Source organism: Synechococcus sp. WC10meta, assembly GCF_047461475.1.
This window is the reverse complement of the sequence record NZ_JANSHF010000001.1, coordinates 85916-195878: the sequence shown is the minus strand read 5'-3', so window position 1 is coordinate 195878 and position 109963 is coordinate 85916. Positions and strand designations below refer to the sequence as shown.

Annotated in this window: 122 protein-coding genes, 1 tRNA gene and 2 pseudogenes; 74 read left to right on the top strand and 51 right to left on the bottom strand. The window is 59.4% G+C overall.

The genetic code is table 11. The features are described from left to right. The first annotated feature begins 481 nt into the window (after positions 1 to 481). Positions 482 to 1204 carry a hypothetical protein gene (locus NW804_RS01075; protein WP_414422674.1) on the top strand — a complete coding sequence of 241 codons (723 nt, stop codon included), beginning with the start codon at positions 482 to 484 and terminating at the stop codon, positions 1202 to 1204. 123 nt (positions 1205 to 1327) lie between these two features. Here NW804_RS01075 and hpf read toward each other — a convergent pair whose 3' ends face one another. Beyond that, complete coding sequence (hpf, locus tag NW804_RS01070; protein WP_414410291.1) at positions 1328 to 1909, bottom strand: ribosome hibernation-promoting factor, HPF/YfiA family; 582 nt, start codon at positions 1907 to 1909, stop codon at positions 1328 to 1330. Between the two features lie 576 nt (positions 1910 to 2485). Here hpf and NW804_RS01065 point away from each other — a divergent pair. The 7 genes from NW804_RS01065 (at position 2486) to NW804_RS01035 (ending at position 8741) form a co-directional block, all read left to right on the top strand. Then, positions 2486 to 3727 (top strand): aminotransferase class I/II-fold pyridoxal phosphate-dependent enzyme, encoded by a 1242-nt coding sequence (locus NW804_RS01065; RefSeq protein WP_414410292.1) that lies wholly within the window; start codon positions 2486 to 2488, stop codon positions 3725 to 3727. Positions 3728 to 3778: 51 nt separating this feature from the next. Further along, positions 3779 to 4555 (top strand): hypothetical protein, encoded by a 777-nt coding sequence (locus NW804_RS01060; RefSeq protein WP_414422641.1) that lies wholly within the window; start codon positions 3779 to 3781, stop codon positions 4553 to 4555. A 212-nt stretch (positions 4556 to 4767) separates the two neighbouring features. Continuing rightward, entirely contained in the window at positions 4768 to 5211 is a 444-nt protein-coding gene (locus NW804_RS01055; protein ID WP_414410294.1) for a hypothetical protein, read from the top strand. A gap of 21 nt (positions 5212 to 5232) precedes the next feature. After that, a complete protein-coding gene (locus NW804_RS01050; RefSeq protein ID WP_414422640.1) occupies positions 5233 to 6036 on the top strand; it encodes a DUF2993 domain-containing protein in 804 nt (267 codons plus the stop codon). 583 nt (positions 6037 to 6619) lie between these two features. Beyond that, positions 6620 to 7690: a 3-deoxy-7-phosphoheptulonate synthase gene (locus NW804_RS01045; protein ID WP_414404844.1), complete on the top strand. Its 1071-nt coding sequence runs from the start codon at positions 6620 to 6622 to the stop codon at positions 7688 to 7690. A gap of 107 nt (positions 7691 to 7797) precedes the next feature. Continuing rightward, positions 7798 to 8412, top strand: a complete 615-nt coding sequence (locus NW804_RS01040) for a tRNA-(ms[2]io[6]A)-hydroxylase (protein WP_414422639.1) — start codon at positions 7798 to 7800, stop codon at positions 8410 to 8412. Positions 8413 to 8456: 44 nt separating this feature from the next. Beyond that, complete coding sequence (locus NW804_RS01035) at positions 8457 to 8741, top strand: hypothetical protein (RefSeq protein WP_414410297.1); 285 nt, start codon at positions 8457 to 8459, stop codon at positions 8739 to 8741. Between the two features lie 490 nt (positions 8742 to 9231). On the opposite strand, the gene NW804_RS01030 is transcribed toward NW804_RS01035, so the two are convergent. After that, positions 9232 to 10350 carry a hypothetical protein gene (locus NW804_RS01030; protein ID WP_414422638.1) on the bottom strand — a complete coding sequence of 373 codons (1119 nt, stop codon included), beginning with the start codon at positions 10348 to 10350 and terminating at the stop codon, positions 9232 to 9234. A gap of 212 nt (positions 10351 to 10562) precedes the next feature. Between NW804_RS01030 and NW804_RS01025 the strand changes: the two genes are divergently transcribed. Both NW804_RS01025 and murI read left to right on the top strand, forming a co-directional pair. Beyond that, on the top strand, positions 10563 to 12377 hold the full coding sequence (locus NW804_RS01025; RefSeq protein ID WP_414422637.1) for an N-acetylmuramoyl-L-alanine amidase: 1815 nt from the start codon (positions 10563 to 10565) through the stop codon (positions 12375 to 12377). Between the two features lie 70 nt (positions 12378 to 12447). Then, positions 12448 to 13326: a glutamate racemase gene (murI, locus tag NW804_RS01020; RefSeq protein ID WP_414422636.1), complete on the top strand. Its 879-nt coding sequence runs from the start codon at positions 12448 to 12450 to the stop codon at positions 13324 to 13326. A 41-nt stretch (positions 13327 to 13367) separates the two neighbouring features. Here murI and NW804_RS01015 read toward each other — a convergent pair whose 3' ends face one another. After that, entirely contained in the window at positions 13368 to 14582 is a 1215-nt protein-coding gene (locus tag NW804_RS01015) for an argininosuccinate synthase (RefSeq protein ID WP_414394184.1), read from the bottom strand. A 156-nt stretch (positions 14583 to 14738) separates the two neighbouring features. Here NW804_RS01015 and NW804_RS01010 point away from each other — a divergent pair, with 156 nt between their 5' ends. Further along, positions 14739 to 16658 (top strand): FAD-dependent oxidoreductase, encoded by a 1920-nt coding sequence (locus NW804_RS01010; protein WP_414422635.1) that lies wholly within the window; start codon positions 14739 to 14741, stop codon positions 16656 to 16658. 15 nt (positions 16659 to 16673) lie between these two features. Here NW804_RS01010 and secF read toward each other — a convergent pair whose 3' ends face one another. After that, positions 16674 to 17639: a protein translocase subunit SecF gene (gene secF, locus NW804_RS01005; protein WP_414422634.1), complete on the bottom strand. Its 966-nt coding sequence runs from the start codon at positions 17637 to 17639 to the stop codon at positions 16674 to 16676. Next, positions 17636 to 18982: a protein translocase subunit SecD gene (gene secD / locus NW804_RS01000; RefSeq protein WP_414410302.1), complete on the bottom strand. Its 1347-nt coding sequence runs from the start codon at positions 18980 to 18982 to the stop codon at positions 17636 to 17638. Before secD ends, secF begins: the two co-directional genes overlap by 4 nt. 161 nt (positions 18983 to 19143) lie before the next feature. Here secD and NW804_RS00995 point away from each other — a divergent pair, with 161 nt between their 5' ends. Then, positions 19144 to 19974 carry a hypothetical protein gene (locus tag NW804_RS00995; protein WP_414420487.1) on the top strand — a complete coding sequence of 277 codons (831 nt, stop codon included), beginning with the start codon at positions 19144 to 19146 and terminating at the stop codon, positions 19972 to 19974. Between the two features lie 7 nt (positions 19975 to 19981). Here the strand turns inward: NW804_RS00995 and chlP are convergent, their stop codons facing one another. From chlP to NW804_RS00980, 3 genes are all read right to left on the bottom strand, one after another. Further along, positions 19982 to 21202: a geranylgeranyl reductase gene (chlP, locus tag NW804_RS00990; protein WP_414422633.1), complete on the bottom strand. Its 1221-nt coding sequence runs from the start codon at positions 21200 to 21202 to the stop codon at positions 19982 to 19984. A gap of 558 nt (positions 21203 to 21760) precedes the next feature. Further along, on the bottom strand, positions 21761 to 22252 hold the full coding sequence (locus NW804_RS00985; RefSeq protein WP_414422632.1) for a cation diffusion facilitator family transporter: 492 nt from the start codon (positions 22250 to 22252) through the stop codon (positions 21761 to 21763). After that, the gene (locus tag NW804_RS00980) at positions 22228 to 22650 is read right to left on the bottom strand and encodes a cation diffusion facilitator family transporter (protein ID WP_414422631.1); all 423 of its coding nucleotides are present in this window, start codon (positions 22648 to 22650) and stop codon (positions 22228 to 22230) included. The genes NW804_RS00985 and NW804_RS00980 overlap by 25 nt, the downstream gene beginning before the upstream one ends. Positions 22651 to 22791: 141 nt before the next feature. On the opposite strand from NW804_RS00980, the gene NW804_RS00975 reads away from it, so the two are divergent. The 3 genes from NW804_RS00975 to NW804_RS00965 all read left to right on the top strand — a co-directional run bounded on the left by NW804_RS00975 (position 22792) and on the right by NW804_RS00965 (position 26188). Beyond that, positions 22792 to 24222, top strand: a complete 1431-nt coding sequence (locus NW804_RS00975; protein ID WP_414394196.1) for a UDP-glucose dehydrogenase family protein — start codon at positions 22792 to 22794, stop codon at positions 24220 to 24222. Then, positions 24219 to 25166: a UDP-glucuronic acid decarboxylase family protein gene (locus tag NW804_RS00970; RefSeq protein ID WP_414420484.1), complete on the top strand. Its 948-nt coding sequence runs from the start codon at positions 24219 to 24221 to the stop codon at positions 25164 to 25166. Before NW804_RS00975 ends, NW804_RS00970 begins: the two co-directional genes overlap by 4 nt. Before the next feature lie 125 nt (positions 25167 to 25291). Continuing rightward, the gene (locus NW804_RS00965; protein WP_414422630.1) at positions 25292 to 26188 is read left to right on the top strand and encodes a diguanylate cyclase; all 897 of its coding nucleotides are present in this window, start codon (positions 25292 to 25294) and stop codon (positions 26186 to 26188) included. 3 nt (positions 26189 to 26191) lie between these two features. Here the strand turns inward: NW804_RS00965 and gcvH are convergent, their stop codons facing one another. Together gcvH and NW804_RS00955 are read right to left on the bottom strand one after the other, a co-directional pair. Then, positions 26192 to 26581 carry a glycine cleavage system protein GcvH gene (gene gcvH, locus NW804_RS00960; protein WP_414394202.1) on the bottom strand — a complete coding sequence of 130 codons (390 nt, stop codon included), beginning with the start codon at positions 26579 to 26581 and terminating at the stop codon, positions 26192 to 26194. Positions 26582 to 26659: 78 nt separating this feature from the next. After that, complete coding sequence (locus NW804_RS00955) at positions 26660 to 27565, bottom strand: alpha/beta fold hydrolase (RefSeq protein ID WP_414394204.1); 906 nt, start codon at positions 27563 to 27565, stop codon at positions 26660 to 26662. A 128-nt stretch (positions 27566 to 27693) separates the two neighbouring features. Between NW804_RS00955 and NW804_RS00950 the strand changes: the two genes are divergently transcribed. Further along, positions 27694 to 28626, top strand: a complete 933-nt coding sequence (locus NW804_RS00950) for an NAD(P)H-dependent glycerol-3-phosphate dehydrogenase (RefSeq protein ID WP_414422629.1) — start codon at positions 27694 to 27696, stop codon at positions 28624 to 28626. 216 nt (positions 28627 to 28842) lie between these two features. After that, positions 28843 to 29208 (top strand): response regulator, encoded by a 366-nt coding sequence (locus tag NW804_RS00945; RefSeq protein WP_414422628.1) that lies wholly within the window; start codon positions 28843 to 28845, stop codon positions 29206 to 29208. Between the two features lie 98 nt (positions 29209 to 29306). Here NW804_RS00945 and NW804_RS00940 read toward each other — a convergent pair whose 3' ends face one another. Both NW804_RS00940 and cobO read right to left on the bottom strand, forming a co-directional pair. Then, positions 29307 to 30683 (bottom strand): cobyrinate a,c-diamide synthase, encoded by a 1377-nt coding sequence (locus NW804_RS00940; protein WP_414422627.1) that lies wholly within the window; start codon positions 30681 to 30683, stop codon positions 29307 to 29309. Between the two features lie 11 nt (positions 30684 to 30694). Then, positions 30695 to 31360, bottom strand: coding sequence for a cob(I)yrinic acid a,c-diamide adenosyltransferase (cobO, locus tag NW804_RS00935; RefSeq protein ID WP_414394212.1), 666 nt, complete (start codon positions 31358 to 31360; stop codon positions 30695 to 30697). A 308-nt stretch (positions 31361 to 31668) separates the two neighbouring features. Between cobO and metK the strand changes: the two genes are divergently transcribed. Further along, positions 31669 to 32928, top strand: a complete 1260-nt coding sequence (metK, locus tag NW804_RS00930; protein ID WP_414410313.1) for a methionine adenosyltransferase — start codon at positions 31669 to 31671, stop codon at positions 32926 to 32928. Here the strand turns inward: metK and NW804_RS00925 are convergent. Continuing rightward, positions 32908 to 33468, bottom strand: coding sequence for a hypothetical protein (locus NW804_RS00925; protein WP_414422626.1), 561 nt, complete (start codon positions 33466 to 33468; stop codon positions 32908 to 32910). The two genes, metK and NW804_RS00925, sit on opposite strands and share 21 nt — an antisense overlap. 126 nt (positions 33469 to 33594) lie before the next feature. After that, positions 33595 to 35595, bottom strand: coding sequence for a hypothetical protein (locus NW804_RS00920; protein WP_414422625.1), 2001 nt, complete (start codon positions 35593 to 35595; stop codon positions 33595 to 33597). Positions 35596 to 35975: 380 nt separating this feature from the next. Here NW804_RS00920 and rplC point away from each other — a divergent pair, with 380 nt between their 5' ends. The 22 genes and pseudogenes from rplC to infA all read left to right on the top strand — a co-directional run bounded on the left by rplC (position 35976) and on the right by infA (position 48080). Further along, positions 35976 to 36620 (top strand): 50S ribosomal protein L3, encoded by a 645-nt coding sequence (rplC, locus tag NW804_RS00915; RefSeq protein WP_414394218.1) that lies wholly within the window; start codon positions 35976 to 35978, stop codon positions 36618 to 36620. An 11-nt stretch (positions 36621 to 36631) separates the two neighbouring features. Beyond that, a pseudogene (gene rplD, locus NW804_RS00910) lies at positions 36632 to 37261 on the top strand (50S ribosomal protein L4); the annotation flags it as partial. A 136-nt stretch (positions 37262 to 37397) separates the two neighbouring features. Continuing rightward, on the top strand, positions 37398 to 37697 hold the full coding sequence (locus NW804_RS00905) for a 50S ribosomal protein L23 (protein ID WP_414359244.1): 300 nt from the start codon (positions 37398 to 37400) through the stop codon (positions 37695 to 37697). Positions 37698 to 37713: 16 nt separating this feature from the next. Next, on the top strand, positions 37714 to 38598 hold the full coding sequence (rplB, locus tag NW804_RS00900) for a 50S ribosomal protein L2 (protein WP_414422624.1): 885 nt from the start codon (positions 37714 to 37716) through the stop codon (positions 38596 to 38598). Positions 38599 to 38670: 72 nt separating this feature from the next. Next, positions 38671 to 38952 (top strand): 30S ribosomal protein S19, encoded by a 282-nt coding sequence (rpsS, locus tag NW804_RS00895; RefSeq protein WP_414394222.1) that lies wholly within the window; start codon positions 38671 to 38673, stop codon positions 38950 to 38952. Positions 38953 to 38977: 25 nt separating this feature from the next. Then, positions 38978 to 39349, top strand: a complete 372-nt coding sequence (gene rplV, locus NW804_RS00890) for a 50S ribosomal protein L22 (RefSeq protein WP_414394223.1) — start codon at positions 38978 to 38980, stop codon at positions 39347 to 39349. A gap of 32 nt (positions 39350 to 39381) precedes the next feature. Then, positions 39382 to 40125, top strand: coding sequence for a 30S ribosomal protein S3 (gene rpsC / locus NW804_RS00885; RefSeq protein ID WP_414394225.1), 744 nt, complete (start codon positions 39382 to 39384; stop codon positions 40123 to 40125). A 44-nt stretch (positions 40126 to 40169) separates the two neighbouring features. Beyond that, positions 40170 to 40646 (top strand): 50S ribosomal protein L16, encoded by a 477-nt coding sequence (gene rplP, locus NW804_RS00880; RefSeq protein ID WP_414404826.1) that lies wholly within the window; start codon positions 40170 to 40172, stop codon positions 40644 to 40646. Between the two features lie 15 nt (positions 40647 to 40661). After that, entirely contained in the window at positions 40662 to 40898 is a 237-nt protein-coding gene (rpmC, locus tag NW804_RS00875) for a 50S ribosomal protein L29 (RefSeq protein WP_414394229.1), read from the top strand. Next, positions 40898 to 41149, top strand: coding sequence for a 30S ribosomal protein S17 (gene rpsQ, locus NW804_RS00870; protein ID WP_414394231.1), 252 nt, complete (start codon positions 40898 to 40900; stop codon positions 41147 to 41149). Before rpmC ends, rpsQ begins: the two co-directional genes overlap by 1 nt. Next, a complete protein-coding gene (gene rplN / locus NW804_RS00865) occupies positions 41146 to 41514 on the top strand; it encodes a 50S ribosomal protein L14 (RefSeq protein ID WP_414394233.1) in 369 nt (122 codons plus the stop codon). The genes rpsQ and rplN overlap by 4 nt, the downstream gene beginning before the upstream one ends. Continuing rightward, positions 41514 to 41912: a 50S ribosomal protein L24 gene (gene rplX / locus NW804_RS00860; RefSeq protein WP_414394234.1), complete on the top strand. Its 399-nt coding sequence runs from the start codon at positions 41514 to 41516 to the stop codon at positions 41910 to 41912. The genes rplN and rplX overlap by 1 nt, the downstream gene beginning before the upstream one ends. Before the next feature lie 48 nt (positions 41913 to 41960). Beyond that, on the top strand, positions 41961 to 42503 hold the full coding sequence (rplE, locus tag NW804_RS00855; protein ID WP_414410320.1) for a 50S ribosomal protein L5: 543 nt from the start codon (positions 41961 to 41963) through the stop codon (positions 42501 to 42503). A gap of 55 nt (positions 42504 to 42558) precedes the next feature. Next, complete coding sequence (gene rpsH, locus NW804_RS00850) at positions 42559 to 42969, top strand: 30S ribosomal protein S8 (RefSeq protein ID WP_414394238.1); 411 nt, start codon at positions 42559 to 42561, stop codon at positions 42967 to 42969. A 25-nt stretch (positions 42970 to 42994) separates the two neighbouring features. Further along, complete coding sequence (gene rplF / locus NW804_RS00845) at positions 42995 to 43540, top strand: 50S ribosomal protein L6 (RefSeq protein ID WP_414404822.1); 546 nt, start codon at positions 42995 to 42997, stop codon at positions 43538 to 43540. A gap of 8 nt (positions 43541 to 43548) precedes the next feature. After that, a complete protein-coding gene (gene rplR, locus NW804_RS00840) occupies positions 43549 to 43917 on the top strand; it encodes a 50S ribosomal protein L18 (protein ID WP_414394401.1) in 369 nt (122 codons plus the stop codon). A gap of 18 nt (positions 43918 to 43935) precedes the next feature. Then, entirely contained in the window at positions 43936 to 44472 is a 537-nt protein-coding gene (gene rpsE, locus NW804_RS00835; RefSeq protein ID WP_414422623.1) for a 30S ribosomal protein S5, read from the top strand. A gap of 9 nt (positions 44473 to 44481) precedes the next feature. Further along, positions 44482 to 44949, top strand: coding sequence for a 50S ribosomal protein L15 (gene rplO / locus NW804_RS00830; protein ID WP_414394244.1), 468 nt, complete (start codon positions 44482 to 44484; stop codon positions 44947 to 44949). An 82-nt stretch (positions 44950 to 45031) separates the two neighbouring features. Beyond that, positions 45032 to 46330, top strand: coding sequence for a preprotein translocase subunit SecY (gene secY, locus NW804_RS00825; protein ID WP_414394246.1), 1299 nt, complete (start codon positions 45032 to 45034; stop codon positions 46328 to 46330). After that, positions 46330 to 46911, top strand: a complete 582-nt coding sequence (locus NW804_RS00820) for an adenylate kinase (protein ID WP_414422622.1) — start codon at positions 46330 to 46332, stop codon at positions 46909 to 46911. The genes secY and NW804_RS00820 overlap by 1 nt, the downstream gene beginning before the upstream one ends. After that, on the top strand, positions 46908 to 47726 hold the full coding sequence (gene map / locus NW804_RS00815; protein WP_414422621.1) for a type I methionyl aminopeptidase: 819 nt from the start codon (positions 46908 to 46910) through the stop codon (positions 47724 to 47726). Before NW804_RS00820 ends, map begins: the two co-directional genes overlap by 4 nt. A gap of 126 nt (positions 47727 to 47852) precedes the next feature. Beyond that, entirely contained in the window at positions 47853 to 48080 is a 228-nt protein-coding gene (gene infA / locus NW804_RS00810; RefSeq protein ID WP_414394403.1) for a translation initiation factor IF-1, read from the top strand. A gap of 158 nt (positions 48081 to 48238) precedes the next feature. Here the strand turns inward: infA and NW804_RS00805 are convergent, their stop codons facing one another. The 4 genes from NW804_RS00805 to NW804_RS00790 all read right to left on the bottom strand — a co-directional run bounded on the left by NW804_RS00805 (position 48239) and on the right by NW804_RS00790 (position 51749). Next, the gene (locus NW804_RS00805) at positions 48239 to 49114 is read right to left on the bottom strand and encodes a PRC-barrel domain-containing protein (protein WP_414422620.1); all 876 of its coding nucleotides are present in this window, start codon (positions 49112 to 49114) and stop codon (positions 48239 to 48241) included. Between the two features lie 97 nt (positions 49115 to 49211). Further along, a complete protein-coding gene (locus NW804_RS00800; protein ID WP_414346900.1) occupies positions 49212 to 50333 on the bottom strand; it encodes a glycosyltransferase family 4 protein in 1122 nt (373 codons plus the stop codon). 53 nt (positions 50334 to 50386) lie between these two features. Then, on the bottom strand, positions 50387 to 50842 hold the full coding sequence (locus NW804_RS00795; RefSeq protein ID WP_414422619.1) for a ubiquinol-cytochrome c reductase iron-sulfur subunit: 456 nt from the start codon (positions 50840 to 50842) through the stop codon (positions 50387 to 50389). A 475-nt stretch (positions 50843 to 51317) separates the two neighbouring features. Next, positions 51318 to 51749 (bottom strand): SHOCT domain-containing protein, encoded by a 432-nt coding sequence (locus tag NW804_RS00790; RefSeq protein ID WP_414346902.1) that lies wholly within the window; start codon positions 51747 to 51749, stop codon positions 51318 to 51320. A gap of 124 nt (positions 51750 to 51873) precedes the next feature. Here NW804_RS00790 and glmU point away from each other — a divergent pair. The 6 genes and pseudogenes from glmU to NW804_RS00760 form a co-directional block, all read left to right on the top strand. Next, a pseudogene (gene glmU, locus NW804_RS00785) lies at positions 51874 to 53223 on the top strand (bifunctional UDP-N-acetylglucosamine diphosphorylase/glucosamine-1-phosphate N-acetyltransferase GlmU); the annotation flags it as partial. After that, the gene (locus tag NW804_RS00780) at positions 53206 to 53703 is read left to right on the top strand and encodes a PPC domain-containing DNA-binding protein (RefSeq protein WP_414404953.1); all 498 of its coding nucleotides are present in this window, start codon (positions 53206 to 53208) and stop codon (positions 53701 to 53703) included. The pseudogene glmU and the gene NW804_RS00780, both read left to right, overlap by 18 nt. A gap of 94 nt (positions 53704 to 53797) precedes the next feature. Next, positions 53798 to 54274 (top strand): pentapeptide repeat-containing protein, encoded by a 477-nt coding sequence (locus tag NW804_RS00775; RefSeq protein WP_414394253.1) that lies wholly within the window; start codon positions 53798 to 53800, stop codon positions 54272 to 54274. Positions 54275 to 54296: 22 nt separating this feature from the next. Continuing rightward, on the top strand, positions 54297 to 54572 hold the full coding sequence (locus NW804_RS00770; RefSeq protein WP_414394255.1) for a lipopolysaccharide assembly protein LapA domain-containing protein: 276 nt from the start codon (positions 54297 to 54299) through the stop codon (positions 54570 to 54572). Between the two features lie 89 nt (positions 54573 to 54661). After that, positions 54662 to 55912 carry a 4-hydroxy-3-methylbut-2-enyl diphosphate reductase gene (locus tag NW804_RS00765; RefSeq protein ID WP_414420470.1) on the top strand — a complete coding sequence of 417 codons (1251 nt, stop codon included), beginning with the start codon at positions 54662 to 54664 and terminating at the stop codon, positions 55910 to 55912. Positions 55913 to 55917: 5 nt separating this feature from the next. After that, positions 55918 to 56874 (top strand): AEC family transporter, encoded by a 957-nt coding sequence (locus NW804_RS00760; protein WP_414422618.1) that lies wholly within the window; start codon positions 55918 to 55920, stop codon positions 56872 to 56874. Here the strand turns inward: NW804_RS00760 and NW804_RS00755 are convergent. Together NW804_RS00755 and NW804_RS00750 are read right to left on the bottom strand one after the other, a co-directional pair. Then, entirely contained in the window at positions 56871 to 57065 is a 195-nt protein-coding gene (locus NW804_RS00755) for a hypothetical protein (RefSeq protein ID WP_414394261.1), read from the bottom strand. The two genes, NW804_RS00760 and NW804_RS00755, sit on opposite strands and share 4 nt — an antisense overlap. Positions 57066 to 57095: 30 nt before the next feature. Continuing rightward, positions 57096 to 58661: a hypothetical protein gene (locus NW804_RS00750; RefSeq protein ID WP_414410329.1), complete on the bottom strand. Its 1566-nt coding sequence runs from the start codon at positions 58659 to 58661 to the stop codon at positions 57096 to 57098. Positions 58662 to 58742: 81 nt separating this feature from the next. Between NW804_RS00750 and NW804_RS00745 the strand changes: the two genes are divergently transcribed. After that, positions 58743 to 59741, top strand: coding sequence for a YgfZ/GcvT domain-containing protein (locus tag NW804_RS00745; protein ID WP_414410330.1), 999 nt, complete (start codon positions 58743 to 58745; stop codon positions 59739 to 59741). 1 nt (position 59742) lies between these two features. On the opposite strand, the gene NW804_RS00740 is transcribed toward NW804_RS00745, so the two are convergent. From NW804_RS00740 to NW804_RS00710, 7 genes are all read right to left on the bottom strand, one after another. Continuing rightward, the gene (locus tag NW804_RS00740) at positions 59743 to 59997 is read right to left on the bottom strand and encodes an HNH endonuclease (RefSeq protein ID WP_414404811.1); all 255 of its coding nucleotides are present in this window, start codon (positions 59995 to 59997) and stop codon (positions 59743 to 59745) included. Between the two features lie 12 nt (positions 59998 to 60009). Further along, the gene (locus NW804_RS00735; RefSeq protein WP_414422673.1) at positions 60010 to 60357 is read right to left on the bottom strand and encodes a KGK domain-containing protein; all 348 of its coding nucleotides are present in this window, start codon (positions 60355 to 60357) and stop codon (positions 60010 to 60012) included. Positions 60358 to 60398: 41 nt separating this feature from the next. Continuing rightward, positions 60399 to 60767 carry a KGK domain-containing protein gene (locus NW804_RS00730; protein WP_414422617.1) on the bottom strand — a complete coding sequence of 123 codons (369 nt, stop codon included), beginning with the start codon at positions 60765 to 60767 and terminating at the stop codon, positions 60399 to 60401. 34 nt (positions 60768 to 60801) lie between these two features. Next, a complete protein-coding gene (locus NW804_RS00725; protein WP_414422616.1) occupies positions 60802 to 60942 on the bottom strand; it encodes a KGK domain-containing protein in 141 nt (46 codons plus the stop codon). Between the two features lie 215 nt (positions 60943 to 61157). Continuing rightward, positions 61158 to 63680: a dynamin family protein gene (locus tag NW804_RS00720; protein WP_414410331.1), complete on the bottom strand. Its 2523-nt coding sequence runs from the start codon at positions 63678 to 63680 to the stop codon at positions 61158 to 61160. A gap of 134 nt (positions 63681 to 63814) precedes the next feature. After that, positions 63815 to 64474, bottom strand: coding sequence for an SDR family oxidoreductase (locus NW804_RS00715; protein ID WP_414404808.1), 660 nt, complete (start codon positions 64472 to 64474; stop codon positions 63815 to 63817). 167 nt (positions 64475 to 64641) lie between these two features. After that, positions 64642 to 65706: a CsgG/HfaB family protein gene (locus tag NW804_RS00710; RefSeq protein WP_414422615.1), complete on the bottom strand. Its 1065-nt coding sequence runs from the start codon at positions 65704 to 65706 to the stop codon at positions 64642 to 64644. A 310-nt stretch (positions 65707 to 66016) separates the two neighbouring features. Here NW804_RS00710 and NW804_RS00705 point away from each other — a divergent pair, with 310 nt between their 5' ends. The 5 genes from NW804_RS00705 (at position 66017) to NW804_RS00685 (ending at position 68498) form a co-directional block, all read left to right on the top strand. After that, positions 66017 to 66199: a 50S ribosomal protein L32 gene (locus NW804_RS00705; protein ID WP_414394282.1), complete on the top strand. Its 183-nt coding sequence runs from the start codon at positions 66017 to 66019 to the stop codon at positions 66197 to 66199. 102 nt (positions 66200 to 66301) lie between these two features. Next, positions 66302 to 66718, top strand: coding sequence for a J domain-containing protein (locus NW804_RS00700; protein WP_414394284.1), 417 nt, complete (start codon positions 66302 to 66304; stop codon positions 66716 to 66718). An 88-nt stretch (positions 66719 to 66806) separates the two neighbouring features. Further along, positions 66807 to 67070, top strand: a complete 264-nt coding sequence (locus tag NW804_RS00695) for a DUF3143 domain-containing protein (protein WP_414394285.1) — start codon at positions 66807 to 66809, stop codon at positions 67068 to 67070. A 6-nt stretch (positions 67071 to 67076) separates the two neighbouring features. After that, positions 67077 to 67835 carry a hydroxyacylglutathione hydrolase gene (gene gloB / locus NW804_RS00690; protein ID WP_414394287.1) on the top strand — a complete coding sequence of 253 codons (759 nt, stop codon included), beginning with the start codon at positions 67077 to 67079 and terminating at the stop codon, positions 67833 to 67835. Positions 67836 to 67967: 132 nt separating this feature from the next. Beyond that, positions 67968 to 68498 carry a hypothetical protein gene (locus NW804_RS00685; RefSeq protein ID WP_414422614.1) on the top strand — a complete coding sequence of 177 codons (531 nt, stop codon included), beginning with the start codon at positions 67968 to 67970 and terminating at the stop codon, positions 68496 to 68498. On the opposite strand, the gene NW804_RS00680 is transcribed toward NW804_RS00685, so the two are convergent. Beyond that, entirely contained in the window at positions 68495 to 69091 is a 597-nt protein-coding gene (locus tag NW804_RS00680; protein ID WP_414394291.1) for a chromophore lyase CpcT/CpeT, read from the bottom strand. The genes NW804_RS00685 and NW804_RS00680 overlap by 4 nt on opposite strands. 136 nt (positions 69092 to 69227) lie before the next feature. Here NW804_RS00680 and rlmN point away from each other — a divergent pair, with 136 nt between their 5' ends. Further along, complete coding sequence (gene rlmN, locus NW804_RS00675; RefSeq protein WP_414410337.1) at positions 69228 to 70310, top strand: 23S rRNA (adenine(2503)-C(2))-methyltransferase RlmN; 1083 nt, start codon at positions 69228 to 69230, stop codon at positions 70308 to 70310. Here the strand turns inward: rlmN and NW804_RS00670 are convergent. The 8 genes from NW804_RS00670 to NW804_RS00635 form a co-directional block, all read right to left on the bottom strand. Further along, positions 70307 to 70600 (bottom strand): ATP-binding protein, encoded by a 294-nt coding sequence (locus NW804_RS00670; RefSeq protein WP_414422672.1) that lies wholly within the window; start codon positions 70598 to 70600, stop codon positions 70307 to 70309. The two genes, rlmN and NW804_RS00670, sit on opposite strands and share 4 nt — an antisense overlap. A 64-nt stretch (positions 70601 to 70664) precedes the next feature. Then, positions 70665 to 71108: a sensor histidine kinase gene (locus NW804_RS00665; RefSeq protein WP_414422613.1), complete on the bottom strand. Its 444-nt coding sequence runs from the start codon at positions 71106 to 71108 to the stop codon at positions 70665 to 70667. Next, a complete protein-coding gene (locus NW804_RS00660) occupies positions 71042 to 72205 on the bottom strand; it encodes a PAS domain S-box protein (protein ID WP_414422612.1) in 1164 nt (387 codons plus the stop codon). The genes NW804_RS00665 and NW804_RS00660 overlap by 67 nt, the downstream gene beginning before the upstream one ends. Next, complete coding sequence (locus tag NW804_RS00655) at positions 72189 to 72335, bottom strand: hypothetical protein (protein WP_414410340.1); 147 nt, start codon at positions 72333 to 72335, stop codon at positions 72189 to 72191. The genes NW804_RS00660 and NW804_RS00655 overlap by 17 nt, the downstream gene beginning before the upstream one ends. Continuing rightward, positions 72304 to 72933 (bottom strand): hypothetical protein, encoded by a 630-nt coding sequence (locus NW804_RS00650; protein ID WP_414410341.1) that lies wholly within the window; start codon positions 72931 to 72933, stop codon positions 72304 to 72306. Before NW804_RS00650 ends, NW804_RS00655 begins: the two co-directional genes overlap by 32 nt. 6 nt (positions 72934 to 72939) lie before the next feature. Further along, positions 72940 to 73188 carry a hypothetical protein gene (locus NW804_RS00645; protein ID WP_414410342.1) on the bottom strand — a complete coding sequence of 83 codons (249 nt, stop codon included), beginning with the start codon at positions 73186 to 73188 and terminating at the stop codon, positions 72940 to 72942. 158 nt (positions 73189 to 73346) lie between these two features. Next, positions 73347 to 73772: a hypothetical protein gene (locus NW804_RS00640; protein WP_414422611.1), complete on the bottom strand. Its 426-nt coding sequence runs from the start codon at positions 73770 to 73772 to the stop codon at positions 73347 to 73349. 231 nt (positions 73773 to 74003) lie between these two features. Then, complete coding sequence (locus tag NW804_RS00635; protein WP_414410344.1) at positions 74004 to 74597, bottom strand: thioredoxin family protein; 594 nt, start codon at positions 74595 to 74597, stop codon at positions 74004 to 74006. Between the two features lie 153 nt (positions 74598 to 74750). Between NW804_RS00635 and NW804_RS00630 the strand changes: the two genes are divergently transcribed. After that, positions 74751 to 75638, top strand: a complete 888-nt coding sequence (locus NW804_RS00630; protein WP_414410345.1) for a TatD family hydrolase — start codon at positions 74751 to 74753, stop codon at positions 75636 to 75638. On the opposite strand, the gene NW804_RS00625 is transcribed toward NW804_RS00630, so the two are convergent. The 3 genes from NW804_RS00625 to NW804_RS00615 all read right to left on the bottom strand — a co-directional run bounded on the left by NW804_RS00625 (position 75635) and on the right by NW804_RS00615 (position 78278). Then, positions 75635 to 75799 (bottom strand): hypothetical protein, encoded by a 165-nt coding sequence (locus tag NW804_RS00625; protein WP_414394298.1) that lies wholly within the window; start codon positions 75797 to 75799, stop codon positions 75635 to 75637. The genes NW804_RS00630 and NW804_RS00625 overlap by 4 nt on opposite strands. Positions 75800 to 75838: 39 nt before the next feature. Further along, entirely contained in the window at positions 75839 to 75928 is a 90-nt protein-coding gene (locus NW804_RS00620; RefSeq protein ID WP_414404797.1) for a cytochrome b6-f complex subunit PetN, read from the bottom strand. Between the two features lie 97 nt (positions 75929 to 76025). After that, a complete protein-coding gene (locus NW804_RS00615) occupies positions 76026 to 78278 on the bottom strand; it encodes a ComEC/Rec2 family competence protein (RefSeq protein WP_414422610.1) in 2253 nt (750 codons plus the stop codon). Between the two features lie 225 nt (positions 78279 to 78503). On the opposite strand from NW804_RS00615, the gene NW804_RS00610 reads away from it, so the two are divergent. After that, positions 78504 to 78704, top strand: a complete 201-nt coding sequence (locus NW804_RS00610; RefSeq protein WP_414394303.1) for a hypothetical protein — start codon at positions 78504 to 78506, stop codon at positions 78702 to 78704. Between the two features lie 76 nt (positions 78705 to 78780). Then, the gene (locus NW804_RS00605) at positions 78781 to 79626 is read left to right on the top strand and encodes a prepilin peptidase (protein WP_414422609.1); all 846 of its coding nucleotides are present in this window, start codon (positions 78781 to 78783) and stop codon (positions 79624 to 79626) included. Here NW804_RS00605 and NW804_RS00600 read toward each other — a convergent pair. From NW804_RS00600 to NW804_RS00570, 7 genes are all read right to left on the bottom strand, one after another. Further along, positions 79610 to 80254, bottom strand: a complete 645-nt coding sequence (locus tag NW804_RS00600; protein ID WP_414422608.1) for a DUF721 domain-containing protein — start codon at positions 80252 to 80254, stop codon at positions 79610 to 79612. The two genes, NW804_RS00605 and NW804_RS00600, sit on opposite strands and share 17 nt — an antisense overlap. A 17-nt stretch (positions 80255 to 80271) precedes the next feature. After that, positions 80272 to 82083 (bottom strand): mechanosensitive ion channel family protein, encoded by a 1812-nt coding sequence (locus tag NW804_RS00595; RefSeq protein ID WP_414420455.1) that lies wholly within the window; start codon positions 82081 to 82083, stop codon positions 80272 to 80274. A gap of 83 nt (positions 82084 to 82166) precedes the next feature. Next, entirely contained in the window at positions 82167 to 84254 is a 2088-nt protein-coding gene (gene uvrB / locus NW804_RS00590) for an excinuclease ABC subunit UvrB (RefSeq protein ID WP_414422607.1), read from the bottom strand. Between the two features lie 12 nt (positions 84255 to 84266). Continuing rightward, positions 84267 to 85037, bottom strand: a complete 771-nt coding sequence (locus NW804_RS00585) for a hypothetical protein (protein WP_414422606.1) — start codon at positions 85035 to 85037, stop codon at positions 84267 to 84269. A 283-nt stretch (positions 85038 to 85320) separates the two neighbouring features. After that, positions 85321 to 86349: a M14 family metallopeptidase gene (locus NW804_RS00580; RefSeq protein ID WP_414422605.1), complete on the bottom strand. Its 1029-nt coding sequence runs from the start codon at positions 86347 to 86349 to the stop codon at positions 85321 to 85323. A 783-nt stretch (positions 86350 to 87132) separates the two neighbouring features. Next, a complete protein-coding gene (locus NW804_RS00575) occupies positions 87133 to 88485 on the bottom strand; it encodes a TldD/PmbA family protein (protein ID WP_414422604.1) in 1353 nt (450 codons plus the stop codon). Between the two features lie 93 nt (positions 88486 to 88578). Further along, complete coding sequence (locus NW804_RS00570) at positions 88579 to 88986, bottom strand: hypothetical protein (RefSeq protein ID WP_414394318.1); 408 nt, start codon at positions 88984 to 88986, stop codon at positions 88579 to 88581. A gap of 107 nt (positions 88987 to 89093) precedes the next feature. Here NW804_RS00570 and NW804_RS00565 point away from each other — a divergent pair, with 107 nt between their 5' ends. Together NW804_RS00565 and ispF are read left to right on the top strand one after the other, a co-directional pair. Next, positions 89094 to 89387 (top strand): TIGR02450 family Trp-rich protein, encoded by a 294-nt coding sequence (locus tag NW804_RS00565; RefSeq protein ID WP_414410357.1) that lies wholly within the window; start codon positions 89094 to 89096, stop codon positions 89385 to 89387. 366 nt (positions 89388 to 89753) lie between these two features. Further along, a complete protein-coding gene (gene ispF, locus NW804_RS00560) occupies positions 89754 to 90227 on the top strand; it encodes a 2-C-methyl-D-erythritol 2,4-cyclodiphosphate synthase (protein WP_414394413.1) in 474 nt (157 codons plus the stop codon). 8 nt (positions 90228 to 90235) lie between these two features. On the opposite strand, the gene NW804_RS00555 is transcribed toward ispF, so the two are convergent. Together NW804_RS00555 and NW804_RS00550 are read right to left on the bottom strand one after the other, a co-directional pair. Beyond that, complete coding sequence (locus tag NW804_RS00555) at positions 90236 to 92419, bottom strand: glycogen debranching N-terminal domain-containing protein (protein WP_414422603.1); 2184 nt, start codon at positions 92417 to 92419, stop codon at positions 90236 to 90238. 40 nt (positions 92420 to 92459) lie between these two features. After that, positions 92460 to 93542 carry a glycosyltransferase family 4 protein gene (locus NW804_RS00550; RefSeq protein WP_414410359.1) on the bottom strand — a complete coding sequence of 361 codons (1083 nt, stop codon included), beginning with the start codon at positions 93540 to 93542 and terminating at the stop codon, positions 92460 to 92462. Between the two features lie 197 nt (positions 93543 to 93739). Here NW804_RS00550 and NW804_RS00545 point away from each other — a divergent pair, with 197 nt between their 5' ends. From NW804_RS00545 to def, 9 genes are all read left to right on the top strand, one after another. Further along, positions 93740 to 93886 (top strand): hypothetical protein, encoded by a 147-nt coding sequence (locus NW804_RS00545; RefSeq protein WP_414422602.1) that lies wholly within the window; start codon positions 93740 to 93742, stop codon positions 93884 to 93886. 11 nt (positions 93887 to 93897) lie between these two features. Then, the gene (locus NW804_RS00540) at positions 93898 to 94320 is read left to right on the top strand and encodes a thiol-disulfide oxidoreductase DCC family protein (RefSeq protein ID WP_414422601.1); all 423 of its coding nucleotides are present in this window, start codon (positions 93898 to 93900) and stop codon (positions 94318 to 94320) included. A 206-nt stretch (positions 94321 to 94526) separates the two neighbouring features. Further along, entirely contained in the window at positions 94527 to 94943 is a 417-nt protein-coding gene (locus tag NW804_RS00535; protein ID WP_414422600.1) for a LamG domain-containing protein, read from the top strand. 216 nt (positions 94944 to 95159) lie between these two features. Next, on the top strand, positions 95160 to 96161 hold the full coding sequence (locus NW804_RS00530; RefSeq protein ID WP_414422599.1) for a hypothetical protein: 1002 nt from the start codon (positions 95160 to 95162) through the stop codon (positions 96159 to 96161). A gap of 220 nt (positions 96162 to 96381) precedes the next feature. After that, the gene (locus NW804_RS00525; RefSeq protein WP_228375399.1) at positions 96382 to 96612 is read left to right on the top strand and encodes a hypothetical protein; all 231 of its coding nucleotides are present in this window, start codon (positions 96382 to 96384) and stop codon (positions 96610 to 96612) included. A 145-nt stretch (positions 96613 to 96757) separates the two neighbouring features. Beyond that, positions 96758 to 97372 carry an AAA family ATPase gene (locus NW804_RS00520; protein ID WP_414422598.1) on the top strand — a complete coding sequence of 205 codons (615 nt, stop codon included), beginning with the start codon at positions 96758 to 96760 and terminating at the stop codon, positions 97370 to 97372. Beyond that, positions 97353 to 97679 carry a hypothetical protein gene (locus tag NW804_RS00515; RefSeq protein ID WP_414422597.1) on the top strand — a complete coding sequence of 109 codons (327 nt, stop codon included), beginning with the start codon at positions 97353 to 97355 and terminating at the stop codon, positions 97677 to 97679. Before NW804_RS00520 ends, NW804_RS00515 begins: the two co-directional genes overlap by 20 nt. A gap of 82 nt (positions 97680 to 97761) precedes the next feature. Continuing rightward, positions 97762 to 99333: an amidophosphoribosyltransferase gene (gene purF, locus NW804_RS00510; protein ID WP_414422596.1), complete on the top strand. Its 1572-nt coding sequence runs from the start codon at positions 97762 to 97764 to the stop codon at positions 99331 to 99333. A 28-nt stretch (positions 99334 to 99361) separates the two neighbouring features. Continuing rightward, positions 99362 to 99913, top strand: a complete 552-nt coding sequence (gene def, locus NW804_RS00505) for a peptide deformylase (RefSeq protein ID WP_414422595.1) — start codon at positions 99362 to 99364, stop codon at positions 99911 to 99913. Between the two features lie 36 nt (positions 99914 to 99949). On the opposite strand, the gene gltX is transcribed toward def, so the two are convergent. Continuing rightward, positions 99950 to 101389: a glutamate--tRNA ligase gene (gene gltX / locus NW804_RS00500; RefSeq protein WP_414422594.1), complete on the bottom strand. Its 1440-nt coding sequence runs from the start codon at positions 101387 to 101389 to the stop codon at positions 99950 to 99952. A 217-nt stretch (positions 101390 to 101606) separates the two neighbouring features. Here gltX and NW804_RS00495 point away from each other — a divergent pair, with 217 nt between their 5' ends. Both NW804_RS00495 and NW804_RS00490 read left to right on the top strand, forming a co-directional pair. Then, positions 101607 to 101957, top strand: a complete 351-nt coding sequence (locus NW804_RS00495; protein ID WP_414394334.1) for a hypothetical protein — start codon at positions 101607 to 101609, stop codon at positions 101955 to 101957. 61 nt (positions 101958 to 102018) lie between these two features. Further along, positions 102019 to 102246: a DUF2555 domain-containing protein gene (locus NW804_RS00490; RefSeq protein WP_414394335.1), complete on the top strand. Its 228-nt coding sequence runs from the start codon at positions 102019 to 102021 to the stop codon at positions 102244 to 102246. Positions 102247 to 102448: 202 nt separating this feature from the next. On the opposite strand, the gene NW804_RS00485 is transcribed toward NW804_RS00490, so the two are convergent. Continuing rightward, positions 102449 to 102712, bottom strand: coding sequence for a DUF4404 family protein (locus NW804_RS00485; protein ID WP_414422593.1), 264 nt, complete (start codon positions 102710 to 102712; stop codon positions 102449 to 102451). Positions 102713 to 103057: 345 nt separating this feature from the next. Between NW804_RS00485 and NW804_RS00480 the strand changes: the two genes are divergently transcribed. From NW804_RS00480 to NW804_RS00470, 3 genes are all read left to right on the top strand, one after another. Further along, positions 103058 to 103705, top strand: coding sequence for an SIMPL domain-containing protein (locus NW804_RS00480; RefSeq protein WP_414422592.1), 648 nt, complete (start codon positions 103058 to 103060; stop codon positions 103703 to 103705). A gap of 46 nt (positions 103706 to 103751) precedes the next feature. After that, on the top strand, positions 103752 to 104624 hold the full coding sequence (locus tag NW804_RS00475; RefSeq protein ID WP_414422591.1) for a shikimate dehydrogenase: 873 nt from the start codon (positions 103752 to 103754) through the stop codon (positions 104622 to 104624). A 192-nt stretch (positions 104625 to 104816) separates the two neighbouring features. Further along, entirely contained in the window at positions 104817 to 106433 is a 1617-nt protein-coding gene (locus NW804_RS00470; RefSeq protein WP_414422590.1) for a hypothetical protein, read from the top strand. Positions 106434 to 106723: 290 nt separating this feature from the next. On the opposite strand, the gene tgt is transcribed toward NW804_RS00470, so the two are convergent. Then, on the bottom strand, positions 106724 to 107821 hold the full coding sequence (gene tgt, locus NW804_RS00465) for a tRNA guanosine(34) transglycosylase Tgt (RefSeq protein ID WP_414411069.1): 1098 nt from the start codon (positions 107819 to 107821) through the stop codon (positions 106724 to 106726). A gap of 121 nt (positions 107822 to 107942) precedes the next feature. Between tgt and NW804_RS00460 the strand changes: the two genes are divergently transcribed. Continuing rightward, positions 107943 to 108025 (top strand) — tRNA-Leu (locus NW804_RS00460). Between the two features lie 667 nt (positions 108026 to 108692). Next, the coding region (locus NW804_RS00455; protein WP_414422589.1) for a CHASE3 domain-containing protein at positions 108693 to 109963 on the top strand (1271 nt) is incomplete at its 3' end.

The following is a 109963-nucleotide window of genomic DNA, read 5'->3' as shown; positions in this document are numbered from 1 at the left end:
TCAGCATGTTGTCCATCCCGCCAGGGCTGCGCTCCCGTTGCTTCTGGGCAGGGATCCCCCTAGCCTGCTCTTTGGTTTTGGGGATCTGCTGGAGGGCTGCGGCTCCCTCTTCCACCCAGGATCTTTTCCCTCCCATCCCTACTCCGCCACCACCCCTGCCTTCTCCTAGCGGCACGCCTGGCCTTCCGCCCTGGTGGCCCCGTGAGCAACCGCTCCAGGAGAAAGGTTCTCCCTACACTGTGGTCTTGTCGGGCTTTTTGCAGGGGTTGGCTGCCTAAGGAGGGGCCCTCTCCCAGCAAGGGATCCTGCTCTGGACAGCCGAAGGCAAGCTGCTGGCCGAGCACCTCCTAGATCAACCCTTGCCGGTAGGAGCCTTGGATCAGTTGGCCCTCAGCCTGATGGCGCTAGAGACCTGGGGCCACGAGCATCGCTTTACACCACCGGCTATCGCTCCGGCCAGCGCCTGAAGGGAGACTTGGTTGTGGTGAGGGGCGGGGATCCCTATTTTCGGGAGGCCAATGTCGTCGAGCTGGCGCGCCACCTGCACGGCCTTGGCATTCGCCAGATTGACGGCGAGGTAAAGGTGGTGCCCCCCTTCCGCTTGCTGGGCCAGCCCGACGCTCTAGCTAGCGCCCGCCGGCTTACCGAACTCCTTCGGGATCCCCAACAGCCCTACCCTGTAGCCCTCGGCGGCTCTGGATCAACGCTAGAGGAACTGCCTGCTGAGCTCCATTGCCGGGTTAGCTATACCTCGCCGCCCTTGGGATCCCTGCTGCAGATTCTCAACAGCAACATCGACCGGGCCATGGCAGCAGCCCTGCTGGCGGAACTGGGAGGCCCAAAAGCCCTGGTGGAGTACCTGCGGCGGCGCTTGGTAACTGAGCCGGCTGCCCAGTTAGATCCCGCCCTCCTCCCCAGCGAAGCAGAGATTCGTCTAGAGGGGCAGGAACTGCATCTCTCCCCCCGTGCCCTGGCCCATCTGTGGCAGCATCTGCTGGCGGCCACAGACGAGAATCCAGCGCGGATCCTACCTGTAGCCGGCCTTGGCCACAGCCCCCTGCAGCTGCGCACCTTACCTCCCGGCACGGTCGCCCAGGTGGGATCTGCCCCCAATCGCCTGATGATGTTGGGACAGTTGCCGAATGGCACCTACTTCGTCTTGCTCAACCATGGGCCTGACCTGGGCAGCTTGCGCCAACACTAGGATCAGTTCCTGCACCAGCTGTTGCCTGTTGGGAAGTCTCTTGGCGGCTGAGGGCTTAGACGAGGGCTAGACGCAGTCGCCAGGGCAAAATGACCTGTAGCAGGGCTGCCAAGCATCTTGCAGCTAGCCGCTAGGGTGGGGGCGGATCAAGCCATAGCCACCGTGCTTGCGGACATAGAGGACGTTGATCTCGCCATTTTCGATGTTGCGGAACACGTAGAAGTCGTGATCCACCAGCTCCAACTGGTGCATCGCCTCCTCAACCGTCATGGGCGGCATGGCGAAATACTTGGTGCGCACTACCTCAGGGGGCAGCTCCGCTTGCCGATTCATATTCACAGGATTTGTGGGCGGCTGCTGGGCCACCGCCACTGAAGTTTTGGGAGAATGGCGGATGCGGTGAACGCCATTGCGCTCTTTGTACTTGCGCAGCTTGCGGGCTATTTTGTCGGCCACTCGGTCGATGCTGGCGTAAAGGTTTTCAGTACTTTCTTCCGCTCGAATGACAGTGCCGTTGGCGTAAACGGTAACTTCGGCAGATTGGTTGGCACTGATGCGGGGGTTGCGGGCTACCGACAGATTGACATCCACTTCGCTGGTGATCTGAGCAAAATGGCTAACAGCTCGCTCAATTTTTTCCTGAACGTAGCTGCGGATGGCATCGGTAATTTCGATGTTTTTTCCTTGGATCACAAGCTTCGCCATGGAAACTCTCCCGAGTGTGTCAGTCTACGCCTCAAGTGAGTGCCTAACCTTTGCAAGAAGCTTCCACACCCTCCCTGCCCGCCGACTGGCCAAAGGGGGCAATGAAAGTTGACTAAAGTGCGGCTTTTGCAAGGGCACTAACCTTTGGAGTTAAGTCTAGGTTAACACCTCACTCTTGGCTTTGAACTGGAGATTAAGGATAAATTTAGATTGCCTTAATTTTTGATTGATCCAACTTCCCTGCTGAATTCGGGAGACTAAACGACCGGAATTTTCCCTCTCCTGCCGAATTGCAGTCCACAACTTCCTTCTGGCTTTCCTAGCCAGCTAAGCGACTCCCTTATTTTTGCTTGGAACTGCCGTGCTACTTTATCCTATTATACAAGAAGCGACGTTGGCTGCCTTGTCTAAACTAGCTAAGCTAATAACCAAAGGAAGTGAAGAGATGTTGACTGAAGTTAAGCTTTCTATCAAGATCGGGATTCCACACCAATATTGGCGTCAGTAGGCCCAAAAAGTGGCCTTCGGCTTCTGGAGATTGCTCTCAAAGCAAGTTGGGGTGGAAAAGGGGGGGAGGTGGCAGGGATCCCGCTGAAAGTAGCTGAGCTGTTGGACAGAGCGGAAGCGGCCCTGGGGGAGCGGTTTCGGGCAGTAGACCAAGTTCTCAGGCAGAACCTAGCCCGGGTATTGCAAGCCTTCCGCGACCAGCAGGTGGGCTCCCATCACTTTGCCGGCGTATCGGGCTACGGCCACGACGACCAGGGGCGGGAGGTTTTGGACCGAGTGTTTGCCCAGATCATGGGCTGCGAGGCGGCGCTGGTGCGGCTGCAGATGGTCTCCGGCACCCACGCCATTGCCTGTGCTTTGTTTGGGGTGCTGCGCCCAGGGGATGAGCTGTTGGCCATCACTGGCCCCCCCTACGACACTCTGGAGGAGGTCATTGGGATAAGGGGGTCCGGCCGGGGATCCTTGCGGGAGTTCGGTGTTACCTATCGCCAGTTGGATCTGCGAGAAGGAGATGTCGATTGGCAGGCCTTGAAAACCGCCCTCAAGCCGCAAACACGCTTGGTTTACATCCAGCGCTCCTGTGGCTATGCCTGGCGACCCAGCTTCTCCATTGCCCAGATTGCCGAGATGATCCAGATGGTCAAGGCGCAAAACCCCGAAGTGGTGGTCTTGGTGGACAATTGCTACGGCGAGTTTGTGGAAACCCAAGAGCCCACCCACGTAGGCGCAGATTTGATTGCTGGATCCCTAATCAAAAACCCAGGTGGCACCCTGGCTCCAGCAGGGGGCTATGTGGCAGGGCGAGCCGAACTGGTGGAGAAAGCTGCCTGCCGGCTGACGGCACCGGGGATCGGCTCGGAAGGAGGAGCAACTTTCGATCTCAACCGCCTGCTGTTCCAAGGGCTGTTCTTAGCTCCGCAAATGGTGGCCGAGGCCGTCAAGATTGCTCACCTGGCCGCCCAGGTGTTCCATGACTTAGGCTATCCCGTCTCTCCGCTGCCCCAAGCACCCCGCACTGACATCATTCAGGCCATTCAACTGGGATCCCCACAGAAGCTGCAGGCCTTTTGCCGCGCCATCCAAAGCAGCTCCCCGGTAGATTCCTATCTCACCCCAATTCCAGAGGTGATGCCCGGCTACGCCGATCCAGTGGTGATGGCGGCGGGCACGTTTGTGGCCGGCAGCAGCGCGGAGCTCTCCGCCGATGGACCGCTGCGGGAGCCCTACATTGTCTATTTACAAGGAGGAACCCATCTCAGCCACGGGCGGCTGGCCCTAGAGGCTGTCTTGCAAGCTTGGGAGAAGCTGTGATGGCCGTTCCTGTCCCCCTGCTGGGGGGTAGAATTGAAATCCAGAGCCTCGATGGGGAAGTTGCCTCCTATTGCTCCACTGTTCCGCCGTTGGGGAGCCTGGCTAGCCTTTAGTTGGGTGGCCCTGACAGGTGGCTGCCAGCTATTAGACCTAGGGAGAGCCCCGCTGGCATCTGTCCTAGGAAGAGACAGCCAGACCCTAAGGGGAGTCCTCACAGCGGAGGACAAGGTTAGTCGCGCCTATGGCAGCTACTGGGATGGGATCCCTGTTGTGGCCAAGGCTGGGCAAATCCTGATTGCCGCCTTGGAGAGTGAAGAGTTTGACCCCTATCTGGAGCTGGTGGACGAGCAGGGACGGGTGATCGGCTTTGATGATGACTCGGGCCTAGATGTCAACGCCCTCTTGGCAGTGCGGCTGCCGCAGGAAGGCACCTACACCCTGCGGGCCACTAGTTTTGAGCCGGCTGCCAGCGGCTCCTACCGGCTGACTTATACCCTCACCCAGGGCAATTGGCAGCAAACGCTCTCGGGCCGTCTCCAGGAAGGATCCCTTCAGCACCCGGAAGATGGCAGTTGGATGGAGGAATACCCTATCACTGCTCGCCCTGGCCAAATCCTGGTCGCCTCCTTGACCAGCTCTGACTTCGATGCCTTCTTGCAACTGTTAGATCCGGAGGGGAAGGTGATGGCTTGGGATGACGACCAGGGTGGCGGCACCGATGCCCTGTTGATTGCCTTTTTGCCTCGCAGCGGCACGTACACCCTCCGAGCCAACACCTACAAGCCAAGACAGGAGGGGGCCTATGTATTGCAGTACTCCTTGCACTAGCCTCCCAGCCTGCTAAGCTTCTCCTGCTCCCTTTCTTCTTGCTAGTGTTTCGCAGCTGAAGGGAAAGGCAGATCCCAGGCTAGACTTAGTTTAGAATATCTTCAGGATTTAGCTTTAGCAATCCGGAGACGCCGATCCCAGCTTTCTTGATCCGGGCTGAGGATGGCAAAAGCCTGTTCCAAAGTTAATCGTCTGTAACGGAGGAGGTTCCTATGGCCATTTCCACGGGTCTTCCCAGCCCGCTGCCGCAGCAAGAAACTTCTCCGGAGCAAGGCAACGGCCTCAATTTGGCTCCTCGGCCTGCCAGTGCTGATCTACCGGCTGCTCAGGAGGGGGGAGAGAGGATCGGCCCGCCAGTGTTTCCCAGCCCTGTGAAGTTCAGCGAGATTGAGATCGACCAGCGACCAGTAGGGGCCTCCACCCTAAAGGTGGTGGATTACTTTGCGGATGGACGTCCAGTTGCGGCTGCCACGCTAAAAGTGGTCGATACCTGGGGCGAAGGGCGCCCAATAGTTGCCTCTGGCCTCAAATTCGTCCATGACCCCGCCCTCAACCGCCCAGTGATGGCAGGTGGTCTGAAGGTTGCCAAAACTTTTCTTGGCAACCGACCCATTGAAGCTAGCCCTCACAAAGGATCCGCGGGCGAGCCTGTGTGAGGCCAGATTGCGGCGGCAAGGATGGAGATCCTGGCAACCTTAGTGGCCTTGCTGGCCGCCTTGGGGGCAGGGGCAGGCTGTTGGGCAGAGCAGGCAGCGCGCCAAATGCTCCTAACCCAGCTGGATAAAGCAGAGGTTTTGGAGGTACGCATCCAGAGCCAGCCTAACTACCGCCTACTCAATGGCCAGGCGGAGCGCCTTCTAGTTGCCGGGCGGGGGCTGTACCGGGCACCCTTTCCGCGCCTGGAGCTTCTGGAGCTGGAAACCGACCCAGTCGCTATCGACCCTGCTTTTTTCCAAGGAGCTCCTTTGCGGCTGAGACAGCCCCTGCAAGCAGCATTTCAGGTCGTGGTTCGTCAGGAGGACCTCAATGCTGCTCTCAACTCGCCTGAGGTGCTCAGGCAGTTTCAGCGGATCCAGGCAGATCTGCCCTTGGGGGGGGGCGGGAACGAACCCCGCTATTTTGAACTGCGCCAGCCGCGCGCCAAGTTTTTGGAGCCTGACCGCCTCCAACTTGCCGCTCTCTTGGTGGAGAAAGACGGCAGCAGGGAGCAGGCAGTTGAGGTAGTGTTCAACGCCGGGATCCAGGTGGAAGAGGGACGCAGGTTGCGGCTTCAGGAGCCAGAGTTTGCCATCGGCTCGGTGCGGGTTCCTGACGAGATCACCCAGGCGTTCTTGGGAGGACTCAGCAAGGTGTTTGACCTGCAAGAGCTGGAAGAGCTGGGGATCCAGGTGCGGGTACTGAAGCTGAAGATAGCCGCTGACCAAATGCAGGTCATTGGGTTTGTGCGGGTTGAGAGCTTGGAGGCGCTGACGGGATCCTAGCGGGGATCCCTGGCCAGAGGGGTTTGCTCTTGTAGGGGCAAAAAGCCCAAGGGTCCTCGGTGGAGGCATCTGAGCACTGAGGCTAGACAATCCAGGCTTGGTGAGAACACCCCCAGAAGGGAAAACATTGACCAATGCCTATCCCCCAGGCTTGGGGCGTGTCTACCCGCCGAGATGGGCTGATGGCCTCGGTTCCTGCCAGGCTTGCGGGGCTCTTGCTGCTACGGCCTTGTCAGACTGCAGCAGCGGAAGGCGGCTCCTCGTTTTCTGATGGGGAAGCCTGGGAGCAGCCTAGAACCTAAACCTGCCTTGGCAAATTCGGTTTCTTTTCGGGTATACTTTCGCTATACTCGTCTCATCCGTCAGATTTCGAGTTCCTTGCTCTGGAAATGACCTGGCGCGCTACCTTTTTTGGCTACTTTACCTTTCCCTGGCGGCAACCAGGGCGGAAGGGTGGCGCGTAAACTCAGAAGCTAAGTTTACTCGAGTCCGTCCTGAAGCCCTGGGCCTAGAGCCAGGGCTTTTTTGATGGCTCGGTGGTTGAATCCCTCACTTGCATTGCAGCAATAAGGACGACGGTGCTATGCCCCCCCAAACCGACAACTGCAACATTCAAGAGGTAACTCCCTTGATTACCCCTGCTGCTGTCAAAGCCAAGCTGCCCCTCACGGAAAGGGCCGCCCAGGTGGTGCTCTCCACACGGCAGGCCATCCGCGACATCATCCACGGACGGGATCTCCATCGCTTGGTGGTAATTGTTGGACCCTGCTCCATCCACGATCCGGAAGCGGCGCTAGAGTACGCCCACCGCCTCAAGCGGGTGGCCGACCGAACCCGCGAGCACCTGGTGATTGTGATGCGCACCTATTTTGAGAAGCCCCGCACCACGGTGGGCTGGAAGGGCCTCATTAACGATCCCCACCTGGATGGCTCCTGCGATATCGCCACCGGCTTGCAACTGGCCCGTTCCATCCTGCTGCAGATCAACGAGCTGGGCTTGCCCTGCGCCACAGAGATGCTGGATCCAGTGACTCCTCAGTACACAGCTGATCTGGTGAGCTGGGCGGCCATCGGCGCTAGAACCATTGAAAGCCAGACCCACCGGGAAATGGCCAGCGGCCTCTCCATGCCCGTGGGCTTCAAGAACGGCACTGACGGGCGGCTGGAGATTGCCCTCAACGCTATCGTGTCCGCTAGCCACCCCCACAGTTTTCTGGGCATTGGCCAAGACGGCATGACGGCTTTGGTAAAAACCACCGGCAACCCCGACCGGCATATCGTGTTGCGGGGGGGCGGCGGCAAGACCAACTACGGGCCGGAAGATGTGGCGCGGGCGGCTTTGCTAATGAAGGATCAAGGGATCCCGCGCTCAGTGATGGTGGATTGCTCTCACGACAACTCCCACAAAGACTACCGCCGGCAGGGATCCGTCTGTCGAGCAGTGCTGCGGCAATACCAGGAAGGGCAGCGGGCTTTGATGGGACTCATGCTCGAGAGCAACCTCAAGCCGGGCAAGCAAACTTGGCAGAAGGGGGTACCGCTCCAGTACGGCGTCTCCATCACTGACGGCTGCATCGGCTGGGAGGAGACGGAGGAGCTCCTGGAGGAAATGGCGGCAACTGTGGCAGGAAAGACCTTGGCCCTAAGCCACTAAATGCCCCAGCCTTGTCCAGGGCTGTCTAAGCAGGGAGAGGGGCAACGCTAAGATCCAATTGTCCCTCTTCCCAAGCCCCTGGCGGAGAAGGGGCAGAGAAACTGTTCTTGACAAAACTTTTTTGCGCTTTTCTCGAACCTGTGGTTACCCTCCAACTGGCTTCCCCTACCTCTGCGGCCTGGATCGATCAGGCCATTCGTCACTTCGACCTCGTCTTGTTAGACCACGCCAACTGCGAGAAAAAAGCGGCGGGTAACGCCCTCAGTCTCCTCTTCCGCTACCCAGCCAACGGGCAGCTGGTGGAAGCTCTGTCGCCGCTGGCGCGGGAGGAGCTGCAGCATTTTGAGCGAGTCCATCGCCATCTGCAGCGGCTGGGGATCCTGCTTAGGCCTTTGCCAGCGGCTCCCTACGCCAGCCGCCTCAACCAGCACCTGCGCCGCCATGAGCCAGAGCATCTTCTGGATGCACTGCTAGTGGCCGCCATTATCGAAGCTCGCAGCCACGAACGCCTGGGCCTGCTGGGAATTCACCTCCCCGATCCCGAGTTGCGGCAGTTTTACCTCTGGCTGGCAGCGGCTGAAGAACGGCACTGGCAGTTGTATCTGGATCTGGCCCTGGCGCAGTTCCCTGCCGACCAGGTGCAGGAGCGTCTGGACACCCTGCTGCAAGTAGAAGCCGAGATCCTCTCTACCCTCCACCCCGAGCCTCGTGTCCACAGCTAGATCCAGTTCCAAGCAACACGGCAGCAGCTGGCCAGTTCCCCAGTTTGGAAGCCAGCTTCCAGAGTGATCCCAGCACCCTAGAGGACGACCACATCGACCTGGAGTGGCTTATCTGGCCCACGGTGCCCGGCGGCATTGGCTGCGTCAGTTTACAGAGCCGATCACTGCTGGGGTATTTGCGGGTGAGTCACCCTTGGTTTGAGGTGAGCAAGCCGACGCGCCAGTTGATCCAAGATCCCGCCCTCTGGGTGGCAGCCAGTTTAGCCTGGGTGAGGGGAATCGGCAACAGTTGGAAGTTGGTACTCCAGAGGCTGCCTAAACTAGAATGAATGCAACCTCCACCCTCAGGATCCTGCCAGCAGTAAGATAAGACGAGGATCTCAACTAGCCAGCACCCCTTTCTGCAGGGAGGGGGGTGGAAAGCCAGGTCGGCTCCTGCCTGAGTCATGCTGTTTAAATACACCCACCTCTTGCTGTTGTCCCTCCAGGGAGCCGCTGTGCAAATGAGACCCACATAATTCACAACGATTTTCAGGGCATTTTAGGATCCCCAATATTTGTACTACAGCCCTACAAGTTGCCACCATCTATCACAGCAACAGGGTTTAATCCCAAGCGCCTGCATGCAGCTCCAGAACATTGACAGTGCTGGGCAGGCGTTCTGAGAGAGATCTCCCATGAACCGAGGGTTTCTGGCTCTTTTCTAGTGCCCTCGACAAGTCTATTGGTCTACAGTCGCTTTGAGCAAGATCTAGAGCCTTCGCTGCTGCGCCTCGACTCAGTCTTTTTCCCAAAAAAGGTGAAAAGATATGGCTTTTTTTAGCGATGCTTACTCGGTTCAAAAAGAGCATCGACCCAGAGGATAAATCTTGCTTGTAGAGACAACCACGTCTCATTGTTCATGCGCAGCAGAAAAAAGACATACAAGCCCAATATGAACAAGACACACCAGTTTCCTAGGCTTTTGTAGGTTTGGACAATCTGGCTTTCGCTCCAACCAAACTCATAAACCAGGCGGTTCATATCCCCGACGGCATCTCCTTGGCCGCCTAGTAGGGTTCCCCAAGGAATTGGGGCTAACCCTTGCTGAATAAGATGCCACTGCCAAAAGCTTTTGCAGAGGCTGCTGGCTGCAACTCCAAGAAACACAAAGCGCCAAAAGTCCCATCGCCAGCGATCCGGAAAGCGAAAGTAAAAGCTGGCCATTAAGAAGGTACTCAGATAAAACTCGCCGCCAACACCGCCAAAGACAAACAGCATTTCCTTAGTGCGATCGGGCATCAGCCAGGTCATATAGAACTGCAATACGGCAAGAAGAATAGTTAGCACCTGTAGCCATCGAATCCGTTCTCTTTGGGCTGACCAAAACAGCAGAACTAGCAAAAAGAGGATCCCAAGGTAAACAAATGGTTCTTCTTCTGAGCTAATGCTGGTCCAGCCGAAAGGCAGGGGCAAAGCTCGATGGCCACTCCACCAGGCAATTGTGGCATGGCCAAACTCATGAATCCAGATGTGCAAAGGCAAATGCAACAACTGCAATAAGTCGATGTTGTTTACCATCAGGGCCACCACAAATGCAACGGGGTAAGCCCAGATATTCACCAGCAAATTCTCGAAGGAAAACCGATCCCAGCGCTGCTGGGAGCCTATTCTTAGTCTGCGCCGCCAGAGCAACTGGGAGCCGAGGAAAGCACAAATTTCCACTTGTTCCAGCCGTGGGATCCGCAGCTGCTTCAACATTAGAAAAAGCCGGGCGGTCACCACTTGAGAGGAGGGTTGTCCGGGAAGGGATCCCAGCAGGTAGATGTGCAGGGTGTTATCAGCAAAGCGAACTTGTGCAGGCCACTTTTGCCGCAGCAGCTCCAAGCGGACAACCTGCACAATCGCTTGACTATTACCGGCGCGGGCCAGAGAGAGGGGATCAGGTGGGCCTGTCATTCATTACTTGGCGAAATCTCAGGGGAAGGATCCCCACTATCCTCAGCTAGCTCCGCCGGCAGCAGCAAGAGGGCGCTCCCTTCAGGTCGCCTTGGGGGGAGGTTGGTATAGTTGAGGGCAGCAGGTAGGCAGAGTGGGTGGAGGATATGCCTGACTTGGACAAGCAGGGGATAAATCCCAGGCCGTCTAGGCAGAGCTCCCTTTGGGGAGCAATGCTGCTGTGGGGCCTAGCCGGAGCGGGTCTATTTTCCCCCTTGCCCGTTCAAGCCCAACTGACTACCGTTACCGGTCTGTCTCGCATTGACCGCTGGCACTACGACCCGCAGCGGGGATGGCTGGAGGTCAACACCCAAGGAGAGGTGCGGCCTTTTCTGTTTGTGCTGCAAAACCCTCCTAGGGTGGTTTTGGATTTTCCCAACACCCTTTTTGGACGCGAGCCCCAAAGCCAGGCCTTTCCAGGGCGAGTTACCTCGCTGGAGATCAAACAGCTCACCCCGACCATCACTCGCTTTGTCCTCCACCTGCAGCCAGACCAGCCCCTTAGCCTTGACCAACTGCAACTCCTTACCGCCGGCCCTTCCCGCTGGGCTGTTCAGTTCCTCCAACCTGAGCAACCCTCGCCCGCTGCCTCGCTATTTCCTCCTTCCCCTGCTTCCCAAGAGCCCACCGCCTCGTCCCTGCCCCCATCCTCAGGGCCGCCCCCCCGCCCTGAAGCCAGCCCACTCCCTCCTCCTGCAAGCTCCCGTTCCAGCCATCAGATCTTGGCCATCTCTCCCCAGGCGGAGGGCTTTTTCATTCGCACCCAGGGCAACCCTTCCACCACGGTGCGGCGCCTCTTCGATCCAAATCGGGTGGTTGTGGATTTTCTCAACACCACCCTTAGTCCTGCCCTCACCCAGCGGGTCTATCCTGTCAACCGCTTGGGGGTTTTGCGGCTGCGTGTTGGGCAATTCGAGCCTACGATTGCCCGCGTGGTGTTGGATGTGGATCCTTCCAGTGGGGATTGGGAGGCCCGCTACGACCCACAGCAGGGAGGAATCTGGATCCAGCCTGCTGGGGGTGCTGCCCAGGCCAGCCTTTTGCCTGATATCAGCCTAACCGAGGCCCAAGGGCCGCTAGCCACCTTGCGCTCTGTGGAACTGCGGGGAAATCAGCTCATCATCAGCGCCGATGGGTTTATGTTCTACCGGGCTGGCTGGGATCCCGAAAGCGGCAGCTACCGCATCAACGTGGCACCGGCGCGCCTGCCCGAGTCCTTGCCGGATCCCGGCTTGCCGGTCGGGGGACCGGTGCAGCGGATCCGCCTTGTGCAGGAAGATGCCCGCACGGTCAGCATTCTGGTGCAGCCCGCCGAGGACTTCAATGTCTTTGAGCCCAATCCCGGCCAGGGATCCCGCCGCATCACTTTGGAGTTGCGTCCTCTAGGCGCTCCTTTTCCCACATCCCAGCCGCAGCCGCCTGCCCAGGCTTCCCGTCCTCGCCAAAGCCGGCCGGTTATTGCCCTTGATCCAGGCCACGGGGGACGGGATCCCGGTGCTGTTGGGGTAGATGGGATCTTGGAGAAGGACATTGTGCTCCTTGTTGCCCACCAGGTCCGACACCTGCTGCAGGAGCGGGGCTATGAGGTGGTGATGACCCGCACCGACGACCGTGAGGTGTTGCTGCGGCCGCGGGTGGATATAGCCGTGCAGGCCAACGCCACGCTGTTGGTGAGCATCCACGCCAACGCTCTGGATCGCTCCAGCGTCCACGGCATCGAGACCTACTACCTACGGCCGGATAGCGCCGAGCTAGCAGCAATCTTGCACCGCAGCCTGGTGCGAGCTACTGGCGCTGCGGATCGGGGGGTGCGACGGGCCCGCTTTTTCATGGTGCGGGAAACGCCCGTGGGCATGCCCTCGGTGCTGCTGGAGCTGGGGTATGTTACCAGCCCCACGGAAGGGCGAAAGTTGGCCACCCCCGAATACCAGGCCATTTTGGCGCGGGCCATTGCCGAGGGCATCGAGACCTTCTTGCGCAACCGCTAGAGCGTGCCACCCGTCTCAAGGCAGGGTAGGATACAGCAGCTTAGGCCAAGGTAGTGAGGGAGGAAGGAGCATGCGTTGGGGGTGGACAAGAGAGCCAGATCCCAGTTGGCCAATTGGGGTGTTTGACAGTGGCCTGGGGGGGCTCACCGTTTGGCGGGCCCTGCGGCGGCAATTGCCCCAAGAGCGCCTTGTCTATTTTGCCGATACGGCGCGGCTGCCCTATGGGGATCGCTCGCCTGAGGAGATCTTGACCTTCGTGCGCCAGATCCTGCGCTGGATGCAGGCGCAGCCGGTGAAAGTCGTGGTGATGGCCTGCAACACCAGCTCGGCGCTGGCCCTAGAGCAAGTGCAGCAGGAGTTTGCCCTACCCATCCTTGGCCTCATCCTGCCCGGCGCCCAGGCGGCCTTGGCCCAAGGATCCCGCATTGGGGTCATTGCCACGGCGGCTACGGTTAAAAGCCGCGCCTACTCCAAGGCCATCCGTGAGTACAGCGCCCTGGATCCCAAGCGCTTTCCCCAGCCTGTCCACTGCTGGGAGCAGGCCTGCCCGGCGTTTGTTCCCCTCATCGAAGCCGGTCAGTTGAACAGCCTCGAGCTGCAGCAGGCCGCCAAACGCTACTTACAGCCGCTTCTACGGCAGGGGATCGACACCCTTGTCTACGGCTGCACCCACTATCCTCTCCTTGATCCCCTGCTGAAGTCTCTGCTGCCCCCTTCGGTCAAGCGGGTGGATCCCAGCGTGGCCCTGGTGCGCTCGCTAGCCCGTGAACTCGGCCTCTGGGGTCTCCGCCGGCCCCCAACAGCCCTCCGCGACGAACCGCACCGCTTCTATGTCAGCGGGGATCCAGAGCGCTTTGCCCAGTTGGCCACCCCTTGGCTGGGCTTTCGACCTCAGGTGGAACAGGTAGAGTTGCCAGCCCTAGACGTCAACAACTTCCGCCGAACCTAGACAAGAACAGCCATCTGCTCGAGAACGCCGGCGGAATAGGCCTATCTCCCTTCGCGCCAGCGGTGAACCTCAGCCCAAACACGGGTAGGCAAGCCCCAAATGTAGATAAAGCCTTCGGCAGCGCGATGGTCGAATTGATCCCCTTCCCCGTAGGTGGCCAGCTCTGGGTTGTAGAGGGAGTAAGGGGAACGGCGGCCCACGCAGACCGCTTGGCCCTTGTGCAGACGCATCCGCACGACGCCGGTGACGCTTTTCTGGGTGGTGCGGACAAAGGCGTCAAGAGCCTCCCGCAGCGGCGAATACCAAAGGCCGTTGTAGATCAACTGGCTGTAGGTGGTCTCGATGCCGTACTTGTAGTGGAGGACCTCGCGGGGAAGGGTGAGGCTTTCCAGCTCGCGGTGGGCTTGAATGAGCACAGTTAGAGCGGGGCACTCGTAGATCTCGCGCGACTTAATCCCCACCAGCCGATCCTCAATCATGTCGATGCGGCCCACGCCGTGGCTGCCGGCCAAGGCATTGAGCCGCTCAAAGAGGACTCGGGGGCCAAGGCGCTGCCCGTCCAGCTCCACTGGGATCCCCTCTTCAAAGGCAATCTCCACATAGGCGGGTTCGTCGGGGGTTTGAGAAAGAGGCCGGGTGAGGGCATACACTTCCTCCGGCGGCTCTTGGTCGGCGTCCTCCAGGATCCCGGCTTCGACGCTGCGGCCTAGAATGTTGAGGTCGATGCTGTAGGGGCTGGACTTCTGCACCGGCATGGGGATCCCGTAGCGCTCCCCATAGGCAATGGTCTCCTCGCGGGTCATGCCCCACTCGCGCGCTGGGGCCAGCACCTTTAGCCTAGGGTTTAGGGCGGCAATGGCCAGGTCGAAGCGCACTTGGTCGTTGCCTTTGCCGGTGCAGCCGTGGGCCACCGCGTCGGCACCCACTTCCTCTGCCACCTCCACCAGGAGCTTGGCAATCAGGGGTCGGGCTAGGGCAGTGGAGAGAGGGTAGCGCTGTTCGTAGAGGGCGTTGGCCTGGAGGGCGGGGAAGGCATAGTCGGTAATTAGGGTCTGGACAGCCTCCCGCACCAGCGATTGCTCTGCCCCTGCCCTAAGGGCCTTGGCCTGGATGGCCTCCAGCTCTGCTCCTTGCCCCAGATCCACCGCCAGGGTAACCACCGATTCCACCCCCCACTCGTGTTTGAGGTAGGGGATACAGACGGAGGTGTCAACGCCGCCGGAGTAGGCCAAAACCACCTTCTTTGCCCGTCCCATGGTGCTGTGGATCCCTGTTGGAGACAAGTTGCTAGCCCATTATGCCCTGTAGCTTGCCCAGTCTGACCCCTGGGGGCAGCTTGTCGAGTATTCTCCTCATAGGCTTGGGATCGCTGTCTAAGCAGGTGTTGGCGCAGCGTGGGGGGTGGGGCTCAAGTGAGCAAGGCCAGCAGAGGGATCCGAGCAGCGCAGCGGAGACTTAGCCAGAAACGAGCTCTGGGACTGGGGATCCTGTCGCTGCTGAGCTTTGTGGCCGGGGCAGGGTTTGCCGCCCTCTCCCAGCCGGAAGGGGGATCCCCGCCAGAGCTGCCCCGTTTTACCGCCCACGGCTGGCCCCTGCTGGATCCCCTGCCGCAGCCGGAGGAGATCTGGGAGTGCGAGCTGGTGGTGGTGGGCGGATCTCTGGGGGGCGTGGCAGCGGCAGGCCAAGCCATGCGGGGGGGCGTGCAAACCTGCCTCATCGAGCTCACTCCCTGGCTAGGGGGGCAGATCACTTCCCAAGGGGTATCGGCCCTCGATGAGTCTCTCCTCATGCGGCAGCGGGGCAATTTTTCCCGCCACTGGCTGGAGTTTAAGGCCCTCATTGAAAGCCAGCCGGTGCATCTCCCGTCCTGGACAGGGATCCCGCCCGGCACCCGCGTGGCCGAGATCAACAGTTGCTGGGTAGGGAGCTTGTGTTTTCCGCCCCAGGCAGGTCTGCAGGCGGTGGATACCTGGCTGCGGCAGGCAGCTCAGCATGCTCCCCAGAGTCGCTGGGCCACCCAGACGGCTTTTAAGGGGGCCACCTTCAGCGCCGACGGCTCCCGGATTGAGAGCATTTATGCTGTGCAGCGACAACCACGGGATCCCAACTTCGTGCCGCCAGGACGGCTGTGGCGCGAATTGGTGAGCTGGTATAGCTGGCAGGAGACGGAAGTGTTTGCCAAACGGGTGCTGCGGCTGCAGGCACCGCCAGGCCGTCCCTTCTTCGTCATCGACGCCACCGATACCGGCGAGCTGGTGGGCTGGGCTGGCATCCCCTACCGGCTGGGCTCGGAAGGGCGGGATCTAACCGGAGAGCCCAATGCCGCCCCGGCCAGCAACCCGGAGTGTACCCAGGCCTTTACCTTTCCCTTTGTGCTAGCCATCCACGACGATGGCGGCCGCTCCCGCGCCGAGCTGGCCCAGCTGCAGCCGGGCTACTCCCGCGCCGAACACCGCCGCCAGTTTGACCTGGAGGGCTTTCCCACCTTCAGCGGTCGGAGCTTTTTCAACTATCGCCGCATCGTCAGCAAGGGCCGCACGGATCCCTTCTACGGCACCCCGCTCCCCGGAGATCTGACCCTGGTGAACTGGAACCGCGGCAACGACTGGGGGCTGATGAACCCGCCCCTGATCCTGACCGAAGAGCGGCTGGTGGCCTCGGGGCAGCGCCACAACTGGCTGGGGGGGCTGGACGTCTCCGCCCTCAAAGATGGAGAAAACCACGCCCTGCTGTTTGCCGAGTGGCTGATGGAAACCCAATCCCGGCCCGGCTATCCCCTCTCCCTGGTGTTTGCCGAAGACTCCTTGCTGGGCACCCGCTCTGGCCTCAGCCTCTACCCCTACATCCGAGAGGGGCGGCGCATCCTGGGGAGAGCTGCCTACGGCCAGGCGGAATTCATGATACTGGAGCAGGACATCCGGGTTGGCGCCAGCGGAGGGCGGGATTTCAGACCCACCGTTGTCGGGATCACCCACTACGCCATCGACATGCACGGCTGTCGCTACCGCAACTGGGAGCCCTCCCGGTCGGCCAGCTCCGCGCCGGTCAGCGAGTTTTCCGTTCGCCCCATTCTCATTCCCTTGGAAGCTTTGATCCCGCAGAAGGTGGATAACCTGCTTATCGGCGGCAAAGGGATCGCCGTCAGCCACATTGTTAACGCCGCTACCCGCACCCACTACGGGGAGTGGACCATCGGCTCGGCAGCTGGGCTCATCGTGGCCTGGTTGCGTAGCCAGGATCCCAGCTTGACCCCGGCCCAAATCGTGCCGCAGGGCAAGATGGCCGATTTGCAGCGCTACCTGATCTCTCGCGGACAGCGACTGCACTGGTAGGCCGCTGCTGCCGTCTTACCCCTCTGCGCTGGAAGGCACCCTTCCGCCATAGCGCCGCTGCCGCCACCACACCAGCAGGGGGCTGGCGATAAAGATGCTGGAATAGACCCCCAAGCTAAAGCCGATGAGCAAAGCAATCGCAAACCCCTTCAACGTGGCCCCGCCAAAAATGGCAATGGCCACCAGGGGCAGCATCGTCGTCAGGGTGGTGTTTAGGGAGCGGGCAAAAGTTTGGTTTAAAGACAGGTTCACCACCTCGGCAAAGCTGACCCGGCGGCTGACTAGACGCAGGTTCTCCCGGATGCGGTCGTAGATGACCACCGTGTCGTTGACGGAAAAGCCGATGATGGTTAGCAGCGCCACCACAAACAGGCTGTCCGCCTCCATGCCCACCGTCAGGCCCAAAAGGGCAAACAGCCCTGTGGTCAACACCACATCGTGCAGCAAGGCCACAATGGCAAACACTGCGTAATCCCACTGAAAGCGCAGGGCCAGATACACCACAATAAGCCCCAAGGAGATGAGCACGGCCACAAGTCCGGAGCGCAAGAGCAAACGCCCCACCGTCGGGCCCACCGTCTCCACCAGCCTGCGCTCAAAGGATCCCACCCGCCGCCGCAGCGTGTCTTCCACGGCCAGGCGCTCTTGCTCCGTCAAAGGGGGCATGCGGATCAGGGCTTCCTGGCCCGTCTGGGTGTCCAGTTGGATGATGCTGGTTCCCAAACCATGTTCCTGCAGCGCCCGCCGCAGCTCGTCGGTGGTGACAGGCCGCTCAAAACGCAGATCCAGCAAGGTGCCGCCGGCAAAATCCAGCCCCAGCCGCAGGGGGGTTCCTAGAGAGGCCAGAGAAAAAGCCATGCTGGCCAGCCCCACCAGCAAGACCGCCAAGGAAAGGGTAAACCAGAGCTTGCTGCGCCCGACGATGTCGAAGCGGTAGTCGAGCAACCGCGAGGATCCGCCTGCTGGCTCTTGCGCGGTCATGGTTGGGCCGCCTCCATGCGAACGCCGTAGAGTTCAGGTTTGCGCAGGGCAGGGATCCCCATTGCCGCCAACAGCAGGGTGCGGGTGCAGGTGATGGCCGTAAAGAAGCTTACCGAAACGCCAATAGCCAGGGTTACGGCGAAACCTTTCACCAGCCCCATCCCCAACCAAAAGAGCACGCCACAGACCAAAAGGGTGGTGACGTTGCTGTCGAGAATGCTGCTAAAGGCGCGGCTAAACCCTTCCGAGATGGACTTGTAGATGGACTTGCCCGCCCGCAGCTCCTCTTTGATGCGCTCAAAGATTAGCACATTGGCGTCCACCGCCATGCCAATGCTGAGAATGAAGCCAGCGGCTCCTGGCAGGGTCATGGTCACCCCCAGCAGTTGGAACAAAGCAAACGTACAGAGGGCATAGATGAGGAGAGCGATGTCGGCAATGAGTCCCGGCAGGCGGTAGTAGGCCACCATGAACACAAACACCAGCACCAGGCCGCCGATACCGGCATAGAGGCTGCGGCGCACACTTTCTTCTCCTAGGGTGGCCCCGACGGTGCGGTTTTCAATCACCTGAATTGGAACCGGCAGCGCCCCCGCTTTGAGCTTTATCGCTAGGTCGGTGGCAGTTTCCACCGTGAAATTGCCTGTGATCACCGCCGTTCCGCCGGTAATGCCAGTGCGGGCAAACTCCGGCCCCACGATCGGGGCGCTGATGAGCACCTCGTCCAGAAAAATCCCCAAGGGGCGACCCGTGCCAGCCAGCTCTCGGGTGACCTGGGCAAACTTCTCAGCCCCCTCCGGCTTAAACTCTAGCAGCACTTCCCAGCTCTGGGAGCCGCGGCGAGGGGCCTGGGGATAGGCGTTGCGCAGCAGATCCCCGGTGAGGCCGATCCCTTCAAACAAGGCTTCGGGGTTCTCTCCGGCTGTTACCTCCCCCTGTTCGTTGCGGGGCAGGGCGCTAACCGGAACTAGGCCCTTGCGAAATTCCAACTGGGCTGTGTCGCCCAAAAGAGCAACCGCCCGATCCGGATCTGCTACCCCAGGCAGTTGCACGAATAGACGATCCCGGCCACTGATTTGAATCAAAGGCTCAGTCACCCCCAGGCCGTTGATCCGCTGCTGGATAACAGCCTCCACTCCCTGCATCACTTCGGGAGTAATCTCAGGCACCTCCTGCGTCGGCAGAGCTTGCAGGGTAAGCTGCGTCCCGCCTTTGAGGTCAAGGCCGAGGCGAACTTCTCGGCTAAAGCCCAAGTAGGTGAGAGCCACTACCACTGCTAGGATAAAGACTAGGCCGCGCAGGAGGGCAAGCCGATTGAGCCACGAAGCTAGGGATCTAGCCATACTGCCTAGTTAAGCGAGGAACACAGCCGCACTGGTCGGCAGGCCCAAAGTTTTGTAACGCTTTGAACTTCTCGATTTTACCCCAGACGGACTTAGTTGACGCTAGAAGCTGTTGCCAGGGGCAGGCAGTGTCCCAGATCTGCAAGGGAGGAGAAGTGAAGGTGAATTGGCGACGAACTTGCCCAGTGGCGGCGTTGCTTTCTATGCTCACCTTCTGCGGATCCCCTGCCTGGGCGGGAGAGTACTTCACGGAAGAGGTGACTCGCCCCAGCGTAGAAGTTATCCATGGCTGGCGAGAGGTGGTGTCCGGCACTCGGGTTACCATCACCAACACCAGTCCGGGCTCCTTTCGGGTGCCCCTGGAAATTGAGCTGGCGGATCGGGCTAGCTGTGATCGGGCTGACCTGGTGCTGACCAACAAGAGCACCTTGCCGCTGGGATCTTTTCGAGATTGCATCCTTAACCTCTTTCCCTATCTGGACAAGTTCATCAACCAGGAGGTTGCCAGCATCCGGGTTACCCTAAAAGGGCCAAACCCCCTCCTGGAGATCCCTCTGAGCGAAGCGGATCGGCTGATCCTGGCCCAGGTGGCCAACCAATCGCGGGAAGCCTTTGTCTTCTTTCAGCAGGAGCTGGCCCGCGTTTTGGAGCTCTTGAAGCAGCAAGGCGCCACCCCCCAACCCTCTGCCCCTGCAAGCCCAACGCCTGCGGCATCCGGACCCAACCCGGGCGAGTTGGTGATTGTGGGATCAATCCGCGAAGAGCGGGTAGGGGCTGGCAGTCGCCTGAGTGTGGAGGCCATCAACCGCAGCAACCGCACCGTCCTCAACGCCCGCGCCCGTTTTACCTTCTACCGTGGCGGAGAAGTCGTCGATACGCGCGTGGCCGCCTTTGAGCCCAGCAATGTACCTCCTGGCCAGAAAGCTTCTGCCAGCGTGCTGAAAACGGACGCCAACTGGGATCGGGTTACTGTTACCTTCCAGTGGCAGTAAAGCTCCCTCAGGGAGCCAGGGCGTTGCCCCGCAGCAAGCTGCCCAGAGTTTTAACGGTAATCTTGAACTGCACCCAGGGGCTCATCGGCACCACCGTCTTATAGAGGTAGCTGGCAAAGGTTAGCCGCTGCACATCCCGGTCGGCGCACATCTCGACAAAAGCTTCGCGGGTGGCGTTGGAGCGGTAGAACACCCGCTGCAGAATGTCCAAGACTTTGTAGGTCAGGCCGTACTGGCGATCCCAGCGCTGGAGATAGAGCTTGAGATCCTCTTCTGTGGGGATACGCTTCCCGCCGTTGGAAGTTTCAACAATAGCCTCGGCGCACATGCGGCCCGACTTGGCAGCAAAGTAAATCCCTTCGCCGCTTGCCTTGGTTACGTATCCTGCTGCGTCTCCTACCAACGCGGCCCGGCCCACTACGCGGCGCGGACGGGGATGCTCTGGAATGGGATGGGCCTCCACCTTGATCACCTGGCCCCCACGGATCCGGTCAGCAGCGCGGGCGCGGATCCCGGCTTGCAACTTTTGGATTTGGGCTTGGTTGGCCCTCATCGTGCCGGTACCCACCGCCACATGGTCGCACTTGGGAAACACCCAGGCATAAAAGTCGGGCGAGACATCGTCTCCCACGTACATCTCTGCCCGCTCAGCATAGTAGGCCATTTTGTCCTCGGGGAGGCGAATGCGCTCCTGAAAAGCCAGGGCATAGTTGTAGTCCCCGGCACCAATGGCCTCTGCCACCTTCGAGTGGAACCCATCCGCCCCAATCACCACATCCACCGCCAGCGAGCGAGGTGCCCCCTGCTGCGCGTTGCCGGAAAAGTCGATGTAGTGCAAGACGTAGGGATCCTGGCCATTTTTGGGGACTTCCAGGTGCATCACCTTGCCGTGAATGAGCTCTGCCCCTCTTTGACGGGCGCGGTTGCGCAAGAAAGCGTCAAGGACTTCGCGGCGGCACATGCCAATGTACTCGCCTTCATTTTCGAGGGCAATGTCCACCTCGTAATTGGAGGGCGAGATCATCTTCATCTTGCGCACCTTGCGGTCGATGATCTCCTCCGGCAGGTCGAACTCCGAAACCATACAGAGGGGAATAGCGCCTCCGCAGGGTTTGGCGTTGTCCAGCTTCCGCTCAAACAAAAAGGTCTCGATCCCGGCTTGAGCCAGAACCTCGGCTGCAGAAGCCCCTGCTGGCCCGCCCCCCACCACGGCAACTCTCAGGCTCAAGGCGCCCTCCTTTTTCTTTTTTCCAATTCCTAGGACTTCCCAAAAGGGAAGCTAGCCTGCAGCATACAGGAGTGCAGCAACAGGTACGGGTGCTGCGGTCTCTTGTCTACCCCCATTAAACCCGGGTGGGGCAAGGAATGCAAGGAACCCAAGAAGAGCTCTGGTGAGGAGGCCCTGTGGCGCAAGGCGAACTCTGCGGCTTGGGCGGATTGACCGTGGGGCTAGGGATCTCCTCTAGTCCTTGATTCACCGGACAATTGGCCACTTTGTGGCACAACTAACCCTCTGCCTTGACGTAGATGGGCTGAGCTAGTAGGCTAGCAGGTAATCTTCTTGAGTAGGCGTTTTGCCTAGGCTAAAGTTGGCTCCGTCTTTAGCCTGTGTGCCTTCTAAGGGCAAGGAGCACCTACCTGCAGCTTGCGGGGAAGTTACGCCTGTGGAGATCCCTCTGGCGGGGTGGTAGGGGTGGACTCTGCCACTAGCCACGGGTCGCTGAAGCAGGAAGAAAGCCTCAACCCCGAGCGAAAGTCTGCTTTTGCCCGGGGTCGTATAAGTCTTTCAGAGCGGCTCCAGGTGGATGGTGACCCGCACCGGCCCGTAGCGCTCCTGCAGCAGGCGTTCCACCGCTTCAGTGAGGCGATGGGCCGACTCAACGTCCAGTGGCTCCACCACCATGTGCATTTCGATGAAGATCATCCGCCCTGGGATGCCGCGGGAGGTGATGTCGTGGCAGTCGAGGATGCCAGGCAAGCTGAGAACCAGCTCCCGCAATGTTTTAGGCGGAATGGCCGCCCGGTCGGTTAAAACGGGAATGTTTTCCTGCAGCACTTCCCAGGCGCTCCAGAACACCAGCAGCCCCACCGGCACAGCCAGCACCTGATCCAGCCAGGGGATCCTCCAGTAGTGGATCCCGGCTAGACCCAGCAATACCGTCAGGGTTACCCAGACATCGCTGAGGGTATGGCGGGCATCGGCCAAGAGCAGTGAGCTAGCCAGAGCCTTGCCCCAGGAGCGCTCATAGAAGGCTACGAAGAGGTTGATCCCCAGCACCCCCAGCTTAGCGTCAAGGTCAACCCGTCGGTCTGGAGCTGGGGAGGCAGGGGCTTGAAAAACCGTCCCACCGCTGCGCTGAGGATCTCGAAGCTAGCCATGGCCAAAAGGGCAGCGATCCCCAGGGCACCGATTGCCTCAAACTTGCTGCGGCCATAGGGATGTTCCTCATCCGGCTCTGGCGAGGAAAAGTGGACCGCCACCAGGGCAAGGAGGTTGCTGGCGCTGTCGGTAACACTGTGCAGGGCATCGGCCACCAAGCTTAGGGATCCCGTCGCCAGCCCCAGGGTTAACTTGATGGCAAACACCAGGCTATTTAGCCCCAACGTAACGTACAGCACCCTCTGCACCTGGCGCTGACGGCGGCTGGCTATGGCGGCAGAGCTGGGCCAGCTCACTGCTGGGGAGCCTCAGGCGGAAGTCCGTTAGCCTCATTTTGCCACTAACCTCCTCCTAGGAGCCGACTTTATAAGGGGATAGGTAATCCCAGGGGATGGGGTACTTTAGAACCGAGGATCGACAGGAAGGAGCGGCAGGCGATGGACGTGGCGGTCGTGGGGGCCGGCTATGTGGGGTTGGTAACCGGCGCCTGTCTAGCCCAAATAGGCCACCGCGTTATCTGCGTGGACAACAACCCTGCCAAAATTGAAGGGTTGCAGCGGGGCCGCCTGCCCATCTACGAGCCCGGCCTGGAAGACCTGGTGCGGGCTGGAACTGAGGCCGGTCGGCTGCACTTTACCACCGATCTTGCCCTGGGGGTGCAGGCCAGCGAGGTCATCTTCATTGCCGTAGGGACGCCAGCTCTGCCCAGCGGCGAGCCAGACCTGCGCTACGTAGAGGCTGTAGCGCGGGAGATCGGCCAGCACCTAGACGACCGCTACCGGGTTATTGTTAACAAGTCTACTGTCCCCATCGGCTCCGGCGACTGGGTGCGCATGCTGATTCTGGACGGGGCGGCAGAGGCCGCCAAGCAGCGGCTAGGCAGCCAGGCAGAAAAACAGAAGATGGCCATAGCGGGCGGGGATCCCACCCCCTCCTCCCTGGCCACCCTGGACAGGTCTCCCTGGGTGCCGCCCTTCGACGTGGTGAGCAACCCCGAGTTTCTGCGGGAGGGCAGCGCCATCCACGATACCTTCTACCCCGACCGCATCGTGATTGGCTCCAACAGCCCCCGGGCCATCGAGATCCTGCGGCAACTTTACGAGCCCATCCTCAGCCGCCAGCAAGGCTTGGGCGGGGATCCCGTGCCCTTGCTGGTCACCGACCTGGCCTCCGCCGAGATGATCAAATATGCCGCCAACGCCTTCCTAGCCACTAAGATCAGCTTCATCAACGAGATTGCCAATATCTGCGAGCGCACCGGCGCCGACATCCTCCAGGTGGCCGAAGGGATTGGCCTCGATAAGCGCATTGGCCGCGCCTTCCTCAACGCCGGCATAGGCTGGGGGGGGAGCTGCTTCCCCAAGGATTTGGCCGCTTTGATCCAGACGGCGGCTGACTACGGCTACGAGGCCAAGCTGTTGCGGGCTACTGTCGAGGTCAACCGCGAGCAGCGGCAGCGCTTGGTGGAAAAGCTGCAGCAGGCTCTTAAGGTGCTTAAGGGCAAGACCATTGGCCTTTTGGGCCTCACCTTCAAGCCCCACACTGACGACCTGCGGGATGCGCCGTCTTTAACCTTAATTGAGCAGCTCCACCGCCTGGGGGCCAAGGTAAAAGCCTATGATCCCATTGTCTCGGCTTCGGGAATGCGGGAGGGCCTAGCCCATGTGGTGGTGGAAACAGACGTGTTCCGCCTGGCCCAGGATTGCGACGCCCTGGTGCTGGTGACAGAGTGGCCGGAGTTCTTGTCGCTGGATTACCGGCGCCTTGCCGAGCTGATGCGGCGGCCTCTTATCGTCGACGGCCGCAATTGCCTTGACCGGCAGGCCCTTCAACAGGCGGGCATCACCTTAATTGGAGTGGGCTGGTGAAGGTTCTGGTAACGGGTGGTTTGGGGTTTATCGGCTCCCATCTGGTTAGCCGCCTTCTGCAGGAAGGCCATGTGGTTATCTGCCTCGACAACGGCTACACGGGGCGGGAGGAGAACGTGCGGGCTCACCGCAACAACCCCGCCTTTACCTTGCTGTGGCACGACGTGGCCGAGCCGCTGCCGCCGGAGCTGGAAAAAGCTGGCATTGAGCAAATCTACCACCTGGCCTGCCCTGCCTCTCCCCCTCACTACCAAGCGGATCCCATCCGCACCATCCGCACCAGCGTCTGGGGCACCTACCACCTCCTGGAGCTGGCCCAGAAGACGGGGGCCCGCTTCCTCCTAGCCTCCACTTCGGAAGTGTACGGGGATCCCCAGGTGCATCCCCAGCCGGAGGACTACTGGGGCCATGTCAACCCCATCGGCCCGCGGGCCTGCTACGACGAGTCCAAGCGCCTGGCCGAAACCCTAACCTTTGACTGGCAGCGGCAATACCAGACGGAGATCCGCGTGGCCCGCATCTTCAACACCTATGGGCCCGCCATGCGGGAAGACGATGGTCGCGTGGTCAGCAACTTCATCGTCCAGGCGCTGCGCGGGGATCCCCTCACCGTCTATGGAGATGGCTCCCAGACCCGCAGCTTTTGCTACATCTCCGACCTCATCGAGGGCCTGGTGCGCCTGATGAACAGCCCTTATCCCGGCCCCTTTAACCTGGGCAACCCGCAGGAGGTCACCATTCTAGAGTTGGCTCGGCAGGTTTTGGCCCTCACCGGCAGCTCTTCTCCCATCGTCCACCGACCTCTCCCAACCGACGATCCCAAGCAGCGCCGGCCCGACATCAACAAGGCCCGCGCCTTGCTGGGGTGGGAGCCCCAGATCCCTTTGCCAGTGGGCCTGGAGCTGACCATCCCCTACTTCCGCCGCCGGCTGGGGCTGGAGTAAAGGAAGACCTCTGGGAGATTTTCCCCAGAGCTGGCCAACTTTGCGGAAGAAAGCAGCCAGGCTGGCATGATACCCGTCATAATACAGAAAAGGCATGTTAACTCAAGTAGGGGATCCCTACGCCTGTGGATACTTCTCCGGAAGAACCAACCACCCCCGTGCCCCTGGAAACCTGCAGGCTGGAGGTGGAGAGGAAAGTAGTGGGCGCCTTTTTGACGGTGCTTCAGGGATCCAATAGGGGCAGGACTTTCCGCCTGGGGGAGACTGCAGTAGTGGGGCGCAGCCCCCAGGCCGACGTTCAGCTTTCCGACCACACCATCTCTCGGCTGCACTGCCGGCTGAGGAAGGAAGGGGAAAACTATGTCCTCATCGATCTCGGCAGCCTCAACGGCACCTATGTCAATGGGGAACGGGTAAATTGCCGGGTTTTGGCGGATAGGGATCGCATCCAGCTGGGGAATAGCCTCCTGCAGTTTGCCTATTATGACCGGCTGGAGGAGGCTTTCTTTTTCCAGGTCGCTGCCGCCGCTCTCTACGACCCGCTCACGGGGCTGCACAACCGTCGGTTTTTCCTAGAGCACCTGCAGAGGGAGATGGCCTTTGCCCGCCGCCATAGCTTTCCCCTCCACTTGCTTTACCTGGACTTGGACAACTTCAAGCTCATCAACGACCGCTGGGGGCATTTGGCCGGGGATCAAGCCCTGATCCAAGTAGCCCAACAACTGCAGGATCAGGTTCGCCGCGAGGATCTGCTGGCCCGGCTAGGGGGCGACGAATTTGTCCTCATGGTGCGCGGGGTTCCGGAAGCTCAAATCCTGCAGTTGGCCAAGCGCCTGCGGCAGGCCATCCAATCCCTCCCTCTGCAGGTGGGAGCAGAAGTTATCCACCTCACCTGTAGCATTGGCGTCGCCTCTTTGCTCAGCCTTTCAGCAGAAACTTCCGTCCAAAGCTTTCTAGAGGCAGCCGACCAAGCCCTCTACCAAGCCAAAGTGCAGGGGGGCAACCGGGAAGTGTTGCTGTAGGGCTTAGGATCCCTCCACCAAGCTGGCGTAGGCCTCCGCGCTCATCGTGTCGTCAAGATCTTCCGGGTTGGTCATGCGCACCTTGATCAGCCAGCCATCTCCATAGGGATCGTCGGCAATGCTCTCTGGGCTGTCCACCACCGCTTTGTTTACCGCCACCACTTCCCCCGAGACAGGGGCATACAGATCCTCTACGGCCTTGACGGACTCCACCGAGCCAAAGCTCTCCCCCTTTTCAATTTCTGTCCCTTCCTCGGGCAGGCCGACGAAGACGATGTCCCCCAGCTGATCGACGGCATAGGCCGTGATCCCAATCACCGCAATGTCATCCTCAACCCGGATGTACTCGTGGGTGTCCACGTAGCGCAGATCGGGTGGGTACTCCAGGGCCATGCCACTTTCCCCGCTTAAATCCAGTGGACTATTCTAGGGCAATCCCTGAGGGCGGTAAAGCTCTCTCAGGCGGGAGGACTAGAGAAACTCTAGGAGCAGCCGATTCACAGTTTGGGGCGCCTCCTGCTGCGCCCAATGGCCGCACTCGGGGATGTACTCCTTGCGCAGGCCGTTGGGGAAGAAGGGATCCATTCCCTCGGTCAGCTCGCGGCTAAGGGCAAAGTCTTCTTCTCCCCAGATGAGCAGGGTGGGGGCGAAGATCGGACGCAGGGGCTGCAAAAACAGGTTCTGCAGAGTGGGCAGGCTAAACAGGTGGCGGTAGTAGTTGAGGGCAGAGGTGAGCACCTTGGGCTTGGCAAGGGCCTCTTGGTAAACCTTTAGGTCGTGGCGGGTGAAGGCGCTTTTGCGCACCGAGGTCTCTTGAAAAATGCGCCGCACCCACTCCTCGAGGTTCCACTGCAACACCCACTCTGGCAGCCAGGGCAACTGGAAGAAAAACAGGTACCAACTGCGGCGCATCTGGTCCAAATTGGTCAGGAACTCCCGGCGAAAGCAAGCGGGGTGAGGAGAGTTGAGCACGGCCAGCTTGCGGATCTCCTGGGGAAAAAGTTGCGCCCAGTGCCAAGCAATAGCCCCTCCCCAGTCGTGGGCCACCACCACCGCGCTTTTGGCCCCAAAATGGGCCAGCAGGCCGCGGACATCCTCGGTGAGGGTGTCCAGGTCGTAGCCGTAATCCGGTTTGTCAGAGTCGTTGTAGCCGCGCAGGTCAGGTGCCACGACGCGAAACCGCTGCGCCAACACCGGGATCTGGTGCCGCCAGGAATACCAAAACTCTGGGAAACCATGCAACAAGATTGCCAGCTCCCCTTCCCCCTGGGTGACATAGTGCAGTTGAATACCATTGGTCAGGGCATAGCCGTGCCGCCAGCTTCCCATCCGGGCGGCCACCTCAGCAGGAAGGCGTTGGATCCCTGCTTCTGCCATGGTCTCTGCTCTTAGGCCAAACCTCTAGTTGGTATCCAACCATACTAACGTTCTTTCTCTGGCGGGGGCTTTTTCAGAGGCTAGAGCAAGCGGCATTCTGGGAAAGAAGCTGCGGCTGGAAAGTTTGGATGAAAGCTTCTACACCATCCCCCCAGAGGATTGCCCTTCTAGGGGCGGGGGCCTGGGGAAGTACCCTGGCTCTGTTAGCCCAGGCTCGGGGCCACTGGGTGCAGGTTTGGGATCGGCGCAAGGGCTGGGATCTCAAAGAGGTAGTCCGGGGATCGGACATCATTATTTCGGCAGTCTCCATGGCCGGCGTGCGCCCCGTGGTCGAGGCCGTGCGCCAGGTGGGGATCCCCCCCCAAGCCATTCTGGTCTCGGCCACCAAGGGGTTGGATCCCCTGCAGCTCTTGACACCAGCCCAGATCTGGGCAGCCACTTTCCCTACTCATCCGTTGGTGGTGCTTTCCGGGCCAAACCTGGCCGCTGAGATCCGCCAGGGTTTGCCAGCAGCTGCAGTGGTGGCCAGCCGCAATCCCGAGGCGGCAGTGCAAGTGCAGCATGCCCTTGCCTCCGAGCGCTTTCGCCTCTACACCAGCAGCGATCCCCTAGGAGTGGAGCTAGGGGGCATTCTCAAGAACGTTATTGCCATTGCTGTGGGGGTGTGTGACGCGCTGCAACTGGGCACCAATGCTCGGGCTGCCCTGGTTACCCGCGGCTTGGCCGAGATGATCCGGGTGGGATCCCGCCTAGGGGCGCGGCCTGAGACCTTCAACGGCCTCTCAGGGCTAGGGGATCTCCTAGCCACCTGCCACAGTCCTTTAAGCCGCAACTACCGTGTAGGCTACGGCTTGGGCCAGGGCAAACCTCTGGGCCAGGTGTTGGCCGAGATCGAGGGAACCGCCGAGGGGGTTTACACTGCTCCCGTGGTAGTTCAGATTGCCGCCCAGCACGGCATCCAGGTGCCCATCACCCAGGAGGTGCATCGGCTGCTGCAAGGGCAGACCACCCCCGCTGCCGCCCTTTCCCGCCTGATGGAGCGACAACTCACCTCGGAATGAGCTCCTCTCCCTGAGGGGAAAGAGAGCTTGAGCTACCTGGAATAACCGCAAGTCTTCCCAGAATGAGCCATTTGGCGGAGTTTTTCTCTCCGAAGTTTCCCTATACTGCCTCTGTAGCCCTCCTAACTGCTCTCGCATCAACCTGGATTTCAGAGGTTCGGGGAAGCCAGAGCTTGGCTTGAGCGGTGTGTGTCTCCTGCTTTTTCACAACCTCCCATGGCTAAACGCATCTTGGTGATCGAGGATGATCCCTCTATCCGCACCTACCTGCAGAAAGTGTTGCGGCAAGCTGGGTACGATACGTTGGCAGCTAGAGATGGGGAAGAAGGGCTGCAGATGGTGCGCGCCTTCCTGCCAGACTTGGTGCTATGCGATGTAGTCATGCCCAAGCTCAACGGCTATGCCGTGCTGGATGCTGTGCGATGGGATCAAGCCACAGCCCACATCCCCTTTGTCTTTCTCTCCTCCAAAGCTTCTCGAGAAGCTGTGGAACAAGGGCTACAACTTGGTTCCAACGCCTACCTCACCAAGCCTATTGATCAAAACCACCTCCTGAAGGCAATTGCCGCCCACCTAACTTAAACTGTTGCTGGCAGCCTCGTCCCCACTGCTTCCCCCTAGCAACAGAAGGGAGCACAGCTAATTCCTCTCCCCAGCCTCCCTGGCAGGGAAAAACCTCTCTACAACGGGGGATCAAGAGCGTTTCTAGCCACCCTCAAAAAATTCTGGAGTAGCCGCGCTGCGAGATCGGGACGGGATCCCCAGTGGAGATGCAGGTAGGAAGCATGCAAGCGCTCATTGGCCCAGCCTTCCTGCTGAGGCGGGGATCCCCAAGCGTAAACTGGGCTTGGGCAGGGGGGGCTGCTGCGGGAGCGGTGAAACTCGTGTCCCCGCAGGCAATCCCCAGCCGGTGCCAGGAGGGTGGGGCGTAGGACGGTAGCCTCGCGATAGCCCAGGTACAGCCGCTCGCCCATGTCCACGCTGATGGGCAATAGGCCAGCCATGGGGTAGGTCTTCCCGTCCCAATCGGTGAGGGACTTTCCCAGTACCATCAAGCCGCCGCATTCGGCATAGAGGGGGGGGTGGATGGGTGGCGGAGTTTGCTGGGCTATTTTTTCAGAGAGGGCTGCGGCAAACAGTTCTGGAAACCCGCCCCCCAAGAGCAGGCCATCGCAGGGATCCGGCGGCCACAGCCCTACCTCCAGGGGGGAGTACTCCAATAGCTCTGCCCCCCAAGCCCGCAGGAGATCTAAGTTGTCGGCGTAGTAGAAGTTAAAGGCGGCATCGCGGGCCACTGCCACCCGCACGGGCGTTGCAAGGGGGCAGATCCCTGGCCAGAGCTCCCCCACTGCCGGCGGCAGGGAGCGGATTAGGGGCAGAAGCTGATCCCAATCTATGTGTTGCTCCGCCAGCTCAGCCCAGGCCTCCTGCCAGCGGGAGAAGCCAGCCAGTTCTGAGACGGGTACCAGCCCTAGGTAGCGGCTGGGCAGGCGCAAGTCCTCGCGGCGGGGGAATTGTCCCAAAACCGGGATCCCCACGGCTGCTGCTGCTTGCTGTAACATCTGGCCATGGCGCTCTGAGGCCACCCGGTTGAAGATGACGCCGGCAATAGCCAGGCGGGGATCGAAGTGGCTTAGGCCGTAGAGCAGGGCGGCCGCCGTCGTTCCCATGCCGCTGCTGTCGATGACCAGCACCACCGGGATCCCCAGCAGGCGAGCCACATGGGCGCTGCTAGCCCAGGAAGGCTCTGTCCCGCCGGGCAGGGATCCGGGCCCTCGCCCATCGAAGAGGCCCATCGCGCCTTCTACAATCGCCCCATCTTTGTCCTGGCAGTGGTAGCGAAAGCAGCGCTGCACAAAGTCCTCGTCGGTTAAAAAGGGATCCAAATTGCGCGAGGGGATCCCGGCCACTGCCGTGTGGAACAGGGGATCGATGTAATCGGGCCCCACCTTAAAGGGCTGGATGCGCAGGCCCCGCCGCCGGAGCGCAGCCAACAGGGCTAACGTGACGGTGGTCTTGCCACTGCCGCTTGCCGCTGCTGCCAGCAGGATCGCCATTTGTCCAAGGGCTAGAACTCGATACCCATTTGGGCTTTGATCCCTTGGTCGCGAAAGGGATGCTTGACCAAGGCCATTTCCGTTACCAGGTCAGCTCGCTCAATTAGCCCTGCCGGCGCACCTCGCCCAGTGAGGATCACATGCACCCGTTCAGGTTTTTCGGCTAGGCCAGCCAGCACTTGCTCCAGCGAGAGATATCCCAGCTTAAGGGCAACGTTGATCTCATCCAAAACCACCAGGTGGTACTCGCCGCTGCCAAATAGCTCCCGCCCCTTTTCCCAGGCTGCCTGGGCGCAGGCAATGTCCCGCTCGCGATCCTGGGTCTCCCAGGTAAAGCCTTCCCCCATGGCATAAAAGGCAACTTTTCCCAGCCCCAGTTCGGGATGGGCAGCCAACTTGCGCAACAGTTTGGCTTCGCCTGGATCCCAGGCCCCTTTGATGAACTGCACCACCCCCACCGATAAGCCCTGGCCGAGGGCGCGCAAGACAGTACCAAAAGCCGCCGTGCTTTTGCCCTTGCCCTGACCTGTATAGACGATAACTAAGCCTTTGTTGTCACGCATGCCTGCCAGGCGTTGCCGCTGGATTTGCTGGCGGCGCTGCATTCGTTGACGATGCTGCCAGTTGCGCTCGGCTTCCAGTTCCGGGTTGGGGGCGGTTGGAAAAGGGTGGGTCATGGTTGCAGCGGCAAGGACTTGTAGGAGCACTCTAGCAGGCCAAACCCCTGATCTGGCTTCCGCTTTTCCAGATTTTCCAAGAGCTGCCGCTGTTGGATTAGGATTTGGACAGAGCTGGGGGGATCCCTCCTGGCGGCGCTTTTTTATTAGGGGTGCTCTTCCCCAGGGCCGCAAAAATGGCGAGCGGCTGAAGCAGATCCTCACTGGCTGAGGGGGGTATATTAGTAAGGCTGGGCATGCCTTGCTGCAGATGAACCCAGAGGCGGGTTCTACCAGCTTGCGTGGGTTTCGTCTTGAGGAGAGGTTCCTTGTCTAAGTCATTCCTGTTTTCTTCCGAGTCGGTGACGGAAGGGCATCCCGACAAAATCTGCGATCAGATCTCCGATGCTGTTGTGGATGCCCTTTTGACAGCAGACCCCTCCAGCCGGGTGGCGGCAGAGGTAGTGGTGAGCACGGGCATGGTGATCCTCACGGGGGAGATCACCTCGAAGGCGCATGTCAACTTCACGCGCTTGGTGCGGGACAAGCTGACCGAAATTGGCTATACCGATGCCGAGAATGGCTTCTCTGCAGACAGCTGCGCGGTGCTAGTAGCCTTCGATGAGCAATCTCCCGATATTGCCCAAGGGGTGAGCAGGTCACTGGAAAGTCGCACCGTCTGGGAAGATGAATTCGACCTGCTGGGAGCTGGCGATCAGGGCTTGATGTTTGGTTTTGCCTGCAACGAGACCCCCGAACTGATGCCCCTGCCCATCAGCTTGGCTCACCGCCTCAGCCGCCAGTTGGCTACGGTGCGCAAGAACGGTACCCTGCCTTATCTTCGCCCTGACGGCAAGACCCAGGTAACGGTAGCCTATGAGGGGGGGCGTCCAGTGGGCATCCACACCCTGCTCATTTCCACCCAGCACACGCCAACCATCGGCGACATTACGGAAGAGACGGCAGTGCAAGAGCGCATCCGCGCCGATCTCTGGGAGGCGGTGGTAAAGCCTGTGTTTGCCGAGCTGCCCATCAAACCTGACAGCAATACCCGCTTCCTCACCAACCCCACCGGCAAATTCGTCATCGGCGGCCCCCAGGGGGATGCCGGCCTGACGGGGCGCAAGATTATCGTCGATACCTATGGGGGCTATGCCCGCCATGGGGGTGGCGCTTTCTCCGGCAAGGATCCCACCAAAGTGGATCGCAGCGCGGCCTACGCCGCCCGCTATGTTGCCAAAAACATCGTGGCTGCCGGCCTGGCCCAGAAATGCGAGGTACAGGTCAGCTACGCTATTGGAGTGGCTCGGCCCATCAACCTGTTGGTGGAAACCTTTGGCACAGGGCGCATCCCTGACGAAGAGCTGCTGCGGCTGGTGCAGCGCCACTTCGACCTGCGGCCAGCAGCTATTCTGGCCCACTTTCAACTGCAGGAGCTACCCCGGCAGCGAGGGGGACGCTTCTACCAAAATGTAGCCGTCTACGGCCACTTCGGGCAAACCCATCTGGACCTGCCTTGGGAGCGCACCGACAAAGCCGACCTGCTGCGCGAGGAAGCTCTCTCCAGCTCAAGTGTCGCCCTGCCCTGAGCAAGAGGGGGAAACCTGAGGTTCTTCCAGGGAAGCAGAAGCAGGGGAGTCGACAGGCTGGAGCTCCAAGGTAACCGAGAGCTCTGACTCGCAGGCAAGGGAGGCGGGCTGCAGCTCCCGGAGCAGGTGGCGGAGCTTGGGGGGAAGGTCCTGCAGCTCTGCTAACAACAGCTCAAGGGAAATGGCAGCTTCCTCCGCAAAGCGGGATCCCTTGCCAGAGGAGGCTGAAAGAGGTGAAAGAGGTCGGACAAGGAAGCTGGCGGCAGTTGGACTCAAGGAGCGGATCAGCTCTTCTTGTTCTCGCCACAGGGATCGGCTCATTTCCGGGGGAAAGGTGAGGTGGGGAGCACCGCGGCGCTGCCAGAGGCGGAGGATCTGCTCTACGGACGTGGCCTTGTAGCGACCTTGGTAGAGGGCCTCCAGCAAAGCGGCTGGGATCCAAGGGCTTGGGAACTGCCTGCTCCAGCGATCTACCCACCTCTGGCTTGTCTGACCCTGCAGCTCGAATCCGTAGCGCTCCAAAAAGGTGGCGGAATCCATCGGCCGCTCCTAGCGCCAGGAAACTCACCCCAAAGCTAACCCAAAAGCAGTGAGGAAGTGCTCGAACTACCCCCGTCTGTCCCCTGCTACCCAGCCGCAGGTCAGCCACCTGACCCAGTCCCGCCCCTAAGAGCAAGCCGTACCTTTTGCCGCCTTCAACACCAGCAAGTCTAGGGTGCCGGTGTTCTCTTCGCCGCGGTAGTTAAAAGTGGAGCGCACCAGCCACAGGCCCTGCCGTGCTCGGCAGCAGAGGTTGAGCAGGGTGCGAGCTAGGACTTGCTGGCGTGCCTCTCGATCCCGAGCCGCATCGAAAACTCCCCCATCCCACTCCGGTGTCAGCACACGGCTGTTGTAGAGCCCGCGCCAGAGAGAGGGGGACCAGCTGGGGTTGGTGATGTCAAACCAAAACTGGTAGTCGGCCTCCAAGCCGCGATGGATGTAGGCCGCTGGCGTGGCTACCACCAGGTAGCGGGAGTAGTCGGGCTCAAAGCGGCTGTTGCTAGGGGTTTGTCCCGAGCGAATCATGGCCAAAAAGGCAGGATCCCCTGCTGTAGGAAAGGCGCGGCGAAATCGCTGGGCTGCATCCGTTAGCAACTGCAGCAGCTCTTGATCCTGAGGGGAAGCAGTGACCAGGTGCTCGGCAAAGAAGCGCTGGAAGAAAGCTGCCAAGGAAGGCCCAGGCCGGTAGCTGCGCAGCCAATCCAACAGCTTCTGGTAGCGCTCCAAGTTGGCAAAGCCCACCCGCTCTGGCTGCCGCACGGCGGTTTTGGGCCGTAGGGAACGTCCCACCAGATCCAGGGTATCTTCAGCCAACAGCGTTGCTCGAATGGGATCCAGATCCAACACGCTGCTGAGCAGCAGCCGCCAGGCTGGCAAGGTGGGAAATGCTCCCCAGTGGGGATGGGCCACTTCTGCTGCCGTCAGGAGAGCCCGCACCAGGGGGTAGCGGATAAGAGCGGGGAAGGGAGCAATGGGCAAGACCTCCGGCAACTGCTCCTGGAGGCTTAGGCTTATCCCGGCATCCATGCGAGGCAGGAGGACGGCGATGCGAGAGGGAGGGATCCCTGCTGCCAAAAGTTGTCGGATTTGGGCAACCATAGCCTCTAGGGCCGCAAAGGGGGTTTCTCCCTCCAGCACTTCCACCCTCGGCAGCCTCCCTGCCGGTGGTTCTGGCAGCCGAGAGGAAAGCTGGGGAGCCACAGCCCGCGCTATCTGCAGCCCCAAGCGGACCAGGCCGGCTGCGCTACAGGAGCTGGCTTCTGGGAACCGAACCTGCGTGTTTTCCAGGAGAAAGCAGGCTACTGCCTCCGGGATTGCCGTCAAAGAGATCCCGCCGCCGAGGGTGTAGCTGAAGAATTGGCTCTGCAGGTGGGCTTGCCCCTGGCGGTAAAACTCCAGCGCCACCCCGCAACTGTCTTCCGCCTGGTCCACGATGAGGTGATCCCACTCCTGCCAAAACTCCGCCAAGGGCAGGATGTGCTCCTGAAACAGACGAATTTGCAGGCCAAAATCCAGCGCTCCCAACTGCAGCCCCGCCTGCCATAGTCGCTCTACACAGCAGCCCAGCGCTCCCAGGGCCTCTGCCCGGGCCGGATCCCTGTTCTCCGGCCAAGCTGCTGCTAGCCGGGATCCCACCGCCTCTGCCGTCAAGCCAGAAGCTCCGGCAATATAGGCAGCGCTGCTAACTTGATCCCAAATCTGGAACTCGTCCAGCCCAATATTCGCAAAGACCTCCCCATGCCGCGGGCACAACGCACAGACTCGCCCACAGAGAAACTGAGTGAGATCCTTAGCCAGAAGCACAGGCTCAAACGAACACGGCAACTGGGGAACGCGAGCGCATACCTGCGGCCAATACTCAGCCAAAGCGCGCCCCACCCGCTGCAAAAACGTCTCAACCCGCCACGGGCCCACCAAACCCGAGCTGAGCGCCTGCAGGCGCCGCAGCACCTCCGCCCTCTGCCGCCGGCTGCGCACCAAAAACAAGATCCGCGCCGGATTGGCCCCGGCCTGCAGCAAATGCCAGTAGCGATCCACACAAGCCTGGGTCAGCCCACTGCGCGCCCACCCCATCACGCTCTGAAACTCTCTGTCTCCCAGCGTGGCTTTCCCAGGTGCTGAACCCATTTTTTAGCAAAACCTAGACAAGCAGCCTGTCACCTCATTATGATGTAGTACTGTTGTCAATTGAATCCGCCCGCAGCAACAACGGTTCTCGGCAACTTAGCGTGCTGCTAGCGCAGATACTGCCTCTTTGCAGGCAAGTCTGAGCAGCCCCTAGAAGCAGTTTGGCGTCAAGGTCATCAGGCAAAAAGGGCAGCGCTATTGGCGCTGCGGGAGCGTTGGGGTACAGGCGCTCCCTCTCTACGGCTTTTTTGCCTGGGCAGGCAGTCTTCGCTATCCTAGGTTTTCTGCCGCCGCGCCTACTGCCTGGATTTGGCTTAGGGAACCGGTTGCAAGCTGTGAAAGCAACAAAGCAAGCCGCGCAGGCTTGAGAGGAGGTTTCTGTGGCGCTTGGCATCCTTGGAAGAAAAGTTGGCATGACCCAGATCTTCTCTCCGGAAGGGTTGGCCATTCCCGTGACCGTCGTGCAGGCCGGGCCTTGCACCGTAACCCAAATTAAAACCCAAGCCACGGACGGCTACAACGCGGTGCAGTTGGGCTACTGGCCCACCACAGAGAAGCACCTGACGCGAGCCCAGCGCGGCCACTTGCGCAAAGCGGGAGTGACGGAGCTGCTGCGTTACCTGCGCGAGTTTCGGGTCGACCAGCCAGAAGCCTACCAATTGGGGCAGAAGATCACTGTTGAGATCTTCTCTCCTGGTCAGTTACTGGACGTGGCTGGCACCTCTATCGGGCGGGGGTTTGCCGGCTACCAGAAGCGGCACCACTTTGGCCGGGGCCCCATGTCCCACGGCTCCAAGAACCACCGCCGGCCGGGTTCCATTGGCGCTGGCACGAGGCCTGGCCGCGTGTTTCCAGGACTGCGTATGGCTGGCCGGATGGGCGGTCGCCGCGTCACGATCCGCAAGCTGGAGTTGGTGAAGGTGGATCCGGAGCGGAATCTCTTGGTAATCAAAGGCTCAGTCCCCGGCGTGGAGGGAGGGCTACTGGAGATCACCCCTGCCAAACAGGTGGGCAAGAGACTCTAGCGGAGGGAGCCATGGCAAGTTGTGTGGTGAAGAATTGGCAAGGGGAAACCGTGGGCAGCGCGGAGCTGAGCTTCAAGGTGGCTCGCCCCGAGACGGCTAGTCACGTTCTCTACCTAGCTTTGCGCCGTCAGATGACCAACGCCCGCCAGGGCAATGCCCACACCAAAACGCGGGCTGAAGTGCGCGGCGGAGGGCGCAAGCCGTGGCGGCAAAAAGGCACCGGGCGGGCTCGCGCTGGCTCCATCCGCTCTCCTCTTTGGCGCAAGGGTGGGGTAGTCTTTGGCCCCCGCAAGCGGGAGTACAACCTGGCCATGAATCGCAAAGAGCGCCAGCTAGCGCTGCGCACTGCTCTGCAAGGCCGGGTGGAAGACCTAATCGTGGTGGAGGATTTCCAGGATCAGCTTAACCCGCCCAAGACCCGCGTTATGGCCCAAGCTCTGCTGCGCTGGGGAGTGAGGGAGGATCAATCGGCTCTGCTGATTGTTGCCGAGCGCTCGGAAATGGTGGAGCGAGCTGTGCGCAACATTGCCCGCGTCAAGCTCATTGGGCTAGATCAGCTCAACGTCTTCGATCTGCTCAAGGTCGATTGGGTGCTAATCACCACCTCTGCCCTAGAGAAACTCAAAGCCCGCTGGGGATCCGGCGCGGCAGCCGCCGCTCCAGCCCAGGCCAATCCCCTTGAGGGCCAGGCTCAGGCCGCAGAGCAAGAAGCTCAGCCAGTTGAACAAGAAGAGCCGTAGAAGAAGCCGAAAGCCGCAGGGGAAAAGGAGGAGGACGATGACGGAGAGCAAGCGAATTCTGGCTGATGTCCTGCTGCGCCCCGTTATTACCGAGAAGACGACGGCTTTGATGGAGCAGCGCAAATACGTCTTTGAAGTGATGCCCAACGCCACCAAGCCGCTCATCCGGGCCGCTGTTGAGGAAATGTTTGGAGTACGGGTTACTTCCGTCAACACCCTGAAGCTGCCCCGTAAGCAGCGGCGGGTAGGTCGTTTTGTGGGTTACCGCAGCCGTCCCAAGCGAGCGGTGGTAACTTTGGCCGAAGGCGATTCCATCGTCCTCTTCCCTGAAACCTAGCACTCCTGGTTGAGCCATGGGCATTCGCACGTTCCGACCCTACACCCCCAGCGCCCGCCACATGACAGTCTCCAACTTTGAGGAGCTGTCGCGGGATGAAAACGGCAAGCGACCTCGACCGGAGAAGTCGCTGCTGCAATTTATCCACCGCAAAAAAGGCCGCAACAACCGCGGCGTTATCACCTGCCGTCACCGGGGCGGCGGCCACAAGCGGCTCTACCGCATCATCGACTTCCGCCGCGACAAACGCGGGATCCCGGCCACCGTCAAGACCATCGAGTACGATCCCAACCGCAGCGCCCGCATCTGCTTGGTGGAGTACGCCGATGGCGAGAAGCGCTACATCCTTGCCCCTCGCCACATCCAGGTGGGAGCCACGATCATGGCTGGGCCTGAAGCTCCCTTCGAGGTGGGCAACGCCATGCCCTTGGAGCGGATCCCCCTGGGGACGGTGGTCCACAACGTCGAGCTCTATCCCGGCCGCGGCGGACAACTTGTTCGCGCTGCCGGAACTGGCGCCCAGGTGGTAGCCAAGGAAGGCAAGTATGTCTCCCTAAAGCTGCCCTCGGGCGAGGTTCGCATGATTCGAGGGGAATGCTATGCCACCATCGGTCAAGTAGGCAATGTGGACCACAACAACATCAGCCTCGGCAAGGCGGGGCGCAGCCGTTGGCTGGGTCGCCGTCCCCACGTGCGGGGCTCAGCAATGAACCCTGTGGATCACCCCCACGGCGGTGGGGAAGGAAAAGCCCCCATTGGCCGCAGTACTCCCGTTACCCCCTGGGGTAAGCCTACCCTGGGGCACAAAACCCGCAAGCGCAACAAGCCCAGCAACAAGTTTATCGTGCGCGGTCGCCGTCGGGGTGGGCAGCGGGACAAGGGCGGGGTGGCGGTGCAGTAGCAGCCAGGCCAGCCACCTGCTGCCTACCGAATTGCTTGAGCTTGAACCAAGTTGTTAGAGGGGGAAACTCCTATGGGACGTTCTCTTAAAAAAGGTCCGTTTGTAGATGCCAAGCTGCTTCGCAAAATCGAGAAGCTCAACGAGCGCAATGAGAAGCAAATGATCAAAACTTGGTCGCGGGCCAGCACTATCCTCCCTGTGATGATTGGTCACACCATTGCCGTTTACAACGGCAAGCAGCATGTGCCCATCTACATCACTGACCAGATGGTGGGTCACAAGCTGGGGGAGTTTGTCCCCACCCGCACCTTCCGCGGCCACGCCGGCAGCGACAAGAAAGCTGCCCGCTCTTGAATTCAGCAAGGAAGAGGAGAACGCCATGGCCGATCCTTCCCCTGAAGTTAAAGCGGTAGCCCGTTACGTTCGCATGTCTCCCTACAAGGTGCGGCGCGTCCTCAACCAAATCCGGGGGCGCACCTATGCCGATGCCTTAATTCTGCTGGAGTTCATGCCTTACGCTGCCTGCGAGCCGGTGCGCAAGGTGCTGCGCTCAGCGGTAGCCAATGCTGAACACAACAACGGCCTGGATCCCCGCAATCTTGTCATCAGCAAAGCCTACGCTGACCAGGGGCCGACGCTGAAGCGGTATCGCCCCCGCGCCCAGGGCCGGGCCTACCCAATCCGCAAGCGCACCTGCCACATCACCATTGCTGTCCGGCCTCTAGAAGCTAAGGCGGAGACGGCTCCCTAAATTTCCCGACCTCTACCCTTTAACCGCGTACCATGGGCCAGAAGATCCACCCTTTCGGCTTGCGCCTCGGCATTATCAAGGAACACCGCAGCCGCTGGTTTGCCGACCCAGCTCACTACCCAGCCCTGCTGCAGGAGGACGATTTCATCCGCACCTATGTAACCAAGAAGTTGAGCAACGCTGGTCTAGCTGACATTCAGATTGAGCGCAAAGCCGATCAGATCGACCTGGAAATCCGAGCTGCACGACCGGGTGTCGTGGTCGGCCGTGGGGGGTCCGGCCTTGAAGAGCTGCGCCAGGGCTTGCAAAAAGAGCTAAGCCTGCGCGGCAGCCCCAATAGAACCATCCGCATCAATGTAGTCGAGGTTACCCGTCCTGATGCGGAGGCAACGTTGTTGGCGGAAAACATTGCCCAGCAGTTGGAGCGGCGGATTGCCTTTCGTCGCATTGTCCGCCAGGTTATCCAACGAGCCCAGCGGGCTGGCGTGCAAGGGATCAAGGTTCAAGTTGCCGGGCGGCTAAACGGTGCTGAGATTGCTCGCAGCGAGTGGACGCGGGAAGGCCGGATCCCTCTGCAGACTCTGCGGGCAGACATTGACTATGCCGAGCGCGTTGCTCAGACCACCTATGGCGTCATTGGGGTCAAGGTCTGGGTCTTCAAAGGAGAAATCCTTCCTGGCCAAGAAAGTCTCGAACCCAAAGTTTCCTTGCAGCCGGCCAAGCGTCGGCAGCAACGGCGGCGGCCTACTTTTGAAGACCGCTCAGCCAAGGTCTGAGGGCCAAGAGCGGAACCCCTACTGCAGTTACTCAAGGAGCGGCCATGTTAAGCCCCAAACGAACCAAATACCGCAAGCAGCAGCGTGGGCGCATGAAGGGCAAGGCAACCCGTGGCAACCGCATCAGCTTTGGGGAATATGGCCTTGTGGCCCTAGAGCCCGCTTGGATTACCGCACGACAGATCGAGGCCAGCCGTCGGGTTATGAGCCGCTACGTTCGGCGGGGAGGCCAGATCTGGATCCGCATCTTTCCCGACAAGCCCGTTACCCGGAAGCCTGCCGAAACCCGCATGGGATCCGGCAAAGGCAACCCCGAGTACTGGGTTTGCGTCGTCAAGCCAGGCCGCGTCCTCTTTGAAATGGGGGGAGTTCCTGAAGCAACAGCCCGGGAGGCCATGCGCCTGGCCGCTCACAAGCTTCCCATCAAAGTTAAGTTTGTAACCAAAGCTGACTTTGAGAAGCCAGAACCTGCTCAGGAAGCAACTGCAGAATCTCCGGAAGTAGCAGCTAGCGCTAGCTAGAGGAGGAAAGTTACCATGCCCATGCCCAAAATTGCCGATGCACGCGCCCTATCAGACGAAGAATTGGCCCAAGAGATCTACGCCGTCAAAAAAGAGCTGTTCGAGTTGCGTCTGCAGCAAGCCACACGGCAGCTTACTCAACCCCACCTCATTCGCCTGCGCAAGCACAAGCTAGCTCAACTGCTGACCGTGGAGGCAGAGCGCAAACGTGGCAAGTCCTTGCCCTCAACTCAGGTCAAGAAGGAGGAGTAATGCCTGCTCGCGAAAAGATTGGCGTTGTTGTCAGCAACAAGATGCAAAAGACGGTGGTTGTTGCCGTAGAAAACCGGGTTGCCCACCCAAAGTACGGCAAAATCGTCGTCAAAACCAAAAAGTTTAAGGCCCACGACGAGGAAAACCGCTGTCAAGAAGGGGATCTGGTGCGCATCGTCGAAACCCGTCCCCTCAGCCGTACCAAACGCTGGCGGGTGGTTGAGATCCTACGGGAGATGAAGAAGCTATGATTCAACAGCAAACCATGCTCACGGTAGCCGACAACACCGGCGCCCGCAAACTCATGTGCATCCGCGTCCTGGGCAGCAGCGGCCGTCGCTATGCCAGCCTGGGCGATGTGATTGTTGGTGTTGTCAAAGAGGCTCTGCCCAACATGCCAGTTAAAAAATCCGATGTGGTCAGGGCCGTTGTCATCCGCACGGTGGACACGGTACGCCGCCCTGATGGTACCTGCATCCGCTTTGACGACAACGCTGCCGTGATCATCAACGACGATGGCAACCCCCGGGGAACCCGCGTCTTTGGCCCTGTAGCCCGCGAGCTACGGGAGAAAAACTTTACCAAGATCATCTCGCTTGCGCCGGAGGTCCTGTAATGGTTCGCCCTCTTAAGCCCAGCCAAATCCGACGACTTCTCCGCCAACCTGGCGTTCGCAAGCACCGCAACAGTCTGCGCTATAAGATGCGCATCAAAAAAGGGGACTTCGTCCAGGTAATTTCGGGTGACGACAAAGGCAAAGTCGGCGAGGTGTTGCGGGTCTTTCCTGAACGCAACATGGTTTTGGTGGAAGGAGTTAACATCGTTACCTACCACCGCAAGCCCCAACGGGAAGGCGAAAAGGGCCGGATTGAGACCAAAGAAGCACCCATCCACGCCTGCAAGGTGATGCTTTATTCCAAAAAGCACGAGGTTGCCAGCCGGGTCGGCTACCAAATTACCGCCGATGGCCGCAAAGTCCGCGTTCTCAAGAAAACCGGCGAGATCCTTGACTAGAGATTTCGAGAGCTCTGACCCAGCCCAGAGCAGGAAGGAGAACTTACCATGCCCCAACGTCTGCAAGTCCTCTACCACACGGTCATCGTTCCCAAGCTGCAAAAGGAGTTGGGCTACACCAACATCCACCAAGTGCCTCGCTTGGAGAAGATTGTCATCAATCGCGGCTTGGGAGAGGCCTCCCAAAATGCCAAGGCCCTGGAATCTTCCATTGCAGAAATTAGCGCCATTACTGGCCAACGTCCCGTAATTACCCGCGCCAAGAAGGCCATTGCCAGTTTTAAGATCCGCAAGGGCATGCCCGTTGGCCTGATGGTAACCCTGCGGCGGGAGCGGATGTATGCGTTTTTGGATCGCCTCATCAACCTGGCTTTGCCCCGCATTCGCGACTTCCGCGGCGTCAACCCCAAATCCTTTGATGGGCGCGGCAACTACACCCTTGGAATTCGCGAGCAACTGATCTTTCCCGAAGTCAACTACGACGCCGTTGACCAGATTCGAGGCATGGACATCTGCATTGTCACCACCGCTAGGACCGACGAAGAGGGCCGTGCCCTGCTTAGGGAGTTTGGCATGCCCTTTGCCTCTTAGGCTTACCCCTACCCACAATTCCCTCAACTATCTTCCCAGGAGCACTAACCCACCCATGGCCCACACCAACGACACGATTGCCGACATGCTCACCCGCATTCGCAATGCCACTATGGCTCGGCACGAATCGGTGGCGGTCCCGGCCACGCGCATGACCCGCAGCATTGCCCGCGTTCTCCACGAGGAAGGTTTTGTCAGCAGCTGGAAGGAGGAGGGAGAAGGGATCCAAGCGCGGATTGTGCTGCAGTTGAAGTACAAAGGCAAAGGCAAAGACCGCCGACCCATCATCAATGGCCTCAAGCGGGTAAGCCGGCCTGGCCTGCGGGTTTACTGCGGCCATAAAGAACTGCCCCGGGTGCTGGGAGGAATTGGAATTGCCATCATCTCCACCTCCAGCGGCATCATGACCGACCGGGAGGCTCGCAAGCGGGGCATCGGCGGCGAAGTGCTCTGCTACGTCTATTAAGGTTTCTCTGGTCAGGAGTGCCTCCATGTCTCGTATTGGCAGACGCCCCATTCCCCTTCCCCCCAAGGTTGAGGTTCACATCGAGGGTCAACAGATCTCGGTCAAAGGCCCAAAGGGGCAGCTACTGCGCACCTTGCCTCCCTTGATTGCCGTGCGTCAAGAAGACCAAAGACTCCTAGTCAGCCGGGTCAACGAGTCTCGCCCGGCCCGCCAACTGCACGGCCTCTGCCGCACCTTGATTGCCAACATGGTCGATGGAGTATCCAAGGGATTTGAGCGCAGGCTGGAATTGGTGGGCGTGGGATACCGAGCTTCCACGCAGGGCAACAAGTTGATCCTAAACGTCGGCTACAGCCACCCCGTGGAGATCCCTTTCCCGCCCGGGATCCAAATTTCGGTAGAAGGCAACAACGTCATCGTGGTCTCGGGCATCGACAAAGAACTGGTGGGCAATACAGCAGCCCGCATTCGAGCTGTGCGTCCGCCCGAGCCCTACAAGGGCAAAGGGATCCGCTACCTCGGGGAACAAATCCGTCTCAAAGCAGGTAAGTCCGGCAAAGGGAAGAAATAGCCATGAAAATAAAAGCCAACCGCAAACTCACAACCCAACGCCGCCATCGCCGCATTCGCCGCAAGATTTCCGGTACTCCCGAGCGGCCCCGTTTGGCTGTGTTTCGATCCCACCGCCACATCTATGCTCAGGTGATCGACGATGTAGCCCAACGTACTCTGGTTTCTGCCTCCACCCTGGACAGAGAGCTGCGGGGAGCGTTCCAAGGGGTTGGCACAGCCACCCGAGAGGCTGCTGCGATTGTAGGACGTGCAGTTGCTCAGCGAGCCCTCCAGGCAGGCATTTCTCGAGTCGTTTTCGACCGCGGCGGCAAGCTCTACCACGGACGGGTTCGGGCCCTGGCAGAAGCTGCTCGAGAAGCAGGCCTACAGTTCTAGTTTCTGAGAAAACGGCATATGGCTGAGCAGAAAGAATCTCGCAGAAGCAAGAAGAGCCGCGAAGAACAAACCGGCGAGTGGCAGGAGCGGGTCATCCAGATCCGACGCGTCTCCAAAGTGGTCAAGGGCGGCAAAAAGCTGAGCTTCCGCGCGGTGGTTGTAGTGGGCAACGAGCGTGGACAGGTGGGGGTTGGCGTGGGCAAAGCCAACGATGTGCTCGGAGCAGTGCGCAAGGGAGTAGTGGACGGCAAAAAGCACTTGATTGAGGTGCCCCTGACCAAGGGCTTGTCGGTACCCCACCCCATGCGAGGCTCTGGCGGCGCGGCTACCGTGTTGGTGATGCCGGCAGCTCCTGGCACAGGGGTCATTGCTGGGGGGGCGGTGCGCGCCGTTCTAGAACTGGCAGGGGTGCGCAATGCCTTGGCCAAGCAGCTAGGCTCCAGAAACCCTCTCAACAACGCCCGTGCCACCATTGACGCCCTGCGGCGGATGCGCACCTTTGAACAGGTAGCTGAAGATAGAGGGATCGACGTGCGCCGCCTGTTTAGTCAGTAGGAGGTTAGTATGCGACTGGAAGATATTCGCCCCCAACCAGGCTCGAAGCGGCGGCGGCGGCGGCTGGGCCGTGGTATTGCTGCTGGTCAGGGAGGTTCCTGCGGCAGGGGAATGCGAGGCCAAAAAGCCCGCAGCGGAGGAGGCCCTCGACCAGGCTTTGAGGGAGGTCAGACACCCCTCTACCGGCGGTTGCCCAAGCTCAAGCATTTCCCCCGCTACGTACGTCGCCCGCAGTACACCCTGGTTAACCTGCGCGCTCTGGCAACCCTGCCTGCTGGCAGCGAGGTGACTCTAGAAAGCCTAATGGAGTTGGGGATCGTGACCACCAACGACGGCCCGCTGAAGATCTTAGGGGACGGGGAAGTGCGCGTGCCCCTGACCATCCGGGCTGCTGCCATTACTGCCTCGGCCAAAGCCAAAGTGGAGGCCGCCGGAGGCCGAGTGGAGATTGTGGGATCCCGGCCCGCTCGCTCCTAGGTTGGCGGCAACTTTGGTTTTGCCGACTTCCCCACCGGCAGCGTAGAGTGGTAAGTAGCTCACCTGGCTCTTTGCTAAATCTATGGCTGACACACGAGGCTCTACTCCCTCCGCTCAAGAGACTTTCATGCAGATGGCGATGGCCTCGGGCCTGCGCAGCCGTCTGCTCCTGACCCTGGGCTTGTTGTTGTTGGTGCGGCTGGGCATCTATATTCCCATCCCCAGCATTGACCGAGTTCGCTTTGCTGCTGAGGCGGCCAACAGCCCAGTGTTTGGCTTTCTGGATATCTTCTCGGGGGGCGGCATTTCTGCCTTGGGGGTCTTTGCCCTCGGCATCCTGCCCTTCATCAACGCCTCGATTATCATGCAACTGCTGGTTTCAGCCATCCCAGCCTTGGAGAACCTGCAGAAAAACGAGGGGGAGCAGGGCCGGCGGCAGATTTCCCAGTACACCCGTTACGTCACCCTTCTCTGGGCCATCATCCAAGGCATTGGCATCTCCTTCTGGGTGCGGGAGTTTGCCAATACCAGCAACGAGCTGGCCTTTATGGCCTCCACCACCCTGGCGCTGGCAGCAGGCTCCATGTTTGTCATGTGGCTGGGGGAAATGATCACGGAGAAGGGGGTGGGCAGTGGGCCGTCGCTGTTGATCTTCGTTAACATTGTTGCCACGTTGCCGCGCGCCCTGGGTCAAACCATCAGCCTGGTTCGCGCCGACAGCAGCACGATTGGGGGTATCCTGGTGTTGACGGCTGTTTTCCTAGCCACCATTGTCGGCATTGTCTTTGTCCAGGAGGGCAGCCGCAAAATTCCCATCATCTACGCCAAGCGCCAGGTGGGCAACAAGCTGTTCCGCGAGCAGAAGAGCTACTTGCCCCTGCGGCTTAACCAGGGGGGGGTGATGCCAATCATCTTTGCCTACTCGGTGCTGTCTCTACCTTGGGCTTTGGCCCAGTATACGCAGAGCCCAGCCTTAATTCAGGTGGCCAACCTCCTCTCCCCTACCTCCTGGTTTTACATCCCCTTCTACTTCCTGCTCATTCTCTTCTTTAGCTACTTCTACGCTTCCTTGATTATCAATCCAGTAGAACTGGCCCAGAACTTGAAGAAACTGGGTGCCAGCATTCCAGGCGTGCGTCCTGGCAAGGCCACGGCTGAGTACATCGAAGGGATCCTCAACCGGCTGACACTGCTGGGGGCCTTGTTTTTGTGTGCGGTGGCCATTATTCCCACGACAGTAGAGCGGGCAACCGGCATTACCACTTTCCAAGGCTTGGGAGCCACCTCGCTGCTCATTTTGGTGGGGGTAGCCATTGAAACCTCCAAGCAAATCCAGACTTACGTTATTTCGCAGCGTTACGAAGGGATGGTCAAGCAGTAGTGCTGAGGTTAATCTTTTTAGGACCGCCAGGAGCAGGCAAGGGTACGCAGGCGGAGCGGCTGTCAGCCATCTACCACACACTCAAAATTTCTACAGGCGATCTGCTGCGGGCAGAGGTCAAAGCCCAGACTCCGCTGGGGCGGCAAGCCAAGGTGTACATGGATGCAGGGGAGCTAGTGCCCGACGAGGTGTTGATTGGGATGGTCAGAGGCCAGTTGCAGCGGTCGCCGGAGCAAGGCTGGATCCTAGACGGCTTCCCCCGCACCTTGGCGCAGGCAGAGGCTTTGGAAGAGCTGCTGCAGGAGCTGGGGCAAGACTACGACCACGTCCTCAACCTAGAAGTGCCCGACGAGGTGGTAGTGGCGCGGCTGTTGGCCCGCGGCAAGGAGCAAGGGCGCAGCGACGATGCTGATGAGGCCGTCATCCTCAAACGCTTGCAGGTGTATCGGCAGCAAACCGCTCCCCTAATCGACTTTTACGAGGCTAAGGGCCGTTTGCGGCGGATTAACGGCAACCAGCCGATGGAAGTGGTCCAGCAGCACCTACAGGCCCTTTTGGAGAGCTGTAGGAGGACGGCATGACCAAGGCCAGAAAGCCGGGGCTGGGGTCTTCGCGGCGAGGCCTGCAGCTTGGTGAAATCAAATCTCGCCGGGAAGTGGAGAAGATGCGGCGGGCTGGGCGAGTGGTGGCTCAGGTGCTGCAGGAAATTGCCGAGCGCCTGGAGCCGGGCTGGACAACCGCAGACATCGATGCCTACGCTGAGCGGCGGGTAGCGGAGTTAAATGCCCTGCCCAGCTTCAAGGGCTACTACGGCTTTCCCGCCTGCGTCTGTGTCAGCATCAACCATGAAGTGGTGCATGGGATCCCCAGCCCCCGCAAAGTGGTGCAGCCAGGAGACATCGTCAAGGTGGACTTTGGCGCCATGGTGGAAGGCTGGCATGCGGATTCTTGCATCACCATTGGCCTAGAGCCCCTCAGCGATGCCGCCCGCGACCTCATCGACACAGCGGCCCAAGCCCTACAGGTAGGCATCGAGCACGTTCGCCATGGGGTCTGGCTGCAAGATGTCTCAGGCGCCATTGAAGACTATGTGCGGGAGCGGGGCTACTCCGTGGTGAGGCAGTACGTTGGCCATGGCGTGGGTCGCAACTTGCACGAAGAGCCGCAGTTTCCTCACTACCGCACCCCTGAGCTGCCCAATCCCAAGCTTCGCGCCGGCATGACGCTGGCCATTGAGCCAATGGTCACTGCGGGGGGAGAGGCCACGCGAGTGTTGCCGGATCGCTGGACGGTGGTAACAGTGGATGGCTCCTGGTCAGCCCAGTTTGAGCACACCATTCTGGTTACCGAGGCCGGCGCTGAGATTTTGACAGATCGCACCCCCTTTCAGTCCTAGAGAGTTCCCCCATGAAGGACTGCAACAGCTAGGATAGAAGAGGTGGAGTATTGTTTCGGCTCTTAACCCCCTCTTAACAGGAGAGGGGAGGGCCATAGAGTTGCGTTGTCTGAGAAGGAGGGCTACTTGGCTAAGGAAGACGCTATTGAAGTGGAAGGGGTAGTTACGGAATCCCTACCCAATGCCATGTTCCGGGTGGACCTGGACAATGGCTTTAACGTTCTCGCCCACATCTCGGGCAAGATCCGCCGCAACTACATCAAGATCCTGCCCGGCGACCGGGTAAAGGTGGAGCTCAGCCCCTATGACCTCAACAAGGGGCGGATTACCTACCGCCTTAAGAAAAATGAGTAGGTGTTTTCCAGATCCTGCTGGGGCGGGTGAGAAGGAAGCGCGAGGGGGCAGTCATCTCCACAAACCCCTCGCTTTGCTTATGTGCATCCAGGGCAGTTTGCCTGGGGGTTGCTGAAGCCCAGCCCACTGCTAGGTAAGGTGGGTACCCACTCGGCCGCTCAAGCTGGTTCTCCAGCATTCTCTTCCCAGGGATCGCTATCCCTGGAGGGGGGGGGAGCTGGCTCAGGAGGAGGAGGGGAAGTTTCTTCTTGGGGATACTCCTGTTCCCACGCCGGTTGTTCAGAGACAGGAGAGGACGCGGGCCGAGGGGGTGGGGGTTCAGGCTCTGCTTCGGCGTAGACGTCCTCTTCCTCCGTCTCTTCCGCTGCGTATTCCTCGGCGTAGGCTTCCTCGTAGCGTTCCTCCGCCTCAGCCTCAGCGGTAGACCTAGGCAGGGCAGGGGCAGGGGCGCCTGCAGCTAGCCAGGGGGGCTTGCCTAGCCCCAGGGTCTCCAAGATTCCTTTGGCCAGTTGGGTCAAGCGGGTCTCAGCGCCATCAGCCACAATGAGGCGATCGCCGCCTACGGAGACGATCTCATCAGCAGGAAGCAGATAAGTGCTGAGGATAAAGCCAGGCAAAAAGGTGAGGCCAAGGCTGGAGAGGATTAAGCCACTGATTAGACCAGAGACAGAGTTAAACTCAAAGTCCTTAACCTTACCGAGGCGGATCCCTTCTTCCGTTACCACTTCGCTGCCGACTACCCGGCTGAGACCCTCCAAATTCAAGTCTTCGAAGACTTCATCGCTGGGGACGAGGATAGCGTCTTGCCCTAGGGCTGTGACCTGCTGCAGCTCTAGTAAACGGGGCGATCCAGCAAAGGCTCTTTCCAGCACCCCCAGCACCAGGACCTGCCTAGCTTCCAGATCTGCCCAAACTTCGCTAACCACTCCGAGCCGGGCCCCATTGGCTTGGCTAATCACCTGCGTTCCCAGAACCTGTGACCGCCGACGAACCTCTGGTCGTGCTAGCGCAACAGATCCTTTCTCCGTTGTCATGGTGGTTTCCCCGTCGTAAGTCGAAGTGTTGGCGTGAGTGGGCTGGTCAGCCGGCCCCAGGCATCAAAATCCAATAGTACCACTGCCCGTCTCTTCTCTAGCGGGCTGCCGGGATCGGATCCCGGCCAATTTGCTTGCTCCAGGCTAAAAACCGCTCTGTCATGCCCTGGAGGGAATAGTGCTGTTCTGCGTGGTGTCGGCAGTGGCTGCGGTCGATGCAATCCAAGTGTTCTACGGCCCTTGCTAAGGCCGCCACATCGTCCGGCTCTACCACCCAGCCAGTTTCTCCATCGCTGACAATTTCCGCCGGCCCGCCGCGACGGTAGGTGATCACGGGCACACCGCACGCCAAAGCTTCCACCGCCACTAGGCCAAAGGCTTCCACCCACTTGGGGGTCATGATCAAGGCCGAGCATTGGCCCAAGAGCCGCTGCAGCTGGGAGGTGGGCAAAAACCCCCGGTAGTCCAATTGAGCCCGTGGGTACTGTTCCCGAATCTGCTGCCAGTAGGCCGGGTCTTGCAGGTGGCCCAGGATCAGCACTGGCCTTCCCGTCTTCTCCGCCAGGGCGGCGCAGTCTTCCAGGCCCTTTTCCGGGGCAATGCGGCCAATCCAACACAGGGATCCGTTCCCCTTGGGCACAAACTCGTAGCGGCTGAGGTCGACGCCACAGGGCAAATAGACAAAGGGATCCCGGCCTGCCGACATCTGGGCGCGGGCAAAGGCAAAAGTCTGGGCTTGGGCTCGCGAGTGCACCGCCAGCCGACCTGGGTAGCGATGGGCAATGTGCTCCAGGACCTGATCCACAGCATCGCTAAGGGATCCCATGCTGAGGATATGGGCCACCGGTGTGCGGAAAAAATCGGTCAGGTAGAACGAGAGCCAGTCGTAGCTCCAGTTCACGATAAGCTCAAACTGCTCCTGCAGTTGGGCAGCTCGCTGCCACAGGTTGGCCACCAGAGAAGGGGTGGAAAAACAGACCGGCTGGTCGCGGCGCTGGCTCTGGGCATAGGGCGGGGGGAGGCCTGGGACGGTCTCGATGACTCCCTCCGGCAAGTCAGCACTGTGGGATCCCTCAGGCGCTAGCACGCGCACTTGGGCCCCTCTCTCAAGCAGGCTACGCGCCAAGTTGACAAGGTTGAGCTCCACCCCACCGCCCGCCCCCGACCCAAGAGGCCCAACGGGGGTGGAGACAAACAAGAAGCGGTAAAGACGACCCATGCAGCCTTCCGGCCCAACCCCTTGCTGAGCTGGGTTAATCCCTGAGGGGGGGATCAGGTTCTAGACACGAAGATTTCCTCTTTCTCGACCTTAACCTTGTAGGCAGTTAGGTTGGCATCGGCTGGGCCGCGAATACGGCTGCCATCAGCAGCAAAAGCTGAGCCATGGCAGGAGCAGACGAAGTTCTTGCCCCGCCAGTCCACCTCGCAGCCAGCGTGGGGACAGGTTGCGTCCAGAGCCAGTACCGAGTCCGCTTTTTTGGGATCCTTGACCAGCCACAGCGTGGCAGTGTTGTTGCCGAAGGCGTTTTTCACCTTGAGGGGACCTTTCTCCAGATCAGCAAGGGTTGCAACCTTTACAAATTTCGGCTCAGCAGCCCTGGGACTGGCAGGGGCGCCCTGCGCAAGGGCCCGGTCGAAACGGCGCCGCGTCAAAGCAGGCAGCAGGCCCACTAGCGCGCCCAAGCCAAGCGCTATCCAGCGCAGAAAACCACGACGGTTGCTATACATGGCCACTAGATCCTCAAGACAAAGCGAAGCGTCAGCCAGGAACCTTCCCAAGGGGGTGCCAGCAGGCCACCTTCCAATTATGGCTTCAGCCAGCGCAAACCGCACTTTTGCAGGCTCTGCAAATCGCCGTGTGCGCGGCCCGCGGTTGTGTCCTGCCTTTGGGGAGGGCATGAGGTCGTTAACCAAAGCGCGAAATTGACATTCTCCCTGCCCTAAAGGACAGGGATTCTTTCTCAGACAGCAGGATGAATCCTGCCGGCTGAGCTACAAAGCGCTCCGCGCCGCCGTAGGCGAAAGAGCATGAGGTTTGAACCTCGGCCCTATGGGGGATGCCATAACCCCAACTACTGGGCCGGAGCCCAGATACGTTTGACTGCACGCTGCACTCTTCTTATGAATGGATGGAGCGACTGTTGCAGTCTAGCAAAAGCCGCCCTAAAGGGCGGGGCTTGTACCCAGTTTTCTTGGTCAACCTCTAGTGGCCTTTGGGATGCCCCCGAAGGTGTTGGCGGCGTTCCTCATATTCTGCGCGGGTGAGCAGGCCCTGCTTCCACTGGATCTCCAACTGCTGCTCGGGATCCCGGACTTCCCGACTTTTCGCACTGGTCCATTCCAGCTCGAGGAGATCCCGGTTGAAGCGGAAATCGAAGTCCTCATTGGTCATGGTGAGCAACCACAGGCCCTCCAGCAAGCAGAGAGCTCGCAGCCCATAGCTGAGGATCTGCAGGGGAAGAGAGGGAACCCACACCATCAGCCCCACCAGCAAGTACACCCACCCCCAGCGCTTGTGGCCCATGTAGAAGCGCTGCAATCCCGGGATCACCACCCCCAGCACTGCCAACCAACCGGCTGCCTCGCGAACCAGCCGCTGGCGTGGCGGTGGGGGCGCCTCTCGGCCCTCGGCCATGCTCTGCCCTACCTACACCTGCCACCAGGCTAGCGCAGTTTCCAAGTCCTTGGCAGAGGGAGAGAGAACCCAAGCTCCAAGCGCCTTCCGCCTATACTTGATGGGGGCAGATGGAAAGCAAAAAATGGCGGAGCGGGAGCTAGCGGTGGCGATCCTGGCAGCGGGCAAGGGCACCCGCATGCGGTCGCAATTGCCCAAGGTGCTGCACAAGCTGGGATCCTTGTCTTTGATCGAGCGGCTGCTGCGCACAGTGCTGGCTCTGGAGCCCCAGCGCTGTCTGGTGATCGTGGGCTACCAACAGGAGCAGGTGCGACAGACTCTGCGAGAGTATCCCGTCGAGTTTGTAGAGCAGGCCCAGCAGTTGGGCACCGGACATGCGGTGCAGCAGCTTTTGCCTGTTCTAGGCGACTTTCAGGGGGATCTGCTGGTGGTCAACGGGGATGTGCCTCTGTTGCGGGTGGAAACCCTGCAGGCCCTGCTAGAACGCCACCGCCAAGTCCAGCCGGATGTGACGTTGCTCTCGGCTCAGGTGGCGGATCCCTATGGCTATGGGCGGGTGTTTTGCGACGCCCAGCAGCGAATCCTGGAGCTGGTGGAAGAGCGCGACTGCACCCCGGCCCAGCGGCAAAATCGCCGCGTCAACAGTGGCGTCTACTGTTTCCATTGGCCGGCCCTGGCACGGGTGCTGCCGAGTTTAGGGCGGAACAACGCCCAGCAGGAGTACTATCTCACCGACGCAGTGAAACTGCTGGAGAAAGCCATCGCCCTGGACGCTGAGGATCCGCGGGAAATCGTCGGCATCAACGACCGCCGCCAGTTGGCCCAGGCCCACCAGATTCTTCAAGAGCGCCTCAAAGAGGCCTGGATGGAGGCGGGGGTAACTTTCGTGGATCCCGACAGCGTCAGCCTGGAAGAGACGGTGGAATTGGCCCCCGATGTGGTGATCGAGCCCCAAACCCATCTGCGAGGGCCGTGCCGCATTGGGCCGCGCACCCGTCTGGGGCCGGGCAGTTGGATTGAGTCCAGCACCATCGGCTCCGATTGCCACATCCTCTACTCGGTGGTCAGCCACAGCCAGATCGGCAACCACGTCTGGGTAGGGCCCTACGCCCACATCCGCCCCAACAGCTGCATTGGCGACGGCTGCCGCATCGGCAACTTTGTGGAAGTCAAAAACACCCAGATTGGATCCCACACCAATGCCGCCCACCTGGCGTATCTAGGCGACGCCAAGCTGGGATCCCAGGTCAACATCGGCGCCGGCACGGTTATTGCCAACTACGACGGCCAGCAGAAGCACTTCACGGAAATCGGCGATCGCAGCAAGACAGGGGCCAACTCGGTACTGGTGGCTCCCCTCAAGATAGGATCCGATGTCACCATCGCCGCCGGTTCCACCATCCCTGCCCGCTACCCTGTGCCCGACGACTGCCTGGTGATCGCCCGCGCTTACCCGGTGGTCAAGCCGGGCTGGCGACCAGGGATCTCCGCTGCTAGCCGCCCCCAGCCTCTACCCCCAGGATCCCTGCGCATCTACCCCTTGCGCCTCTTGCCCGGACAAGACCTGAAGCAGGAGCTGGAGCGCTTTGCCCGCCAACAACCCCTGCAGGCAGGCTTTGTTCTCAGCGCCGTTGGCAGCCTCCGCCAAGCCACCCTGCGCCTGGCCGACCAAACCGAGGATTGCCTGCTGGCCGAGCCCCTGGAGATCCTGTCCCTGAGCGGATCCCTCTGCCCGGACGGCGTCCATCTTCACCTTGCCGTTGCCAATGCCCAGGGCCGAACTTGGGGAGGGCACCTGCGCCCTGGCTGCCTCATCTACACCACCGCCGAAATTGTCCTCGCCGACAGCCTGGAGTATCGCTTCTCCCGCCAACTGGATCCAGCCACCGGCTACTTGGAGCTGCACATCGAAAAGGTGGCCAAGCAGCCGCTCCAGGCAGCGGAAGACACCTAAGCAGCGAGTATATTGGCTAACATAGCCTTAGGTCAGGACCACCCTGACTAGCCCTAGGGGTTGCTGGCACAAGCTGAGAAGGGGGGTATTCCCTATGCCCCGAGTGAGCACTGCCGAGGAGCTACTGGCAAGCTACGCTGCTGGCGAGCGCAACTTTCAAGAATCCAACCTGGTGGGCGTAGACTTGGTGCGCGCCATGCTGCAGGGGGCAAACCTGAGAGGGGCCAACCTCTCCTTTGGCAAGCTGAGTGGAATTAACTTGCAGGAAGCCGATTTGCGGGGAGCCGATCTCAGCTCCGCCAACCTCATAGGGGCAAACCTGCGCGGCGCCAACCTCTGGGAAGCCAACTTGATCGGCGCTGACCTTAGCTTTGCCGACCTGCGGGAGGCCAATCTCCATGGAGCCTACCTCTGGGAGGCCAAGCTAACCCGCGCCCAACTGCAGGGATCTGACCTGAGCGCAGCCAAGTTGGGGGGAGCGGTGCTGATTGGCGCTGACCTGAGCGGAGCCATCCTACCCGATGGCACAGTACAGCCCTGGTCTGCTCCCTCGGCAAACAAGGCAGAATAGAACCGGTGCAAGCGGCTTTCCTATGTTTTTGCTATTTAACCTGCTCTTGACTCTGCTGCTGGCTTTGGGAGTGGCAGTCCTAGCTGGCCAAAACCCGACCTTGCGGACAGTGCAGTTTCTGCTGTGGCGCTCGGTGGAGCTGCCCTTGGGATTGCTCATCGCCGCCGCCATTGGCCTAGGCCTGCTGACCGTGGGGCTGGGCTCTTTTCTCTGGCCTGAACGCAGTTTTTCCCTTGTCGCCCGCCAGTTGCAGGAACGGCTGCAGCAACTGGAAACGCAGGAGCAGCCGCCTGCCTAGGGCGTCCCGCTGCTGGAATGGCCCGCACCTCCAAGAGAGGACGTAAGCTGAGAGAGTGTTCTCAGCAGTGCCTAGCCGAGGTGACAGCCATGCCTCATTCAGATCCGCGCGCCCTGCGCAAAGCCCTGCGCAGCTCCAGCACCTACTTTGCTAAAGGATTCGAAGAGTACAAGGATCAGGCCCAACGAGAGCTGCAGACTACTTACAAAAGCCGCCTAGTGGAGCAGATTCGCGCCCAGTCTTACCGCTATCAGCGGGGGGATATCACCATCCATCTAGCCAAAGCGTTTGGCTTTTGCTGGGGAGTGGAGCGGGCGCTAGAGTATGCCTACGAAGCTCGGCACCGCTTTCCCGATCGCCAAATCTGGATCACCAACGAGATCATCCACAACCCCCTGGTCAACCGGCACTTGCAGGAGATGGGGATCCGCTTCGTGGAGAAAGGCCCAGACGGCAAGAAAGACTTTTCCCAAATCCGGCCGGAAGATGTGGTCATTTGGCCCGCCTTTGGGGCAAGTGTCTCGGAAATGGAGTTTTTCCGCTCCCAGGGCAACGAGATTGTCGATACCACCTGTCCTTGGGTGTCTCGCGTTTGGAACCAGGTGGACAAGCACCGGGCTGCCCAGTTTACCTCCATCATCCACGGCAAGTACGACCACGAAGAGACCGTGGCCACCAGCTCCTTTGCCGAAAAATATCTGGTGGTGCTGAACCTAGAAGAAGCCGAATGGGTTGCCCGCTACATCTTAGAAGGCGGGGACCCAGAAGAATTTCGGCGGCGCTTTGGCAAGGCTACCTCCCCCAACTTTGATCCGGATCGGGATCTGGAGCGGATTGGCATCGCCAACCAGACGACGATGCTCGAGGAGGAAACCCGTGCCATAGCCAAGCTGTTTGAGATCACGATGCTGCGCAAGTATGGCCCCCAGGAGCTGGACAAGCACTTCATGAGCTTCAACACCATCTGCAACGCCACCCAAGAGCGGCAGGACGCCATGTTTGAGCTGCTGGAGCGGCCTTTGGATGTCGTGGTGGTTATTGGCGGGTTCAATTCCTCCAATACGACCCACCTGCAGGAAATTGCCCTCTCGAAAGGGCTGCCCTCTTATCACATTGACGGCCCCGACTGCATCCAACCGCCCAACCGCATCCGCCACAAGCCCCTCCACCAAGACCCAATCGTTACAGAAGGGTGGCTGCCCGACGGGCCAGTGCAGATTGGTATTACCTCCGGTGCCTCTACCCCCGACCGCGTTGTGGAGGAGGTGATCCTGCGCATCTTTGCCCTGCGCGAACAGCCGCAGACCCCTCCGCAGGGATCCCTTCCCCTTGGCTTCTAGAAGGCGTGCTCACCACTCTTTTTCAGGTCTACCTCCCCCTGCTAGGCTGGACGCTGCTGGGGTTTGCCCTTCAGAAAGGGCTCCCCTGGCGCCATTGGCTAAATCCCCAAGCGCTGGGCCGCTTCATGTTTTGGGTGGGGGTTCCCCTGGGCACCCTTGGGTTTATGCAGACGGCGGACCTCTCTGGCCAGCTCTGGGCGGCCCCTTTGGTCTGCTGGCTGGCCACAGGGCTAGGGTATGCCCTGGCCAGTGCCTGGCTGCAGTGGCAGCACCACACCTGGCAGGGGAAGAAAGAGTGGGATCCCTGGCTTTGGAGCAGAGCCCGGCAAGGCAGCTTTTACCTAACAGCCACCCTGGGAAATACGGGTTATTTGGGCTACCCCATCTGCTTGGCAGTGGGCGGGAGCGCCTACTTTGGCTGGGCTTTGTTTTACGACCTGTTGGGCACCCTCTTTACTGCCTACGGTCTGGGAGTCTGGGTTGCCAGCCGCTACAGCGCTTCCTTCACCCCTCCCTGGCAAGCCACGCTCCGCGTCCTAAGCAGTCCCACTCTCTGGTCTTTCTTTGTCGGCCTGGCAATGGCTCGCCACCCTCTGCCAGAATGGCTAGCCCAAGGGCTCACTGCCTTTGCCTGGAGCACGATTCCCCTGAGCTTAATCCTTTTGGGCATACGGCTAGCCCAGGTGCCGCACTGGGGATCCCTTCGCCCCGCCGCCGTGGCCCTCTTCATCAAACTTGTTGCCGTTCCCCTTTTGGTGGGCTTGGGGTTAGCCTTGACTCCCTATCCTCCTTTGGCCAAGCTGGTGCTGGTCTTGCAGACGGGTATGCCCCCTGCCGTTGCCACCCTGGTGCTTGCGGAAGAATACGACTTGGATCGCGAGCTAACGGCAACAGCCCTAGCCGTAGGCTACGTGGCAGCCTTGCTGACTTTGCCGTTCTGGTTGCTGCTGTGGGGATCCTAGTAGGCCAAGTGAGACAGAGCCTGCTCCAGGTAACGATGCACTAGGCGATCCAACTCAGCCTCCTCCTTGGGCAACTCCTGCCCCTCCAGCCATCCCTGGAAGCCTGAGCTTTCCACGATGGCCTGCCGCAACGACTTCCAAACTGCTTGCAGGTGCGGTGCTGGATTGGGGCTGAGAGCAGGACTGGTCATGATCCCCGCCAAACAAGGTTAGCGCTAATCCTAGGATAGCCCAGATCCGGCTTGGCTTTGGTTAAACAATTGGCTGGGCTGCTGGATGCGCAGAGTTGGCCCCAAGGCATTGAGAAGGGCAACGCCGTAGCTGCGGGCAATGATGCGGCTATCCAGAATCGCCACCCAGCGTTGGGGCAAGCCAGTAGCCTCAGCTACTTCGGATCCCTGCCGCAAGGGAGCGACGGCTCGCTGCAGTTGACTGGCTGCCACCGGCAAAAGGTATTGGCGAAACCAGTCCTGCCGACTGCGCTGCAGATACTGCACTCGCGCGGCCACCCTGGGATCTTCCATCGAGGGAAACGGCAGGGTGGCAATGGCCAGCAGCTCCGGGCAAGGTAGGCTAGCCTTGTGCTGCAGCCAGTAGGACCAGTCGCAGACCAAGATGCCCTTTTCTCCTCGAAAGGGGCTATTCACCCGTACCCGCGAGCCAAACTCAGCGGCCAAAGCAGCTCCGACCTGCACCTGGAGGGGTTGATCCGAAACCAGCACCACCACAAAGCCCTGCGCCTTTGCAATCAGGCTCTTTAGCTCCTGCAGCAAGTGTTCCCGGAACAGAGGACTGTTGGGCAAGGGCAGCCACGGCAAATAGAGAGCCAAACTGGGCAGGGGCTCCCCCCCGGAGCGGATCCATTCTTCGCCTGAGCTAAAGCGTAGGGGCGTCAAATCCGGTAAGCCTAAGCGCCAGCGATAGCTTTCTGCCTGCCGATCCAAATCCAGCGCCTCGCCGATAATTACCACGGGTTGGGTAGCCCAGATGGGCGCTAGCCATTCGTGCAAAGCCACCGGGCTGTGGTAAAGCGTGAGGCGGCCGGTCTCGCGATTGGTTTCCGCCCACCAGACCCAGCGGGAAGCGGGATCCCCTTCGGCCCCAAGCCGCCGGCGGAGCTGATCCCAAGGATCCGGCAGCCAGCCGCGGTAGCCGGCCACCAGGGACAGCGCTACTTCCAGGTGAACCTGTTCGTCTGCCTGAACTAAGCAGCGGGAAAGGGGCCGTCGCAAAAGCTGTAGAGCCAACTGAACCTGGGCCTGGGAGATTCGCTCAGCCTCAGCAGGAAAGATCTGCCGCAGTTGCTGCCAGTGGTTGGCTTCGATGGTTAGGGTCAGCGCTTGGTAGGCCCACTCCTCCAGGTCTTCGGCGCCGTCCAAGATCAACGGGATCCCGGTTGGCATCTCTGCTCCCCTCAAGCGCGCCTGCAGCCAATCCAGGGGATCGACCAACAGCAGCCCCTGAAAGTCGGCATCTGGCCAGCGATCCTTTTGCAAAACCGGTTTGTGCAACTGCAAAGTCTGCTGCAGCCAGGGGATCTCCTCCCCCAGAATTTGCGCCTGCACAGGCACCGGGGCACACAGCAAGGTACCATGGGGCCACATCAAAGCCGGCAGCAGATAGCTGAGGCGGTGCTGACCCCCGCTCGGCACCTGGATCAAGGTGCTGCGCCCCAGCCGCAATCCCCGGGCCACCATGCGGGCCATCGTCAACTGATGGGGCCACCCGGCATCGGGAAGCTGCCGCAAGAGCTGGCGCAACTGTTGGTGGACTTCAACCTCGATCACAGGGATCCGCCACAGACGCTCAGGTGAACTAGCCTATTCTAAGGTAGGGAAGAAAACCAAACGACACCTCTGGGGTGAGCGATGTCGGGTGTTTCTGAGGTTCCCACGCCCTCGTCCCTGCTTGGAGCCGCCCAGGCGGGATCCCTGCTTTTGGATCGCTCTGGGTGGGGCCGCTTGCGGATACAGGGATCCGCCGCCCTGGATTACTTGCACAGCCAGAGCACTCAGGATCTCAAGGCTCTTAAACCTGGCCAGGGGGCAGATACCGTGTTTGTTACCCCCACAGCAGGGATCATAGACCTGGCGACGGTCTACGTGGAAGAGGAGGCCTGCTGGATTTGGACTTCGCCGCAGCGACGTCGCCTCTTACTGCAGAGCTTGGGACGCCTGTTGCCCTTCGTGCGCGGGGCCCAAATAGCTGATGCAACCGACCAGACTTTTGCCTTTGGGTTAATTGGCCCGCAGAGCCAGCGCCTCCTCGAGAAGGTGGTGACCTCAGAAGGGATCCCGACAAAGCTATACGAGCACCGCCAGGTGGAGATTCAAGGGATCCCTGTCCATTTGGCTTGTGGCAGCGGCCTTGCCCAGCCGGGATTTACCCTCTGGGGGGCCAGCGAACACAAAGCCGCCCTTGCTAGCTGCCTGCAGCAAGCTGGAGCGGAGCTGGCCTCAGCCGAACTTTGGGAAGCCCTGCGCCTGGAGGCCGGTCGCCCTGCTGCTGACCACGAGCTGACCCCCGACTACAACCCTCTGGAAGCCGGCCTATGGCACGCCGTTTCCCTCTCCAAGGGGTGCTACATTGGCCAGGAAGTCTTGGCCAAGCAGGTAACCTATAGGCGCATTCGCCAAACCCTCTGGGGGATCCGCCTCCAGGGCGAGGCCCAGCCTGGTGCCGAGATTGTGCGCCAAGGGGAAAAGATCGGTGTGCTAACCAGCGCTGGCTCCACCTCCCAAGGCTACTGGGGCTTGGGCTATGTGCGCACCAAATTCGCGCCCGCCGAAGGATGGGAGGTGGAGGTTGGTTCAACAACCGGCCTCCTCACCCGCCCGCCCTTTTTAAGCTTTCCTCCCGTTGTTTGAGCTAGAGATCGAAATGGCGGCGAAAGCGGGGATCCCACCTGTCCTTTTTGCGCTGATTACAGAGTTTGCACAGCGTTTGCAAGTTGCTGATGTCGTTGCTGCCGCCCTGGGCAAGGGGAATGATGTGATCGACCTGAAGCTGCACCTCTGGAGGCGACTTGCCGCAACTGCGACAGCGGAAGCCATCCCTTTGGAAGACGTACTCCCGCACAGCTGGCGGGATGAGGATGCGCTGGTTCCTTTTCGTTTCCCTCATAGCGGGTCAAATCTAAGTAGCTCGCAAGTCGTCTAGTGGAGAGGTGGCGGCGTCAATGGGAAGGCGATCATGATCTAAGGTTTCGGAAGCCGAAGTTTGATCTCCAGGAACAAACTCTAGACAAATTTTGATCGATACTTGTCCAGAAATCCATGCTCGACCAGGTTGCATTATTCGAGAGTTAGTTCCTCTTATTAAGCTCATTATATCGGTACTAATCTTCTTAGAATCAAGGTGCCTGTTTATTGCATCTCTGTAGGAGACAAGAAAAGATACAATTGCTTCATGTAGAGTACTCGGGAGATAAACTTGCTTGCCGACTTGAACCACAGTTTGCGTATCGGTAGATTTGAGAAGCATTGGCTCAGCCATGGTAGAAACTCCACTCCAACTAGTTCATTTTAGGAGTCTACGTCTCCCCGAATGTCATCCAAAGGGGATCCACCAGTTCCCAATTCTGGCTGTTCCGACTCAAACTCAACCACCAGCCTTAGCCTAACTCTGCCGCGAGTCCACGGTGAGCCGGAGCGCAAAAGTATGGCACGAGTTCCTTCAGCGTTAATTATTTCGCTCAAGTTAACCTGTGGAACTGAGATTCCTCTGTCGCTAAGTTTGTTATATAAGCTGGGTATGAAGCTATTGCGAGCAACGTCCGAGCATATTCGAGCAAACTCCTGCAAGTAGATCAGTCGTTCTCCTATGTCGATGACAGTATTTTGGGAAGTATCTAGCTCAACAAAGCGCTCCTGAGGCTGATCATTACTTAACACTTGCCTAACCTCCCCTGCGTCTTGCTAGTCTGGGCTACCCCTCACTTTCCCGCAGGTCATCCAGAGGGGATCCACCCTGGCTCTCTGAGCCTCCATCATCCGGCTCAAAGTCTACCTCCACAGCTAGCCGCAGCCTTACTCTACCGGCTTGCCAACCCTTACTGCCTGGCAGCAAGAGATGACAATTAATCCCTTCACCAAACCAGTCAGCTTCTTCCAGCTTAGCTCTTCTTTTTTGGTTAGGGCTTCTTGGGCCGCTCCCACCAAGCCAGCAACCCTAAAAGTTTCTCGCCTGGAGACAATCCCTTTTGGGTACTGACCTAAAGGTATCGACCTAAACCCCATACTTCCAGCCGGGGATCCAAAAACAGGCCTCTCTATCTCAGGTCATCAAGTTAGATCGTCAAGGATACCATCTAACTCTGCAAAGCTCTCCGCTGAAGATGCAGTGCTTGCAGGAGCAGACACTTGATCTGTGTTTCTCTCGCTTGAGCTTTCCGAAATCTCAGTCGACTCTACAGTGGCAGAGGAATCAGGGAGAAGAATCAAGGGCAGCATCTCACGATTGAGGCCCAAAGCTTGCATGCAGAGGTTAATCCCAGAGGCAGCTCGGTTGTATTTGTCTATGTTTGCCTCCAATTCTTGCAGACGCTGCTGGTTAAGGGCAATTTTTTCTTCGGCCTCTTTTCTCAAAGTTGCCTCCATAAACTGCTTCGCCTCAGGGTACTTTTGCAAAATCTCATCAGCTATCTGCCTAGCAACCGGCAACAGCTGAGTCTTGAGAGTGTTGTTGGTTTCCTGACGGAAGTTAGAGCGTATTGTCTGGCCAACTTTTGGCTCAAAGTCAAGCTTGAGTAACTGCCGGATCCCAGGCTCAGCGTCTCGAATAGCAGAAATGTCGTAGGATTGGGCAGTTTGCTTCAAAACTTCGCGAAACTGGTAAATCGAGAAAGTACCCTCATCATAGAAGCGAGGACTCTCTCTCAAGTACCGGTCACACTCTTTTCGAGCACCGCTGACCAGGGAGGTGCAAACTTTGTCCTTAACCTCTAGGAGCTTCTTCTCTATTTCCCCATCATACCCGAGCAGACGGAGTAGCTGCTTGTAGTAATCTGAGCTACGCACTCGATCGATAAGCCGGCGGAAAGAGTTCTCCACAACTGTAATGGCGGATTCAACTAGTATATCCTCTAGGTGGTTCGAGAGATAGTAGAAGGCCTCAACCAAGACAGCTAGAAATGGGGCTGTGGAGTTACGCTGATGAATACGAACAGCTTGGCTATAGGTGCCATCCACGGAGAAGGTGTCTAGAAGTTCATCCAGCCTACGCACCATCTTGGCTTGCAACTTGCGAAAATCAGATTCAAAGTCTTTATCCATGCCGTTAATAATTTCGTTAACCATAGTTTCAATGTGGTCATAAAAGTCTTTTCCTATCTTGTTTAGCTGCTGGTTGATAAGCGTTAGCTCATACTCAATCATGCCACTGACTTCCCTAGGCTGACTGTCTAATTCCCTGTAGAGATCAAGATAAGACTTTCTAAGCTCAACACAAAGGGGCCGCAAGTCATTAGCAAGGTCTAGAAACAACTGCGGACGCTTTTCTTCTGTTAGATAACGAGTAATCCCACTACGAAACTCTTCTATGCCGCTATCCTCGATCATGTAATCAACCAAAGGCATGCCCCACTCGCTGAGGATTCGGACATAGTTATCTATAGGCGTTTCGTAGCCATGCACTAGAGGGCGAAAGGGAGTGCCAATCAGTCTTCCCGAGCTACAGTACTTGACAAACTCCATGACAAACTGAGGAGTCTGTTCCTTACTGCCCAGTTCCCTTATACTTTCTGAGAAGATCGTGTCTAAGCCAAATCTGTTCCCTCGGCTGGTTCCCTTGATCTGTGAGCAGTAGAAGCCAAGCAGGGCACTTGTCTTGAATATACGGGCTCCACGGAATTGCTGATCAATAATGATTTCTAGTCGCTGCCTTAGCTGCGGGTTGTACCAGGTTTCATCAATGCGGTTAAACACATAAAAAACTCGGTCTCGAATGCTGCTATTACTCTGGATGCGCTCAATAAGTTCTGTTTCCTCCTTAGTTAGCTCGCCAGTTGAGGCGCATTTGAGGACACAGACAACTGCGGAAGTATCCGGGTGAGCAATTTTTTGATATGTACGTTCAGCGTCTGCTCTAACTGGTGCATCAATACCAGGAGTATCGACGATAACATTTCCGTCCTTTAGTAGAGGATGATGACAGTAGTACTCGATCTTCCGCAAAACCGCACTGTTGGCACCTCGACGGGCAAAACTTGCAGCTTCTTTTAGGTTGCCTAAGTTAAGCTGCTCCATAGAGAATACTCCGTTTTCAGTTGGGTAGATCCTGACACGGTTTTGCTGAAAACCTTCAATCAACAAGCGCAGCGCATCTGCCTGCTTTGCCCGCTCTGACTTGCTCTTGCCACCTTCTTGTTGAACAATGGCCTCAGCTTGCTCCTTGAGGCGACTGAGTGTAGCCTCCTCTAAGCCGTTGCCACTAGGGAGCGCTAAGCCTAGGCGACCGCAAAAAGCAGCCATTTGTTCCTGCACCTGCTGCTCGCTGAGGAAGGTCAGCACTACTCTTTCGGCATCAGGTTCTGCATAGGAGATGTAGCACTCGGTTCCTGTGGCGTGTCCTTCAGCGCTGTAGAGAAGCTCCCTTTCCAGTAAGGCATTGATTAACATCGATTTGCCAGCACTGAAGGCACCAGCAAACACAATCTCAAAGGTTGGAGAAATTGCTTTGCTCAGTGAAGCCTGAACCCGCTTTGTGTCTTGCTTACTTGAAAGCGTGGGATCCTGCTGCCAGAGGTTGAGAATGGCTTCAACTTGTTCTCTTAAGTTCTCACACTGGGGTGGGAGCTGCATGGTCATAGCGGGAACCTCCGAAAAGCTGGGAAGATTATAACCCGCTAGGCCTTGAGGTGAAGGCTTTCACGCTACTTTTTTCCGGTGAGACACTCACCCCACGCTCGACGGCTGACGGAGGCGTTCTTGCAGTGCGGGACCTAGCCTGCTACGGCAAAAAGCTCACTCCACTCCCGCCTGGGAACACCAGGCTTAGCGATGATCTCGAAGATGCGGTCTTTCGCCGCCGGCTGAAATAAGCTTTCAACAGCCACTTGGGCTACTTTGGTGCGAGGAATGCTGCCCTCAAATAGAGTGTCTGGTGGAGAGAGGACAATGCCATCCTCGTTGTCTTGGTTCTTCAGGCCCCCTGGCCGAATGATGGTGTAGGTGAGGCCGCTTTTTTGCAAGTACTCTTCGGCTTGCTTTTTCCACACCAAAATTAGCCAAAACAAATTGAGGGGGTGGAACAGCCGAGAAACACACAGGGAGGAAATTAAAACAAAGTGCTGGATCCCTTTGGCTTTGGCTACATCCACTAAGTTTTTGGTGCCCACATAGTCCACTCGGTAGGGCTGCAAGGGATCCCAACTGGGCCTGGCTCCCGTAGCACAGAGCACCACCGTGCATCCCTCCATACCAGCCTCCAGCGTGGTCGGATCCAGCACGTCTCCCACCACCACTTCCGCTTTGGGGGGCAGAACCTGAGCGGCCAACTCGCGGCTGCGCACCAACGCCCGTACCGGGATGCCGCGATCCACTAGCTCTTTGACAATACGCCGCCCCGTTTCTCCCGTAGCCCCTGCAACAAAAGCTTTCATCCTTTCCCTGCCAAGCTGCTCTGATTGCCCGTAGCTGCCCAACTTCTGGGCTAGCCTTGCTAACTATCTTCTCAAAATTTGCCTAGACCGGGATGACAGAAGCAGTTAAGCCTCAGGCCTGGCATGAAAAAGTGCTGAAAACTTTGAAGGCAACTTGTTTTGCAGTTTCACCGCAGGGGCTTGGCTACATCCCCAACCCTAAAGCCCGAGCCGCTGAGGATGCGGCCAACGCTGGAGCTTGTGTCCACCTCTGTCAGTTGAATCTGCCCGGCTGGCTCGGTCAATTTACGCAAGACTGCTCCTGTGGCCGGATCCTTAACCTCGCGGACAACCCGCTCCACAGAAAGGATCAATCCCACGCGGTAGCCGTCGCGGCTGCCCTTGTTCAAAATCACCTGGTTGCCGTAGACATCGGCCACTAGGGCATCAACCGTTGGCAAAGAGCGGGGCTGGGCCGCTAAGCGTTCGGCAAAGCCGGCCAGCTGCTGGGCAATTTGCTCCACCGCCTGTTGGCTTGCTAAAACCAGCAGCTTCTCTTCATTGCTGGTAGCAGATCCGCCGCCAAAGCCGGCCACTGCAACCGTGCTATCCGACTGGCTAGCGTTGCCTTTGCCCTCAACCACGGCTAAGATCTCGGCAGTGCTGGTGCTCACCAGGCGGGCGTTGAGCTGCACGTTGGCATCGACGTCCACCGACTCAACCCCCACTGCTAGCGGAAAGTTGCCAAAAGGGGTTAGAACCGGTGCCCCCCCTCCAGAACGACGCACTGCTACATCAAACTGGGTTACACTGCCGAGGATCACGGCATCGACTCCTAGGATGCGGCCCACCTGAGCAGCAGTGTTGGCGTCCAGTAGCCCAGATCGACCCAGGTTCTGCTCGGCCAAGACTGCATCTAGCCGCGAGCGCTCGATGACGGAAAAAGTGCCATCTCTCACCAGCCGATCCACCAGCAGATCGCTCACCCCACGGGCAGCCTCACCCAGGCTATAGAGAGAGCTGTAGGAATTGCTGAGGCTGCTGAAATCAAAATCCAAAACCGCAACGCGAGGGCGAGCGGTGGGCTGCGGCGCTTGCCCAACCTGGCTGGGAGCAGAGAAATTGCAGCGAATATCTTGAGGAAATTGCTGGCAGAGAGAGGGGCTAGCAGATTGGGCGGCCGCTGGGATCCCCGTCCAACCTAAGCTGACCAGAGGGATCCCAAACAGCAAGATGGAAAAGAGGCTGTGCATGGTTGATCGATCTCCTAGAGGAGAGTGGCCGCAGTTGATTCTCAGCTTGCACCCAAAGGCGTCTCCGGGCAGTGGCCGACGTCGCCTGGCCGCCTGTTTTCAGAATACCGATTCAAGGCTGTTGGCAAAAGGGATTGAGAAGGTTTGCGTAGAAGAGTTGACAGATCTCAACAGCTAAGATTGGGCGGAGGTGCTCGCCCTTGGGGAGTTGGCGGAAAAAGCTTGACCCGCTTCATTGAGCCGGGTTCAGATTGGGATCGAGGGTGCAAACCCAGTGGTAGCCTAGTAAAGCTGTGTTTTTGTACAAGCTATGCCTGTTCCTAAGAAGAAAACCTCCAAGGCCCGCAGTCGCAGGCGGTATGCTGTTTGGCTAGCCAAAGCCAAGATCCACGCCCAGCGAGCGATGACCATTGGGCGCGCCATTCTCAGCGGTCGCAACACCAGTTTCTACTACCCCAAAGCCAAGTCTGAAGAGGAGGAGGGAGAAGAATAGAGGCTGGCAGGGGGGATCCCCATAGCTCAAAGAGTGGTTTACATTAAGGTCAAGCTCTCCTAGGAGCCATTCTGTTGCCCCTAGTCTTGCCCAGCAACTTGCATGCGCTCGTTGAGCTCTCTGACCTACTACCAGCGGCTGGGCCTGTCCCCAGGAGCCTCTCCTGAAGCAATTCGGCGGGCCTACCGGCAGTTGAGCAAGCGCTACCACCCTGACACCTCTCCTCTGGCGCCGGAGGTGGCGCTTCGCTGCTTCCAAGAGTTGCAGGAAGCCTACCTTGTTCTCAGCAACCCTGCCAAGCGGGCTATCTACGACGCAAGCCTCCAGGCAATGAGGGCCAAGGCGGGATCGCTCGAGCAAAGAGGCTCGCGGGAGGCAGAGGCCCTTGAGCTGCCCATGGAAACCCGACCGCTTTCTGCTGGTGAGCTCTGTGCCCTGCTGCTGATGGCTGCTACTTTTGTGCTCTGCCTAGTATTGGCAGGCGTTTTGGCTTGGCTGCGGGAGGGGAGAGTGGGCTAACTGAGCTGCCCAGCCGCGGGAGGCCAGGGAATGCTGGGCATCTAAAGTGCTTGAATAGAGTAGCGGGGGTAGCTTTTGCCATCTCGCCATGCCTTTGCCGCCTGAAACCACACCTCTGTACAATCACTCGCTCCCCTCGATCGAACAGTGGCTGGAGGAACAGGGTTGTACTCGAGATCCCCAGGATGTGGAGCAGTGGTTTTGCGAGCGACCTGGCTGGAAAGCTTGCCTGCGCTTGGAAGAAACTAGCATTTGGGTGCGCTACACCTACCCCAACGGCAACACCAAGACTTTGTCTTTCCCCTACTCCCTCAGCCGCAAGGATGTAGAACGGGCCATTTTCGAGGAGTAAGTGGCCATGCGCATTCTGCAACTGCCTGCCCTGCGCGACAATTACATCTACCTCCTCTACGATCCCGAAACGGCAACGGCAGCGGTGGTGGATCCGGCAGTGGCCGAGCCGGTGCTGGATAAGCTGGCTGAGCTGGGGGCGGAGTTGGTAGCTATCTTCAACACCCACCACCACCACGACCATGTGGGGGGGAACCGACAGCTCTTGGAGCGCTATCCTCGTGCGGCTGTCTACGGCAGCCAGGCGGATCGGGGACGGATCCCTGGCCAGACGGTGGAGCTCAGGGCAGGAGAGACAGTGGAGTTTGCGGGCCGGCAGGCGACGGTGCTGTTTGTGCCCGGTCATACCCGGGGACATGTCGCCTACTACTTCCCTGAGAGCGGGGATCTCTTCTGTGGCGATACCCTGTTTGCGGGGGGATGCGGGCGACTCTTTGAGGGCACTCCAGAGCAGATGGTGGGATCCCTGGATCAGCTACGGCAGTTGCCGGAAGCCACGCGGGTGTGGTGTGCCCACGAATACACCTTGAACAATCTCAGATTTGCCCTGACGGTGGACGGGGACAACCCTGACCTGCAGGCGCGCTATCAGCAGGTGGCGGCCCTGCGCCAGGCGGGATCCCCAACTGTGCCCAGCACCATCGGCGAAGAGCGCCGCACCAACCCCTTCCTGCGCTGGGATCAGCCGGCTTTGCAAGCGGCCACCGGAGTTCTAGATCCGGTGCAGGTTTTTGCTCGGCTGCGAGGCATGAAGGATCAGTTCTAGGGCGTGCCGAACGCGAACGGGGCCAAGCTGTGCTCGGGATCCTTTCTGACTGGCCAGCGCCACCTACCTTTCTGCAAGAGGAATGCCCCTCAATGGAGAGGGGAGACGTCACGCCCTAGGCTGGGAGTGTCTATGACCTTCCCCATTTCGCCTTTGATCCGCTTCTCGGTGCAAGCCCTGTACTGGGCACTAGTCTTGCCCCTACCTCTTCTGCTGGCCCGCCAAGGCACGCCTCTAGCGCAGGGAGCTCTGCTGGCAGCCCTGCTGCTGGGCTGGGGGCTACTCCTGGGATCCCTGAGCCAACAGATCCAGGTGGACGCGGTGGGCATGCGGGCCACCTACCCCGCCTGGGTGCCGCCCTTTGTGCGGCAGGAGTGGCAGATCCGCTGGGCAGAGGTCGAGCACCTTGAACCCCGCTCCACTAGCCAAGGAGGTCTGGTGTACTACCTGGTCAGCCGAGGTGGGGATCGCGTCCTTTTGCCCATGCGGGTGAGCCGCTTCCGGGAACTGGTAGCGCTGGTGCAGCGCCATACGGGACTGGAAATCGACGGGCTGCGCCCCTATGTCCAGCCTTGGATGTACGCCCTGTTGGTCGGCTTTGCCCTGCTGCTACTGCTTTGGGATGGGATCATCGCCTTCTGGATTTGGACGGCACCTAGCTAGCTCCAGCGGGGCAAGTAGCAGGAAAAATCCTGTTTTTTAACAAACCGAAAGGGGCCCGAAAGGGATCCCCAGACCACTTGATCCGTTTCGGGGTCACGGCCCTGATCCAGGCTGTGGAAGTAGTCGGCTCCAATCTCGAACTCGCTGTACAGGTAGGTGGTTCTGCCTTTGCGCTCGACAATACAGCCTTTGCCTGGCACGCTGCGGCCCCGGTAGCAGGATCCCGTCCATTCCACCTGAATCACACAGCCGGGCAAGAGTTCCAGCTCTGCCGCCGTCAGGTTGGCCAGTTTTCCCGGATCTCGGCCAGCACATTTGTAGAGCTCAGGGGATCCCAAGGCGTAGTTTTGGATGCGGATCCCCTCCGGCGTCTCGAAAAGGTGGATGACCCGCTGGCGGTAGGGCTGGTCGGGGTAGATGTCATACAGTTGCTCCACGTAAAACCCTATCCCCTGAAACACCGACCACGGCAGAGGGCACTGGTAGACGTGAATGTTGGCAAACCAGACCGGCTCAGCCATGGCCTGCTGCTGATTGTTGAAGTGGCCGGCCATCCACGTAGCTAGTTGTGCCAGTTGCGGCGAAACCGACATAGCGCAAGCCAAAGTCCTAGTCGTGCAAGGGCAAACTCATTATCCAAGACCCTGGCCCTGGCTGCCAAAGCAAGCCTTTGGGGCTTCAAGCTAGAGTGGAAGAACCCAACTTTTGGGATCTGTTGCCCACTGGCCTATGTCCGCCCCACCGCTTCCCTTGCTTGGGCAATCCCTAGCTGCCTTGAAAGACTGGGCAGTTGCCCAGGGGCAGCCGGCCTACCGCGGGCAACAGCTGCACACTTGGCTCTACCAAAAAGGGATCCGCTCCCTACAGGAGGTGACGGTTTTCCCCAAGGCCTGGCGCGAGGCGCTGGGGGATTACCCAGTGGGGCGCTCCCAGGTGGTGCAGCGGACGGAGACCCGCGACGGCACAGTTAAGTTGCTGCTGCAGCTAGCGGATGGGGAGTTGATCGAGACGGTGGGGATCCCGACCGCCAAACGGCTGACCGTCTGCGTCTCCTCCCAGGTGGGCTGCCCCATGGCCTGCGACTTCTGCGCCACCGGCAAGATGGGCTACCGGCGCAACCTCAAGCTGCACGAAATCCTGGATCAGGTGTTAACGGTGCAGGAAGACTTTGGCCGCCGCGTCAGCCACGTGGTTTTCATGGGCATGGGGGAGCCCCTGCTCAACCGCGACACCGTGGTGCAGGCCATTCGCAGCCTCAATCAGGATATTGGCATTGGCCAGCGGCACATCACCCTCTCGACAGTGGGCGTGCCCCGGCAGATCCCCTGGCTGGCCCAGCAAAAGCTGCAGATTACCTTGGCCGTCAGCCTGCATGCCCCCAACCAGGAGCTGCGGCAACAGCTGATCCCTTCCGCAGCCCACTATCCCCTGGAGGCTTTGATCCAGGACTGCCGCGACTACATGCTGAGCACGGGGCGGCGGGTTAGCTTTGAGTATACGCTCATAGCTGGGATCAACGACCTGCCCATCCATGCCCGTCAATTGGCCCACCTGCTGCGCCAGGCCAGCCAGTCGGGGGCACGCCTACACGTCAACCTGATCCCGTACAACCCCATCGCCGAGGCCAACTATCAGCGCCCTCACCCAGCGCGGGTGGCGGAGTTCGTCCGCCTGCTAGAGGAACACCACGTCCAGGCCAGCGTGCGCCAGACCCGTGGCCTAGATGGCAACGCTGCTTGCGGTCAGCTGCGGGGATCCTTCTTGCGCGCTTCCAGCTTGCCTGCCCCTGAGCCGGCCTTTGGCCGTTCCTAGGCGGCGCCCGCAGGTTCAAGGCTTTTTGCAGTTGCTGCCGGCGGGGCAGAAGGTAGCCAGACGCGGAAATGGGTCCATCCCTCTGCGCTGCTGACGGAGATTTGCCCCCCCATGTGCTCTACCAGTTGCTTGACCAAAGCCAACCCCAACCCGGTGCCGCCGTGCTCCCAGCGATCCGCCTTCGGGATCCGATAGAACTTTTCAAAGATGCGGGGCAGCTCCGCCTCTGGGATCTCGCTGCTGTTGCTACAGACAAAGAGGACCCCTTCTCCTTCTGGAGTTACCTGCAGGCGGATGGATCCCTCAGGGGCGGTTACTTGACGGCGTTGTGCAGCAGCTCGCGCAGGATGCGGCCTAGAGCCTTGGGATCTGCCCTAAGAGGGGGGCTCCCTCTTCTAGGTGCAGCTGCAAGTTCTGCTTTTTGCCCTGGACTAGAGGCTGGGCTGTCGCCACCAGATCCCGCAAATAGTGCGGCAGGAAGATCTCTTCCGGCTGGAGCAGATACTTCTCGGCTGAAAGCCGCTGCATGTCCAGCAGGTCGTTGATGAGATCAATTTGTCGGTTGCATTCTTTGAGAGCGATAGCGAAATAGTGCTGCTGTTTCTTAGGGTTATCGCAGGCTATTTGCAGCATCTGCAGGGCCATGCGCACGTTGGTCATGGGGGTGCGTAGCTCGTGGGAGACGGTACTCAAGAAATCATCCTTGAGCAGGTTGAGCCGCTCCAATTCCTTCACTTGGGCCCGGGTCTCCTCGTACAGACGGGCCTGGCGCAGGGCCAGGGCGCACAGGTTGACCACCTGATAGGCCAGTTGTCTCTCGGCTTCGGAAAACTCCTGCTGCCGCTCCAACAGCAAGAGCCCCAGCCGCTCTTGGTGGTTTCGAAGGGAGCAAGCCAAGAGGTGTACCCAGCGCCCGCCTCTTTGAGAACACCAGTGGACTTCCCAGGGCAAGGCATGGGAGTGCAGCAGGTGCCCAAGCTCAGGGTCGTTAAGGGAGGCGGGATCCGCCTTCTCTGGAAAAGAGCAAGCCCGGATCCACAAGAGGATCCATCGGCGCTGGTCAAGAAAATATGACAGCCAGTCAGGTTGAGAGCCTCGGCTAGGCTCTTGACCACCTCTTCCAAGATCTCTCCCTCTTTGAGGCTGGCCACCATCTGGCCGCTGAGGGAGCGCAGCACTGCCTCAAAGCGCAAAGCCTGCTCCAACTGGGCGGTGCGCAGCGCCACCTGGGCTTCTAGCTCGCGGTTAAGGGCTTCTAGCTGCTGTTGGGCCCGCTTTTGCTCGATGATCTCCCGCCCCACCGACAGGATCTCCACCAGTTGGCCTTGGCTGTCGAAAATGCACCGATCTACCCAGCTTACCCAGCGGGATTGTCCGTCTTCGCCGGGGTACTCCCGCTCGCTGCGGTGGAAGGGGTGCTCAGGCGTGAGGACGGCCAGCGCCTGCAGTACCGCCTCCCGTTCTTCTGGCGGCAGAGAATCCCTCCAGCGCCTGCCTATCGTTTCTTCTGCTGAGCGGCCAAAGAAGCGCAGGTAGGCCGGGTTGGCATAGGTTATGGAAGTATCGGGCCGAAAGCGGCAGATCAGCTCCGTCTGCTGCTCCACCACAGCGCAGTACTGCTGCTGCTGTTGCCAGAGGCGATCCAACAAAGCCTGTTGGTTAGCGGCCGCCTGCTGCCAAGCTTTGGCCAGGGTCTGCACCTCTTGGATGGGGCCGGGATCCATAGAGGCCAAGGCTGGGATCCCACTGTGCACAAATTGCTCGGCTATTTGGGTAAGGCGGCGCAGCGGGCGAGAGAGGGCTTTGTCCAGGAGGATCCCAACTCCCAGAAAGCCCAGTAGCAGCCCCCCTCCCCACAGAGCCGCCTGCTGCGTGCTGCTATAGACGGGGGCCAACAGGGTGCTCTCCGGGATCCCGTGTAGGGAAATAGAAATTTAGCCCCCCTTCCTCCTGAATGGCCTTTACCTGCACCCAGTGGGGGATCCCGTCCACCTCAAGACGCAGCAGCCCTTGTGAGGCCGCCATCTCCCAGGATCCCACCTGCTCTTGCACAGCCAGCAGCAGCGGTTGAGGAGATAGCTTCTCCGTGCTGGCCACCACCTGGCCCTCCCCATCCAGCAACAAGATCGCCCCTGGATACTCCAAGCCGGCCTGCAGATCCTCGTAGAAAAGCCTGCAGGTGATGAACCGGGAGGGAAGCCACCAGGCTGCCGCAAACTTGGCCCTTCGCGTTCGCCAAGGGCAGCGCCGTCAGGATTAGCCGCTCCGGTTTTTGGTGGGAAGACTCGACAAAAAAGTTGCTCACCAGCCAGGTACGGCGGGCCTCTGCCTGTTGCAGGATTTCGGGAAACCAAGACAACTGCTGCAAATCTAAAGAGCTTAGTTGCCGCGTCAAGCCAGTGGGATCCCCGCTTTCTGGACCCCGTTGGCGGCCTTGGACGGACCCCGGCTTCAGGCCCGGCGTGTGGTAGGTCCAGATGGAGCCATCGGCGTGGCGGCGGGCGGTTACAAACCCCCCATGAACTGAGACAAAGCCGATGTCGCTCAGCTTGGGAAACTGCTGCAACTGGCGGGCAAAATAGGCTTCCAGCACTTCTAGCCGCGGGGCGGCCAGATTGGGCAAAAGTCCTCAGCGCAGCACCTCCTTATTGAGGGCATTTACCTGAAGGGGGGCCTGCAGATATCTGTGTAGGTGATCCTCGGCTCGGTCGTTAACCTCACTCTTCAAGTGCCTAGCCAACTGCAGCGCCATCCGCTGCCCAGCCCGCCAGGAGAAGTAGGATACTCCGCCTGCCCCTCCTACCACTGCCAGCACTAAGGGTGCTAGCAGCGCTACCCGCAAAGGGATGGAGCGGAGCGGCAAGGGAGAAGATTGCATCAGTGCTCTACCTGATGGGAGAACCTCCCCAACGAGTCCTCCGGCGCTAGTAAGCACCCGACAGAACAGGACTCTATAGAAAGGCCAAAAGAGCTATAGTACTTCACAGGTGTAGCTTACTTCTGTACTAGCTGCTACCAAGGCTGGATTTTGAGCGGCTAAGCCGACCGGGTAAGCGTTAGCTGCTCTGCTTCGACCTCGTGGCTGAGCAACTTTTCAATCAACTGATCCAGAATCTCTAGCTCACCCTCCGTGTAACGTCCCCGCAAAAGTAGTTTGTTGATGAGGCTCTCCTGTTCCCGGCTGAGGAAGCCACTCTGAAACACTTGTTCAACCACCTCTCGAATGCTGGACGCCGGATCGGCAGGGGCATTCACGGCTGCCTCCGCTTGAGTCCTACTTTGAGGAGCGAGGTGGCGCTGCTCAACCTGCTCTGCCGGTGCTTGAGTCCTGTCTGCAGCAGGGGCTGTGTCCTGCCATTTTGGAGAGACCTCCCGCAGTTCCCCCAGGGAAAGGTTTTCGCTCAGGATCCTTGCCAAGCGGTAAGTCCGGTAATCCACGGTTAAGTCGAGAGTAGCTTGCATGCTGCTTTCTACGTATCTCTAATGACTGCGGTCCTATCTTATCCCCTATTCCGGGATATCACGTAAGCAATTTCTACGTTTTTCGTACGCGATCTGGCGGAGACAAAGGTAAAAAAAAGTGAAAATCAAAACAACCCCCCTTGCGGGAGGGGAGGTTGCTTGAGGGCCTACTGGCCTGCTCTAGGGCGAAGATGGGGGTCTAGGGGAAGTTTGGGATCCGCCCCAGGACTTTCAAGAGGCTTGCTTGAAGTAGTCGGGCTCGTTGCCGGGCTTCCACTTGATGTTGCAGCCAAGGCTGGGCTTTTGGTTGGGATCGATGGGCTTGCCCGCCAGCAGGTTATCCAGCGCTGCCCGCAAGTCTTTGCCAGTCACTGGCACATCCGGCAGGCTGGGGCGGCTGTCGTCCAGTTGACCCCGATAGACCAACTTGCGATCCACGTCGAACAGGAAAAAGTCAGGGGTGCAGGCAGCGGTGAAGGCTTTGGCCACCTCTTGGCTTTCGTCGTAGCAGAAGGGGAAGGTAAAGCCCAAGGTCTCGGCCATCTTCTTCAAGTTCTCGGGGCTGTCCTCGGGGTATTTCTCCACGTCGTTGGCGCTGATGGCTACAATGCCGACGCCGCGGTCCTTGTAATCTCTGCCAATGCGAGCCAGCTCCTCTTGCACGTGCTTCACGTAGGGGCAGTGCTGGCAGATAAACATCACCAGCAAAGCGGGCTTGTCGGCAAAGGTAGAAAGGGAAATGGTTTGTCCAGTTACCACATCCGGCAGGCTGAAGTCAGGGGCGGGGGTGCCCAAAGGCAGCATCGTTGAGGGGGTACGAGCCATAACAAACCTCCAGCGTAAAGTTTCCTTAATCATCATGGCTCATCCCGCTCCCCAGGAGTTGTGAGCACGGGATCCTGCCGACAGATCCCAAACAGGCAGGGAACGGCCTTTACAATTGGATAGAGTTCGCAACATTTTGTCCGGAGCTGAGCTTTGAGCACCGCCGTCTTGCCCGCTGCCCCCCTGGTGGACACCCACGTCCACTTAAACTATCCCGACTTTGCAGAAGATCTGCCCCAGGTGGCCGAGCGCTGGCGCCAGGCCGGGATCCGGCAACTAGTACATTCCTGCGTCACGCCAGCGGAGTTTCCCCAGTTGCAGGCCATTGCCGACCAGTATCCCGAGGTGTTCTTGTCGGTGGGGCTGCATCCGCTTGAGGCGCGCCAGTGGCAGCCGGCTCTGGCCGAAAAGATTGCCCAGTTGGCCGCGGGCGACAGGCGGGTGGTGGCTATCGGGGAGACGGGCTTGGATTTTTACAAGTCCGACCCGTCAGATATCGAGCGGCAAAAAGAATCCTTCCGCGCCCACATTGCCATTGCCCGGGAGCAGGATCTAGCCCTGATTGTCCATTGCCGCGAGGCGGCAGCGGCCACCTATGAGATTCTCCAAGAGGCCATGGCCACAGGGGAATCGCTGCGGGTGGTGATGCACTGCTGGAGCGGATCCCCGGAGGAGACGCGGCTCTTTGTGGAGCTGGGCTGCTTTATTAGCTTTAGCGGCATCGTGACCTTTAAGAACGCGGAGACGGTGCGCCGCTCGGCCTTGGAGGTGCCCCTGTCCCAGCTTCTGGTGGAAACCGACTGCCCTTTCCTGGCCCCTACTCCCTTCCGCGGCAAACGCAACGAGCCAGCCCACGTGCAGCGGGTGGCCCAAACCCTGGCGGAGTTGTTGCAGATCCCCTTGGAGGATCTGGCCCAACAAACCAGCCAAAATGCTGCTCGCCTCTTCCGCCTTCCCCAGCAAGGCGACGGCGGAGGAGGTCCTCCTGCTCTGAGGGCCGCCGGCAACCAGCCCAATCGCGAGGCGTGTGCAAACCGCTAGCGGCGCTTGGAGCGGCGAGCCTGACGTTCTGCCTCGTTGCGCCGCCGCCGATCCCGCCAGTCGATCAAGGTGATGTAGCCAACGCCCAAAGTTATGGCCGCTAGGAGCAAAAAGATGCCCCCATAGGCAAGGCGGAGGATCCAGGGCAAGGCGGTTTCCATGGGGCTAGAGGCACTGAAGGACGGCGGGGAGGCTCAGGGCTACATGCCGTTGCGGCCCCAAACCACAAAGGCAATCGAAAAGGCAAAGAAAGCAGCAACGGCAACCCAGCCAAAGGTGATGATGTCCATAGGTCTAGCCGAGCAAAGAGGGCTTATCGGGGTGATCCCATTTTAGGGGATGGGATCCCCACCGCCTCCACAATCAAGCCCGCCTGGGGAGGAGGTGCTAGAGCTCTTGCGCTCTCAGGGTTTGCACGCCTTGCCGCGACCAGGTCACTGCTCCAACGCGCTCGGCTAAGTAGAGAGGCCGCTGCCTCTGCCGAAACCAAGTAACCACTGCCTCGCCGGCGGAGCCAGAGCTGATGCCCGCCTGCACCTGAAAGCGCTCCAGCAAGTCCAGGATTAGGGATCCCCCATCCCACCACAGCCAGTCAATTTGGGCCGGCAGCAGGGGAGATCCGGTTAGCTCGGCCTGGACCTGGGTGCTGGCGGATCCCAAAAGCAGCCAGCGGGATCCCTCGGCCTCCAGGGTCAACACCAGGGGGTTGGTATGGACAGCCTGCAGCTTCAGCCGCTCGGAAAAAGGGATGCGGTCGGCGGGCCGCAAGACTTGATAGGGGATCCCGGCAGCTTGCACGGCACTGAGGGAGCGCAGGTAGCTTTCGGAAGCGGCGTTGATCCCGCCCCCGTCCCAGAATTGCCCAATGGAGAAAGCCGAAAGCAGGATCTCCCAAGCGCCATTGGCAGAGCCCCTAGAGGTCATGGCTACCGCTCCCTCCAGACGGCGCAGGCCCTGCTGCCGCAGAAAAGGCAGCACCGTGCGCTCGGCCAGGCGGGGATCGCCGCTGTTGAGCAAGAGGTGGCGTCCTTCCGCCTGAATGACCAGAATGGGGATGGAGCCACTGGCCAAAGCGGTGATCTGAACTGGCGGCCCCGGCCACAACCTCGGCCCCAGCAGGATGGCGGCCATGATCAGGGTAGTGCCCTGCCAGCGGAAAGCCCGTCGCCACTGCGGCCAAAAGGTGAGGGCCACCAGCGCCCCGTAGAGGAGCAGACACTGGAGCAGCGAGACCCTGCCGGTGTAGTAGGAACTTAAGGGCCAGCTGGCCATCCAGCTCACCCAGTTGATCAAGGGTGTGATCAAAAACGTCAGGGGCTGGGCCAGCAGGGATCCCAGGGCCGGCCAGAGCAAAGCCACAAAGGCCACCCCAAACCCGGCCACCAGCAGGGGCAGCAGTAGGATCAGCAGCAGCGGGTTGGCCAGCAGGGAATAGGTGGGGATGCGGCCAAAGATGGCCACTTGCAGCGGCAAGGTCCAGATCTGGGCGGCCAGAGGAACAGCCAAGGCGGTAGCCACTGCTGGGGGCAAGAAGTCCAAACGGGAAACAATGGGAGCTGTCCCCACCAGCAGGCCCAAGGTGGCGGCAAAGCTGAGCTGAAACCCCAGGTCTGTAATCCACTGTGGCTGATAGAGCAACAGCAAAACCGCTGCCACCAGCAGCGTTCCCAGGGGGTTGAGCCTAACTTTCCCCTCCAGCCGCGGCTCCGTCAGTACCAGCATGGCCGCCACTCCCATCACTGCCGCCCGCAGCACCGAAGGGGTAAACCCTGTCAAGGTAAGGTAAACCCCCAAAACCGCCAGGAGGATCCCCTGCTGCAGGCGCACTGCCAGCCGCCGCGTTAGGACAAACACCACCCCCAGCAGCAACGACACGTGAAACCCAGAAGCGGCCAGAACATGGGCCATGCCGATTTCTCGGAAGGCATCTTGCAAATCGAAGTCCAACTGGCCAGCCCGGGATCCCAGCACCAGCGAGGCCAAGAGGTTCCCCTGCCGCTCTCCCAGACCGGCGATGAACGCCTCCCGCACCCGCCGCCGCAACACCCAACCTCCCCAGACTTTTCCTCCCGGCTGCGGGATCACCTCGCGGGCGCTGAAACCGGCAAAAGCTCCCTGGCGCTGCAGGTAGGCTTGAAAGTCAAAGCTGCCCGGGTTCAAAGCCGGACTGGGAAGGTAGAGGGATCCCACCAGGCGCACCCGCTGGTTGGGATGGAGATCCCTGCCCTGGAGGGCTGCCGGGCTAGCAGTGACGTAGAGCTTGCCGCTCACCTGGCGGGCGGTGGAGTCGGCCTCCAGCACCTGCTCCGCCTCGAGCCAGAATTGCCGCCGCTCGCCGCGGGTAGGACGGGGCTCCGAAAGGACAGTGCCCACCAGACTCACCTGCGCCTGCGGGGCTAGAAGGCTAATATCCGTCGGGCCGGGAACCGGCTGCCGCCAGCCCAGGTAGGCCCAGGCCAGGCAGCCCACCAACCCCGCCGCCAACCAGGTGCGCCCCAAGCGCGGTCGTTGCCGGTAGACCAGGGATCCCACTAGCCCCAGCCCTAGAGGGATCCCCCACCCCCAGCCGCTCACTGCCGGCCAGGCCCGCAGCAACAGGCCTAGGATCCAGCCCAGCCCCAGCAGGTAGGTTCTCTCCATCTGCTCTCAGCGCGCTTGCCCCCACTGTACTCTCCTACCCAAGCGGGATCCATAGCCCTGTCTTAACCTGCCCTGCTGGCTACCCCCCAGCTCAAGCTCGTTTGGCGACCTCTCTCGGTTCCTTGCCGGTCAACTTCCTGAATTGGGAAATAAAGATGGATGGCCCACCGGCTCTGCGCCGCGATATCCTAAGGATCGAACCACCAGCAAGGGGTGAGACTGCTCATGGACAGCACTTTGCTACAAGCAGCTCGCCAGATCTACCAGCTTCATCTTCAGCACCGCCCAGAGGTGGTGGAGCAGCCACCGCGGGGCGTGGTCATCCATCGCCGTACCCTGCGGGGCGACTTGATTTTCTCGGAGTTTCCCATTCTCTTGCCTCAGGAGACCTTTATTCCCTTGCAGCAGTTGGAGCCGCTGCGCTGAAGCCCTGCTCCCCTGCCCATCTGGAGGGTGTACGCCATACGATGGCAGAGTTAGTCTTTGTTGCCTGGGAACGGCGGTGAGGGCAGACTTCCTGGCCAGCGCCTGGGAACTGCGCCTGTTGGGTTGGGTGCTGGTGCTGATCCTAGGGGCCTGCGTGGGCAGCTTTATCAACGTGGTGGTCTACCGCCTACCGCGAGGTCTTTCTCTACTCTATCCCGGCTCCCACTGTCCCCACTGCAAGACGCCCCTAGGGCCGACGGAGAACCTCCCCATCCTGGGCTGGTTCTTGCTGCGTGGTCGCTGCCGTCACTGCGGGAATCCCATCGCCTGGCGCTACCCTGCCGTCGAGGCCTTGACCATGGGTCTGTTTGGCCTCAGCGTTGGGGTTCTGGGATTTTCTCCCCGCGGGATCCTCACCTGCTTGTTGTTGGGCTGGCTGCTGGTGCTAGCCCTGGTTGACCTGGATACGTTTTTGCTGCCAGAAGCGCTCACCCGCTCTGGCTTGCTGGCAGGACTGCTGGCCCGCTTGGTGCTGCCTTGGCTAGAGGGATCCAGATCCCTGGCCGCTACAGGCTCGTCTTTGGTGGCTGGGATTGCAGGCGCGGTGCTGGGCATTTGGCTAGTGGAAGGCATTGGTTTGGTGGGCCGCCAAGTTTTGCGGCGGGAGGCCATGGGCGGAGGAGATGGCAAGTTGCTGGCCCTCATTGGCATGTGGCTGGGCTGGCAGGGGGTGGTCGTGACCCTCCTTTTGGGTTCCGCGTTGGGCTTGCTGGTTAGCTTATTGGCCATGGCCAGAGGACGAGCTCGCCTGGGCAAACCTGTTCCCTTTGGACCCTACCTGGCTCTAGGCGGGGCTACGGCTGCCTTGGCAGGATCCCCGTTGGTCGAAGCCTACTTGCGCTGGGTCAACCTGCTGGAGTAGACGCTATTCCTGCAGGCGGCAACTCTCTGGGGTAGCGACGGCTGGATCCACGCAAGGACTGGCGATGGCAAAACCCACAGACCAACCAACGCTCCAGCTCGGCAGCAGGAGTGGGGCAGCCGCAGGCAGGGCAGGGAAACAGGTTTTGCTGGGTTTGTTGCCGTTTCACTAGCCGAGCCCAGCGCTCGAAGGCAGCTTTGGCCTCTTCAGAAGAGGGAGATAAGCTGGAGCGGCGAGGGGTGGTAGGCCGCTTGGGAGTTGAGGATACAGGGGGAGGGGGGTAGAACCTGTCCACCAGTTCCGCATCGGAGGCAAAAGAGTTAGCTAAGCTGGATGCCGCATGCCAAGCGGCAGGGCTAAAGCGGATATCCACGAGGGGAGGGTGGAGGCGGCTGTTAAGTTTCTTGAGAATCCGTTGGCGCTGGAAGGTGAGGTTCTGAGCCCAAGCAGGGGTAGAAGTGGCCACCTGCAGCACCTGGCGGCGCAGGTTGACCGGGTAGGTTTGCGCGGCTACCGCTTCTCCCACCACTTCCGGCCAGATCTGCCGCAGGGTCTGCATTTGGTTGAGCTGGGCCCAAAGGGGGTGGCCGCTGAAACTGGCCAACACACGCTCCAGGCTTTGCAGCATGGTGTCTCTCCCTAACCCTAATCCTTGTCTTCCGAGAACTGGGCTGCTTCGCTGAGGGCCGACTGGATAGAAGCAGCGTCAGGCAGAGAACGGGATCCGCCGTTGGGGCTGAGGGAAACCAGTCCTTCCAAGCTGCGGATGTGGATGTCTTGCTGGGGGAAGGGGATGCGGATCCCGCGCCGCCGAAACTCGGCCTCGATGGCGAAGTTGAGCTCGCTGATCAAGACAAATTGGTCCTGAGGACGGTTGATCCACACCAACAGCTCAAAGTTAAGGGAAGAAGGCCCAAAAGATCTAAGCCACACCTGCGGGGGCGGGTTGGTTAGAACCCGCGGATTTCCCCTAGCAACGGCAAGCAGGGCTTCGGTAACCACCTTTGTGTCGGAGCCGTAGGCTACGCCCACGGGAATGTGGATGCGGCAGCGGGGATCCCGGTAGCTCCAGTTCACCACCTTTGACTCGGTGAAGCGAGAGTTGGGCACAATGACAAAGATGCGATCCAAGGTGCGCAGGACAGTAGCCCGCGGGCCAATGTGCTCTACTGTGCCAAGCAAGTTGTCCACTTCGACTAGATCCCCAATCTGGATGGGACGCTCTAGGAGGATGGCGAGGTAGCTAATGTAGTTGTTGGAAAGGTTTTGCAGGCCAAAGCCAATTCCTAAGCCCACCGCCCCTGCAATCACAGCCAAGGAGCTGAGGTTGAGGCCGCTAAAGGGCAGCACTAGCAGGATCCCAAATAGGGTGAGGACGTATTTAAAGATGGCCGCCGTCGACTCCTGGGTGCCCAAGTCCAGCCCAAGGCGACCCAAAAACCGCTGCTTCAAGCCAACGCTGATATAGTGGGCAACCGTAAAGACCAAAGTGGCCAGGACAAAGAAGACCAATAGGCTAGCGATGGAAACATTGGAATTGGGCAGCGGCTGGATGAGAACGCCCAGTGCTGTGTTCACCACCTGCCCCAAGCGCGCGTAAAAAGCCCGCTGAAAGGGCCGCAGGGCGGGTATGAAGCTAATGCCGCGGTCCAGCGAGATGCCGGCAATAAGCATTGCTCCTAGGCTGCGCAGCAGGGATCCTCCCATGTCGATCCAGCTTCCCCAACCTGGGTCAGCCCGGAGCTCTAGCCACCTCTGCAGGCGGACGAGGCTACGGTCGAACAGCCGCCAGAGAAAGAACCCCACAGCCACGCTGGCCAGCCCAGCCAAGGTAGTGAGTACTAGCACGCGCGGATCCCGCGTCCGCTGCAGATCCAGCCAATCCTGCCGGTACTCGGCGATGGCTTGTTCCAGCCGCCGTGCCCAACTGTTGGCCACTAGACGCACATCGTTGAGGCTTACCTGAGCCAGCGGCACCCTGCGCTCGGCAGCCGCATCGGCATAGGTGACGGTAAACAAGTACCGTTGGGTGGCCTCAAAGCGGCCTCTTTCTCCCAGCCGGAGAACGTACTGCCCATTGGCATCCTGAGCCACCCGCACCTCTGGCTCCGGCAACTGGCCCTCTTCCAAAAAGCGCTCGATGATTGCCCGCACATTATCAGCCCGCACGTCGCTGGGGTATTCTGCCGTTTGCAGGCGAAACACCGGGACTCCCCCCACTAGCACTGCTGTGCCCTCTTGGCCAGTCAACGGGATCCCCAGCGGGGTTGGGGAAGGAGCTCCCTCGGGGGCAACTCCAGGATCCCGCAGCTCAAGAGCCTGCGCCAAGCGGCCCTCAAAGGGGGCAGAGAGGGCAGGGGAAAGCCAGAGACCGATCCCCACTGTCAGCCCCAGCGCGAGTACAGCCCCCTTCAGCAAGAGGGAATCTCGAATGGCTCGGCGGAGGCGAACATCCATGGTTTCAGGAATCCCGAGGAGGCTTGGCGGTATGCCCATGGTGGCACAAGCAGGTCCTGCGGCTGGGGAGGCAGGCTGGGAGTTTAGGCACTCCGAGGGTGGCCCAAAAGCCGTTGGCGCAGCTTTTTAATTTGGTCGCGCAGCCGGGCAGCCTCTTCAAATTCCAAGTTTTTAGCTGCCGCTTTCATCTTCGCATCTAGCTCGCTAATAAGCTCTGGAATTTTGGAGAGAGGGATCTCATCCAGCGCTGGCAAGGCTTTTTCCAGATCCTTGCCCTTGAGTTTGCGGGAGATGGCTAAAAAAGACAAAATGGCGTTGCTGTTTTTCTTAACGATGGGCTTAGGGGTGATGTTGTGCTGGCGATTGTATTCCAACTGAATTTGGCGGCGGCGCTGGGTTTCGGCAATCGCTCTTGCCATGCTGCTAGTTAGCGTGTCAGCATACATCACCACCATGCCGCGGACATGGCGCGCTGCCCGCCCAATCATCTGGATTAGGGATCGCTCCGCCCGCAAAAATCCCTCTTTATCTGCATCCAAAATGGCCACCAAGGAGACTTCCGGCAGATCCAACCCCTCCCGCAACAAATTGACCCCCACCAGGACATCAAAAGCCCCTTCCCGAAAATCTTGGAGGATCTCAATGCGCTCGATGGGGGTAATCTCAGAGTGCAAATAGCGAACCCGGATCCCGCGTTCCTGCAAGTACTCGGTGAGATCTTCAGCCATGCGTTTGGTAAGGGTGGTTACGATGACCCGTTCCGGGAAGCCCTGCTGCGAGCGCTCTAGGCGCAGGTAGATTTCTGAGAGCAAATCCTCCACTTGACCGGCTGTGGGGCGGACATGCACTTCTGGATCCACCACACCAGTGGGCCGAATAACTTGTTCTACAACCCGGCCTGTGCCCGGTATGTAGAACTTCAGGGGTTTGCCATTTTCCACCACGGTTTCAAACTGAGCTTCGCTTTGTTCTAATTCCCAGTTGCCGGGCGTGGCGGAAACAAAGATGCATTGGTGGACTTTGGCCCAAAATTCCTCGGCTTTAAGGGGGCGATTGTCAAGGGCGCTGGGCAGGCGAAAGCCGTGATCCACCAACACCTGTTTGCGGGCGCGATCCCCATTGTACATGCCCCGGATTTGCGGCACTGTAACGTGGGATTCGTCCACCACCAAGAGCCAATCGTTGGCCTTGAAGTAGTCCACCAAGCAAGCAGGCGGCTCCCCTTCCTTGCGCCCCGTCAAATGCCGGGAGTAGTTTTCAATGCCGTTGCAGTAGCCCACCTCCCTCAGCATTTCCAAATCGGAGCGGGTGCGCTGCTCCAGCCGCTGAGCTTCTAAAAGCTTGCCCTGGCGGCGAAAGAGATCTAGCTGCTCTTCCAGCTCTTCCTCAATGCTGCGGATGGCCTGTTCTAGTCGCTCTTCGGGTGTTACAAAGTGGCGAGCTGGATAAACCCTGAGGGCGCTGACGCTGGTGAGGATCGCGCCTGTCACCGGGTCAAGGAGGCGAATGGCCTCGATCTCATCGCCAAAAAACTCAATGCGAATTACTCTATCCTCATAGGCAGGCACAATTTCCAGCACATCCCCTTTGACGCGAAACCGCCCCCGCGCCAGTTCCAGATCATTGCGCTCGTACTGGATGCCGACCAGATCCCGCAAGACCTGCCGTTGGTCAATTCGTTGGCCCACTTTGAAGGGGATAGAAGCCTTTAGGTATTCCTCCGGCATGCCCAAGCCGTAGAGGCAGCTTACGGAAGCCACAACAATGACATCCCGCCGTTCAAAGAGGGAGCGGGTAGCCGAGTGCCGCAGCATGTCAATTTCTTCGTTAATGGAAGAAGACTTGGCGATGTAGGTGTCGGTGCTGGGCAAATAGGCTTCCGGTTGGTAGTAGTCGTAGTAGCTGATGAAATACTCGACAGCATTGTAGGGAAAAAGCTCGCGCAGCTCGTTGCATAGTTGTGCAGCCAAGGTTTTGTTGGGGGCCATCACCAGGGTTGGCCTGCCAATCTGCTGGATAGTATGGGCAATGGTAAAGGTTTTGCCAGTTCCGGTTGCCCCTAGCAGAGTTTGAAAGCGATGGCCCTCTAAAATAGACTGCACCAAGCCAGCAATTGCCTGAGGCTGATCCCCGGTGGGCTGGTAGGGGGAAACCAGTTGAAACTCAGACATAGGTCTAACCCTTTACAAGCTGTAGATTTGTCCATCTACCAGCAGATGAGTGATGCCTTTCTTTTGCAACTGCGAGCGCACAATTCCCAGAATGTAGCCGGGAAAGTGGATGACCCGGTAGGGCGGGTGGGTGTTGCTGCCTCGGCGGCTCATTTCGCAAAAGCGCCGGGCCACCTTGTGGTTGTCAAAAACGGGCAGCGTATTGGCATTCTCGATCCCTTCCAAGGATCCCGGCCCCAAAAATTCCTTGAGGGGGCGGGTGGCCAATTCTTGGTAGCGGTCCACCACCACGTAGCAGGTCTCGGGCAGCTCCAGCTCCTCCAGGGGAAGCACCTGAATTTGATGGACAGGCCCAGCGAGGGGATCTGGCTCTGCTTCGGCGTCCTCCGGAAGATCGTCACTGGTGTCTTCCTCCTCTTCCGCTTCATCGTCGTCTTCTTCTGCAGCCAGATCTTCCTGCAGCTCAGCCACCAGGTGGACTGGCAGCGCTTCAGGGGGCAGTTCTACTCCTTCGCCCGCTTGATTAGAGGCGTCCTCTGGAGACAAAACCTGTTGTGGCGGGGGCATCTCTTCCTTGTCCCTGTCTTTGCGGCGGGCTGCTAAGCGTCTGAGCTGGATTAGCTGCTGGTACTCGTCAGGAGGGATATTTTCCTTGAGAACGCGGGTGATGGTGGCGAGGCTGACGCGGAATTGCTCCGCCAGTTCAGCAACAGTAGCCACCGAGCCACGGTAGGCATTGACGATCTGCTGTTGTTCTTGCTTTGACAGTTTGCTGCGAGCCATCGCCATTCACCCTCTCCCAAAAGTTCTTATGGGCAGGCGGCGTTGACCGGCACACCCGCCTGAGGCCGACGGCCAGTGCTTCCCAGTCTAACCCCTTGCCACTCAAGACGCGGCTCCTTTTGAGCGAAAAGCGTGCCCATTCAAAATGCAGGCCAGGGGAGCGAGCAGGCAAGGGGCATCAGGGGTGTAGAGCGGTGATCAAGTCCGCTTTGTTGAGCAGCAAGTCTGGTGGGCAGTAGAAATTGGAGGAGCTTCCCAACTCAGCCTGCCAGGGGGCTTTCCTCTAGTCCTCATTTGCGACAGCGGTGCGGCAGCGCTCCATCAGGTAGCAGAGGCAATCTTGGCGGATGATATGGCTATTGAGGGTGAGCATGGCTGGCACAAGAGGCACACGGGTGCGAATTTCCCCATCCTGGGCATAGAAAAAGCGCTCCGCCACATTTTGGCCTTGCTCATCTTGCACCTCCAGGTAGAAACCGTTGGTGGTCCAGCCAATACAGGTGTGGGGAGGTACCTCCCGAAAGTTAAGCAGATCCAAGTTGGGGGGGAAGCGCAGGTGTGGCTGGGATCCCTGGGGCTTGCCCTCTTCTTCCCCAAAGCTAAAGCTCACCTCTTCCGGGATCCTGACAATGGCGATGCTATGAAAGAGGTCGATGTCTTGTCTAAAGACAGGACGCTGCGGGATGGACGAAAGATGAAGACAGGCTTCCAGAAATTCGTAGGCATGCTGGGTGCCGTAGGGCTGATCCGGCTTGCCGCACTCCAGGGTCACTGCCGGGCAGAAGCGCCCAAAAGCCATGCTCTGCACCCCTTCCGGGCGCCTGAAGTAGAGGACAGTGCGACCAAACAAGGTGGCCAGGTGCAAGGTGGAAGGATCTAGGTAATTGACACAGGCGTAATGGGGGTTGGTGCCCGTGTTGTTGTGGATGTCAACGCTGGCAAAGACGCCGCGTTGCCGCATCTGCCGCAAAACCGCCTCGGCCATGGCATGCTCGGGGGTGGAGCCGGGGCCCCAAATGCGGTTGTAGTCTGGCTGGCCGTCCAGGCGCCGTTGCCCGTACCGGGCAGCCCGTACATTGCCGATGAAGAGGGACAGGGAACGGGGCAGTTCTCGCTCGCGGTAGCAGCGCAGAAGCTGTCGCACTGCCTGCCAACCAGTGGTTTCGTTGCCGTGCAGCAGGACAGACACAAACAAGGGGGGATCCCGCCTTCCCCGCAGATGGATGAGGGTTGGCCCGCCCAAGCGGTCGTAGAGTTGATGGGCCTCTAGCTCCAGGAGTTGATCCGGCAGGTGGTCGAGAACGGTGAGCATGAGGGTTGGGCAAGCACTTCAACGCAAACTCTTGGCTGCTCAGGAGCAGAAATGAACAACTGGCTACCGTGCTGGTGGCTTGGGTCGTCGCCCTGCCCTTTGATCTGAGAAGGCATCTCCCCCCTTCCAAGCTGGGCAAGGGATCCATCTTGCCCAGGGGGATCCCCTGCCATACGGGGAGGGCGCTTTCCTAGTCGAGATCCCAAGTGTGTACCGGCTGACCTTGCCGCTGCCGTTCCCAGTAGGCACAGGTCAATTGTTGCATATCTTTACCATGCTGGGGACGTAGCGCCGCTGCCAGGTGGCCCCATTTTGCAGCTCTTGCTGCAACTGCCGCAGAGCCGAGCCGACCAAAACCTGTGGCCGGCTGTTGGGGCCAGTTCCGGCACCACCAGCGGATTGTTCACGGCCTCCAGGTAGGCTGAGTTAATCGGGGCTGGATCTCCCTGGGGGTGACCAGCCAGGCTTCCAGCTCAAACCCGCCCCGCCCACCAGGGATCCCTGGGCAGAAGGCCGGCAAATGGGATCCAGCCCCGGCACACCGGCGAGCCAGCGGTCGAGCAAATCCGTTTCTTGCTGCAGCCGAGCTTTGAACTCGGCAAAGTCTTCGTCGCTAAAACTCAGGCAGGCGATCTACTGGCCCATCGGGTCAACTCCGCGGCTTTTGATAAGACCACCGTATCGCTGCTGCCAGGGATCCTGAGGTAGGGCAGTTTACCGCTGTCGCCTCCTGGCCAGGTCTAGCCTAAGGTTGCTGGAGGATATCCCAGGGCACTTGGCTGTCTAGCCTGCTGTTATCGAGACATCTTCGATGCGCAGGGCAGGAAAGGCAGCCGTGCCGTTGAAGACAGTTACTTCCTGGGAGATGGCAGAGATATTGCGCAAACAGTCGTAGAGGTTGCCGGCAATGGTGGTCTCCAAGATGGGGCGCTTCTCGCCACCTTTGACCAAGAAGCCCCCCTTTACTACCCCAGAGAAATCTCCTGTGATGGGGTTGCTGCTGCCGGAAAGCCGGGTGACAATAATGCCCCGCTCCATGGCATACAGCTCAGACAGGGGGGTTGTCCCCGGCGCCACTCTCAAACAAGCTGGCCCCACTCCTGGCAAGCTGCCCGCTCCGCCTGTGGCATGGCCATTGGAGGGAACGCCGGCAGCCCGGCCCTCGTAGCTGTTGTACATGAAGTTGCAGAGGATCCCTTCGTGGATTAGGGGGGTAACTTGGCGGGGGATCCCCTCGCGGTCAAAGGGCTCGATGAGGTAGCCGGGCAAGCCCAGGCCTTCCGAAACCAGCGTCAACAGAGGGCTGGCGATAAGGGATCCCATCTTCTGCGCCAGGGGGCTTTTGCCTTTGCGCACTGCATCCGCCCCCAGCACAAAGAGGAGGTCTCCCAGAAACTCCTCCACCACATCCGGCGGCAGGACGATGGGGCCACGAAAACTCTCTCCCTTGCTAGCCCCCAGGGCCCCCACGCACTTTTGCACAAAGCGATCAAAAGCTCGCTCTAGGGCCGGCACTAGATCCGCCCGCTTCTGGACGCTGTCGCCGTCGTAGGCAAAGCTGCCTACCTCATCCCCATCGATGGCCATGCCAAATAGGGATCCGCCCGCCTCAACGCTGTGGTAGTTGGCGCGGATGCCGGTGGAAGAAGCAATGGCCACGGTATCCTCTTCCACACTGAAGGAGCCGCTGTCGATGGTGATGCGCGGGTCTTTGGAGCGCACCCACTCCACCAGTTGGGATCCCAGTTGCGTCAGCTCGGCAGCATCCAGCTCCAGCAGGCCTGGGTCAAGGGCAAAGGGCACCTGAGGTAGAGGCTGGGGATCCGGCAGGCCGTTGAGGGGATCCGCCGGCGAAGCCTTGGCCATGGCCACCGCCTCAGCTGCTGTTTCGGCCAGATCCTCTGGGCGGTTGGAGGTGGCAAAGCCCAGCCTGCCGCCACAGAAAACCCGAATGCCAAACAGGGTTTCACAGCTAGTGCGAACCAGGTTGAGGTCATTTTTCTCAAAAGTGACTTCCGTCTCGCGGCCTGAGTTGGCAAACACCTCGGCTTGGTCAGCGCCGGCAGCCAAGGCCTTTTGCACACCCTGTTCGCAGAGATCTAGCAAGTTTTCGGGGGAAATAACAGAGCCGGGCATGGCTGAGAGCGGCAAGAGAACAGTTCTATTATCAACCTAGGGCCAAGATCTCGCTCAGGAGCAGGAGACAAGCCCTCCCTCAGGCGGCGGCCCCTACTCCAGCGGCTGATCCGAAAAAAGCAGGGGAGCGATATTGGCCGCCTGGTTGAGCGGGATCTCGTCGTGGATGGCGTACTGGTAAAACTGGTCTATGCGCCGGCACAGGCCCTCTGGGGTTAAGGCCTGCACGTTGGAGCTGATGATGTAGCTCTGGGCAGGAGAGGTTCGGAACGCCTGAAAGGCTTTGCGACAAAACGCCTGCTTGGCTTCGGGATCGGCCTGGCGCCACTCCGGCCCCGTTAGTTTGCCAGATAGTCCTGGCTCAGTTGCTGCCCAAGCGCTGGACGCGACCCAGGGCAGTCCCGTGCCCAAAACCAGACACGCCAGGAGGAGCAATAGAAGTCTCGCTTTCAGAAGCACCTGCTGCCAAAAGAGCCACAGCGGTTGCCCATGTTGCACCATCGTTGGATAGGCTAGGGGGTAAATTGGAATGCCAGAGCACTTCTAGCCATCCTACCGCTCCTCGCTCGCCCCCAGGCAGCGGTAGGGTAGCAGCCAGTCCTTAACCCATGGCCCGTAGCAGACCCCGCCGAAAGCAGCGCTTTCCCCACCTCCTCGGCTCCAAGTGGACTTCGGTTCAGCCTGTGCTGGGCTGGCGACATTTTCAGGTTACCGCTCGCCAAGAGGGGGAAGGGGGGGTAGTGTTTGCCGAGCTCAAGGCCGTCTGCGATCCCCAGGTGCGCCTCTGGGTCAACGCGGCCACCCTGAAGAACCGGGATCTCTGGCAGCCGGGCTGGACGCCGCTGGAAGGGGGGCTTTCCTGCGGGCGGCAGGATCCCCTTCTGGACAGGGCTGGGGGATAGTTTCTCTCAAGCTGGGGCTCAGGGATCGATTAGGATCACCTCTCTAGTGTGGTGTATTTTAATTCGGAAGCTTGAGGAGAAGAAAGCGAGATGGCCAGATGTGACGTTTGCGGAAAAGATCTTAGCTACAGCGATTATCAGTGGGCCAAGCGCTGCGCCAATCCCTACGGGAAGTCTCACCTCATCTGCTTCGACTGCTACAGTGGTTCGTCTTGTCCCATCTGCTATTCCCCTCTGGAGCTGGCAGAATAGAAAGAGGCGTTCTCAAAAGCTGCTTGTCGGTTACTCGACTCCCATCCCCCTAGCTCCTCGGAGGGGGCGATGGTCGACAAGGGTCTCGATGGTTTTCCCAAGGGAGCCGGAAAAGTGCGCATTGGCCAGGGCTACGACATCCACCGCCTCGTCGAGGGGCGCCCCCTGATCCTGGGCGGGATCCGGATCCCTTACGAAAAGGGGCTATTGGGCCATAGCGACGCCGATGTCCTCACCCACGCCATCATGGATGCTCTCCTGGGGGCTGCCGCTCTGCGGGATATTGGCTACTACTTCCCCCCTGAAGAAGAGCGTTGGAAAGGGGCAGATAGCATCCTTTTACTACAGCAAGTGGTGCAGCTGGTGGGCCAAGAGGGCTGGTGCGTTGCCAATGTAGACAGTGTGGTGGTGGCGGAGCAGCCCAAGCTCAAGCCTCACATCCCTGCCATGCAGGCTCGTCTAGCCGAGGCCATGCAAATATCGCCCAAGCAGGTAGGGATCAAGGCCACCACCAACGAAAAACTGGGTCCTGTAGGTCAGGGGGAGGCTATGGCTGCCTTTGCTGTAGCCTTGCTGGTGGAACGCTGAGGGCATTCCTACCTCACCGTCAACTCCACATCCCCTGTGCTTCTCAGGACGTTGATCCCCACCCCTCCTGCCTGGAGATACAGGCCAATGTCCAGGGATCCGCGCCCCACCTGAATGTTTTCGAGGGTAACATGGGGCAGCCACAGGGGCAGGGTGGGCTGAGTCAGGTGCACCCGCTGGGCCAAGCCGTCGATCTCCAGGCCTAGGCAGGCCTGCAGCAGCAGGAACACGCTGGCCGCCGCCCAAGACTGGGGCAGACAGGCCACCGGATAAAGGGTGGGGCCTTCCCGCTGGCGACGCCGAAAGCCACAGAACAGCTCTGGCAGCCGCCGCAGCTCCAGAAACTGGCTGGCATCGAACAAGGCTGTCAACACCTGGGCCGCCTCCGCCTTATAGCCATAGCGGGAGAGCCCTGCCGCAATCAGGGCATTGTCGTGGGGCCAGATGGAGCCGTTGTGGTAGGACATGGGATTGTAGCGCCCTTCCCCTTCCGCCAGGGTGCGGATCCCCCAGCCGCTAAAAAAAGCCGGCTCCAAGAGTTGCCGGGCAATGCGCTCGGCATGCTGCGGGTGAGCGATCCCGGAAAACAGGCAGTGGCCCATGTTGGAGCTGCGCACGCGACAGGGTTGCTTGCGCCCGTCCAAAGCCAGGACGTAGCCGCCCAGCTCTTCACACCAAAACTGCTCCCAAAACTGCTGCTGCAGCTTTTCTGCTTGCTGCCGCAGTTGCGCCGCCTGCTCTTGCCGCCCCAATAGCTCTGCCATCTCCGCTGCCAACAGCTTGGCCTCGTAGGCGTAGCCCTGCACCTCGCACAGGGCTATGGGTGGCTCCGCTAGGGATCCGTCGGCATAGAAGATGGCGTCTTCCGAATCTTTCCAGCCCTGATTGCGCAAGCCCCGTCGCGCCTTGCTGGCATACTCCAAGAAGCCGTCGCCATCCAGATCCCCGTAGGTGTCCATCCAGCTTAGGGCTGCTTCGATGTTGGGCCACAACTGCCGCAACAGCTCGAGGTCGCCGCTGCGGCGCACATAGCGCCCTGCTAGCACCACAAACAGCGGCGTTGAGTCGATGCTGCCGAAATAATTGCCAAAGGGGATCTCGCGCGTCTTGGCCATCTCGCTGTAGCGCTGCTCGTGCAAGATCTTGCCCGGCTCGGCGTCGCGGCTGGGATCTACCTCCTGGGCCTGGTGGGCTGCCAGGTACAGCAGCACTCCCCGCGCCAAATCGGGAAACCACCAAAGGGTGGCTAGGGCAGTGATCAGCGCGTCGCGGCCAAAGACTGTGGCAAACCAAGGTACGCCAGCGTGGGGATAGAGCCCATAGGGAGTGCGGGCCAGCATCATCACCAGGTCGTCCCGCGAGGCGTTGAGCCACTCGTTAAACTGAGCGTTGCCAGTGTCGATGCGGTGGGCCAAAGCTCTTAGCGCCGCCCGCTGCTCCCGTTCTGCCTGCAGTGCCTCCTGGTAGGTCAGGGGCGGGATCTCCTCGCCGCCATAGCTGCAGACTACCCTTACTTCCAGATCCCGCTCCTCCTGAGGTGCCAGCGGCACCCACCACTGCGCTAGCTTTTCCGAGACCACGTCCGGCGGAGGGGAAAATAGGAGCCGCGTCTGCCGCTCCAGTCCGTCTAGGCCGCGGTAGCGCAAAGTTACCCCCTCCGGCGTCACCTGGGCCGGCAACAGTTGCCCCCGCTGCGCCCGCCGGATGCCGCGAATCTCAAACATGTCGGCAAAGTCGGCCTCAAAGCGCAGGGTAAGCGGCACGCGGAGCGTCTCCAAGCCGTAGTTGTGAATGCGAATGCGCTCATAGGCCACGTTGTTCCACAAGAAAGTGGTGCGCAAGACGTGTAGCGTCTCTTGTTCAATGAACTGCCCCTCCGAGGTGGTGAACTCGGGGTTGGTGAGATCCACCGCCAGAATGTCCTTGTCTTCCCGCACCTCTGAGCTGAGCAGCAGAAACTGCTTCCCCTGCAAGTCCAAGACCAGCCGAGATAAAAAGCGGGTGTCATCGCGAAACAGGCCGTGATCCCGGATGCCGAGGGGGCGCATGTTTCCCAGGCGGTCAAAAACAGCAAAGCAGTTGTCCTGCTTGAGGACGTGGGGACGCGCCTCCACCAGCGAAGCGCTGGCGCGGATGTAGTACTGATCCTGAATCTGGATGATGTCTTCGGCCATCTCGGTCTTCGCACCCAACCAAAGCAGCAAAACAGCAGCCTCGCAGCTAGCTCAAGCTTTAACTGGGCAGAGTTGACAGGCCAGGGGTGGCTTTCTTCGAGCGCTCCTGCCGCTCGTTCACCAACTGGTTGTAGAGGGCCTCGTATTCCGACACCATCCTCTCGACGCTAAACCGCTCCTCAAACACCTGCCGCACCCCAGCTCGGTCCAGGGATCCCACCTTTTCCAAGGCCTCCACTGCCTCTTCCACGGAGTCAACAATAAAGCCGGAGCGGCTGTCGGCCATCACCTCGGGCACCGAGCCAAAGCGAGTAGCAATCACCGGCGTGCCACAGGCCATGGCTTCAATCATCACCAGCCCAAAGGGCTCCGGCCAGCGGATGGGAAACAGCACCGCGTAGGCCTTGCCCAAGAACTCGTTTTTCTCTTGGTCAGTGATTTCCCCAATGATCTCCACATTGGGATGGCGGCTAGCCAGAGGCTTAATTTCTAGCTCGTAGTACTGGCGATCCACCGCGTCGATCTTGATAGCAGCCTTCAGCGGCATCCCTGCCCGCGCGGCAATTTCAATGGCCGTGTCCAACCCTTTTTCCGGCGAGACCCGGCCCAGAAAGGCCAGGTAATCCCCCTTTTCTGGGTAGAAACGGTGGAGATCCAGGGGTAAGCCATGGTAGACCGTCCCTACCCAGCGCGCCTGGGGCAGCGGCCGCCGCTGAGCATTGGAGATGGAGACCACCGGAATGTCCTGAAACTCGCTGTAGAGAGGCTGCAGCTCCGGAATGTCCAGTCGCCCGTGTAGAGTGGCCAAAAAAGAAACTTGAGGGTGGCGGCGGGCCAGGGCGTAGGGATAGTAGTCGATGTGGCCATGGATAATGTCAAACTCGTTGGCCATCTGAAAGGCCTTCTCCACCATCAAGATGTGGGGAGCCACCGTATCAATGGCCGTGGGATCCAAGCGCAAAGCCCGCTCCCGGAAAGGGATCAAGCGAGCCTGGGTCTGGGAGTCGCCGCTGGCAAATAGAGTCACCTCGTGCCCGCGCCGCACTAGCTCTTCAGTTAACCACGAGACCACCCGCTCGGTGCCGCCGTAGAGCTTGGGGGGTACACTTTCGTGCAACGGGGCAATTTGGGCAATGCGCATCGTTATCCTCCAAACCAAATTGGTAGCCGTTCGGGATTGTTGGTTGCGCCGAGCGAAAGGCGCTTCCCAGGTGCTGACCCCGGCAGCCCAGCCCTGTTACAGCTGGTTGCAGGATTTTCTTACAACCCCTTGGCTAAAGCCGGATGATAAAAAAAGAGGGAGCCAGCTAGATCCAGCCTATGGGCTAGCTGGCTGGCTTGGTTGCGTTGGCTGGTGAGAAAATAGTCCATCCCCCAAGCCTAGCCGATTTCCAGCACGAATACAATCGCCTCATGGGCCGGCTATTTCTGCCGCGGCAAACAGAGGCAGAGTACCAAGCCCAAATTTTGGGTCGGCCTGCCTAAGGGATCCCACCATGCCCTACATGGTTATCTACGACGGCCTCTGCAACCTCTGTGCCACCGGCGTTCAGCTCTTGGAGCAACTGGATCGCGGACGGCAGTTTTGCTATGCCCCCATGCAAGATACCTCTACCCTGGCTCAATGGGGGATCCCACCGGAGCAGGTGGAGCTGGGGATGATTCTCATCGATCTGGAGCACCCAGAGCGCCGCTGGCAGGGATCCGCTGCCATTGAACAAATTGCCGCCCTTTTGCCGAGCGGGGAGGTGTGGCTGGCTCTGTACCGCAACTTTCCTGGCTTGAAGGTTCTGGGGGATCGAGGCTACGAACAGATCCGGGATCACCGCTACGAGTGGTTTGGCCGCCGTAACACCCCATACCTATCTGTCTACCCTGCTTGTGTTTCCTGCCGGGATCCCTTGGCTGACAACCCATAATACTTGGTAATGCTTGCCCTTATCCAGCTACCTGAACTGAAGGAGGCCGATAGGAGAGGGGCTGTACTTAAGGGATCCCTTGACGAAGGATACATTACTCCTGAGTGTTTAATAATTTTTAACTCACCTCATTGGTAAACAGGATGTGTTTGTGTGTCAGGAACACCTTTTCGGCCCTGAGAAAGCTGGCCTAGGATGGAAATGTTATGACGTTGTCAAAGACCCTGTTTTCGGCTGGGTGGTCACTTGGTAAAAGGCTGCCGACAGCTAGAAAACAACGCAAAGAGCAAATCTTTTCGAGCTCGACTTTCCCGGCAGGGCAGTGGTACCATGTCGCCGCAACCTACGACGGCAGCACCATGAAGCTCTATGTCAACGGCAACCTCGAAGCGTCGAAGCCGTTCACATCGTCCATTACTTACGACTCTTTGATTCCCTGGACCATCGGCTCGACAGCGACTCCGATTCGCGCCGCCGGTTATCCGCGCACCTTCAACGGTGTCATCGACAAGGTGGAGATCTTCAACCGGGCACTGTCGCAAGCGGAAATTCAAGCCATCTACAAATCCGGGAAGTGCAAATTCAAGAAGGTGTTCGATCCGACACAGTTTCCGACGAACTGAAGCGGAGGATATGCTCTCTTAAGTTCGTCCGAGTCGGAACAGGAACAACACTCCCGTAAGATCATTACGGAGTTTTGGGAAACAACAGATAGTTCACGGCCAAGGAGCTCTCGGTCACTATGCAACCTACTTCCAACAATTAGTGATGCCAGAGAAACCCTTGGTTGTGACAACTGCCACATAGCGTGCAAAACTCAAACGTTAGGAGGCGTCATCATGAAGAGAATAACAACTATAGCTTTGCATTCCGTTTTTCTCGTAGCTCTTGTTTTCAGCACGGGGCATACCCTTGCACAGCAAGAAACACAAGAAAAGCAGCAGACCGAGAAGAGGCAAGCGCCCATTCAATCAATACCACGTCCGTTGCCAGACATGACAAGGCGGTTGCAAGAAGCCAACAAGGCCTTCCGCGATGCAGTTGCTTCTGAAATGCAAGAAGCTGCGCGTCAAGCTGGTGTCGAAATCCGCATAGACAATTTCGTTGCCATTCCATTTGATGACTCGAGCATGGTTTTCGTAAACGCAATGATCGAAGGTGCCGATAGAGTGAGCATCGAGCAACTCGCTGAAGGTGCGGATGTTTTCTTTGCGGATGTTCTCTTTATCTATTCAGGCGCGAAGCTGGGATTTGCCGGAAGGGAAATAGACCCTGGTTTCTACGTTGTGCGTATCTTGGAAAATCCTGCCTACTTTGTGCGTATCTTGCAAAAGCCTGCCGGCGGGAAGTGGCTCGCCCAATTCATAAACTCAATAAACTCACAAGGCAGGATCGTTTTGGAAACCGATGCGACGGTTGAGAGACCCGACTCCAATGCTGCCAAGATGCAACCAATGTGCACGCTTGGACGAAAAGGCGAACTGATTCTCTTTGGCGAGCACGACCCATTCAAAAATATTACAATTCCACCGGTCAGTTCGAAAAGCTGTCCTTCCTGTGTGCGTGCGCGCTTTGTTTCTGAGTCCAGGACGCTACGCGAGGCAGCATGGCAGGTTGTTAAAAAGGTCGCTAAAGAGCCCGTCTCTATAGAACAGGTGGTTCCTGTAAGTTTAGGACCGGTCCCCCTGCCTGATGCTATTACTGTCCTCTTCAACTGCAGAACCGAAAACAAGCCAGATTGGTGCGAATGTACTTTAGTAGAACGAGGATCAGATTACGGAATCTGGAGTTGCATTGGCCAAGTGAGTAAGAAGTGGTATGTGTTTTTGGTTACCAAATAGATGGAGGTATAACCATGCCAAACGGAACAAGCACTGCAGTGACCGAAGCAACCCGCCTCAAGGATGTCTTCAATGCCCTCTTTGCGGCAACACTTACTGACGTCTAAAAAAAATAGGAGGTATTACCATCCTAGCCGACTCTCTGAAGCCCAAACGCAAGCTCTTAATCTGGGATATTGTCTCTGGCTGGTCAGATAACGGTCAGAACAAGGGGCAATTGATGCCTGCCTTGAACCGCATCGGCACCATCAGAGAAGATGAAGCAGTGATTTGTGTCTTGAAAGACTTTAACCCTACCCTGAGAAATCCAGAACGCTCGGATAATTATCCCGTCATTCGCTACCTGAAAACTTTAGCTAGGCAGAGCCGCAGCAGCCGCAAATCCATTATTCTCATGGGGCCAGAAGCAGTTGTACCCTCAGACCTGAGATCCGAGCCTGCCAAGGGCTGACGCGGCAGCGCATTGAACGCATCCTGGCCCGCGCCTTAGCCGCCAAGGGCAAGGTCAACGAGGGCGATATCGATCTGGTTCTGGAGGAAAAAAGCAATACATTCGCCAGACGGAAATCCTGGAATTTTACAGCCCTTCGGAAACCTTGCAAAATGTCGGCGGCCTGGAAAACCTCAAGGCCTGGATTAGAGAACGCCGCAACAGTTTTAGCGCTCAGGCCCGCGACTATGGCTTGCCCAGTCCCAAAGGGATTTTGCTGGCCGGGATCCAAGGCACTGGCAAATCCCTCTGCGCCAAAACCATAGCCCGCGAGTGGCGCATGCCTCTGCTTAGGCTGGATGTGGGGCGGCTGTTCGGTGGGATCGTTGGCGAAAGCGAAAGCCGCGTGCGCCAGATGATCCAAATTGCCGAGGCGATGGCCCCCTGTGTCTTGTGGATTGACGAATTGGATAAAGCCTTTGGCGGCATCAACAGTGAGTTTTCCGGGGATTCAGGCACCAGCAAACGGGTCTTTGGCAGCCTCATTACCTGGATGCAGGAAAAGACTAAACCCGTTTTCATTGTGGCCACTGCCAACAACGTCCGCATCTTGCCGGCTGAGTTGCTGCGCAAAGGTCGGTTTGACGAGATTTTCTTTGTCAATTTGCCAAACCAACGAGAGCGGGAGGAGATCTTTACAAGTCCACATCCAGCGACTGCGGCCCAACCGCGTGCGGGATTTCTCCTACACCGAGCTGGCTGTGGCAACGGAAGACTTTAGCGGGGCAGAAATTGAACAGGCTATCTATGACGCCATGCACATGGCCTTTAACCAAGATCCACCCCGCGAGTTTACCCAAGAGGATATCCTCAAGGCCATTCGCCAAACCGTCCCTCTAGCCGCCATTGCCCGCGACCAAATTCAAGACTTGAAGGCATGGGCTGCTGAGTCGGGAGCTCGAACCGCCTCCCAGGATCAACGGTTGGTTCAAGAGCTGCAAACCCTGGCTCAAAAGAGAGGACTAGGCCCCATTGAAGTCGATAGCCCCTCTTCCGCCCTGAAAGACCTAATAGCAACTTGGCAGTGACCTGCTCATCCCGGCGTAGTCGAGGGGGAAGGGGCTGGGTTCAGGCTAGACTGGTAGGTACAAACGGGCAAGACGAGGATCCATGGCAGCAAAAGCAAGGGCAAGACCATCTCCGGCGGGGGGAGAGGAGCAGGAGTGGCCTGCCGGCTTTTGGAACAGCCAGGAGGAGCCCAAGGAGGCCTGTGGAGTATTTGGCATTTTGGCCCCTGGGGAGGAGGTGGCCAGACTAGCCTACTTTGGGCTGTTTGCCCTGCAGCACCGTGGCCAAGAATCGGCGGGGATCGCCACTTTTGAAGGAGCCTTTTGCCGAGTACACAAGGCGATGGGCCTAGTTTCCCAAGTTTTTGACGAGGTAAACCTGGCCCAGCTCAGCGGCGACTTGGCAGTGGGCCACACCCGCTACTCCACCACTGGCTCTAGCCGCATGGCCAACGCTCAGCCGGTGATCGTGGAAAGCCGCCTGGGGCCGCTGGCTTTGGCCCACAACGGCAACTTGGTCAATGCCGAGGAGCTGCGCAAAGAACTGGAAGCTGCCGACCGCCACCTCACCGGCAGCACTGACTCGGAGTGCATTGCCCACGCCATTGCCCAGGCAGTCAATCAGGGCCAAGGGTGGGTAGAAGCCACCTGTCAGGCTCTGCGCCGCTGCCGTGGGGCTTTTAGCCTGGTCATCGGCACCCCCGAAGGGCTGATTGGAGCGCGGGATCCCTACGGCGTGCGCCCGCTGGTGTTAGGACTTTTGAGTAGCAACCCCACCAGGCAGGAGCTGCTGCAGCCCCAGATGGTGGGCAGCCCTCATTGCCCCGAAGCCCCACGGCTGCACTATGTCTTGGCCTCCGAGACCTGTGCTTTGGATATCATCGGAGCCGATTACCTGCGCCAGGTGGAGCCGGGGGAGCTGGTGTGGATTGACCGGCAGGGGCTGCAATCGGTGCGCTGGGCGGAGGCCAACCCTAAACTGTGCATCTTCGAGATGATCTACTTTGCCCGCCCCGATAGTTGCATGCATGGGGAAAGCCTCTACTCCTACCGGGTGCGGCTGGGAGAACAACTGGCCAGGGAAGCTCCGGCAGAGGCCGACTGGGTAATCGCGGTGCCCGATTCCGGCACCCCGGCGGCCATTGGCTATGCCCGCCAGACAGGGATCCCCTACACCGAGGGGCTGATTAAAAACCGCTATGTGGGCCGCACCTTCATTCAGCCCACCCAGTCGATGCGGGAGCGGGGCATTCGCATGAAGCTCAACCCCCTGGAAGATGTGCTGCGGGGGAAGCGAATTGTTATTGTGGACGACTCGATTGTGCGCGGCACCACCAGCCAGAAAATCGTCAAGGCCCTGCGCCAGGCGGGGGCAACCGAAGTTCACATGCGCATCTCCAGTCCGCCGGTTACCCATCCCTGCTTCTACGGCATCGACACGGACAGCCAAGACCAGTTGATTGCCGCCAAGTATTCGGTGGCAGAAATTGCTGAGAAAATCGGGGTGGACTCTTTGGCCTACCTGAGCTGGGAAGGCATGCTGGCGGCCACAGGCCAGGATCCCAATTCTTTTTGCTCTGCCTGCTTTACCGGCCACTACCCCATTCCTGTCCCAGAGGGGCTAAAGCGCTCCAAGCTCGCTCTGGAGACAGCAGCCAGCCGCAAAGATCGCTAGCCAATGCTGGAGAGCCTGCGGAGGGAACATGACCTTGCGCCTGCGCCAACTGGGGGATCCCATCCTGACTCAAGTAGCTGAGCCGGTCACTGAGTTTGGGAGGCCGGCTTTGCAAAACCTCATTGAAGAAATGCTTGCCACTTTGAAAGAAGCCCAGGGGGTGGGCTTGGCGGCTCCGCAGGTGGGATCCCCCCTCCAGGTCATCATTGTGGCCTCCCGTCCCAACCCTCGCTATCCCGACGCTCCCCAAATGGAGCCGCTGGTGATGCTCAACCCCCGCCCCTTGGCCTTGAGCGACGAGCAGGTGCTAGGGTGGGAGGGCTGCTTGAGCGTGCCCAACTGCCGTGGCTTAGTGGCCCGTGCCCGCGAGGTGGAGGTGGAGTACTACACCCCAGAAGGTGTCCGGCAGAGAGTGACTTGGCAGGACTTCCCAGCACGAATTTTCCAGCACGAGTACGATCACCTCTTGGGCCGGTTGTTCCTGGATCGGCAGCCGCAGCAACTGCTGACGGAAGCTGAGTACCAGACCCAGATCCACAGCTTGGCCGGTGGCACAGAAGAGCAACAATTGCCACCCTGACAAAGGCCTGCAAAGGCAGAGCAGTCAGCGTCCTAGTCAGCCCACTACCTTCTGCACTGCCTGCAGCCGCCCCAAGGCCCAGCCTCGCCGGTGCAACAGGGCAAAAGAGGTCAGTAAATCCGGCCCCTGCAGCTCGCCGGTCAAGGCCGCCCGCAAACTTTTCATGAGCAAGCCCTTTTTCATCCCCTGGCTTTGGGCCACCTGGTCCACCAGTGGCTGCAGGCTCTCAGCAGTAACTGGCTGAGGCAGCTCGGCAGCAGCCAACGCAGATGCCATGGCTGCCATTGCCTCTGCCACTCCCGGCAAGCGCAACTGTTCCAGCGCAGGCAAGCTGTAGCTAAGGGGCTCTACGAATAAAAAGCGACTTAGGGGAGGGGCCTCCGCCAGGCGGTCGATGCCGTCAGCCACTAGGCGAGCCACATCCTCTAGCCAACTGGAATCGGGCACCGATCCCAGGTCAAACCCCGCCGCCTGCCAAAAGGGAGTCAGTCGCTCCACCAACTCCGCTGGCGAAAGCCGCTTGATGTACTGGCTATTGATCCAGTTCAGCTTGTCCCAGTCAAAACGGGCAGCAGCCCGGTTGACTCGGTCAAAGTCAAACAGGGTAGCTGCTTTTTCCAACGAGAAAATTTCTTCCCCATCTGGGGGAGACCAACTCAGCAAAGCCAGGTAGTTTTTGAGGGCCTCGGGCAGAAAGCCCATTTGCTGAAACTCGGTTACCGAAGTGGCTCCATCCCGCTTGGAGAGCTTCTTCCCTTCTTGGTTTAGGATCAGGGGGGAATGGGCAAATTGCGGCGGTTCATGCCCCAGCGCTCGGTAGAGCAAGATCTGCTTGGGCGTGTTGCCAATGTGGTCTTCGCCACGGATGACGTGGGTGATTCCCATGTCAATATCGTCTACCACCACTGCCAAGTTGTAGAGAGGGTAGCCATCCGCCCGCGCGATGACCATGTCCCCACCTAAGTCCTGGGTGTTCCAGGTAATGGGGCCGCGGATGAGATCCACCCACGAGACCTCCATCGGCTCCTCAATCTTAAACCGGATCACCGGCTGCCGCCCCTCAGCTTCGTAGGCCCGTCGCTGCTCCTCGGTGAGAAAACGGTGGCGGTTGTCGTAGCGGGGGGCTTTGCCAGCGGCCTTTTGGGCAGCCCGCATGGCTTCCAGCTCCTCCTCAGTGACATAGCAGCGGTAGGCCAGCCCCCGATCCAGAAGCTGCTGCACCACTTCCCGGTAGCGCGCCATGCGGTTGGACTGGTAAATGGGCCCTTCGTCCCAGTCCAGCCCCAGCCAGGCCAGCCCCGCGAGGATATTACGGGTGTAGCGGGGGGAAGAGCGCTCGCGGTCAGTGTCTTCGATGCGCAGGATGAACTGGCCACCATGGCGGCGGGCATAGAGCCAGTTGAACACTGCTGTCCGGGCTGTGCCAATGTGCAAGTTGCCAGTTGGGCTGGGGGCAAGGCGAACGCGAACACTCACAGGCAACGCTTCCTAAAGAGGGCATCCCGATCCTAGTCAGCATTGGGATCCCTTGTCATGTTGGAATCCGCAGGCGGTTGCCAATTGAAGCAGTTTGGGTAGAATCCGCCTTAGCTGCCAGTCAAGCGGTAAGCTCCCCGGGGGTAAAGGTTGATGGGCAGCGCCCAGATCTTCCCGTGTTGAGGAACAAGCTGTAGCGTAAAGGGAATTACGGAACATGCGTCTAGCCTTGGCGATGGTTCTAGGGTGTTTAGCCGCCGGGATCCCGGCAAGGGGTGTCTTTGGCCAAATTGCCTATCCTTCTTACCCGGTGGGGAATACCTTGGATGAGATTCTGTTGGATAAGGGCAGGGAGGTGGATCCAGTGGCTTTCCCTGAAGAGGTGGTGCGCTCCCAGGCCAAGCGAGTCACTGCCTTCTTCACCGCTTTGCTAAACCAGCGCACCAACATCCCGCCCTTGCGCTCTTTGGATTTGCCTAGCCCCTATCAAGCCTCAGTTCGTACTCAGGCCGGCTATTACCGCGTCACCCAGACAGAGCCTGTTTTGGACGCTGAGATCCTCCGCTAGGCAAGCCGAGAGTGGAAAATCCAGAGAAGCTAAGATCGGCTTGTAGCGTTTCAGGCTGCCTATGCCTGCCCAACCCAAGGTGAAAGCCCCTTCTAAGGGTGTGGATCCCCGCCAATTCACTGCAGCTGATGTGGCAGCTATTGCAGAGCGACTGGAGCGCAACGAGTACCCTAACCTCTTCGACTGCCTGGAAGACTGGCGCCTACTGCAGGCCGTTGCTTTTTACTCTCCCAAGCTGGTGGCTCCTTATGCCCACTTGTTGGAGTGGGGAGAAGTGGATGAAGATTAGAGCTGCCTCTGAGTTTCTCCTTCAGCCTGCTTGACCAGGTGGGCCTAGTCGGGGCGGGTCCAATTTGGCCAGCTTGGAATGGCTTTCTCGAAGGTCTTGGATCTTGCGGCTATTGGCGGCACTCTGCTCGGGCGTCCAGGCCAGCAGTTTTTCTACCCGAATCCAAGCAGCCTTGGCTCCGGTTGTTCACTGCCTTTCGGAGCTACACACCCATCCCTGCCAGCGTGTCGATCAGCTGCTCCAGGATCAGGGTGAGGTTGGGGTGAGAGGTTTCAAACAAGGCCAGTGCTTCTTCCAGGCGATCCTTTAGCCCTCGGTCTTGTTGGCTTCCCATCTCGGCCAGCAGCGCTTCCACTTCCTGACAGATGGCGGCAATTTGCTGCCGTTGCTTTTCCTCCAAGCCAGAGGCCTTTTGCAGCTCAACATCAAGATCATGCAGCAGCTTGCGCAGTCTTGATTCGGCCATTCTCAAGTCCCACCACCTTGCCCTAATCAAATCATACGGCTTGCCCGAGAATCTCAGAGGTGGAAGCGCCCTTAGCTAAGATAGGCAGCAACCTGGCTTCTGCTGCTCTGGGCCGATAGGGGATGGGGCAAGAACGCACCGTCTGGGTGAGGTGAGGGAACCGATGGTTGGGGCTTTTGTCCGACCGGCTAGAGGAGCGGTGGGAGTAAGCTGGGGGTGAACTCCTGGGGGGTGAAAGAAATGAAGGGGGGCAACAGCTGGAAAAGGAAGTGGGCGCCTTGGCTAGCTCTTGGGCTAGCGCTAGCCGTGTTAGCGTGGGGTGTGGTCGGCAGCAATGGAGGAGCGATGGCCAGTCCCGACAAAGGATCCCGAACGTTGACTGTAACCGGTCAGGGATCGGTTGCCGTGGAAACCTCAATTGCAGTGATCCGGCTAGGGGTAGTGATCCAAGGGGATACGGCCCAATCTGTCCAGCAGCAGCTGGCTGAGCGTTCGGAGCGGCTGGTCAACCGCCTCAAAGAGCTGCAGGTAAACGCCCTGCAAACCACCGGCATTTCCCTCTATCCCCAATACGACTACCAAAAGAGCCCGCCCCGCTTGACAGGGATCCAGGGGCAAAACCGCTTCCAATTTGAGGTGCCCATAGCCCGAGCAGGACAAGTGCTGGATGAAGCCGTGGCTGCTGGAGCCACCCAGGTGGAGTCGGTCAGCTTCCGAGCCAATGAGGCCGCCCTGTTGCAAGCACGCAGCCGCGCCCTAACCCAAGCTGTGGAAGATGCTCGACGCCAAGCCAGCGACGTGCTGGGGGCCTTGAACCTGAGCATCCGTTCCGTAGAACGCATCCAGATTCACAGCGACAGCTATGTCCAACCCCCGGTTCCTCTGGCAGGCATGGGTGGAGCGGAGTATGCCCGCCTCCAGGCAGCCACCACGCCAGTAGAAGGGGGACAACAGACAGTGCGCGCCCAAGTGACTCTTGAGATCCGCTACTAGCTGCTCTCCCGCGCTTGTCAAGACGTTGAAGTCGAGAGGGATAGGAGTGGAAAGACGCATTTCGGGAAGCACGCAGCTGCTGGGCCTAGTTGGGGATCCGGTAGCCCACAGCCTCTCCCCAGCGATGCACAACGCCGCTTTGGCGGCCATGGGAGAAGACTACTGCTATGTGCCCTTTCCCGTGAAGGCAGAGCGCTTGGCGGTGGCGGTGGCAGGGCTTGCAGCCATCGGGGTGCGAGGGTTTAACGTAACGATTCCTCACAAGCAGGCCATTCTGCCTTTGCTTAGCCAGGTGGAAACGCGGGCGGCAGCGGTGGGAGCGGTGAACACCGTCTACGCCTTGCCCGAGGGAGGCTGGGGTGGCACCAACACCGACATCGACGGCTTTGTTCAACCTTTGCTGGGTTTAGAGAAAGGGATCCCTGTCCTAATCCTGGGATCTGGCGGGGCGGCGCGGGCGGCCATCCAGGGCTGTTTGGAGTTGGGGCTGGGGCCAGTGCGGGTGGCTGGGCGATCCCCTGAGAAGTTACAGGCCCTGCAGCAAACCTGGCCGCAGCTGGAGACGCTAAGCTGGGCCGAGCTGGATCGCCGCTTGCCCGAAACTCGCCTTGTAGTCAACACTACCCCCGTGGGCATGCAGAAGCCGGGCTCTGCTACTGAACTTTCCCCTCTTAGCTCGGAACAACTGGCCCTATTGCCTGCCGGCGCCGTTGTTTATGACCTCATCTATGTACCGGATCCCACGCCGCTGCTGCGCATGGCAGCTGAGCTGGGCCACACCCCCATCAGTGGTCTGGAGATGCTGGTTCACCAGGGGGCCAAAGCTCTCTCCCTCTGGCTGGGGGGCAAGCCTGTGCCGGTGGAGGTAATGCGGCAGGCAGCTCGACAGCAGTTGGCCAAGTACCGAATTGAGTCTTGACCCCAGAAGATGCGGAAGTCGGGGGATATCGAGTTCTGGCGGTGTTGTCCTTTGGCTTGGCTAGGCGGGAACAATTGCCTTTGGTTTGCCGATCTCTAGGGAGAGACGGGGCTAAGGCTTCTGTATGAGTTAAGGGTGTTGGGGTTGCCAAGGCAGCAGTGGAAAAAACCCGGAATCCCCTGGCTGGCAGGTGTGCTTGGCGCCCTGATACTGCTGGGGCCCAGGAGTGCTGCCCAAGCCGAATTCCAGTGGCCAGGCCATTTCTCTTTCCCAGGGGGATCTCCCCTGGCTTTTCGGCTTGACGCCTACTGCCGCCAGCCACCGGAGGAAGTGGCGCGCAAGGCTCAACTGCGCCAGCGGGCTGCCCAGTCGGATGCGGCTTGGGCCGAATACACCCAAGTTTTAGCCGAACATCGCGCTGCCTTGCTCGCCTGCCGCAGCCGCCGTTGGCCGCAAGTCCAGGCCATTTGGGTGCGCCTGCATCCTTGTGATGCCAATCCGGGCGTGCTGGATCAGGTGTTCGACCAAGTGGTGAACCTAGGCTACAACCGCGTCTTTATCGAGACCCTGCACGACGGCCGCTCCATCTTGCCGGATGGGGCAGGAGGGATCTGGCCCAGCCTGCAGCCCAATGCCGATTTGCTGGACTTGGCTCTCAAGGCGGCGCGACGGCGGGGGCTTTCGGCTTATGCGTGGGTGTCTTCCCTCAATTTCGGCTACAGCTACGGTCAGCGCCCGGATCGCCAGTCCGTCTTGGCCCGCAACGGTCGTGGCCTTTCTACCCTCTTGGATCCGGCAGCAGCCCTCCCCGAAGATTTGGGTAGCCCCGATGAAGTGTTTGTGGATCCCTTTCATCCCATAGCGCGACGGGATCTTGCCGAGCTCATCCGCCGGATCTTGCAGCGGCAGCCGGACGGAATCCTCTTCGACTACATTCGCTATCCCCGCGGCTCGGGGGCCTCAAGCCTAGCCACTAACGTCCGGGATCTGTGGATCCACGGGGAGGGGGCCCGACAGGCCTACCTGGACTTGGCAGAAAACCCGGCGGGGCGAGCCTTGCTGGAGCGTTACCTAAGTCAGGGCTACATTACCGTAGCGGATGTTCTCCACCTGGATGCCACCTATTCTGAAGAGCCGAAGTGGCGTCGGCCAGGGGATCCCAGGCCCAGCGCGACTGAGGAATGGGTATTTTCTCCAGAGCTATCGACCTGGGTTACCCGGAGCACAGCAAGCAAGAATTGGCAGGGAGAGCAGCATTCCACCCCTGCCCATTCAGGGAAGAGCAACTTGGCTCCCACTCCTTCTCCCACGCCCACCCCTCCTGCCGCCGTTCGCCAAGCACGCTGGCAGCAGCAGCTCTGGGAGCTCAGCGTTGAGTTCGCTCGCCAGGGGGTGCTCGATTACCTTCGACAAGCTGCCCAGCTCGTCTGGAAAAGGGGAATTCCAAGCGGGGCTGTCTTTTTCCCCGATGGCAACCTGAAGGTAGGGGAGGGGTTTGATGCTCGCCTCCAGCCTTGGGATCGCTTTGATCCAAACATGGAATGGCACCCCATGGCCTATGCCAAGTGCGAGGACAGCTCTTGTGTGGTCAAGCAAGTGGAGCGAGTTTTGGCTGTAGCTTCTCCCCAAACCTTTGTTTGTCCCGCTATTGCTGGGCTGTGGGGACAAGCGCAGCGAAACCGCCCCAGTCTAGAAACTCAGATGGCAGCCCTGGCCCGCCGCTTCCCGCAGTTGTCCTGTGTGAGTCACTTCTCCCTCTCCTGGATCGAGCCGGAGCTAGAGCGCAGCCGCCGTACCTGCCAGCTTTAACGCCCGTACCAATCTAGGAGGCTGCTGTCTAAATCCTCGACTCAACCACTTGCTGCAACTGCTCCAGAAGCTCAGCCTCGGCAGCGGCGTCGTAGAGCCGTGAGCAAAGTAGCAGGCAGGCAGCTGCGGAAGATAGGCGCAGAGCTACAAAGTTGAGATTAGGACCAGAGCGTAGCGCTCGGCGTAGTCCATTAAAGCCTGAGCCGCAGACACAACGCTGTCCTGCACAGGGTGTGCCGGCGATTGGTCCGCGGTGGGCTTTGAAAACAAGGTAGAGACTTCTGGCCGGCTTAGCTCCAGGGATCCCAATTTTCGTGAAACTTACCTTCCAGGATGGCCTGGCGCATTTTCTGCATGTAGCGCACTAGCTCAGTGATGTTGTGGATAGAAAGCAGAGTGTAGCCCAGGAGCTCCCCTGCGCGGATGAGGTGACACAGGTAGGCGCGGCTAAAGTGGCGGCAGGTGTAGCAGGGACAGTCGGAATCAATGGGATCTAGGCTGCGGCGGTGTTCGGCATTCTTGATGTTCCAGCGTTTGCCCCGGCTGATTACCGTACCATGGCGAGCATAACGGGTGGGGATCACGCAGTCAAACAAATCCACTCCAGCAGCCACTGCGGCCCGTATCTCAGCATAGGTGCCCACCCCCATAAGGTAGCGAGGGCGATCTGCCGGCAGTAGAGGAGCTACCTGCCGCACCACGGCGTGCATCAGCTCCACTGGCTCTCCTACACTCACCCCGCCAATGGCATACCCCGGCAGATCCAACCGACAGACCTCTTCCACCGCCTGGTGGCGCAGCTCTGGGTAAACCCCTCCCTGGACAATGCCAAACAAGGCTTGATCTGAACGGCGATGGGCCTCTACACAGCGCTTCAGCCACTGATTGGTTCGCCGCACCGCTGCAGCTACCGCTTCTGGACTAGCAGGGTAGGGGGGACACTCATCAAAAGCCATGATGATGTCCGCGCCCAAGGCATTTTGGATTTGAATGGCAAGCTCAGGGGTAAAGCGAACCAGACGCCCGTCGTAGGGGGAGCGGAAGGTCACCCCTTCCTCGTCAATTTTGCGAATGGCGCTGAGGCTGAAGACCTGGAAACCCCCCGAGTCGGTGAGGATGGGGCCCGGCCAGCCCATAAAGTGGTGTAGCCCCCCTGCTTCTTGGATGATGCTCTCGCCAGGCTGCAGGTGGAGGTGGTAGGTGTTGCAGAGAAGGATGGGGGCACCGGTTTCCTTAAGCTGGGCAGGGGTGAGGGTCTTCACGTTGGCCAGAGTTCCCACCGGCATGAAGCAAGGGGTGGGAATTTCGCCGTGGGGGGTGATGAAATATCCCGCCCGCGCCTGCGTGTTGGGGCAGGTGCCCTCGCAAACAAACGTAAAAGCCGCCAAAGTTAGCGCTCTGGATCCATTGCGTGCGCAGCCGAGCTTAGCATAAGAGTAGGATCCCTTTGCAGAACCTGCCTCTTCCCTTGACAGGGATCCCTTTTCTTGGGCAGACTTATAGATCGCTGCGGAACTGGCGGAATGGTAGACGCGCTAGATTCAGGTTCTAGTGGCAGCAATGCCATCGGGGTTCAAGTCCCCGGTTCCGCATCTAAGTACAGCTAAGATCTCTGGCTTCACCTCTACTTCCTCTTAGCGCGGATCACCTCTGTGTTTCCGGCAACAGCCAGCTCTATATTAGCTTCGGGAAAGGCAGGGCTGTTGGTACCCTTGTATCCCAGGCACATCCCGGTTTTCCAATCCCCCCAGTGCTACCCCCAAGGCACCATCAATGCTCAAGGCCTTTACCAGGCTATCTTGGAGCTTTTGCATAGCTAAAGCTATTCTCCTTTTGCCGAGCTTGTGGTATCATGCTAGGCCCTTTGTTAAAAAGTTTCAACCTGAAGTTCCCATACGAACGATAGGAAATAGCCTGGTCAAACGATAGGAAATAGCCTAGTCATCTTAACTAACACTATAGATTGGAGTTTATTCTATCAATCTTCCCTGGCTTTGACACCAGTACGAATGTCGAGACTGAGATCCGACCAGCTTTTTTCTCTTCTGCCTACAGCGGATCTGGATAGGTCAGGCCTGGGCCTGTAATTTTGCCTCGTCTGACGGAGCTGCTGAGCAGGGCGAGAATGCAGACAGCTCATCCAGCAGGAAGCGGGCTTGGAGAGCGGATCCCTGTAGCTTCCGGTAGAGAGGCTTGGAGGTTATGCTGGGGTTACTCTATTGACCTCCAAGCCCGGTGGTTGGGATCCCTTCCTGGCCTATGCCCAAAGCTCCCCTTCCTCCCAACGAAAAAGAGCGGCTGGCTGCCCTGCGGCAGTACCAGATTCTCGATACGGCACCTGAAACTGCCTTTGACGAGATCGTCCGCCTTGCCGCCCACATCTGCGGCACACCTATCTCTCTGGTGACTCTCATAGACGAGCATCGCCAGTGGTTTAAAGCCAAATTCGGCGTCGATGTGCAGGAGACTCCCCGGGATGTGGCCTTCTGCGCCCACGCCATCTTGTCTCCCCAAGAGCCGCTGGTGGTGCCCGATGCCACTCAGGATCCGCGCTTTGCCGACAACCCGCTTGTTACGCAAGAGCCCCACATCCGCTTCTATGCTGGCATCCCTCTGGTAACTCCAGAAGGGCAAGCCTTAGGCACGCTTTGCGTTATCGATTATCAGCCTCGGCAGCTCAGCCCGGAGCAATTGGAGCAGCTTAAGGCCCTGGCCCATCAGGTAGTAGCTCAGTTGGAGCTGCGCCGCACCTTGAGGGAGCTGGCTCGGACGCCTTTGCTGCCGAAGCCGGGCGACGTCAAACCTGCCCGTAAAAACCGCTTTCTACTCAAGGTGACGGCCGGTTTTGGCCTAGCTGCCTTGCTTCTGGGCGGGATCACCTACTCAGCTCAGCGGAATGCCTCTCAACTGCCGCAACTGGCAAGCCGAGTGGCCCACACTCTGAAAGCAATCCAAAGCTTGGAGGGATTGTTGGCGGAAACCTGCGCCGCCGAGGCCGGTCAATATGGTTATCTTCTGACCAATAATCCTCGCTATCTCAGTGAGTACCAAGCCAGCCTTGAAGCCACCTCCACCCATCTGCGCTTGTTGAAAGAGCTCACTGCTGACAACCCCCTGCAGCAAGAGCGCCTGAAGCGCCTAGAGCTGCTGCTGGAGCAACGGCTACGAGTCATCCAAGACTTGATCCGGCTGAGGGAGCAAGAGGGGCTACCTGCCGTTCAGGAAGCTCTAGAAAGCAGCGAAGGGCCAAGGTTAATTGAGCAAATTGTCGAGTTGATTCGGGTGCTGCAGCAGGAGGAGAATCGCCTTCTGAAGCAACGCAATCAGGAACTGCAGTTAACCTGGGTGAGAACCAATCTTGTTGCCCTGGGGGGGCTGATTTTCACTTACCTGGTTCTGAGCGCCGTTTACTTCCTCATCCGCCGGGAGGCTGCCGAGCGGGAAGAGGCAGAACGATCCCTCAAGCAAGAGCGAGATTTTACCAACGCAGTTATCGATACAGCAGGGGCGTTGGTAGTGGTCCTGGATCC

What these genes read in the sequence shown, in the direction of transcription:
- NW804_RS00550 (WP_414410359.1), bottom strand. Translation starts at nt 93,542, where the DNA reads ATGCGCATTGCCCAAATTGCCCCGTTGCACGAAAGTGTACCCCCCAAG.
- NW804_RS00920 (WP_414422625.1), bottom strand. Translation starts at nt 35,595, where the DNA reads ATGGGTTCAGCACCTGGGAAAGCCACGCTGGGAGACAGAGAGTTTCAG.
- NW804_RS00585 (WP_414422606.1), bottom strand. Translation starts at nt 85,037, where the DNA reads ATGGCTCGCAGCAAACTGTCAAAGCAAGAACAACAGCAGATCGTCAAT.
- rplF (WP_414404822.1), top strand. Translation starts at nt 42,995, where the DNA reads ATGTCTCGTATTGGCAGACGCCCCATTCCCCTTCCCCCCAAGGTTGAG.
- gcvH (WP_414394202.1), bottom strand. Translation starts at nt 26,581, where the DNA reads ATGGCCCTGGAGTACCCACCCGATCTGCGCTACGTGGACACCCACGAG.
- NW804_RS00480 (WP_414422592.1), top strand. Translation starts at nt 103,058, where the DNA reads ATGGCCAGTCCCGACAAAGGATCCCGAACGTTGACTGTAACCGGTCAG.
- NW804_RS00700 (WP_414394284.1), top strand. Translation starts at nt 66,302, where the DNA reads ATGCGCTCGTTGAGCTCTCTGACCTACTACCAGCGGCTGGGCCTGTCC.
- rpmC (WP_414394229.1), top strand. Translation starts at nt 40,662, where the DNA reads ATGCCCATGCCCAAAATTGCCGATGCACGCGCCCTATCAGACGAAGAA.
- NW804_RS00620 (WP_414404797.1), bottom strand. Translation starts at nt 75,928, where the DNA reads ATGGACATCATCACCTTTGGCTGGGTTGCCGTTGCTGCTTTCTTTGCC.
- NW804_RS00540 (WP_414422601.1), top strand. Translation starts at nt 93,898, where the DNA reads ATGCCCTACATGGTTATCTACGACGGCCTCTGCAACCTCTGTGCCACC.
- NW804_RS01055 (WP_414410294.1), top strand. Translation starts at nt 4,768, where the DNA reads ATGGCCATTTCCACGGGTCTTCCCAGCCCGCTGCCGCAGCAAGAAACT.
- NW804_RS00595 (WP_414420455.1), bottom strand. Translation starts at nt 82,083, where the DNA reads ATGGATGTTCGCCTCCGCCGAGCCATTCGAGATTCCCTCTTGCTGAAG.
- NW804_RS01060 (WP_414422641.1), top strand. Translation starts at nt 3,779, where the DNA reads ATGGGGAAGTTGCCTCCTATTGCTCCACTGTTCCGCCGTTGGGGAGCC.
- NW804_RS00655 (WP_414410340.1), bottom strand. Translation starts at nt 72,335, where the DNA reads ATGGCGGCCTCACAAGGGCTGCTGCGTCTTGAGGTGGACGGGATCCCC.
- NW804_RS00740 (WP_414404811.1), bottom strand. Translation starts at nt 59,997, where the DNA reads ATGAGGGAAACGAAAAGGAACCAGCGCATCCTCATCCCGCCAGCTGTG.
- NW804_RS00635 (WP_414410344.1), bottom strand. Translation starts at nt 74,597, where the DNA reads ATGGCTCGTACCCCCTCAACGATGCTGCCTTTGGGCACCCCCGCCCCT.
- NW804_RS00755 (WP_414394261.1), bottom strand. Translation starts at nt 57,065, where the DNA reads ATGACCAGTCCTGCTCTCAGCCCCAATCCAGCACCGCACCTGCAAGCA.
- NW804_RS01030 (WP_414422638.1), bottom strand. Translation starts at nt 10,350, where the DNA reads ATGACAGGCCCACCTGATCCCCTCTCTCTGGCCCGCGCCGGTAATAGT.
- NW804_RS01045 (WP_414404844.1), top strand. Translation starts at nt 6,620, where the DNA reads ATGCCCCCCCAAACCGACAACTGCAACATTCAAGAGGTAACTCCCTTG.
- purF (WP_414422596.1), top strand. Translation starts at nt 97,762, where the DNA reads ATGGCAGCAAAAGCAAGGGCAAGACCATCTCCGGCGGGGGGAGAGGAG.
- rpsS (WP_414394222.1), top strand. Translation starts at nt 38,671, where the DNA reads ATGGGACGTTCTCTTAAAAAAGGTCCGTTTGTAGATGCCAAGCTGCTT.
- rplB (WP_414422624.1), top strand. Translation starts at nt 37,714, where the DNA reads ATGGGCATTCGCACGTTCCGACCCTACACCCCCAGCGCCCGCCACATG.
- NW804_RS00695 (WP_414394285.1), top strand. Translation starts at nt 66,807, where the DNA reads ATGCCTTTGCCGCCTGAAACCACACCTCTGTACAATCACTCGCTCCCC.
- NW804_RS00715 (WP_414404808.1), bottom strand. Translation starts at nt 64,474, where the DNA reads ATGAAAGCTTTTGTTGCAGGGGCTACGGGAGAAACGGGGCGGCGTATT.
- secY (WP_414394246.1), top strand. Translation starts at nt 45,032, where the DNA reads ATGGCTGACACACGAGGCTCTACTCCCTCCGCTCAAGAGACTTTCATG.
- NW804_RS00490 (WP_414394335.1), top strand. Translation starts at nt 102,019, where the DNA reads ATGCCTGCCCAACCCAAGGTGAAAGCCCCTTCTAAGGGTGTGGATCCC.
- rplE (WP_414410320.1), top strand. Translation starts at nt 41,961, where the DNA reads ATGCCCCAACGTCTGCAAGTCCTCTACCACACGGTCATCGTTCCCAAG.
- cobO (WP_414394212.1), bottom strand. Translation starts at nt 31,360, where the DNA reads ATGACCCACCCTTTTCCAACCGCCCCCAACCCGGAACTGGAAGCCGAG.
- rplO (WP_414394244.1), top strand. Translation starts at nt 44,482, where the DNA reads ATGCGACTGGAAGATATTCGCCCCCAACCAGGCTCGAAGCGGCGGCGG.
- rpsC (WP_414394225.1), top strand. Translation starts at nt 39,382, where the DNA reads ATGGGCCAGAAGATCCACCCTTTCGGCTTGCGCCTCGGCATTATCAAG.
- NW804_RS00525 (WP_228375399.1), top strand. Translation starts at nt 96,382, where the DNA reads ATGCCTGCCTTGAACCGCATCGGCACCATCAGAGAAGATGAAGCAGTG.
- NW804_RS00575 (WP_414422604.1), bottom strand. Translation starts at nt 88,485, where the DNA reads ATGCCCGGCTCTGTTATTTCCCCCGAAAACTTGCTAGATCTCTGCGAA.
- NW804_RS00790 (WP_414346902.1), bottom strand. Translation starts at nt 51,749, where the DNA reads ATGGCCGAGGGCCGAGAGGCGCCCCCACCGCCACGCCAGCGGCTGGTT.
- rplP (WP_414404826.1), top strand. Translation starts at nt 40,170, where the DNA reads ATGTTAAGCCCCAAACGAACCAAATACCGCAAGCAGCAGCGTGGGCGC.
- rplN (WP_414394233.1), top strand. Translation starts at nt 41,146, where the DNA reads ATGATTCAACAGCAAACCATGCTCACGGTAGCCGACAACACCGGCGCC.
- rpsE (WP_414422623.1), top strand. Translation starts at nt 43,936, where the DNA reads ATGGCTGAGCAGAAAGAATCTCGCAGAAGCAAGAAGAGCCGCGAAGAA.
- NW804_RS00705 (WP_414394282.1), top strand. Translation starts at nt 66,017, where the DNA reads ATGCCTGTTCCTAAGAAGAAAACCTCCAAGGCCCGCAGTCGCAGGCGG.
- NW804_RS00955 (WP_414394204.1), bottom strand. Translation starts at nt 27,565, where the DNA reads ATGGCAGAAGCAGGGATCCAACGCCTTCCTGCTGAGGTGGCCGCCCGG.
- NW804_RS00565 (WP_414410357.1), top strand. Translation starts at nt 89,094, where the DNA reads ATGGCCCGTAGCAGACCCCGCCGAAAGCAGCGCTTTCCCCACCTCCTC.
- NW804_RS00680 (WP_414394291.1), bottom strand. Translation starts at nt 69,091, where the DNA reads ATGTCGGTTTCGCCGCAACTGGCACAACTAGCTACGTGGATGGCCGGC.
- NW804_RS00800 (WP_414346900.1), bottom strand. Translation starts at nt 50,333, where the DNA reads ATGGGTCGTCTTTACCGCTTCTTGTTTGTCTCCACCCCCGTTGGGCCT.
- NW804_RS01025 (WP_414422637.1), top strand. Translation starts at nt 10,563, where the DNA reads ATGCTGCTGTGGGGCCTAGCCGGAGCGGGTCTATTTTCCCCCTTGCCC.
- NW804_RS00600 (WP_414422608.1), bottom strand. Translation starts at nt 80,254, where the DNA reads ATGCTGCAAAGCCTGGAGCGTGTGTTGGCCAGTTTCAGCGGCCACCCC.
- NW804_RS00945 (WP_414422628.1), top strand. Translation starts at nt 28,843, where the DNA reads ATGGCTAAACGCATCTTGGTGATCGAGGATGATCCCTCTATCCGCACC.
- NW804_RS00710 (WP_414422615.1), bottom strand. Translation starts at nt 65,706, where the DNA reads ATGCACAGCCTCTTTTCCATCTTGCTGTTTGGGATCCCTCTGGTCAGC.
- NW804_RS00685 (WP_414422614.1), top strand. Translation starts at nt 67,968, where the DNA reads ATGACCTTCCCCATTTCGCCTTTGATCCGCTTCTCGGTGCAAGCCCTG.
- NW804_RS00495 (WP_414394334.1), top strand. Translation starts at nt 101,607, where the DNA reads ATGCGTCTAGCCTTGGCGATGGTTCTAGGGTGTTTAGCCGCCGGGATC.
- NW804_RS01050 (WP_414422640.1), top strand. Translation starts at nt 5,233, where the DNA reads ATGGAGATCCTGGCAACCTTAGTGGCCTTGCTGGCCGCCTTGGGGGCA.
- NW804_RS00580 (WP_414422605.1), bottom strand. Translation starts at nt 86,349, where the DNA reads ATGCTCACCGTTCTCGACCACCTGCCGGATCAACTCCTGGAGCTAGAG.
- NW804_RS00950 (WP_414422629.1), top strand. Translation starts at nt 27,694, where the DNA reads ATGAAAGCTTCTACACCATCCCCCCAGAGGATTGCCCTTCTAGGGGCG.
- murI (WP_414422636.1), top strand. Translation starts at nt 12,448, where the DNA reads ATGCGTTGGGGGTGGACAAGAGAGCCAGATCCCAGTTGGCCAATTGGG.
- NW804_RS00645 (WP_414410342.1), bottom strand. Translation starts at nt 73,188, where the DNA reads ATGCAATCTTCTCCCTTGCCGCTCCGCTCCATCCCTTTGCGGGTAGCG.
- NW804_RS00940 (WP_414422627.1), bottom strand. Translation starts at nt 30,683, where the DNA reads ATGGCGATCCTGCTGGCAGCAGCGGCAAGCGGCAGTGGCAAGACCACC.
- NW804_RS00615 (WP_414422610.1), bottom strand. Translation starts at nt 78,278, where the DNA reads ATGGAGAGAACCTACCTGCTGGGGCTGGGCTGGATCCTAGGCCTGTTG.
- gloB (WP_414394287.1), top strand. Translation starts at nt 67,077, where the DNA reads ATGCGCATTCTGCAACTGCCTGCCCTGCGCGACAATTACATCTACCTC.
- NW804_RS00570 (WP_414394318.1), bottom strand. Translation starts at nt 88,986, where the DNA reads ATGGTGCAACATGGGCAACCGCTGTGGCTCTTTTGGCAGCAGGTGCTT.
- NW804_RS00775 (WP_414394253.1), top strand. Translation starts at nt 53,798, where the DNA reads ATGCCCCGAGTGAGCACTGCCGAGGAGCTACTGGCAAGCTACGCTGCT.
- NW804_RS00765 (WP_414420470.1), top strand. Translation starts at nt 54,662, where the DNA reads ATGCCTCATTCAGATCCGCGCGCCCTGCGCAAAGCCCTGCGCAGCTCC.
- rplX (WP_414394234.1), top strand. Translation starts at nt 41,514, where the DNA reads ATGGTTCGCCCTCTTAAGCCCAGCCAAATCCGACGACTTCTCCGCCAA.
- NW804_RS00640 (WP_414422611.1), bottom strand. Translation starts at nt 73,772, where the DNA reads ATGCAAGCTACTCTCGACTTAACCGTGGATTACCGGACTTACCGCTTG.
- map (WP_414422621.1), top strand. Translation starts at nt 46,908, where the DNA reads ATGACCAAGGCCAGAAAGCCGGGGCTGGGGTCTTCGCGGCGAGGCCTG.
- NW804_RS00735 (WP_414422673.1), bottom strand. Translation starts at nt 60,357, where the DNA reads ATGCTTCTCAAATCTACCGATACGCAAACTGTGGTTCAAGTCGGCAAG.
- NW804_RS00625 (WP_414394298.1), bottom strand. Translation starts at nt 75,799, where the DNA reads ATGGAAACCGCCTTGCCCTGGATCCTCCGCCTTGCCTATGGGGGCATC.
- hpf (WP_414410291.1), bottom strand. Translation starts at nt 1,909, where the DNA reads ATGGCGAAGCTTGTGATCCAAGGAAAAAACATCGAAATTACCGATGCC.
- NW804_RS00925 (WP_414422626.1), bottom strand. Translation starts at nt 33,468, where the DNA reads ATGGATTCCGCCACCTTTTTGGAGCGCTACGGATTCGAGCTGCAGGGT.
- NW804_RS00720 (WP_414410331.1), bottom strand. Translation starts at nt 63,680, where the DNA reads ATGACCATGCAGCTCCCACCCCAGTGTGAGAACTTAAGAGAACAAGTT.
- rlmN (WP_414410337.1), top strand. Translation starts at nt 69,228, where the DNA reads ATGTCCGCCCCACCGCTTCCCTTGCTTGGGCAATCCCTAGCTGCCTTG.
- NW804_RS00535 (WP_414422600.1), top strand. Translation starts at nt 94,527, where the DNA reads ATGACGTTGTCAAAGACCCTGTTTTCGGCTGGGTGGTCACTTGGTAAA.
- NW804_RS00905 (WP_414359244.1), top strand. Translation starts at nt 37,398, where the DNA reads ATGACGGAGAGCAAGCGAATTCTGGCTGATGTCCTGCTGCGCCCCGTT.
- NW804_RS00530 (WP_414422599.1), top strand. Translation starts at nt 95,160, where the DNA reads ATGAAGAGAATAACAACTATAGCTTTGCATTCCGTTTTTCTCGTAGCT.
- secF (WP_414422634.1), bottom strand. Translation starts at nt 17,639, where the DNA reads ATGACCGCGCAAGAGCCAGCAGGCGGATCCTCGCGGTTGCTCGACTAC.
- NW804_RS00805 (WP_414422620.1), bottom strand. Translation starts at nt 49,114, where the DNA reads ATGACAACGGAGAAAGGATCTGTTGCGCTAGCACGACCAGAGGTTCGT.
- rpsH (WP_414394238.1), top strand. Translation starts at nt 42,559, where the DNA reads ATGGCCCACACCAACGACACGATTGCCGACATGCTCACCCGCATTCGC.
- NW804_RS00610 (WP_414394303.1), top strand. Translation starts at nt 78,504, where the DNA reads ATGGACAGCACTTTGCTACAAGCAGCTCGCCAGATCTACCAGCTTCAT.
- secD (WP_414410302.1), bottom strand. Translation starts at nt 18,982, where the DNA reads ATGGCTAGATCCCTAGCTTCGTGGCTCAATCGGCTTGCCCTCCTGCGC.
- rpsQ (WP_414394231.1), top strand. Translation starts at nt 40,898, where the DNA reads ATGCCTGCTCGCGAAAAGATTGGCGTTGTTGTCAGCAACAAGATGCAA.
- uvrB (WP_414422607.1), bottom strand. Translation starts at nt 84,254, where the DNA reads ATGTCTGAGTTTCAACTGGTTTCCCCCTACCAGCCCACCGGGGATCAG.
- NW804_RS00770 (WP_414394255.1), top strand. Translation starts at nt 54,297, where the DNA reads ATGTTTTTGCTATTTAACCTGCTCTTGACTCTGCTGCTGGCTTTGGGA.
- rplV (WP_414394223.1), top strand. Translation starts at nt 38,978, where the DNA reads ATGGCCGATCCTTCCCCTGAAGTTAAAGCGGTAGCCCGTTACGTTCGC.
- NW804_RS00745 (WP_414410330.1), top strand. Translation starts at nt 58,743, where the DNA reads ATGTCGGGTGTTTCTGAGGTTCCCACGCCCTCGTCCCTGCTTGGAGCC.
- def (WP_414422595.1), top strand. Translation starts at nt 99,362, where the DNA reads ATGACCTTGCGCCTGCGCCAACTGGGGGATCCCATCCTGACTCAAGTA.
- NW804_RS00795 (WP_414422619.1), bottom strand. Translation starts at nt 50,842, where the DNA reads ATGTATAGCAACCGTCGTGGTTTTCTGCGCTGGATAGCGCTTGGCTTG.
- NW804_RS00975 (WP_414394196.1), top strand. Translation starts at nt 22,792, where the DNA reads ATGGACGTGGCGGTCGTGGGGGCCGGCTATGTGGGGTTGGTAACCGGC.
- NW804_RS01015 (WP_414394184.1), bottom strand. Translation starts at nt 14,582, where the DNA reads ATGGGACGGGCAAAGAAGGTGGTTTTGGCCTACTCCGGCGGCGTTGAC.
- NW804_RS00485 (WP_414422593.1), bottom strand. Translation starts at nt 102,712, where the DNA reads ATGGCCGAATCAAGACTGCGCAAGCTGCTGCATGATCTTGATGTTGAG.